Origin of the sequence: Streptomyces africanus (assembly GCF_030816955.1) — a bacterium.
In the GTDB taxonomy this organism is placed as follows: Bacteria; Actinomycetota; Actinomycetes; order Streptomycetales; family Streptomycetaceae; genus Streptomyces; species Streptomyces africanus.
Genome location: NZ_JAUSYP010000001.1, coordinates 6,935,004 through 7,049,875, shown reverse-complemented (window position 1 = coordinate 7,049,875; position 114,872 = coordinate 6,935,004). Strand labels below are relative to the sequence as shown.

The window sequence follows — 114,872 nt, the reverse complement described above, 5'->3', positions numbered from 1 at the left end:
ACTACCGGGGGCTCGTCTCCCCGCTGTCCGGCATGGTCTGGTACCAGGACAAGCTGCTGGTGACGGCCCGCGAGGGCGACCGGGACGCGCTGTACGTGTACGACATGGACCGCATCCAGCGCGCCACGGTCGACTCCGACGCGGTCGGCCGGGTGCGGGGCGGCTGGTCGGCGTACGGCTACCGGTACGTGCTGCCCGCGGTCGCCTCGTACACCCTGCCCGGCGGGGACGACGTGCCGCACCCAGCCGCGGTCTCCCTCGACCGCAGCACCTCCCCCGACAGTCTGGTGGCGAGCGAGTGGGTGCCCGCGGACGGCGACCGGCGCACCCGGCTGTGGCGCTACGCGCTGAGCCGGGACCCGGCCCGCTCGGGCCTGCTCGCCACGGACTCCTCGGGGCGCGCGGATCCGGTGGAGGCGTACGAGACGAAGGCGGCCGACGTGCGCGGCGTGCTGTCGTACCGCTCGGGCTGGTACCTCGACCGCGCGGCGGGCACGCCCGGCGGGCACGGGACGCTGTGGCGCCAGGACACGAAGGGCGCGCGGGCGGCTGAGTGCGCGATGGACGAGACGCGCCACTGCTGGAGCGGCCTGTCGGGTTCGCTGTCCTACTGGGAGGAGACCGGTGAGCTCTGGTCCCAGTCGGGGCGGGTGCTGTTCGCGCTGCCGCTGGCGTCGGTGGACCGGGCGCTGGAGCGGTCGGCGGACCGGTAGGCCGCGACCGGCTGACCGGCAGGACACGATCGACAGACCAGTGAGTCAGATGATTTTCTGGCCCGCATGACCACCATCGCCGTGACCACCTGGTCCCTGGAGCAGACCGCCCCGACCGACCTGCTGCCGGCCGCCGCGCCGGACGGGGACGTCCGGGTCGTCCGCTCCGAGGTGCCCTCGCCCGAGTTCAGCCGGTACCTGTACGCCTCGGTCGGCGGCGACATCCTCTGGACGGACCGGCTGAGCTGGTCGTACGCGCGGTGGCTGGAGCACCTGGAGCGGCCCGGTGTGGAGACGTGGGTGGCGTACGACCGGGGCACGCCCGCGGGGTACGTGGAGCTGGAGGCGCAGGACGACGCGGTCGTGGAGATCGTCTACTTCGGCCTGCTCCCCGCTTTCCGCGGCCGGCGCATCGGCGGGCACCTGCTGTCGTACGGCACGGCCCGGGCCTGGGACCTCGCGGACCGGTGGGCGGGACTGACGCCGACGAAGCGTGTCTGGCTGCACACGTGCAGCAAGGACGGCGAGCACGCGATGGACAATTACCGGCGCCGCGGCTTCAAGCTGTTCGACACCAAGGTCGAGGAGGAACCGGACGTCACCGCTCCGGGTCCGTGGCCTGGGGCGTTCCCCGTCTGACCTGGTCGGACACCCGGGGACGGCCCGATGTGACCAAGGACACGCACGTCTTACATGTCGAGACTTGAGTGTCCGAATCTTGGACGAAGCTGGACTGTGTCCAGATCGCCGTGACACGCTTCCGTCATGCCTGGAACTGGGATTGCCTTGGTGAGTCGACGCCACGTCGACCTCGGCCGCATGTCCAGCGCCATCTGTCCGGCGCGCTGAGAGCACTCACGCACCGCCCGACATCCCCCTTTATCGTCGCATTCCCGCGCAATGACGCGCCCTCTGCCCATGCGCCCGCACGCGCAGGTCAGAGCCGCTTTCCCGCCTGTCCCGAAGGACGTATCAACCATGGCCGCCACCCCGCAGAACCCTGCCGCCGCGACTCCCCGCCGCAAGGTGAGCCGTCACCGCGGTGAGGGTCAGTGGGCCGCGGGGCACCACACCCCGCTCAACGGCAACGAGCAGTTCAAGAAGGACGACGACGGTCTCAATGTGCGGACACGCATTGAGACGATCTACTCCAAGCGGGGCTTCGACTCGATCGACCCGAACGACCTGCGCGGCCGGATGCGCTGGTGGGGCCTGTACACCCAGCGCCGTCCCGGGATCGACGGCGGCAAGACGGCGGTGCTGGAGCCGGAGGAGCTGGACGACGAGTACTTCATGCTGCGTGTCCGCATCGACGGCGGGGCGCTGACCACCCGGCAGCTGCGGGTCATCGGCGAGATCTCGCAGGAGTTCGCGCGCGGCACGGCCGACATCACCGACCGGCAGAACGTGCAGTACCACTGGATCCGGATCGAGGACGTGCCCGAGATCTGGAACCGGCTGGAGGGCGTCGGCCTGTCCACGGTCACCGCCTGCGGCGACACCCCGCGCGTGATGATCGGCTCGCCCGTCGCCGGTATCGCGGCGGACGAGATCATCGACGCCACGCCGGCGCTGGAGGAGATGAAGCGCCGCGTCCTGAACAACAAGGCGTACTCGAACCTCCCGCGGAAGTTCAAGACCGCGATCTCGGGCTCCCCGCTGCTGGACGTGGTGCACGAGATCAACGACGTCGCGTTCGTCGGCGTCGTGCACCCCGAGCACGGCCCGGGCTTCGACGTGTGGGTCGGCGGCGGCCTGTCCACCAACCCGAAGCTGGGCGTGCGGCTGGGCGCCTGGGTGCCGATCGACGAGGTCCCGGACGTCTACGAAGGCGTCATCTCGATCTTCCGTGACTACGGCTACCGCCGGCTGCGCAACCGCGCCCGGCTGAAGTTCCTCGTCGCCGACTGGGGCGCGGAGAAGTTCCGGCAGGTCCTGGAGGACGAGTACCTGCGGCGCAAGCTGGTCGACGGCCCGGCCCCCGAGCAGCCGGTCCAGCAGTGGCGCGACCACATCGGCGTGCACCGCCAGAAGGACGGCCGCTTCTACGTCGGCTTCGCCCCGCGCGTGGGACGCGTCGACGGCGCGACGCTCACGAAGATCGCCGACCTCGCGGAGGCCCACGGCTCCGGCCGGGTGCGCACCACCGTCGAGCAGAAGATGATCGTCCTCGACGTCGAGGAGGACAAGGTCGAGTCGCTCGTCGAGGGCCTGGAGGCGCTCGATCTGACCGCCCGGCCGTCCACGTTCCGGCGCGGCACCATGGCCTGCACCGGCATCGAGTTCTGCAAGCTGGCCATCGTCGAGACCAAGCAGCGCGGCTCGCAGCTCATCGACGAGCTGGAGCGCCGTCTGCCGGAGTTCGACGAGCCGATCACCATCAACCTCAACGGCTGCCCGAACGCCTGCGCCCGTATCCAGGTGGCGGACATCGGTCTCAAGGGCCAGCTGGTCGTCAACGACCAGGGCGAGCAGGTTGAGGGCTACCAGGTGCACCTGGGCGGCGCCCTCGGCCTGGAGGCCGGGTTCGGTCGCAAGGTGCGCGGCCTGAAGGTCACCTCCGACGAGCTGCCCGAGTACATCGAGCGCGTCCTGAAGCGCTTCGAGGCGGAGCGCGAGGACGGCGAGCGGTTCGCCGCCTGGGCGGCCCGGGCCAGCGAGGAGGCCCTGTCGTGAGCGAACGAGCGGCCCCCTTCTACTGCCCCTACTGCGGCGACGAGGACCTGCGTCCGAGCGAGGCCGGACACGGCGCGTGGGAATGCGCGGCGTGCAGCCGAGCATTCCAGCTGAAGTTCCTCGGGCTGCTCGCCCAGGGGCTGAAGCGATCCGACACCGGAGGGGCACAGATATGACCACGGTTCAGGAAGAGCGCACGGCAGAGGAGCTCAAGGCGCTCGCCGAGCAGGCGGGCCGCGACCTCGAGGACGCCTCCGCGCTGGAGATCCTCCAGTGGGCGGCCGAGACGTTCGGCAAGCGCTTCTGCGTGACCTCCTCGATGGAGGACGCGGTCGTCGCCCACCTCGCCTCCCGGGCGATGCCCGGCGTCGACGTCGTCTTCCTCGACACCGGCTACCACTTCGAGGAGACCATCGGCACCCGTGACGCGGTCGACGCCGTGATGGACGTCAACGTCATCACGCTCACGCCCCGCCAGACGGTCGCCGAGCAGGACGCGGAGTACGGCCCCAGGCTGCACGACCGCAACCCCGACCTGTGCTGCGCCATGCGCAAGGTGGAGCCTTTGGAGCGAGGCCTGAAGAACTACCAGGCCTGGGCGACCGGTCTGCGCCGCGACGAGTCCCCGACCCGGGCGAACACCCCGGTCGTCGGCTGGGACGAGAAGCGCCAGAAGGTCAAGATCTCCCCGATCGCCCGCTGGACCCAGGACGACGTGGACGCGTACGTCACGGAGCACGGCGTCCTGACGAACCCGCTGCTGATGGACGGTTACGCCTCCGTCGGGTGCGCCCCCTGCACCCGCCGGGTCCTGGAAGGCGAGGACGCGCGCGCCGGCCGCTGGGCGGGCCGCAGCAAGACCGAGTGCGGGCTGCACGGATGACCGCGCCTCGGACTCAGACGACTCACACTCAGCCTCAGACGATTCAGGAGACCGACGTGACGACCGGAGCCACCGTCTGGCTCACGGGTCTGCCGAGTGCCGGCAAGACCACCATCGCCCACGAGCTGGCCGGCCGGCTCCGTGCCGAGGGCCACCGCGTCGAGGTGCTCGACGGCGACGAGATCCGCGAGTTCATCTCGGCGGGCCTCGGCTTCAGCCGCGAGGACCGGCACACCAACGTGCAGCGCATCGGCTTCGTCGCCGAACTGCTCGCCCGCAACGGCGTGCTCGCCCTCGTCCCGGTCATCGCGCCGTACCAGGACAGCCGCGAGGCGGTGCGCAAGCGGCACCAGACGAACGGCACCGCGTACGTGGAGATCCACGTGGCGACTCCGGTGGAGGTGTGCAGCGAGCGGGACGTGAAGGGCCTGTACGCCAAGCAGGCCGCGGGCGAGCTCAAGGGGCTCACCGGGGTCGACGACCCGTACGAGGCACCCGAGTCGCCCGATCTGCGCATCGAGTCGCAGAACCAGACCGTGCAGGAGTCCGCGGCGTCCGTGTACGCCCTGCTGAGCGAAAGGGGACTGGCATGACGACCGCCGCCACGGTTTCCGAGGAGACCGACAGCCCGTACGCGCTCTCCCACCTCGACGCTCTCGAGTCGGAGGCGGTGCACATCTTCCGTGAGGTGGCGGGTGAGTTCGAGCGGCCGGTGATTCTCTTCTCCGGCGGCAAGGACTCGATCGTCATGCTGCATCTGGCGCTGAAGGCGTTCCGCCCGGCGTCGGTGCCGTTCTCGCTGCTGCACGTGGACACCGGGCACAACTTCCCGGAGGTCCTCGACTACCGGGACCGCACGGTCGCCCGGCACGGGCTGCGGCTGCATGTCGCCTCGGTGCAGGACTACATCGACCGGGGTGTGCTCAAGGAGCGCCCGGACGGCACCCGCAACCCGCTGCAGACGCTGCCGCTGACGGAGAAGATCCAGCAGGAGAAGTTCGACGCGGTCTTCGGCGGCGGCCGCCGCGACGAGGAGAAGGCCCGGGCCAAGGAGCGGGTGTTCTCCCTGCGGGACGAGTTCTCCCAGTGGGACCCGCGCCGCCAGCGCCCCGAGCTGTGGAACCTCTACAACGGCCGGCACGCCCCCGGCGAGCACGTCCGCGTGTTCCCGCTGTCGAACTGGACCGAGCTGGACGTGTGGCAGTACATCGCCCGTGAGGGCATCGAACTGCCGGAGATCTACTACGCGCACGAGCGTGAGGTGTTCCGGCGCAGCGGCATGTGGCTGACGGCCGGTGAGTGGGGCGGGCCGAAGGACGGCGAGACGGTGGAGAAGCGCCTGGTGCGCTACCGCACGGTCGGTGACATGTCCTGCACCGGCGCCGTCGACTCCGACGCCGACACGATCGAGAAGGTGATCGTGGAGATCGCCGCGTCCCGGCTGACCGAGCGGGGCGCCACCCGCGCCGACGACAAGATGTCCGAAGCGGCGATGGAAGACCGCAAGCGCGAGGGGTACTTCTAGAGATGAGCACGATCACGACCGAGGAGCTCTCGGCGACCACGCTGCTGCGGTTCGCCACCGCCGGTTCCGTCGACGACGGCAAGTCCACCCTCGTCGGGCGGCTCCTGCACGACTCCAAGTCCGTCCTGACCGACCAGCTGGAGGCCGTCGAGCGCGCTTCCGCCAGCCGGGGCCAGGAGGCGCCGGACCTGGCGCTGCTGACCGACGGTCTGCGGGCCGAGCGGGAGCAGGGCATCACCATCGACGTGGCCTACCGCTACTTCGCCACGCCCCGGCGCCGGTTCATCCTGGCCGACACCCCCGGTCATGTGCAGTACACCCGCAACATGGTCACCGGCGCCTCCACCGCCGAGCTGACGGTGATCCTGGTCGACGCCCGCAACGGCGTGGTGGAGCAGACCCGCCGGCATGCCGCCATCGCCGCGCTGCTGCGGGTGCCGCACGCGGTCCTCGCCGTCAACAAGATGGACCTGGTCGGCTACGACGAGACGGTGTTCGCCGCGATCGCCGAGGAGTTCACGGCGTACGCGACCGAGCTGGGCGTGCCTGAGGTCACCGCGATCCCGATCTCCGCCCTCGTCGGCGACAACGTCGTGGACCCCTCGGCGAACATGGACTGGTACGGCGGGCCGACGGTGCTGGAGCACCTGGAGACGGTCCCGGTCGCGCACGACCTGAGCCACTGCCACGCCCGGCTGCCGGTGCAGTACGTGATCCGGCCGCAGAGCGCGGACCACCCCGACTACCGCGGCTACGCCGGGCAGATCGCGGCCGGTTCCTTCCACGTCGGGGAGGAGGTGACGGTGCTGCCGTCGGGCCGCACCTCGAAGATCACGGGTATCGATCTGCTGGGTGAGCCGGTCGAGGTGGCCTGGACGACGCAGTCGGTGACCCTCCTGCTGGAGGACGACATCGACATCTCGCGCGGCGACCTCATCGTGCCCACCAAGGACGCGCCCGCGACCACGCAGGACATCGAGGCCACCGTCTGCCACGTCGCCGACGCACCCCTGACGGTCGGCCACCGCGTGCTGCTCAAGCACGGCACCCGCACGGTCAAGGCGATCGTCAAGGACATCCCCTCCCGCCTCACGCTCGCCGACCTGTCCCTGCACCCGCACCCGGGACAGCTCGTCGCCAACGACATCGGCCGGGTCAAGATCCGCACCGCCGAGCCGCTGCCGGTCGACTCCTACGCCGACTCGCGGCGCACCGGCTCGTTCATCCTGATCGATCCCAACGACGGCACGACGCTGACCGCGGGCATGGTCGGCGAGTCCTTCGCCGCCCCGGAACCGGTCAAGGACGCGTCCGATGACGACGGGTGGGACTTCTGACATGAACTCCCCCGACTTCTACTCCATGTTCGCGAAGGAGGGCGGCCGCGTCGGCAGCGGTGCTCTCGGCAGCGGGCAGGGCGGAGTCGCGCGATGTGTGCGCTGACGTACGCGCACTGCCTGCGCGCCCTCGCCCCCCACCGCCGTAGACGAAAACCTGCCGACCTCCCGGCCACGACCTGAGAGACCGTGACCGCCGGGCCTCCGAGAGGAAACCCTCCCGTGCCTGCATCATCCGCTCTGCGCCGATCCTTCGCGGTACTGGCCGCACTGCCCCTGCTCACGCTGGCCGCCTGCGGCTACGGCTCCCAGTCGAAGGACGACGGCACCGCCAAGGTCGCCGCCGGGGCGAAGAAGATCGACGGTCTCGACACCGTCAAGATCGGCTACTTCGGCAACCTCACCCACGGCACCGCGCTGGTGGGCATGCAGAAGGGCTTCTTCCAGAAGGCGCTCGGCGCCACCAAGGCCGAGCCCGCGCTCTTCAACGCGGGGCCCTCCGAGATCGAGGCCCTCAACTCCGGCTCCATCGACATCGGCTGGATCGGCCCCTCCCCGGCCATCAACGGCTACGTCAAGTCCCAGGGCAAGAACCTGCGGATCATCGGCGGCTCGGCGTCCGGCGGTGTGAAGCTCGTAGTCAACCCGGACAAGATCAAGTCCCTGAAGGACGTCAAGGGCAAGCGGATCGCGACCCCGCAGCTCGGCAACACCCAGGACGTGGCGTTCCTCAACTGGGCCGCCGACCAGGGCTGGAAGATCGACCCGCAGAGCGGCAAGGGCGACGTCACGGTCGTGCGCAGTGACAACAAGGTCACCCCGGACGCCTACAAGTCCGGCTCGGTGGACGGTGCGTGGGTGCCGGAGCCGACCGCGTCGAAGCTGGTCGCCGAGGGCGGCAAGGTCCTCCTCGACGAGGCGTCGCTGTGGCCGGACAAGAAGTTCGTGATCACGAACATCATCGTGCGCCAGGAGTTCCTCAAGAAGCACCCGAAGGTCGTCGAGGCCGTGCTGAAGGGCTCGGTCGAGACCAACAAGTGGATCAACGCCAACCCGGACGCGGCGAAGGCGGCCGCCAACGAGCAGCTGGCCACGTACTCCGGCAAGGCGCTGCCGGCCGACGTGCTGGACCCGGCGTGGAAGTCGATCCGGTTCACCGACGACCCGCTGGCCTCCACCCTCAACACCGAGGCCGACCACGCCGTGAAGGCGGGGCTGCTGCAGAAGTTCGATCTGAAGGGCATCTACGACCTCGCGCCGCTGAACAAGGTCCTCAAGGCCGAGGGCGAGCCCACGGTCGACGACGCCGGTCTCGGCGCGAAGTAAGCCCGGTTCCCGAAGAGTCCCAGGAGGTGACGACCATGGCCACGACCCTCGCCAAGGCCGCCGACGGCACAGAGGCGGCCACCCACGCCGCCCGGATCGAGCACGTCTCGAAGTCGTTCGCGGGCCCCGCCGGGCAGCAGCTCGTCCTGGACGACATCACCCTCGATGTCGCGCCCGGCGAGTTCGTCACCCTCCTGGGGGCCTCGGGCTGCGGCAAATCCACCCTGCTCAACCTGGTGGCGGGCCTGGACCGGCCCTCCGCCGGCGAGATCACCACGGACGGGCGCCCGGCCCTGATGTTCCAGGAACACGCCCTGTTCCCCTGGCTCACCGCGGGCAAGAACATCGAACTGGCCCTGAAGCTCAGCGGGGTGCCGAAGGCGGAGCGCCGCGAGCGGGCGGAGCGGCTGCTCGAACTCGTCCGGCTCAACGGCGCGTACGGCAAGCGGGTGCACGAGTTGTCGGGCGGTATGCGCCAGCGGGTCGCCCTGGCCCGGGCGCTGGCCCAGGAGAGCAAGCTCCTGCTGATGGACGAGCCGTTCGCGGCGCTGGACGCGATCACGCGGGACGTGCTGCACCACGAGCTGACCCGTATCTGGCGTGAGACGCAGGTGTCCGTCCTGTTCGTCACGCACAACGTGCGCGAGGCGGTCCGCCTCGCCCAGCGTGTGGTGCTGCTGTCCTCCCGTCCGGGCCGGATCGCCCGCGAGTGGACGGTGGACATCCCGCAGCCGCGCCGCATCGAGGACACCGCCGTGGCGGAGCTGTCCGTCGAGATCACCGAAGAACTGCGTGGGGAGATCCGCCGTCATGGCCAGCACTGACTCGACGACGACCGTCGACAAGGACGGCAACGACCTCGCCGGGCTGGAGGCGGGCCTCGACGCGCTGGAGACGCGGCAGACCAGCCGCAAGCCGTTCCGGCAGACCTTCACCGAGAAGATCCTGCCGCCCGTCCTCGCCGTCGCCCTCGTCCTGGCGGTCTGGCAGGCCCTGATCTCCTTCAAGGTCGTCGACGACCCGACCAAGCTGCCCGCGCCGTCGGCGGTGTGGGACGTCGTCCACCAGGCGTGGCTCCAGGGCGAACTGCTCGGCTACATCTGGACCAGCATCTCCCGGGGCTTGCTCGGCTTCTGCTTCGCCCTGGTCATCGGCACCCCGCTGGGTCTGCTGGTGGCCCGCGTGAAGTTCATCCGCGCGGCCATCGGCCCGATCCTGTCCGGCCTGCAGTCCCTGCCCTCGGTCGCCTGGGTGCCGCCGGCCGTGATCTGGCTGGGCCTGAACAACTCCATGATGTACGCGGTGATCCTGCTCGGCGCGGTCCCGTCGATCGCCAACGGCCTCGTCTCGGGCGTCGACCAGGTGCCCCCGCTGTTCCTGCGCGCGGGCCGCACGCTCGGCGCGACCGGCCTCAAGGGCACCTGGCACATCGTGCTCCCGGCCGCGCTGCCCGGCTATGTGGCGGGCCTGAAGCAGGGCTGGGCCTTCTCCTGGCGCTCCCTGATGGCCGCCGAGATCATCGCGTCCTTCCCCGACCTCGGCGTCGGCCTCGGACAACTCCTGGAGAACGGCCGCAACGCCAGCGACATGGCCATGGTCTTCGAAGCCATCCTCCTCATCCTCATCGTCGGTATCGCGATCGACCTGCTGATCTTCAGCCCGCTGGAGCGGTGGGTGCTGCGCAGCCGCGGCCTGCTGGTGAAGTGACCCCGTGATCAACAAGCCCGTTCTCCTCGTCATCGCCCACGGCAGCCGCGACCCGCGGCACGCCGCGACGGTGCACGCCCTGGTGCGCCGGGTCCGCTCCCTGCGCCCCGACGTACGCGTGGAGACGGGCTTCCTGGACTTCAACGTGCCCTCGGTGCAGGGGGTGCTGGAGTCCCTGGCGGTGCAGGGCGTCCGTGAGGTCGTGGCCCTCCCCCTCCTGCTGACCCGGGCGTTCCACGCGAAGGCGGACATCCCGGCGGTCCTCGGGGACGCTCCCCCGCAGCTGCGGATCCGCCAGGCGGAGGTCCTGGGCCCGTCGCCGCTGTTGCTGTCCGCCCTCGAGCGGCGCCTGTACGAGGCGGGCCTGTCCCCCGCCGACAAGTCCTCGACCGGGGTCGTGCTGGCCTCGGCGGGGTCCACCGACCCGGAGGCGATCGCAGTGATCGCAGAAATCGCGCGGGAGTGGCGGCACACCGGTTGGTGCGCCGTGCGGCCTGCGTTCGCCTCCGCATCTCTCCCCCGCACCCAGGACGCCGTCCGGGAACTCCGGGCCCTCGGCTGCGCCCGGGTGGCGGTCGCCCCCTACGTCCTCGCCCCCGGCTTCCTCCCGGACCGCATCGCGCGGGGCGCGGCTGAGGCGGACGTCCTGGCCGATGTGCTGGGTCCGGCGCCGGAGGTGGCGCGGGTCGTGCTGGAGCGGTACGACGCGGCTGGGGTACCGGCGTTGACGGCTGTGAGCGCCTGAAGCGGAACCGGCCATCAGGGCAAGGGCCCCGACGGCCCGTCACGCGGCGGGTTCCGGCTCCGGCTGGAGTGCGAAGGAGTAAGGGGCCCAGGGGCCGGTGACCTCGACGCGGAGGCCGGGGATGCCCTCGGCGGCCGCCAGTACGCCGGTGCGGAAGGCGTCGACGCGGTCGGCGGGGACGAGGTAGGCGTCGTTGCCGACGTTGGTGCCAGGGGCCGGGCCCGCGAGGCTTCCGCGTTCCGGGGTGTGTGCGACGCGGTCGACGGCGAGGGCGCCGGCGGTCTGTGTGAGGTGGGCGGCGGCCTGGGCGACCGTACGCCAGGCTTCCTCGTTTCTGCGCTGTCTGCGGCGGCGGATCGACAGGTAGGCGCGGCCGACGCCGAGGCCGGTGGGCGTTTCCCGTCCGGCGTCGGTGTCCGGCCCGGGTGGTGTGATGTCGGGGGTGGCGTAGATCTTGACGCCGAGTTCGACGTGGCCCGTGAGGCGGTCCAGGAGGGACAGGAAGTACGCGCGGCGGGTGTCGAGGGCGTGCCGGGCTCGGTCCTCGTCGGGGTAGACGGTGGCCAGGCTCAGGGGCAGGACGGCGGCGCCGCTCGCGACGAGCGCGGCGACCACGGCGTGGTGGGAGCGGACCGTGGACTCCATCCAGTCCAGGTCGTCGAGGTGGGCCTTGAGGGGTCCGTCGGCGTAGTCGGCGGCCGGGACGTGGCCGACCGCGAAGGCCAGCCGGGACGTGGGGTCGGCGGGCTCCACCAGGTGGATCGGGTCGCCGGCGACACCGCGCACGTGCGCCACCGCCGCGGCGGCCCCGGGGGTGCGGCGCAGGACCGCGTAGACGTAGACGACGTCCGGGTCGGTCGGGTCGGTCATGGCTCCGGCCTCCTGTCGGCCGCCTTGAGGGCGGCGATCTCTGCGCGCAGCCGTTCGTTCTCGTCGGCCAGGGACCGCTCGGGGCGAGCGGCGCGGGAGGAGAGGGAGGGATCGTGTTCCCACCAGTCGATGCCCATCTCCTTCGCCTTGTCGACGGAAGCGACGAGCAGGCGCAGCTTGATGGTGAGCAGTTCGATGTCGAGCAGGTTGATCCGGATGTCGCCGGCGATGACCACGCCCTTGTCGAGGACGCGTTCGAGGATGTCGGCGAGGTTGGCGCTCTGGGCACCGGGGCCGTGGTCGTAGGGGGAGGGAAGGCGGGGCGGCCCGGTGAGTCCGCCTGTTGCCGGATGGGTCATGGTCGCAGGGCTCGTCTCCGGGCGTCGATCTCGTCGAGTCGGTCCAGCAGTTCGTCCTCGCGGCGGTCGTACTCGTCCTCGTCGAGGCGTCCCTCCAGCAGGGCCCGTTCCAGGTCGACGAGGGCCTGCCGGACGGGGGCCGGGTCGTAGTACTGCGCCTCGGCGGCGGCCTGCAGCTGCTCGGCGGCCCAGAGGGTGGTGCGCACGGGCGCGAGCGGGAGGGTGAGGATGCCGGTGAGCAGGCCCATGTCAGGCGGCGAAACTGTACGGGGGCAGCGGGCCGCGCAGCCGGAAGTCGTAGGCGGCGCCGTAGTCCTGGGCCAGGCGGCGGCCGGCCGTGGTGAACTCCTCGGCGCGGGCGTGTTCGACGAGGAACGACACGTTGAGGAAGTCGTCCTTGGCCGGGTCCGCCACGACGCTGGACCTGGCGAGTGAGGACAGCCGTCCGACGATCTCCTCGGCCTGCCGCCGCTGCCGGGCGTCGACCTGTCGGGCGACGAGTTCGCCGAGGGCGAGGCGGTCCTCGTAGCTGCCGGTGCCGTCGCGGGTGCACTGGTTGAGCCGGCGGGCCTCCTCCGACCCGTCGAGCACCTCGCGCAGCAGGTCTTCCTGGTCGTGGGCGGCCTTGAGGTTGAACTCGGCGGTGCCGTGCAGTTCGCCGAGCCTTCGGGCGTAGTCCTGGCCCTGCTGTTCCAGGGCCGTCCGGACGGCGGTGTCGTCGGGGGCGAGCAGGCCGAACCGCATGGGCAGGACCGAGCCGTCGGCCATGAGCCGTTCCTGGAGTGCCTGGTGGGCGGCGAGGTCGCGCCGTTTGGGCCGCAGGTCGGGGGGCGCGGCGCTGACCACGGCGGCGAGCGGGCCGTGGACGACCACGCGCGGGGGGCTTTCGGTGCCGCCGACGGTGCGCAGGCCGTCGAGCCGCAGGGGGTGGTCGGAGCGAGTGACGGCGTAGACGTAGACGCCGCTCACCGCTCGTCCTCCTGGCGGTCCTTGTCGTCGCGGTCGAAGATGTCGCCGATCGCGTCGATGGCGCCGCCGATCGCGCCGCCGGTCTTGCCCCGGGCGCCGCTCTCGACGAGGTTGCCGACGATGTCGGTGAGCTTGTCGGGGGCCTTGCGGCCGGACTCCAGGTCGAGGCGGTTGCAGGCCTCGGCGAACCGGAGATAGGTGTCGACGCTGGCGATGACGATCCGTACGTCGATCTTGAGGATCTCGATGCCGACCAGGGAGACACGGACGAACACGTCGATCACGAGCCCGCGGTCCAGGATCAGTTCGAGGATGTCGAAGAGGCCACCGGTCCCCGACCCGCTGGAGGTGGCGGCGGGTTGCGTCCCGCCGGTCTGCGTCATGACGGTCACGGTGCGATTCCTCTCGCGAGACTCGTTCTCGTGCCGCCCGTAGGTACGGGGGTGGCGGCGGGCGTGTTCACGCACACACCGAAACGGGTCTCAGCGGCGGGAGGCCGAAACACCCCCTAGCGGCCCCGGTCGAGCTGGCCGCGGGCGTACCGGCGGATCCGCTCGTAGCCCAGGAGCCGGCCCTCCGGATCGAGGGTGACCCGGTAGGTCGCCATGATGGTCATGGTGTCGGGGACCCGCTCCAGCTCCGCGACCTCCACGTCGGCCGTCCAGCCGTCGGGCGTCGGGCGGACGGCGGTGACGGAGTCGGGGGTCGTGCCGAGCAGTTCGGCGAGCTGGGCCGCCGCGCCGCGCATGGCCTGGACGGCCGTCGTACGGCCGGATGGGGTCGCTTGATCGTCGGTGCTCGTCATGGTCCTACCGTGCCAAGGCCCCGGCCCGTGCGGGGGCGATTCGGCCAAACGTGCGGTGCCGTCGGCCTTGTCACCGGGGCAGGGGGCCGGGCTCAGGTACCCGTCAGCTCCACGAGCTTGACGACGGTGTTCCAGTTGCGGGTCGTGGCGACGATCCCCTTGTTGACGCGCGGCTTCGAGAGGTGTTCGGCCAGCTTGGAGCGGCCCAGGCCGTTCGGGGCGTACAGGTACAGGGCGCGGTCGCCGAGGCGGAACTCCTCGGGGAGGTAGGCGGACTGGTCGATCTCCGCGAAGCGCTCGGGGGTCACGGGGGCGGAGAAGTACGTGACGTGGAGCTGCTTGGGCTCCAGGTCGGCGGCCGGGAACGGGCAGGCGTCGGCGATCGCCTTCAGATAGGCGTGGTCGCGCACGATCACGTCGACGCCGAAACCGAAGTGCTTCCGGATGGCGTGCGTGATCTCGGCGGCCAGCGACTCCTCGTCGCCGTGGCCGGAGGCGAACACGGCCTGGCCGCTCTGGAGGTAGGTCCGTACGTCCTCGTAGCCGAGGCCTGTCAAGAGGGTGCGCAGGTCCGCCATCGGGACCTTCTTGCTGCCGCCCACGTTGATTCCGCGCAACAGTGCCGCGTACGTCGTCGTCATCCGCTCACCCTAAGACGGCCGTCGTGCCCCGTGGGGGTGGGCACGACGGCCGGCGGGCGACTGCCCGAGCCCCGTAAATTACTCACCGGTCATCGCGGGGCACAACCTTCTGCTCAGGATCCACACACCCGAGGAGACCGATAGGTGTAAGGGACCGCGGTCCTTTCCGGTCCTCCCCAGTGGGGAGGGAGCTCGGGCCATGGGGATGACGTCCGGCCCGTCTACGTCACCGGGCAGCACGACGTGCGGGCTTTAACCGACTCATACCTTCAAAACGTAAGGGGGCGGCAGGGGGCCGCGCCCGCATCACGAGGGGGCGAGCCCGTCATGGGGAGCGGAGAAACACGGGTGCGGGGCCTGGCCGCCCGGGCCGGCGGCTGGAGCGCCCGGCACCGATGGGCTGCCGTCGGGATCTGGGTGCTGTTCGTCGTCCTGGCGACGGGGCTCGGTTCGGCGGCGGGCCGGGTCGACGTCAAGGACAGCGACCAGCTGAAGGGGGAGACACACACCGCCGCGAAGATCATCGAGGACGCCGGCATCGACGAACCGGCCGGCGAGACCGTGCTGATCCAGGCCAGGGGCTCCGGTCTGAAGGCCACGGACGCCGAGTTCCGGGACGCCGTCACGGCCGTGGTCCGGGCCGTCGAGGGAACCGGCCGCGTCACCCACGTGACCTCGCCGTACACCACGAAGACGATCTCGAAGGACGGGCGCAGCGCGCTCGTGCAGTTCGACATGCGCGGCGAGCCGGACACCGCCGGTGAGCGAGTCGAGCCGGTACTGAAGGCCGTGGCGGGCGTCCAGAAGGACCACGGGTCGCTGCGGATCGAGGAGATCGGCGGCGCCAGCATGATGAAGACGTTCGACGACGCGTTCGGGGACGACTTCAAGAAGGCCGAGTACTCCGCGGTGCCGGTGGCCTTCGGCATTCTGCTCATCGCCTTCGGCGCGCTGGTGGCGGCGCTGCTGCCGGTGGCGCTGGCGCTCACCGCGATCATGGCGACGATGGGCCTGATGGGGGTGATCAGCCACGCGGTGCCGATGACGGACGCCGCGAACTCCGTGATGCTGCTCGTCGGTCTGGCCGTCGGTGTGGACTACTGCCTGTTCTATCTGCGTCGTGAGCGGGAGGAGCGCGCCGCGGGCCGGGACGCGCAGACCGCGCTGCGGATCGCCGCCGCGACCAGTGGCCGCGCGATCGTGGTCTCCGGTGTCACGGTGTGCGTGGCCATGGCGGGCATGCTGTTCACCGGGCTCGCCGAGTTCGAGGCGATGGGTCTGGCCTCGCTGATCGTGGTGGCCGTGGCCATGGTGGGGTCCGTGACCGTACTTCCCGCGCTGCTGTCGCTGCTGGGCGAGCGCGTGGAGAAGGGCCGTATCCCGTTCCTGCGCCGCAAGCAGGGCGGCAACGGGGAGAGCCGGTTCTGGACGGCCGTCCTGCGGCGGGTGCTCGCCAAGCCGGTCGTGTCCGTCGCCGTGGCGACCGGTGCCCTGCTCGCCATCGCCGCTCCCGCGGTCGGCATGAAGACCCAGAACCTCACGCTGGACCAGGAGTTCGGCGACTCGCTGCCGATCGTGCAGACGTACAACCGGCTCAACGAGGCCTTCCCGGGCGGCTCGGACCCGGCCCAGGTGATCGTGAAGGCGGACGACATCAACGCGCCCGAGGTGCGGTCGGCGCTGGCCGACTTCCGTGAGCGGGCGGTCAGTTCGGGGGCCTCGCGCGGCCCGGTGGAGATCGAGCTGCACGACGCGCAGAACCTCGCCGTCGTGTCCGTCCCGCTGGTCGGCGGCTCCGACCTCGACCAGGCGGGCGCGAGCCTGGACAAGCTGCGCGACGACGTGCGGCCCGCCACGCTCGGCGAGGTCGACGGCGTCGAGGCCCCGATCACCGGACAGGTCGCGGGCTCGAAGGACTTCAACGACCAGTTGGCGGGAGCCGTCGTCCCGGTCTTCGCGTTCGTCGTGGTCTTCGCCTTCGCGCTGATGCTCCTGTCGTTCCGCTCGCTGACCGTCGCGATCACGTCGATCGTGCTGAACCTGCTGTCGGTGAGCGCGGCCTACGGCATCCTCGTCGCGGTCTTCCAGCACGGCTGGGGCGCCTCGCTGGTGGGGGCGGAGGGCGTCGGCGCGATCGTCACCTGGCTGCCGCTGTTCCTCTTCGTGATCCTGTTCGGCCTGTCGATGGACTACCACGTGTTCGTGGTCTCCCGCATCCGCGAGGCGCGGCTGCGGGGTCTGGCGACGAAGGACGCGATCCGGCACGGCGTGGTCACCACGGCCGGGGTCGTCACCAGTGCCGCGGTCATCATGGTCGCCGTGTTCGCGATCTTCGGGACGCTGTCCATGCAGTCCATGAAGCAGATGGGCGTCGGCCTCGCGGCCGCCGTGCTCATCGACGCGACGATCATCCGGGGCGTGCTGCTGCCGGCGGTGATGGCGCTGCTCGGGGAGCGCAACTGGTACCTGCCCACGTGGCTGCACCGGCTGCCCGACCTCACGCACGACGAGACGCCGCAGGCGGTCGCGGGACCGGCGGCGCGGGACGACGAGGGCGAGCCCGTCAGGGCCTGATCCCCCCGCTCCCCCGCCGCTGTGGGGCCCGTCGGCTCCGGGGGAACCGGCGGGCCCTGTCAGCCGGTGAGCCGCCGCACGTGCAGCACGTCCTCGTCGCAGCGCACGATCTCCAGCTCCCGGTCCGGGCGAGCACCCCCGAAAGTGAGCGCGAGGTGACGGTCCGACACGAGCCGCCAGCGGCCGGGCACGGCGCCGGGAGCGTCACCGCGACCCAGCGGATGGTCGGTGAAGGTGCCGTCGGGCGCGAACTCCATGCCACGCCGCCCGCGCGCCGGCGGGAAGGGGTGGTCGTCCGGCCGGTACACCCGCACGTCCTCGTGGTCCTCCTCGTAGGAATGGACCCACGAGCGGAACAGGCCCGATGGGGGCTCATGCATGACCCGGCCACCTCATTCGCCCAGATAGTCCAAATTGCCGGTCTTCCATCTGAGTGCCTAGGATTATCAGTGTATGGGTCCGGAGGGAACGGGCAACCGGCCGCTCCACTCGGCGTCGCCCGCCTCCGCAGCGCGTGTCACACGCGCACTTCCGCAGCCGCGTGCGCGGCGCACCCCCCAGCTCCCCCGAGGGACAGACATGTCCGATGCGCAGTCCTACCATCGCGTCACCTCCGCCGACTACAGCCGCTGGTGCGGCGCCATGGAGGTGCACCGCAGACTCCTCAGCCAGAATCCCGAGTACGCCGGGAACCGGTCCCAGATCGAGAACGCCGCGTTCGCCTACGAGCAGTTGGAGGCGGGCACCGCGCGGCAGAGCCTCGTCGACATCCCCGTCGTCGTGCACGTCGTGCACAGCACCCCCGAGCAGGACATCGGCGACGACCAGATCCACAGTCAGATCGCGGTGCTCAACCAGGACTTCCGCGCGAGCAACCCGGACGTCGACAAGGTCCCCGAGGTCTGGAAGGACCTCGTGGCCGACGCGCGCGTCCAGTTCCACCTCGCCCGGACCGACCCGCTGGGCCGCCCCACGGACGGCATCACGCGGACCCGGACGTCGACTCCCGACTGGGACACGGACGACCTGGTCAAGTTCAGCCTGAGCGGCGGCCACGACGCCTGGCCGGCGGACGTCTACCTGAACCTGTGGGTCTGCCAGTTGCGCCGCGGGCTGCTGGGCTACGCCCAGTTCCCGGGCGGTGCCGCCTCCACGGACGGAGTGGTCGTCACGCACACCGGCTTCGGGACCACCGGTACCGCCACCGCGCCCTTCGACGGCGGCCGCACAGCCGTGCACGAGATCGGGCACTGGCTGAACCTGCGGCACATCTGGGGCGACGACGACGAGGGCTGCAGCGGCAGCGACTTCGTGGCGGACACCCCCAACCAGGGCGGGCCCAACATGGGTACACCCGGCTTTCCCCAGGTGTCGTGCGGCAACGGACCGAACGGCGACATGTTCATGAACTACATGGACTACACGGACGACGCCGCGATGTTCATGTTCACCAAGGGGCAGGCGGCGCGCATGGACGCCGCTCTCGACCACGCCCGCATGACCCTCACCCGCCAGGCCGTCACCGTGTGACGGACCGGCGGGCGACGGCCGCCCCGACTACCGCCGGCGCGCGGGCAGTTCGGCCTCGATGAGGTCGGCCGCGCGCCGCGTGCCGCCCTCCCGGGCCGTCTCCGCCTGGATCTCCTTCAGGCGGCGGGCGACCTCCGGGTCGTCGACGAGGGCGAGAGCCGCCTCGCGCAGCGCCTCACCGGTCGCCTCCTGAGTCGGGAGGCAGCGCGCGACACCGAGGCCCTGGAGCACCTGCGCGTTACCGAACTGGTCCGCGGCCTGCGGTACGGCGATCATCGGCGTGGCCGTGGCCAGGCCCTCCTGGCTGCCGCCCGCCCCGGCGTGCGTGACGAACAGGTCGGCCTGCTTGAGGATCGCCAGCTGCGGCACCCAGGAGCGCACCTCGACGTTCGCCGGGATCTCCCCGAGCCCGGCCGGGTCGATGTGCTTGCCGACCGAGAGCACCAGGTGCCAGCCGGGCAGGTCGCCGAACGCCTTGACGCACTCCCGGTAGAAGCCGGGCTGCTTGGTGAAGGCGGACCCGAGCGACACGAGCGCGACCTTCTCGGCGCCGGCGGGCCGCTGCCAGCCGCCCTCGGCGGTGCGGTCGCCCTGGCAGGCTCCGACGAAGGAGTACACGGTCTCGTCGACGCGGTCCGCGTTCGGCTGGAGCGCCCTGGGGATCAGGACGATCGAGCGGTCGGGACGGCCCCCGAAGGCATCGGGGTGCCGGGTGATCCCGTTCTCCTCCAGCCAGGCGTGGAAACGGGCGTAGTAGGCACGGCCGCGCTCGGTCTTCTTCGGCTCCTCCCACATGGGTTCGGCGACCTCCTCCTCGTACCCCTCCCAGGCGACCATGGCCGGCGACAGGGAGATCGCGGGCACGCCCCAGCGGTGGGCCAGGACGCGGGCCGGGTAGGAGGCGATGTCGTGCAGGACGAGGTCCGGCTCGTCGCCCTCGTATGCCTCGATCAGCTGCGGGAGGGCCTGGATCGCGTCGTCGAGGAACGGCTCCACGTTGTCCAGCAGTGTGCTCCCCCAGGCCTCCGGGTCGTCGTCGGGCGAGGGCAGCGTCGAGTGCCACGGCTTCACCTCGGCACCGGTGTCCGCGACCTTCTCCGCGAAGACCGGCGGGATCGCGTACGTCACGCGGTGGCCGCGCGCCACGAGCTCGCGGATCACCTCCAGACTCGGGTTCACGTGGCCGTGGGCGGCGATGGAGAACATGGCGATATGAGCGCGACTGGTCATGCGCCCGACCGTATGCGAGACGAGACGTCTCGTGCAATCAATTTTGACGGGGCCGGGCCGGCGGGTTCAGCGCTGGTAGCGCGCCAGCACCGGGTTGCCGTCCTTCTCCAGGCGTTTGCGCAGCTCACGGAGGCCGATGGCGCCGCTGTAGTACTCCTGGAGGGCCGGGGTCGCCACCTTGTCCTTCCACTCGGGGTAGCCCCGTACGGTCTGTGCGGGCGCCGGGCGCAGATGGGCGGCGAGCGCGGTGCCCGTCGCCCAGCCGTGCTCGGGTGTGCGCAGGGCCGGGTCGTTCAGCGCCCGGCTGCCGGTCGGCAGCATCCAGTCGCCGAGGGCGAGGCGGACCATGTTCTCCGGTCTCAGCAGGAAGTCGATGAAGGCGGCGGCCTCCTTCTTGTGCGGGGAGTCCTGGGCGACGGACAGCGTCTGCGGGCTGACGCCCTGGGTGAGTCCCCCGGCGCCGGCCGGGGCGGGCAGCACCTGCCAGGCGAAGCCCTTCGGGGCCTGCTGCACGATCTGCTGGCGGTAGGAGAAGCCGAGCGGGACCATCGCGTATCTGCCGCCGAAGAAGCCGGGCAGGGTGTCGGAGCCGCCGCTGCCCAGGGTCGTGGGTGAGGCACTGCGGTCGGTGCCGGCCTGGGCGCGGATGGTGCGGGGCACCACCTGGTCGGCCGCCTCGAACCGGACCGTCACCTTGCCGTCGGCCCCGCGGTGGAAGAGCCGTCCGCCCGTCGACAGGGAGAGGTTGAGCGTGGCGGAGACCGGCTCCTTCAGGGGCCAGGCGACGCCGTACTTCCCCCGGCCGCTGAGCTGTTCGGTGATGCGGCGGAACTCGGCCCAGCTCCACGGCTTCTCAGGGGTCGGGATCCGCACCCCGGAGCGCTTGAGCCAGCTCGCGTTGGCGATCAGCACACGCGGCTCCTGGAGGAACGGCACGCCGTAGACGCCGTCGCCGAAGGTGGTGGTCTCCCAACTGCGCTGGGGAATGTCCGACTTCAGCCGGGCGGGCAGCAGATCGGTGAGGTCGGCGAGGTAGCCGCCGTAGGCGAAGTCGGCGAGGTCGTCGGAGGCGTCGTGGATGATGTCGGGTGCCTCGCCGCCCTCGAAGGCCGTGAGGAGCTGGTCGTGGACGCTGTCCCAGGTGCCCTGGACGTACTCGACCCGGACGCCCGGGTGAGCGGCGTTCCACTCCTTCACCAGTTCCTTGTTGGCCTCGACCGACTCCTCCTGCCAGGCCAGGGACTGGAAGCGCAGGGTGATCCGCCCGTCGTCGCGGGTGCCGCCGGAGGAGCAGCCGGCGAGGAGCAGCAGGAGGACCAGGGCCAGCAGGCGTGTGCGCATCAGCTCTTCACCGCCCCGGTGAGCATGCCGCCCGTGATGCGCCGCTGGATGATCGCGAAGACGACCAGCGAGGGCAGCGTCGCGAGGAACGCCGCCGCCGCGAGCGGGCCCAGGTCGGCGACGCCCTCGGCGCCGATGAAATGGGTGAGCACCACCGGGAGGGTCTGTTTCTCCGGCGTCTTGAGCAGCACGAGCGCGAAGAAGAACTCGTTCCACGCGGTGATGAACGCGAACAGCGCGGTCGCCACGATGCCCGGCGCGAGCAGCGGCGCCGTCACCGACACCAGCGTCCGCACCCGGCCCGCCCCGTCGACCGCCGCGGCCTCCTCCAGCTCGGGCGGTACGGCCCGTACGTACCCGGCGAGCATCCACAGCGCGAACGGCAGCGCCCACACCACGTACACCAGCACCAGCCCCGGCACGGAGTTGATCATTCTCAGGTTCTTCAGCACGAGGAACAGCGGGATGATCAGCAGCACGAACGGGAACGCCTGGCTGACCACCACCCAGCCCGTCACCGCCTTGGCGAGCCGGGTGCGGCGCCGGGCGACGACATAGGCCATCGGCGTCGCGATCAGCACGGCGACGACCGCCGCTGCCAGTGCGGCGAGCAGGGAGTTGAGGGCGGCGTGCAGCAGCGGCTGTTCGTCGAAGGCCTGCCGGAAGTTGGCGAGGGTGGGGTTCTCGGGGATCCACGTCGGGTGCAGGCTGCCCAGCTCGCGCGGCGGCTTGAACGCGGTGGAGACCAGCCAGAGGAACGGGAAGGCCAGGAAGACCAGATAGCCGAGCAGCGCGGTGTACTGGCCGACGCGGGCCGGGGTGCCGGCCCTCACGTGTCGTCACCTCCCCTGAGACGGCCGGCGAGGAAGACGGCCAGGGCGATCGAGATCACGGCCACCATCACGCAGCCCATCGCCGCCGCGTAGCCGAACTGCCCGTAGCGGAAGGCCTCTTCGTACGCGAAGAGCATGGGCAGGCGGGTCCGGCCGCCCGGGCCGCCGCTGGTGAGGACGTAGACCAGGGCGAAGGAGTTGAAGTTCCAGATCAGGTTGAGCGCGGTGATGGCGAGGGCGATGGGCCTGAGGGCGGGCCAGGTGACCGTGCAAAAGCGGCGCCAGGCGCCCGCGCCGTCGACGGCCGCGGCCTCATGGAGTTCGCGTGGGGTGTTCTGCAGCCCGGCGAGCAGCGCCACGGTCGTCTGCGGCATGCCCGCCCACACGCCGACGACGATCACGGCGGGCAGCGCGGTGGCGAGCCCGCTCAGCCAGTCGCGGCCGCCGCCCAGGCCGAGGTCGCGCAGGGTCTCGTTGAGGATGCCGGCGTCCGGGTTGTAGACGAGCCGCCACATGATGCCGACGACGACCTCGGGCATGGCCCAGGGGATGATCGCCAGGGCGCGGGCCAGCCAGCGCAGCCGCAGGTCCTGGTTGAGCAGCAGGGCGAGGCCCAGCGCGAGCAGGAACTGCGGCACGGTCACCCCGACCGCCCACACCAGCCCGATCCGGAACGACTCCCAGAACAGCGTGTCGTGCAGCAGGTCCCGGAAGTTGAGGGCGCCGATCCACTGGGTCGGCTCGGTGCGGCCCGACTGGGCGTCGGTGAACGCCAGCAGGATCCCGTACAGCAGCGGCCCGACGCTGAGGATCAGGATGGGCAGCAGGGCGGGCAGCACCAGGACCCAGGCGCCGTGGTCGACGGCCCGCCGGGGTTGGCCCCCGCCGGGTCTGCGGCCGGCCTGCCTCCTCGGTGGCGAAGGGGGCGAAGCCTCGGTCACCACTGTCACGGAATCAGCCCCTTTGACGGCTCGGGCGGCCAGGTCATGTTCGTGAAGGCGTTCTGCCTCGTCAAGGCACCGCGCACGCCGCCCGACCTGTGCCGATGCGACACTGACCGGCGGATGGCCGGAACCCGACGGCGCAAGACGTGGACGACGGCGGCGAACATGACGACGGAGGCGGACGATGGACGAGGCACGGGCTCGGGGCGTACTGGCGCGGGCGGGGGTGCTGCCCGGTGCGGCCCGCGAGGCACGGCTGCTCGCGCTGGGCGAGAACGCGGTGTTCGCCGCCGGTGACCTGGTCGTCAAGGTGGGCCGCGACGCCGAACTCCTCGACCGGGCGCGGCGCGAACTGGACATCGCGCTGTGGCTCGCCGAGACGGGTGTCCCCGCGGTACGGGCGGCCGAGCCCGAGCCCCTGCTGGTCGAAGGGCATCCGGTGACGGTGTGGCACCGGCTGCCGGACGCCGTACGGTCCGCCGAGCCACGGGATTTGGCCGAACTGCTACGGGTGGTGCACGCCACGCCCCCTCCTTCCTTCGATCTGCCGACCCGCGATCTGCTGGGCGGTGTGGAGCGCTGGCTGCGGCTCGCCGGGGACGCGATCGATCCGGCGGACGCGGCGTATCTGCGGGCGCGGCGGGACGGGTTCGCGGCGGAGGCGGCGGCGCTGACGCCGCATCTGCCGCCGGGGCCGATCCATGGGGACGCGCTGCCGCGCAATGTCCATGTGGGGCCGGAGGGTCCGGTTCTGGTCGATCTGGAGACGGTCTCGTCCGACCTGCGCGAGCACGACTTGGTGGTGATGGCCCTCTCCCACGACCGCTACGGGCTCCCGGACGAGGCGTACGGCTCCTTCACCGAAACGTACGGCTGGGACGTGCGGGAGTGGGAGGGGTGCTCGGTGCTGCGTGGCGCCCGGGAGACGGCCAGTTGTGCGTGGGTGGCGCAGCATGCGCCGAGCAATCCGAAGGCGCTGGCGGAGTTCCGGCGGCGGGTGGCTTCGCTGCGGGAGGGGGACGAGACGGTGCGGTGGTATCCGTTCTGAACCTACGGTTCTCTGCCCTGGACACTTCGGGCGGCCCGGCGTAGCTCCGTGAGGACCGTGCGGACCGCTGTGCGGGCCGTGCGCTCGGGGCGGTACAGGGCGTCGATGTGGCGTCGCGCCCGCACTCCGCTGAGCGGGCGGAGCACGAGCGCCGGATGCGGGCGCATGGTCCAGCGCGGCATCAGGGCGAGACCGCCCCCGGCGGCCACGGCCTCGGCGACCACCGAGAACTCGTTGATGCGATGGGCGAGATCGAGCCTGCGACCCGCCGCGGCGGCGATGGCCTCGATGGTCGCCAGGACCGGGAACCCTTCGTGCACGGTGATCCACGGCTCGTCGGCCACGTCGCGCGGGGTGACGCGGCGCTTGGCGGCCAAGGGGTGGCCGGCGGGCATGGCCACGTCCAGCGGCTCGCGCAGCAGCGTCGTCGTGGCCACCGTGTCCGGCCAGGGCGGGGCGTGGTCCAGTCGGTGAGCCAGGACGACGTCGTACTCCCGGGTGAGCCGGGGGAAGTCCTCCTGCGGCACGTCCTCGTCGGCCAGCCTCGGCACAGGCTTGCCCGGACCGGCCAGCGCGCGCAGCAGCGGCGGGAAGAACGCGGCGCCCGCGCTGTGGAACGCCGCCACCGACACCTCGCCGTCAGGCCGTCCGACGAACTCCTCGACGGTGTGCCGTGCGCGTGCCAGCGCCGTCTCCACCTCCACGGCCGCGCCCGCCAGCGCCTGCCCGGCGTCGGTGAGCACCAGCCGTCGCCCCTGGCGCTCGGTGAGCGGCACGGGGATCGCGCGCTGAAGCAGCCGCAGTTGCTGGGAGATCGCCGACGGCGTCACCAGCAGCGCCTCGGCGACCGCCGTGACGCTGCCCAGTTCGCCGAGTTCCCGCAGGATCCGCAGCTGACGTTCGTCCATCGCCTCAGTGTAGGGACGATGTAGGGCTGCTAAATGATCGTTTTAGAGACTGGTACTGGGCTTCACGATGGCTCCGGTGCACCGTAGGCGGGTGTCCGACGTCCGCCGTACCGATGCGGTACTCCTCCTTGTCGCGCTCGTCTGGGGTTCCAGTTACCTGTCCGCCCAGACAGCCACTGCCGCGCTCCCCGTCCTGCTGGTGCTGTTCGCCCGCTACGCCCTCTCCGCGCTCGCCTGCCTCGGCGTCGTCGCCACCCGTGGACGCGGGTCGCGCCGGTGGACGCGGGACGAGCTGCGGGCCGGGGTGCCTCTGGGGCTGACCCAGGCCGCGGTCCTTGTCGTGGAGACGTACGGCGTCGCGCACACCAGCGCCGCCAACGCCGGGCTCATCATCAGTCTGACCATCGTCCTCACCCCGTTCCTCGACCGCGGCGGCCACCGCGGCGCGCTGCCCGTCTCCTTCTTCGCCGCGACCGGCGTGTGTGTCCTGGCCGTCGGGCTGCTGATGTCCGGCAACGGCTTCCACGCGCCACGCCTCGGCGATCTGCTGATGCTCGGCGCCGCGCTGATCCGGGCCGTGCATGTCGCGCTGGTCGGCCGCTTCACGACCGGGCGGGCCGTACGGCCATTGCATCTGACGACGGTGCAGACCCTCGTCGGCACGGCCCTGTTCCTGCCGGTCGCCGCCCACGACCTGCCGACGCTGGTCCGCACGGACCCGGCGACCTGGGCCCAGCTGGTCTATCTCGCCCTGTTCTGCAGTGTGTTCGCCTTCCTGGCCCAGACCTGGGCCGTGCAGCGCACCTCCGCCAGCCGGGCCAGCCTGCTGCTGGGCACCGAGCCGGTCTGGGCCGTCGCGGTGGGCATCGCCCTCGGAGGCGAACACCTCACGCCCCTCACCGGCCTCGGGGCGACCCTGATGGTGGCCGGTACGTACTGGGGGCAGGCGGTGGAACGGGCACACCGAAGCACACCGGACCCCCTGTCTCCCCCGTCCCACTCCCCCGACAAGGACTCCGCATGCCCGACGGCACCCACCGCGACCCCGGCCCGCACGACACCGGCCGGCACGACACCTACGGCCACCTGATCTCCCTGCTCGACTCGGCCGGCGTCGAATACCGGCTCATCGACCACGATCCCGAAGGCGCCACCGAAGCCGTCTGCGCGTTGCGCGGGCATCCGGCCGGCGAGGCCGCAAAGTGCATCGTGCTGCGGGTCAAGGTGGACCGCCGCACCACACGCCACGTCCTCGCGGTCGTCCCCGGGGACCGCCGGGTGGACCTGGACGCCGTCAGGGCGCTGTTCGCGGCCCGCTACGTGGGCTTCAGCGACCCCGGGACCGCCGAACGGCTGGCCCGCGCCGTGCCCGGCACGGTCCTGCCGTTCAGCTTCGATCCCGATCTGGAACTGGTCGCCGATCCGGACGTCGTGGCCCTGCCGAAGCTGTACTTCAACGCGGCCCGGCTCGACCGCTCGCTCCTCATCTCGGGCTCCGACTACGAGCGTCTGGCCAAGCCCCGCGTCGAACGCATCGCGGCGCCCGCGCCGATGTGACGGCGAGAGCGTCGGGATTTCCCAACAGGTGGGCGAGGCTTATGCGTCCGCCAGCTCTCGCAACGGCCATGCCCCGTCCACCAGGGCCGTCGCATTGCCCTTGCCGCGCAGGAAGTTCTGGAAGTCCGCCGCCCACTCCGCGTACCACTCGATCTGGCGGCGGTGGAGGTCCGCCGGGCCGAGGGACGCGATCTTGGGGTGGCGGGCGGCTATCGCTCCGGCCAGGCGGGCCGCTGCGAGGGCGTCGGCCATGGCGTCATGGGCGGAGTCGAGGACGACGCCGTACTCGGCGCAGACCGCTTCGAGGTTGCGCTTGCCCCGGCGGTAGCGGTCGGCCCAGCGGTCGATGGTGTACGGGTCGATGACCGGGGCGGGGTCCACGCCGCCCAGGCGGTCGCGCAGGGACGGCAGTCCGTGGCGGCGCAGCTCTGCGGAGAGCAGGGTCAGGTCGAAGGCGGCGTTGTAGGCGACGACCGGCACGCCCGCCTTCCAGTAGGAGGTGAGCACGTCGGCGAGGGCGTCCGCCACCTGGTCGGCCGGTCTGCCCTCGGCCGCCGCGCGCTCGCTGCTGATGCCGTGCACCGCCACCGCGTCCTCGGGGATCGGCACCCCCGGGTCGGCCAGCCACTCCCGGCGCCCCATCGGCTCTCCGGCCCTGACCTCGATCACGGCTCCCGTGACGATGCGCGCCTCGCGCGGATCCGTGCCCGTCGTCTCCAGGTCGAAGCCGATCAGCAGCTCCCGGTGCCAGCCCATGGGCGGCCCCCCTTCTATGGTGCGTTCCCCCAGTGGTCTCCACCTTCGCATGCACCACTGACAATCAGAGGGCCGCGTTCCGCTCAGGCACCGAACCGCGCGACCAGCAGGGACGGTTCACGACACCGGCCGCGAATCCGCCCACATCACCTCGAACTCCTCGCGGTAGGTGGGAAAGAGGCCGCTTTCGTCGATCTCGCCCGACTTGACCACCTTGCCGCTGTTGCGCAGCACGAACACCGGTGCCTCCATCCCACGGGTCCGGCGCAGGTAGTTCTGCACGACCGCGATGCCGTCCGCCCCGTCGCCGTCGACCAGGTACGCCGTGAAGCGGGGCGTCTCGTCGAAGACCTGGATCTCGAAGGCTCCCGGGTCGCGCAGCCGCGCCCGCACGCGACGCATGTGCAGGATGTTCATCTCGACGGCCCGGCTGAGCTCGCCGCGCTTGATGCCCAGTTCGCGCTCGCGCCGCTTGACCGCGCTGGAGGCCGGGTTGAGGAACAGCAGCCGCACCCGGCAGCCGGACTCGGCCAGCCGGACCAGGCGGCGGCCGGAGAAGTTCTGCACGAGCAGGTTGAGGCCGATGCCGATGGCGTCGAGGCGGCGGGCGCCGCCGAAGATGTCCTCGGCCGGGAACTGGCGCATCAGCCGCACCCGGTCCGGGTGGACGGCGACCACGTCGGCGTACCGGTCGCCGACCAGGTCCTCGACCGCGTCGATGGGCAGCCGGCGCGCGGAGGGCACGTCACCGCCCGCGCCGAGCATCTCCAGCAGCCGGGCGGAGGCGCGCTCGGCCTGGTTCAGCACGGCCTCGGACAGGGCCCGGTTGCGGGAGACGACGTTCCGGGTGACCTCCAGCTCGTCCAGGGCGAGCTCGACGTCCCGGCGGTCGTCGAAGTAGGGCTCGAAGCAGGGCCAGTGCTGCACCATCAGCTCGCGCAGCTGCGGCAGGGTGAGGAAGGACAGGACGTTGTCGTCGGCCGGGTCGAGCAGATAGCCCTTGCGGCGGCTGACCTCGCGTACGGCGACCGCGCGCTGCACCCACTCCTGCCCGGCGGGTCCGGCGGCGGCCACCACCCAGTCCTCGCCGTGGACGGGTTCGTACACGGGGCGCAGGACGGCGGCGACGACGGCGCGCAGCCGCTGCTCGACGAGGTTCAGCCAGATGTAGGCCCGGCCGGCCCGCTGGGCGCGGGTGCGCACCTCGCACCAGGCGTCGGCGTCCCAGTCCAGCTCCGGGCCGATCGAGCCCGTCGCGTCCATCGGCCGTGCCAGGGACACGGCACCGGTCGGGACGTCTGCGGAGTTCCCCTCGTGACCCTCGTCACCAGGGGGCAGCTCCAGCCCTCCCGAGCCCACCCGCGCACCGCCTTCCGCTCCCCCGAGCACTCCCCTTGTCAACGATCAAGGAAGGGTACTCCGGGAGCGGTCGGCGGTGCAGCCGGATGCGAAGGGTAGTTCTCTTCCCCGGACGGGCTGCCCCGTCCGGGTCCCCGTGTCATATCTTCCCCCTACTCCCCCAACGGCCCCGGGAGTATCACCAGCCCCACTGGTTCGGCATAACGCGTATGCACTGGTCACCCGGTAAGAGGGACATACGTCATAGGAGGTTCCCTCACTTTCGGGGAGACTCGGGGCCAAGGCGTCCCCACCGGCGCCGCTCACCTGAAAGAGTCGTATCCATGCAGGTCTGGCCTGGAGAGGCATATCCACTCGGTGCCACGTACGACGGCGCCGGCACCAATTTCGCGGTCTTCTCGGAGGCCGCGGACCGAGTAGAGCTGTGTCTGCTGCACGACGACGGCTCGGAGACGGCGATCGAGCTCCGGGAGAGCGACGCGTTCGTACGGCACGCGTACGTGCCGGGCATCATGCCGGGGCAGCGGTACGGGTTCCGGGTGCACGGCCCGTACGCCCCGGAGCGCGGGCTGCGCTGCAACTCCGCAAAGCTCCTGCTCGACCCGTACGCGCGTGCGATCAGCGGTGCGATCAGCTGGGGCGAGGAGGTCTACAGCTACCACTTCGACGATCCCGACCGGCGCAACGACCTGGACTCCGCGCCGCACACGATGACGTCGGTCGTGGTCAACCCGTACTTCGACTGGGGCGACGACCGCCTGCCGCGCACCGAGTACCACCACACGGTGATCTACGAGGCCCACGTCAAGGGCCTCACCATGCGGCACCCGGGCCTGCCGGAGGAGCTGCGCGGCACCTACGCGGCCCTCGCGCACCCGGCGATCATCGAGCACCTCACCGAGCTCGGGGTCACGGCCCTGGAGCTGATGCCCGTCCACCAGTTCGTGAACGATCACCGGCTGGTCGACATGGGCCTGAACAACTACTGGGGCTACAACACGATCGGTTTCTTCGCCCCGCACAACGCCTACGCCTCCTGGGGCGACCGGGGCCAGCAGGTGCTGGAGTTCAAGTCGGCGGTGAAGGCACTGCACGAGGCCGGGATCGAGGTGATCCTCGACGTGGTCTACAACCACACCGCCGAGGGCAACCATCTGGGCCCGACCCTGTCCTTCAAGGGCCTGGACAACTCGCGCTACTACCGGCTGACGGACGACCCCCGCTACTACATGGACACGACAGGGACCGGGAACTCCCTGCTCATGCGGTCCCCGCACGTGCTCCAGCTGATCATGGACTCGCTGCGGTACTGGGTCACGGAGATGCACGTCGACGGCTTCCGCTTCGACCTGGCGGCGACGCTCGCCCGGCAGTTCCACGAGGTGGACCGGCTGTCGTCGTTCTTCGACCTGGTGCAGCAGGACCCGGTGGTCTCGCAGGTCAAGCTGATCGCCGAGCCGTGGGACGTGGGCGAGGGCGGCTACCAGGTGGGGAACTTCCCGCCGCTGTGGACCGAGTGGAACGGCAAGTACCGGGACACCGTGCGGGACCTGTGGCGGGGTGAGCAGCGCACCCTCGCGGAGTTCGCCTCGCGGCTGACCGGTTCGTCCGACCTGTACCAGGACGACGGGCGGCGCCCCCTGGCCTCCATCAACTTCGTGACCTGCCACGACGGCTTCACCCTGCACGATCTCGTGTCGTACAACGACAAGCACAACGAGGCCAACGGCGAGGACAACCGCGACGGCGAGAGCCACAACCGGTCCTGGAACTGCGGGACCGAGGGCGAGACCGGCGACCCGGACGTGCTGCGGCTGCGGGCCCGGCAGATGCGGAACTTCATCGCAACGCTGATGCTGTCCCAGGGCGTGCCCATGATCAGCCACGGTGACGAGTTCGCCCGCACCCAGCGCGGCAACAACAACGCCTACTGCCAGGACAACGAACTGGCCTGGGTCGAGTGGCCGGCGGACGGCGAGGACGGCGAGGACACCGAGGGGGGCCTGAGCCGGGAGCTGCTGGCCTTCACGCGCGCGATGGTGTGGCTGCGCCGGGACCACCCGGTCTTCCGCCGCCGGCGCTTCTTCCACGGCCGGCCCGTGGAGGGCACCCACGACGACCTGTCCGACATCGCCTGGTTCACCCCCGAGGGCCGGGAGATGACCCAGCGCGACTGGGACTCGGCACGGGCCTCGGCGCTGACGGTGTTCCTCAACGGCAACGCGATCTCGGAGCCCGGCCCGCGCGGGGAGCGCATCACCGACGACTCGTTCCTGCTGATGTTCAACGCCTCCCCCAAGCCCCTGGAGTTCCTGGTTCCGGTGAACCACGGGCGGCAGTGGCAGGTGGTCGTCGACACGGCCCGCGCGGACGGTGTGCCGCCGGGCACGGGCCCGAAGGTGCAGGCCGGGGACCGGCTGACGCTGGCCGACCGGAGCATGACGGTGCTCCAGCGGCCTGTGTAGCCGCGGTCGGCGCGTCGCGGTGGCGGCCCCGATCCGCCCCCGGTGCGTCGCCCGGACAGAGGCACTCGTCCGGGCGACGCGCGGCGCACCTGGCGCGGGCGATGACACGAACGGCGGCAGGGCGGGTACGTAGCTCTGCATGACACCTGAGCGACCTGACCCGGTGGTGCCCACGGCCACGTACCGGCTGCAACTGCAGCCCGAGTTCCCGTTCGGGGCCGCGGCGGCCGTCGTGCCGTATCTGGCCTCGCTCGGCGTCTCGCATCTGCATCTGTCCCCCGTCCTGGAGGCCGTGCCGGGCTCGGGGCACGGCTACGACGTCGTCGACCACGCGCGCGTGCGTGAGGAACTGGGCGGCGAGGAGGGGCTGCGGGCGCTGGCGCGCACGGCGCGCGAGCACGGGCTCGGCCTGGTGGTGGACATCGTCCCGAACCACATGGCCATGGCGCCGCGCCACAACCGCGCCCTGTGGGAGGTGCTCCGCGAGGGCCCGAAGTCGCCGTACGCGCGCTGGTTCGACATCGACTGGGAGGCCCAGAACGGCCAGGTGCTGCTGCCGGTGCTCGGCGGGCCGCTGGGCGAGGTGCTCGGGGAACTGCGTGTCGACGGTGACGTCCTGCGCTACTACGACCATGTCTTCCCGCTGCGCGAGGGCACCGAGGACCTGCCGCTGCCGCACCTGCTGGACGCGCAGTGGTACCGCCCGGTGTGGTGGCGGCTGGCCCGGACCGAGCTCAACTACCGGCGGTTCTTCAGCATCTCGGAGCTGATCGGGGTGCGGGGGGAGGACCCGGAGGTGTTCGAGGCCACCCACGACAAGATCCTCCAGCTGCTCCACGAGGGCGTGATCGACGGGCTGCGCGTCGACCACCCCGACGGTCTCGCCGACCCCGACGACTACCTCCGGCGGCTGCACGAGGCGACCGGGGGCCGCTGGACCGTCGTGGAGAAGATCCTGGCCGACGGTGAGCGGCTGCCGGCCTCCTGGCCCGTCGCGGGCACCACCGGCTACGACGCCCTGCGGCACGTGGACGGGCTCTTCACGGACCCTGCCGGGTTCGGGGAGCTGCTGGGGCAGTACCGGCGGTTCGCGGCCCCGCAGACGGACCGGGGCGGACAGTGGGAGGCGACGGTGCGGCGGGCGGCGTACAAGGTCCTCACGCACGAGCTGGCGACCGAGACCGACCGGCTGGTGCGGGTGGCGGCCCGGTTGTGCGCGACCTCGCCGGAGCCGGCACTGCGCGACCGCGCGCCCTGGGCGCTGCGCACCGCGCTGCAGGAGCTGCTCGTGCGGATGGAGGTCTACCGGCCGTACGAGTCCGTCGACGCGGCGGCCGTGGTCACCGAGGAGGCCGCCGCCGAGGCCCGGCTCGCCTTCGCCGTGCCCGAGGAGGCCGGTGCGGTGGACGTCGTACGGGACCTCGTACTGGGGCGGTACGGTGGCGGGCCCGCGCAGGTGGAGTTCCGGACGCGGTTCGCGCAGACCTCGTCGGCGCTGCGGGCGAAGTCCGTGGAGGACACGGCGTTCTACCGCTACGTGCCGCTGCTGTCGGCGACCGAGGTGGGCGGGAATCCGGGCGGTCCGGCGCTGTCGCCGGAGGAGTTCCACGCGTACTGCGCGCGCGTGCAGCGCGACTGGCCGGTGACCGGGACGGTCGCCTCGACGCACGACACGAAGCGCAGTGCCGACGTCCGGGCGGCGCTGCACGTGCTCACCGAGTGCCCGGACCGCTGGGCGGACGTCCTGGCCGAAGTGACCCGCACCGGCGAGGGCGTGCCGGACGCGCAACTGGCGTGGGCGGCCTGGCAGACGGTGTTCGGGCTCGGCCCGGCGTCCGGGGCGCGGGAGCGGGTGCAGGGGGCGCTGCTGAAGCACGTGCGCGAGGCGGGCCTGTTCACCAGCTGGACCGAGCAGGAGCCGCCGTACGAGGAGGCGGTGGCGGGGTTCGTGGCGGCCGGGCCGTGCGGAGCGCCGGGTGAGCGGGTAGCCGCGTTCCGGAACTCTCTCGGCCCGCACATCCGGGCGAACGTGCTGGGCACGGCCCTGGTCCAGCTGACGATGCCGGGGGTGCCGGACGTCTACCAGGGCACGGAGGCCGAGTCCCGGACGCTGGTCGACCCCGACAACCGGCGGGCGGTGAGCTTCCCGCCCGAGGAGTCCGGCGGGACGTCCGCAGAGAAGATCGCGGTGACGCGGGCGGCACTGGGGCTGCGGGCACGACGCCCCGACGCCTTCGGCGACACGGCGACGTACCAGCCGCTGCCGGCGCAGGGCCCGGCCGCGGCCCACTGCCTGGCCTTCGCCCGCTCCGGAGAGGTGGTGACGGCCGTGACCCGGCTGTCGCTCCGGCTCGCGGAGGCGGGCGGCTGGCAGGACACCCGCCTGCCGCTGCCGCCGGGGCGCTGGGCGGACGCCCTGGCACCGGGACGGGAGTTCACGGGCCACGCGCGCGTGGAGGAACTGTTCGAGCGGCTGCCGGTGGCGTTGCTGGAGCGGGTGGCCGACTGAGCCCGGACTGCTTGCGGCGCGGCAGGGCGGCAGGCGGGACGGGCTGGGCAGCGCGACAAGGCGCGCTGGACAGCGGGGCAGGGCTCGCGGGCGCGCTGGACACGCGAGCACAGCGGCGCGGCGCACGCGCCTGAGCCCGCGCCGGGGCGGCCGGCCGGCCCCTGGCCTCGCGGCGTCACGCACGCGCGGCCGCCTCCCATGCCCTGCTCAGGCGGCTCAGGCGACCGCGGGCCCCTCCTCAGGACAGTCCTCGTATGCGCGCAGCGGTGCCGCGGAGGCCACGCGTGGGTGGGGCCAGGCCGAGCGCAGCAGGGTCACGAAGGCCTCGGCCGCCCCGGTCGGGGGCAGGCGCGAGAAGACCGTCAGCGTGCGCTTCCAGGGCGGGTCGGGGGTGAGGACGACACAGTCCTCGCCGACCGCGTCGCGCACGAGGTGCGAGGGCACGGCGCAGACGCCAACCCCGGCGGCGGCCATCCGTACCGCAGTGGAGCTGTGCTCGGTGAACACGGCGGTGCGCGGGGTGAATCCGGCCCGGCCGCAGGCCCAGTCGAGGAACCGTTCGCCCTGGACGACGGGTTCCATGGCGCAACGCACCCAGGGGCGGTCGGCGAGTTCGGGCAACGTCACCGTCGTACGGCCGGCGAAACGGTCGTCGAAGGGCACCACGAGGACGATGTCCTCCTCGCCTACCGCCGCGACGGTCCCCGGCCAGTCGGCGGGTGCCGGACCGACGGCGAGGTCGGCCGCGCCCCGTTCGACCTGTTCCTCCAGTGCCTGCGAGGAGGCGTACTCGTGGAGATGCAGCAGCACGCGCGGATGGGCGGCGCGCCAGCGGGCGAAGACGTCCGGGAGGACACCGACCGCGACGGAGTGGACGGCGGCGACGTGCAGTTCGCCGCCCTCGGCACCGGCGGCGGCGCGGGCCGCGCGGCGGGCCTGCGCGGCGCTGCGCACGGCGAGTTCGGCGTGCGGCCGGAAGGCGCGTCCCATCGGCGTCAGGCGTACGCCGCGCGGCATGCGCTCCAGGAGCGCGCCGCCGACCGACCGTTCCAGGGCCTTGATCTGGTGGGAGAGCGCCGGCTGCGAGACGTGCAGCAGCTCGGCCGCGCGGGTGAAGGACGCCTCCTCGACGACGGTCAGGAAGTACTCCATCTGCCGCAGGCTCATGATCGGCCGCCCTCCCATAAAGGTCCTGCATCGATTCCACAAGAACATTGCCTTGGACTCATGGCAAGGGCCGGACGGACGCTGAGGGCATGAACTCACCGGACGTCATCGTCATCGGCGGCGGCACGGGCGGTTACAGCACCGCCCTGCGCGCCGCGGCCCTCGGTCTGGACGTCGTGCTCGTCGAACGGGACAAGGTCGGCGGGACGTGTCTGCACCGCGGCTGCATCCCGAGCAAGGCGATGCTGCACGCGGCCGAACTCGTCGACGGCATCGCCGAGGCACGCGAGCGCTGGGGCGTGAAGGCGACGCTGGACGCCGTGGACTGGCCGGCCCTGGTCGCCACGCGCGACGACATCGTGTCCCGCAACCACCGGGGCGTGGAGGCGCATCTCGCGCACGCGGGCGTGCGGGTGGTGAGGGGCAGCGCGCGGCTGACGGGGCCACGCTCCGTTCGGGTGGCGGGCGTGGACGGTGAACCCGGCGTGTACGACCTCTCCGCGCGCCGTGGGGTCGTGCTCGCGACCGGCTCACGGCCGCGCACGCTCCCGGGGCTCGCACCGGACGGCCGGCGCGTGGTGACGAGCGACGACGCGCTCTTCGCGCCCGGGCTCCCGGCGTCCGTGCTGGTGCTCGGAGGCGGTGCGATCGGCGTGGAGTACGCCTCGTTCCACCGCTCCCTGGGCGCCGACGTCACCCTCGTGGAGGCCGCCGACCGGATCGTGCCGCTGGAGGACGCCGACGTGAGCCGGCATCTCACCCGCGGTCTGAAGAAGCGCGGCATCGACGTGCGGGCCGGCGCCCGGCTCCTGGACGCCGAGGTCCTCGACGACGGCATACGCGCACGCGTGCGTACCGCCCGGGGCGAGACCCTCACGGTCGAGGCCGAGCGGCTGCTCGTGGCGGTCGGGCGGGCCCCGGTCACCGACGGCCTGGAGGTGGCCGCCGCGGGCCTCACCACGGACGAGCGCGGTTTCGTCGTACCGGCCGACTGGGACCGGCTGGAGACGGCCGTGCCCGGCGTCCACGTCGTGGGCGACCTGCTGCCGCCGCCGTCGCTCGGACTGGCCCACGCGTCCTTCGCGGAAGGGCTGTTGGTGGCCGAGACGCTGGCGGGCGTGCCGTCCGCGCCCGTGGACTACGCGGCCGTGCCCCGGGTCACGTACTCGTCGCCGCAGACCGCGGCCGTCGGTCTGAGCGAGGCCGAGGCACGCGCGCGCGGTCACGAGGTGGAGGCCGACAGCATGCCGCTGACCGCCGTCGCGAAGGGCATGGTGCACGGGCAGGGCGGCATGGTGAAGGTCGTCACCGAGGCCGGCGGCGGACGCGTGCTGGGCGTGCACCTGGTGGGGCCGCACGTGTCGGAGATGATCGCCGAGAGCCAGCTGATCGTCGGCTGGGACGCGGAGCCGTCCGACGTGGCCCGGCACGTCCACCCGCACCCGACCCTGTCGGAGGCGGTCGGCGAGGTGTTCCTGACCCTGGCCGGACGCGGGCTGCACCAGCAGTGACACCGCGCCGGCGACGCCACACGGGCGGCGGTGACGCACACCCTCCGGCGCGCCCGCCGCGCACCCGGCCGGCCATGCTTCCGGGCGCCCCCTGGAGCCTCCCCCGTCGGGCCCTTGACACCGCACCATGGCCGTGGGGTACTGCGATGGCGAACTCGGGCGGATATGACGGGGGTGAGTGTCCTGCCGGAGCTGCACTACCCGACGGTGGCCGAACAGGTCTCAGCCGCCCGGGCGTTGACCTCTCGTCGGCCCGGGCTGTGCACCCTGCGGCAGGTGGGTGCCTCGCGTGCGGGCAGACCTCTGCACCTGCTGTCGGTGGGCCGCGCCCGCCGCGCCGTGCTGGTGGTCGCCGGCGCGCACGCCAACGAACCGACCGGCTCCTGCACCCTGCTGGCACTCGCCCGACGGGTGCTGGAACAGCGGGAGTTGCGCGACGGCATCTCCTGGCACTTCCTGCTGTGCGCGGACCCCGACGGGGCGAGCCTGCACGTGACGCCGGCGCCGCGCAGCCTGTTCGACTACCACCTCGGCTTCTTCCGCCCCGCCGGCCCGGAGCAGCCGGAGTGGGCGCCGTCCGTGCTGCCGCCCGACCGGCTGCCGCCCGAGACCCGGGCCCTGACCGGCGTCATAGACGAGCTGCGCCCGTACCTCCAGGTGACCCTGCACGGCACGGACCTGGGCGGCAGCTGGGTGCAGTTGACGAGGGACGTGCCCGGGCTGGCCGAGCCGTTCGCCAAGTCCGCGGCCGAACTGCACATCCCGGTGGAGACCGGCGCCTCGGACGCCGCGGGCTGGCCCGCCTCCGGGCCGGGCGTGCACGTCATGCCCCCGCCGGAGGCCGGGCCCGCGTACCCGAGCCTGCCGGACGACGCGCGGCACAGCACCTGGTACCACGCCCACCGCTACGGCGGTCTGACCGCGGTGGTCGAGGTACCCATGTGGGCGAGCGACCTGGTGGACGACCCGGCTCCGCATCCGGCCCCGGCGGCGGCGATCGGGCGGCTCGCGGGCAGGCTGCGACGGGACGCGCTGGAGGTGACGCGGGTCCTCGACGGCGCGCTGCCCCGGCTCGCGGACCTGGACGGGCCGTTGCTGCGGGCCGCGCGGTGGGGGCTGGAGCTGGTGCCGGGGCTGGCCGACGACCTGGTGCGCACCCCGCCCGCCGACCGCACCCGGGCGTACGTCGGCAGCGTGGACGCGTTCGCCCGCCGGGTGCCTTTGCGGGCGGCGGCGATGCTGCGGCGGGTGCTGCGCGGGACCGACGACCGGGCGGCCGGGCAGCTGGAGGAACTCGTGGCGACCTGGAGCGACGCGTTCGCGGAACGCTTCCGGGCCCGCTGGGTGCCGTTGGAGCACCAGGTCGAGCACCAGTCACGCACGGTGGTCGCCGCGGCGCTGCACGCACGCGAGGGGACGGCGTAGGCACCGGCCCCCCGCGTCGTCATGGCGGCGTCACTCCCGCTGCATCGGCAACGCCGCCCCCGGCTCCCACCCCGGCTCGCCCGAGCGGGAGCACGCGCGTGTGTGCCGCGTAGCCAGTTCGAAGGCGGCCAGCACGACGCGCGCCTGGTACTCCGCCTGCCGCGCCACCGGGATCCAGCGCGCCCCGCAGTCGTCGCGGTAGTCGGCGCACCACTCGTCGATCAGCCGGTCCAGCTCCGGAAGCACCCCCGGCGGGTCGTGTCCGGCGGCCCGCACGAGCTGGTGCAGGAGCCCGGCGGTGCGCAGGGCCAGCCGGCGCCCGGAGATGCGCAGGGCGGCGAGGTGGGCGGTGCTCAGCGGCGGCAGGGGGTGGGCCGCGCCGTCGCCGGTGTCGGGGTCCCAGGCGTCGGCGAGACCGGGGCAGACCAGTAAATAGTCGTCGACCGGGGCGAGCAGACGCGCCGCGTCGGGCACGGCGGCGAGGTGCGGCCGGATGCGGGCCAGGAGGTGCCGCAGGAGCCCGGTGTCGTGGCGCAGGGTGCGGCTCACGGCCCGCAGCACCGCGTCCCGGTCGGCGGGCGGGGAGCCGTCCGTCACGGACGCCACGCCCCACATGGGCGCCTCGACGACCGCGGTGACGGTGCCGTGCCGGTGCGGGTGGAACCACGTCGACTCGACGGCGGCCTCCGTGATGGCCGCGGCCAGGCCGGCCGGGCGCGGCGGCGGGATCCGGTAGACGGCGGGTCCGAGGCCGGGCCAGTACAGGGCGTCGTAGGCGCCGAGTTCGCGGGGGATGCCGAGCCGGGCGGCGATGTGGGCGAGGCGCCGGCCGAGGCCGGGCAGGTCGTCGGTGAGCTCGACGAAGCCGCCGCCGACGTCGACGCCGTGCAGGGAGCACTGGAGGAACGGCCGCAGTTCGTCCTGGACGTCGAGCAGGGCGCGGGTCTCCGGCAGGGCGGCGCCGGCCGCACCGTCGGGCAGCCACTCGGGCTGCTCCAGGAAGCCGGGCCGGAAGAAGTTCCGGAAGTACTGGCCGAGTGTGTACGGGCCGGTCAGCCAGCCCTCGTTGCGGCGCAGCCCGTCCGGGTCGAGGGACAGCAGCAGGTTCCAGGTGGCGTCGGCGCCCTCGGTGAGCCGCGGGTCGGCCAGCGCCCGCTCGGCCAGGCGCAGCACGGTGGCGCCGCCCACGGGTTCGTTGGCGTGGGGTCCGGCGACGACGAGGGCCTGACGGCTGCCGTGGCCGACGGAGAGCAGCCACAGCGGCGTGCCCGCGCGGGATGTGCCGATCCTGCGCAGCCGGGCGTCTCGCGGGTGGCGGGCGACGAGCGCGGCGGCCCGGGCGCCCAGTTCGTCGACGGTCGGGTAGTGCAGGAGGGGCGGCAGGGCACACCTCCCCGATGCGGTGCCGTCGCTTCACCAGCTGTACATGGCGTAAACACAGTCAGTCACGACTTCAGGGGTACGTCAACACCGTGGAACGCAATGGGTTTTGAGCCACTCCCCAAGGAGCGACAGCCGGTAAATCAAAGGCCAGAGCTAAGGCATGGCTCGGTTTCCGGTCAGCCGACCGCGTCGGCGGTGATCGGTCAGCCGGCCGACAGCCGGAACGTCATCCGCCCGAACCCGACCTGGTCGCCCTCGCGGACGACGGCCGCGCCGACGACGCGCCGGCCGTTCACCGTCGTGCCGTTGGTGGAGCCGAGGTCGCGCAGGACCCACATGCCGCCCTGGTGGCGGAGTTCGGCGTGGACGCGGGAGACCGTCTCGTGGTTGAGGCGCAGTCCGCTGGCGGGGTCGCGGCCTATGCGCAGCGGGTGGCTGTGCGACGGGTGCGGCAGCAACAGCTTGGGCAGGCGCTCGGCCTGCCAGGCTCTGCGCAGCCGTACGGTGAATCCGGAGACCGCCTCGACGCTGCCGAACACCAGGCGGGAGAACCGGCTCTCCGTGGGCAGGTCGGCGGTGAGCACGGCGAGCTCGTCCGGGCGGCGGGCGGCGAGCGCCAGTTCCATGCGGCGGATGAACGTGTCATGGGACAGGCGGCCCATGGCGACGCCGTCACGGAGCACCTTCAGCGCCCTGTCGCGCTCCACGTCGGAGAGCCGCGCGGGGTAGGTGTTGAACTCGAAGGACGACGTCACGTTCGTGATTGTCGGGCAGTGCGGCCGGGCTGTCCAGGAAACGGGAAAACGCCCGCCACGCGCGCGTACCTGCCGAGACCCGCCGCAAATGGGTGGATGCACCAGCGGATTGATCGCGTTTGACGCACCATGGACGGGCTACATCACGGTGAGCAGACGAAGGGGAACCGTCCGTGCAGTTCGAGGTGTGGGCACCGCAGGCAGGCCGTGTGACGCTCCAGTGCGACGGCGTCACACGCGCGTTGGAACGCGATCCGGAACGGGCGGGATGGTGGCGGGGCGAGGCGGACGCGCGCGACGGGTCCCGGTACGGCTTCGCGCTGGACGACGGTCCCGTACGGCCCGATCCGTGCTCGCGCCGGCAGCCGGACGGGCCGGACGGGCTGAGCGCGGTCGTCGACCACGAGCGGTACGAGTGGCGCGCGCGGTGGCGTGGCCGGCCGCTGCCCGGCGCGGTGCTGTACGAGCTGCACGTGGGCACGTACACGCGCGAGGGCACCCTGGACGCGGCCGCCGAGCGGCTCGGCCATCTCGCCGAACTGGGCGTCACGCACGTGCAGCTCATGCCGCTGTGCCCCTTCCCGGGCACGCACGGCTGGGGATACGAGGGCGTCTCGCTGTGGGCCGTGCACGAGCCGTACGGCGGGCCCGAGGCGCTGAAACGCTTCGTCGACCGGGCCCATGAACGGGGCCTCGGCGTGGTGCTCGACGTGGTGCACAACCACTTCGGCCCGTCCGGCAACTACCTGCCCGTCTTCGGGCCGTACCTCACCGACCGGCATCACACGCCCTGGGGCGCCGCGGTCAACCTGGACGCGCCCGGCTCGGACGAGGTGCGCGCGTTCCTGATCGGCAGCGCGCTGGCGTGGCTGCGTGACTACCGGATCGACGGACTGCGCCTGGACGCGGTGCACGCGCTGGTGGACACGCGCGCGCTCCACTTCCTGGAGGAACTGTCGACGGCCGTGGACGCCCTGGCCGCCGAGGTGGACCGGCCGCTGTTCCTGGTCGCCGAGACGGACCTGAACGACCCGCGGCTCATCACCTCCCGGGACGAGGGCGGCCTCGGGCTGCACGCGCAATGGAACGACGACTTCCACCACGCCCTGCACACCACGCTGACCGGCGAGTCGCAGGGCTACTACGCCGACTTCGCGCGCGCTCCCCTCGCCGGGCTCGCCAAGACCCTCACCGGCGGCTACTTCCACGACGGGACGTACTCCAGCTTCCGGGAGCGGCACCACGGGCGCCCCCTGGACCGTACGCGGGTGGCCGGGCACCGCCTGCTCGGCTACAGCCAGACCCACGACCAGGTGGGCAACCGCGCCCAGGGGGACCGCCTTTCGGCCCTGGTCTCCCCCGGGCTGCTGGCCTGTGCGGCCACGCTGACCCTGACGGCTCCGTTCACGCCGATGCTCTTCATGGGCGAGGAGTGGGCGGCGGGCACGCCCTGGCAGTTCTTCACCGACCACACCGACCCGCAGCTGGCGGACGCGGTACGGCGGGGCAGGCGGCGGGAGTTCGCCGCGCACGGCTGGAAGGAGGAGGACGTGCCCGACCCGCAGGACCCGGCGACCCGGGACCGCTCCTGCCTCGACTGGTCCGAGCCGGAACGCGAGCCCCACGCGCGCGTGCTGTCCTGGTACCGGCAGCTCCTCGCCGTGCGCCACGAGCAGCCCGACCTGACCGATCCCGACCTCGCCGACACCAAGGTCGCCTACGACGAGGAGCGCCGCTGGATCGCCTTCCGGCGCGGGGACGTCCTCGTGGCGGTGAACCTGGCGCCGGAACCGGCCGCCCTGTCGCTCGGCGTCCCGAACGCGCGCGTGCTGGCCGCATGGGAGCCGGTGGAGACCCCCGGGGCGGACGGGGTGGTGCGGCTGCCCGCGGAGTCGGCCGTGGTGCTCGTCCAGGACTGAGCGTCAGGAGGGGTCAGCCGAGCTTCGCGTCCTGCGCCTCGATCACGGGCGCCAGGAGGCCCGGTCGCGCGATGAAGGCGCCGCCCACCGCCGTGTAGACGGCGATGACGTCCGCGTGGCGTACGACGGTGGTGCGGACGGGCCTCGACGCGCCGCCCTCGACCGTGATGACCCCGCGGTAGGCGAGGGCCTCGTCGCCGACCGCGGGGGTGTCCTCGGGCTCGAACGGGTCGTACAGCTCGCTGGTGCCGTTCGCCTTGGCGGTGAAGCCGAGGGAACAGCCCTGCACGGCGTCGGCGAGGAGGGTGTCCATCGCCGTCACCGCCCTGCCCTGGTCGTAGGCGGCGAGGGTGACGTAGATCCGGGTGCCGGGGGCCTCCTCGGTCGTGACGACGCGGCTCAGGAAGGCCTGCGGCCTGCCGAGGGGCAACTGGTGCGTCATGGCCGCCAGCGGCGTACAGGGCGCGTCGCCGGTGATCTCCTGCGCGGACCTGGCGAAGACGGACTTCCCCTCGGCCGGGTCGAACTCCCGTACCGAGTAGCCGGTGCCGAGGTCGGCCGGGGCGACCAGGAGCCTGGTGATGCGTTCCGCCGGGGTCGGCTGCCGCGCCGGGGAAGCCGTGGCACCGGGCGTGGCCCGGGCGGCGGTGCCGGAGCAGCCGGTCAGGCACGTGAGGGCGGCGGCCAGCAGGGACACGGCCGCGACGGTGCGCTTCATGGGCGGAGGATAGCCGTACGACGCACGGCAGCCCGCGCCGCTACAGGGCGTCGTCCGTGTGCCGCAGGTCCGTGACCCGTTCCAGCAGGATCGGCTCCCAGGCCCGGCGCAGCTGCGTGCGCAGCGGGGTCAGCCGACCCGTGCCCCGGCCCGTGAGGGCCTCGGCGAGGTGGACGACCGTGTCGCAGCGCGCCAGCCACAGGCCGCGCAGGCAGGGGCGGGCGCCGTAGCCGGCGAGGGTGGCGGCGCGTACGGCCGCGGGTGAGCCGACGGCGAGCGCGAGGCCCGCGATGTCCTCGGCCGGGTCGCCGACGACCGCGCCGGCCCAGCCGAGGACGCCGCGCACGCGTCCGTCGGCGCTGACCACGAGATGGCCGCCCGTGAGCGCGTGGTGGGTGAGGACCGCAGAGCCGGACTGCGCGGCGAGCTGGGCCGCGGCAGGCGCCGTGAGCTGGTTCAGGCGGGCGGCGTCGAACTCGTCGGCGCCGGCGAGGCGTTCGGCGGCGCGTACGGCGGCCCGGCGCAGTGCCTCCAGGGAGCGCGGCGCGGCCCGCGGCACGCCGAGGGTCTCGGCCTGCCGGACCGGCACCTCGCGCAGCCCCGAGAGCAGTCCGGCGAGGTCGGCCTCGCCGACGGCGGACACGTCGTGCTCCTCGCCCGAGCCGCCCGGCAGCTTGGTGTCCAGCGTGTAGGTCAGCCCGGCCGCCCACTCGCCGTGCGCCACACTGACCGGCACCGCCACCGGGACGTGCGGACGGACGAGGTCGCGCAGGCGCAGTTCGCGGCGCTGGCGCACGGTGGCGTCACGGTCGGGGGCGAGGCGCAGCACATGGCGGGTGCCGACCCACCAGGTGGCCGGGGCGGCACCCTCGGCGGCGGGCCGGACGTCGGGGCCCCTGCCCTGCTCGGGCTCCTTGCCGCCCCTGCCCCTCTTGCCTTCGTGGCCCTCCTTGCCGCCGTCCTTGAGCAGGGAACGGACCAGCCGGCGGACGGTGTCCGCGGTGGGTGTCGGTGCCTGGGTCATGGTCGCGCCGTTGCCGTTCGGGAGGCGTGTGGTGGACATCGGTGCCGTCACTCCACTATGACCAGCTCGCGGGAGGTGGTGTTCAGACGCCGCCCGCCGTCCTCGGTGACCGTCACGATGTCCTCGATGCGCACGCCGAACCGGCCGGGCAGATAGATGCCGGGTTCCACGGAGAAGCACATGCCGGGCACGAGGGGCCGCTCCTCGCCCTCGATCATGTACGGCGGCTCGTGGGTGGTGACGCCGATGCCGTGTCCGGTGCGGTGGATGAAGTACTCGCCGTAGCCGGCGCCGGCGATGACCGCGCGGGCGGCCCGGTCCACGTCCTGGCAGGCGGCGCCCGGCCGCACGGCCCGGAACCCCGCCTCCTGGGCCTCGCGCACGGTGTCGTGCACGCGGCGTTCCTCGTCGGTGGGTGCGCCGACGTGGACCGTGCGGGAGGTGTCGGAGCCGTAGCCGTCCTTCAGGCCGCCGAAGTCGAGGACGACCATGTCGCCGCGTTCGATGACGCGGTCGCCGGCCTCGTGGTGCGGGTTGGCGCCGTTCGGTCCGGAGGCGACGATGGTGAAGTCGACCTGCTCGTGGCCGTGCCGGCGCAGCAGCCGGTCGAGGTCCGCGGCCACCTCGGATTCCCGGCGGCCGGCGAAGGGGACGTTCCGGATCTCCTCGAACGTCGCGTCGGCTGCGGCTCCCGCGGCCGTCATGAGCTCCAGTTCCGCCGCGTCCTTGACGGCGCGCAGCATCGGCAGGGCCTCGGTGAGCGACGTGTAGGAGCTGCCGGGCAGGGCCTGCTGCAAGGCCAGCAGGTGCAGGGCCCAGGCGTTGTCGCTGATGCCGAACCGGCCGGTGGCGGCGAGCAGGGCGGCGGTGGCGGCGTAGGGGTCCTTGCCGTCCGTCCAGTCGCGCAGGGCCAGGGCGGGCGCGCCGGGCGCCTTCTGCGCGTCCGGGGCCTCCAGTGCGGGGACGACGAGGACGGGGTCCTGCCCGGCGGCGAGGACCAGCAGGGTGAGCCGTTCGGTGACCGCCGGGGGCGTGTAGCCGGTGAGCCACACCAGGTCCGGTCCCGGGGCCACCAGCAGGCCCGCGAGCCCGGCCTCGGCGGCCGTCCGCGCGGCGCGCTCCATACGGGCCCGGTAGTCGTCGGCGGTGAAGGACGCGGCCGTGCTTCCGGTCATCCGGGCCTCCCAGGGACGGACGAAGGGGCTACGGGCAGCATCCTGCCCGGCCGGAGGGGGCGGCGCGAGCGATCTGCGCACTTCGCCCGAGCATCGGTGCTCATGGCAGAGCATTGGTCAGACATCAGGAGTAATGCTTAGATGCTCGACCCCCATCAATCGTTTCACCTTGAGGCGCATCCTGGGACTGCGCGACGGCTCACGAGCCACTTCCGGGTGGTCACGTGACGACAGCCGGTACGACCGTCAGCTGCCGGTAGCCGCCGCTGCGGTGCCGCACGGTCAGTTTCACCTCGGTGCCGGGACGGGCGCGGGCGACGGCCCGGGCCAGGTCGGCGGCCGTGTCGATGCGGGTCGTGCCGAAGACGAGGAGCAGGTCACCGCGCACCAGGCCCGCCTCCTGAGCCGGCCCGGGGACATGGAGCCCGACGACCAGGGCCCCCGGCTTCCCGGCGTCCATGACCTCCACGCCCAGGGTCACGGCGGCGGGCGCGGACACGGCGGCGGACGGCGAGGGACCGGCCGGCGACGGCGTGTGCCGCCCTCGCGGATCGATGCCCGCGCCCTTGCCGATCACCGTGGCGCCCATCGCCCCGAGGCCGATCCCGGACAGGACCAGGACCACGCCGGCGAACCCGGCGAACAGCACGTTGAGCAGCCGACGCCAGCGACGGCGGGCGGTGCGCGGGCGGGGCCGTGACGGGCCGGACCCCGTCGCCGGCGCCGTCCCGTCGGGCTCCTGACCCGGCATCGGCTTGGGTCGCAGCGCGCTCTGATGCGGAACGATCATGGCTGGTGCTCTACCCGGCACTCCGGCGCGCGACGAGCCACGAACGAGTGAGAATGGTCCGGCCTCCCTGCCGCCGGGGATGCCGGAACGACGGCACGGCTCGCACCGCACCCCGGCGTTCCGGATGCGGTGCGAGCCGTGGTCGCGGGGCCGGCCAGGCCGGTCAGCCCGTGTGACCCTCTCCGTGGCCGCCGTGGGCACCGCCGTGGTCGAACTTCAGTACCTGCGCGGGCATCACGACGAAGGGCCGCATCATGCCCATGTCCTCGTGCTCCAGCAGATGGCAGTGGTACATGAACCGGCCGTGCGCGCCGTCGAACCTCCCCATGACGCGCAGCATCTGGTTCCCGGGCACCCGGAAGATGTCCTTCCAGCCGAGCTCGTCGGGCGCGAGCGGGAGGGATGTGCCGGCGTCGTACCGGATCGGCGCGCGGGTGCCGCCCACCGCCGGGTCGAAGCCCGACACGTCGTAGGCGTCACGGCCCAGGAGCTGGAAGTCGGCCAGGTGGATGTGCATGGGGTGGACGATGGGCGCGAGGTTGAGGAAGCTCCACTGCTCGTGGCTGCCCTCGGCGATGGTGTATCCGAGGCGTCGTTGAACGTCCGTAGTCAGGGTCGGCGGGAGCTGCGGGTGCAGGCGCACCCAGGCGGGGCGCAGGGCGATCTCGGTCTCGCGCAGGACGTCGCCGGAGGCGGGACGCAGCACGGGCGGGACGGGCAGCGGCGCGACGTACGGCGTCAGTTCGGCCGGTGCGGGTGCCGGTGCCTGGTCCCCCCGTGTCCAGGGCGTCGGCCGGCTTGTCGATGATGTCGGTCAAGGTGATCCCCCCCGTGTGGTGCGTTGTCTGTTCCTCTCACTCAGGAAGACCTCCGGCGCACCACCGGGGGTTCCGTCATGTCCCGTTCCGAGTAGATCTGGCCGGAAAGCGCCGCCTCAGCGGAAGGCGGGTACGGGCACGGCCGGCGGCCGGTCCGGGAGGAAGCCGTGGGCGCGTCGGGACAGCCACTCGTCCTTGTAGCGGTCCACCTCGCGGTGCCAGTTGAGGATGCCCGCCATCCAGTTCCGCAGGTCCGTCACGTACGTCCCCATGGCCGCGCGCGCCTCCTCCGTGAGCTGGAAGTCGTCGTACAGGATGGGCAGTTCGTGCTCGACGACGTGCTCGAACTGGCGCATGCGCCGGCTCATCAGGTCGTGCACGATGCCGAGCCCGGTCGGGTAGTCGCAGCCGAAGAAGGTCTGCACGACGAGGATCGCGTTGTGGATCTCGCCCTCGAACTCGATCTCCTTCTGGTACGAGAAGACATCGTTGAGGAGGCACGCGAAGTCCATCGCGGCGTTCTCCAGGGAGCGGACCGGGCCGCTGCGGTAGACCTCGGGCGGGACGGCCGGGCCGTGTCCCATCCGGCACAGGCTCAGAGTGAGGTCGGAGCCGAAGGTCGCCCTGCGCATCTCCAGGTAGTCGACCGGGTCGGGGACGCGGTTCTGGAGCTGGTTGGACAGCTCCCACACCCAGCTCTCGGTCATGACGTTGATCGCGTCCTTCAGGGTGCGCCGCGCCTCGGGCGTCATCTCCGCGGTGGTGCGCAGCCACAGGTCGAGCAGGCCGCGCTCCATGGCGTTGGCCGGGAGCAGCGGCTCAGCGCCGTCGACGGGCATGCAGTCGGACAGGCGGGCCGTGGTCAGCCGGGCGGCGGCCAGGTCGCGGCGGTGGCCGTAGACCAGTGGGTAGTAGTCGTCGCCGTAGGTGCCCCAGGCGAGCCACTGCGCGCTGAGGTCGAGGGCCTCGGGCGTGGCGTCCGGGTCGAGGCCCGCCGAGCAGAGCGCGAGGTCGTAGGCGCGGAGCTTGTCCTCGTCCCAGACGCCCTCGGCGAGGATGCCCATCCGCTCCACCCAGTCGCGCAGGTTCCGGCGGGAGTTGTCGAGGTGCGGGCTGAGCTCCAGCGGGAACGGCATGCGGATGTCGGGGATCTGCGACGGCCCGACCTTCTGGTACGGCACGTGCGTGTAAGAGCGCAGCCTCTCGGCTCCGGCCGTCGCGAGCAGGGCGCGGACGTCGGCGGCCGAGGTGCCGAAGCCCGAGCATCCCGGCCACGGGCTGCCGCCGCGCACCGCGTTCTCGTTCATGTAGCGGCTGGAACGCAGATGCCACTCGTGGCCGCCGGACTGCCAGTCCTGGAGTCCCTTGGTGTACGCCGCCACGGCCGCGACCTCGCCGGGGGTGAGGCCGTTCTCCAGGGCCACCGCGGGCACTTCGGTGAACGCCGTGTGCTCGAACTGGTGGAGGCGGGACGTGAGGACGTCGTTGACGGTGTCGGCGGCCTCCTGGGTGGTGCAGCCGAAGAAGGTCTCCAGGACGAGCACGCCGTTGCTGTTCTCGCCCTCGTCCTCTACCTCCCGCTGGTAGGAGAACAGGTCGTTGCGCAGGTGCACGGCGTCGGAGAACGTCTCCATGAGCACCCTGAGCGGCCTGGACTCGGCCACGGACGCGGGTACTTCGGCCGTCGCGTACTCCACGAGGCCCGCCGACCAGGGGGCGCCGCCCACCTTGCGGCGCATCTCGATGTACTCGACGGGGTTGGCGATCCGCCCCTCGTTGATGTTGGACAGCTCCCACAGGGACTCGTTCAGCAGGTGCTCGGTCGCCACGGCGAAGCGGCGGCGCCAGTCCTGCGACATCGTCGGCACCGTCCGCGCCCACAGATCGGCGAGGCCCGCCTCGACCGGGTTCTCCGGCTCCGGTACGGGAGTCGAGAGGTCCAGCGGCATGAAGAGGGGCAGCCGGTCCAGGTGGGCCTTGCCGGCGACGCGGTCCTGGCTGCGCTTGTACTTCTCCAGGAAGTGGTCGTCGAAGAAGAAGACCCACACGTACCAGTCGGTGATGAGGGAGAGGGCGGGGCCGTCGCAGTCGGGGTGGGTGTAGGCGCAGAGCAGGCCGTAGTCGTGCGCGTCGAGGTCGGCCTGGTCCCAGACGCCGGAACCCTCCAGCATGCCCATCTCGCGCGCCCACTCGGTCGAATGGGCCCGGGCCTCGTCGAGATGGGGGTTCAGCCGCGCGGGATGCGGCATGTAGAAGTGCGGGAGTTCGAACGGCTGCGTCATGGCCGGGCCCTACCCGGCGCCTCGCGGCGGCATCCGCGGGGCCGGCCATGATCACACCATCGCGTGAATCGGGGTCGAATGCGGGAGTTCTCGCCGGAGCAGGTGGGAGACCCACCTGTCAATGACGTCCGTCAGTTCTAGACCCAGGGTGTCCGGACCTGGATCAGCGCGTGCGTGCCGCTGGTGCGCCAGCGCTGTTCCTCCGCAGCGACGAGTTCCGCCTCGGTGCGGGGGTCGAGGCCGGTGATCACGTCGGACTTGAGGGTGCGCAGGGCGGCGACGGGGCCGGGGAAGTACGCGGTGACGTCGGGGAACGGCGTGGTCGGGGCCCAGAGCCGGTCGCCCACGAGGCGGCGGTAGTTGAGGTCGCCCTTGACGACGGTGAGCGTGGCCGAGGCGAAGTCGGCGCGCAGGTCGGCGGGCATCGCCTCGTACGGCAGCGGGGCGCAGGAGAAGGGGTGGGCGCGCAGGGTCAGGCGGCCGTCGGCCAGGGCGGCCCACAGGCGCTGTCCGTACTCGGCGGCCGCTCCCCCGGCACGGGTCAGCCGGCGCAGGGCGTCGACGACGTCGGCGGTGGTGGCGTCGGAGACGTAGTACGGGTAGGGCTTGACGTGCAGGACGGCCCGTCCGATGCGCCCGTGGGCCAGGAGGTGGGCGATGAGGAGGAGGTCGGGGACGAGTTCGCGGCCCGCGTTGTCGGCGACGAGGCACAGGGCGCCCGTGCCGGCGCTGCCGAGCAGGGCCCACAGACGGTCGCTGTCGTCGGCCACCAGTCCGGGGGCGGCGTCGGCGGCCCGCGCGCCTTCGGCGGAGAGACGGAAGCCGAGGTCGGCGCGGTTGCCCCAGAGGGAGCCGTGCAGCAGGGCCTGTGCCTGTTCGCCGGCGGGCCGGCCGGCGAGGTCGTCGAGCGCGGCCAGTTCCTCGTCGGTCTCGCGGGAGTCGAGTTCGGCCAGTTTGAAGGGGCGGAAGGGGTCGATGCCCTGCCAGGGGCCGGGGCCGAAGTAGCCGACGGCTTGGAGCAGTCGGCGGTAGAACCAGCTCTCGGACCAGAGCCACGGCACGTCGAACCAGGACCGGCCGGCGTACTCGCGCAGTCCCCAGGTCTCCCAGAGGTCGCGGTCGTGCGCGTCGGCGGGCAGCGGTTCGATCTCGCCCTTGGTGCAGTTGGCCAGCAGGGCGTCGAGCGCGCGGTGCTGCCAGGGCTCGTAGGGGAAGGCCTCGCGCACCTGCCGGATGATGGCTGGGTGCCGCTCGGCGAGCACGCTGTGGGGGAAGGGAGCCCGGCTGGTCGCCGAGGAGCACGGGTGCGGAGGGGATCTCGGGCATGCGGCTCACCGTAACCCGCGGGCACCCCACCCCGGCCAGCCTGACGGGCGCCTCGGCCGGGTCCGTTCGGAGCGTCTTGCCCGAGACCGTCAGACCGGTGCCAGTTCGCGTTCCAGGCGGGCCGCCAGGCTCAGGTAGCGGGCGCGGCGGGTGACCGGGACCAGGCCGCGGATGAGTATGTTCCACATCTCGGCCGTCCGGCGGGGCTGGCGCGCGACCGGCTCGCGGGAGCGGCCCACGACCCGGGTGCCGACGAAGAAGCAGACCAGGGAGTGGGCCACGACGTCGATATCGATGTCCGGGTGGACGTCGGCCTCCTTGACCGCGCCGACGAGCCGGGCCGTGACGATGTCCAGCCACTCCGTGAACGGATGGCTCAGCGGCGGCCGGGGCCGGATCTCACCGGTGGCGAGCCGCAGTCCGGCCCTGAGGACCGGGTCCTCGACGGACATGCGGGTGATGCCGAACGTGAGGCGCATCAGTGCCTCCAGGGACGTGTGGCCCCGATGGTCGGTCTCCGCCGCCAGCCGGCGGGCGGTGTGCGACTGGAGTTCGAGGATCGCGTGCGCGAGATCCTCCTTCGCCGCGAAGTGGAAGTACAGGGCGCCCTTGGTGACCTGAGCGTGCTCCACGATGTCGCTGAGACTGGTCGATTCGTAGCCGCGACGGTCGAACAGGTCAGCGGCGGCCGTGATGATCGTCGAGCGGGTCTGCTCGGCTCGCAACTGCCTCGCCATCGACTGAACTCTCCTGGGACGGAAATGAACGGGTCATGCCGTTTGTTTTTACCCCCCGTACACGATAACTCACCCTCAGACGGCGCACACCACACCAGTGTGCCGGAGTGCGGGTGCACATCCGGCAAAACAATCGCAACTGGTGAAAGAAAACAGCGCGTTCGGTATCTAACTGTGGGGGTTGTGCGGCCGCACGTAAAGACGGGCCGGCCGGTGCCCCATCCGCACCGGCCGGCCCGCCCGCTCGTGAGCTGCCCGTTCAGCGTCCTCGTCGACGGAGGACCGGGAGATTCAGAAGGATCAGAAGGTCAGCTTCCAGCCGTTGAGCGTGCCGGTGTCCTGCGCCGCGGTGTCCTGGACGCGCAGCTTCCAGGTGCCGTTGGCGCTCTCGCCGGAGGCGTTCACCGTGTAGGTGGTCTTCACGTCGTCGGCGGAGTCCGAGGCGGCGGACTTCAGACGGTACGCCGAACCGTCCGGCGCGACCAGGTCGATGACGAGGTCGCCGCGGTAGGTGTGGGTGATGTCGACGCCGACCTGGAGGGCGGAGGGGGCGTTGCCGCTGCGACCGGTGACGCTGATCGGCGACTCGATCGCCGCGCCGTTGTCCGGGATGGCGACGGCGGTGGTGCTGGAGAAGGTCGTGCCGGTGGACGAACCGCCCTTGACGGCCTGGACCGTCTTCACGGCGTCCGCGAGGCCGGCGCCGCAGCCGCCGGAGCAGGTGCCGGGCAGGGGACGGGCGTTGGCCTTGATGGCCGACTCGATCTGGGCCGGAGTGAGGGCGGAGTTGGCCGACTTCATCAGGGCGGCGAGGCCCGCGACGTGCGGGGTGGCCATGCTGGTGCCCTGGTAGTAGGCGTAGCTCTCGCTCGACGGCGTCTTCGTGCCGGAGTTCAGTGTGGAGAGGATGCCGTTGGCGGTGGAGGTGCGGGTCTCGCCGCCGGGGGCGGAGATGTCCACGAGCGAGCCGTAGTTGGAGTACGAGGCCCGGCTGCCGGCGCGGTTGGTCGCGGCGACCGCGATGACGTTGTTGCAGTTCGCCGGGGAGGCGCCCGAGACGTTCTGGTTCTCGTTGCCGGCCGCGACGACGACCGCCGTGCCGCGGTTCACGGCGCCGTTGATGGCGCTCTGGGTGGCGCTGGAGCAGGCACCGCCCCCGCCGAGGCTCATGTTGATGACCTTGGCGACGTTGGTGTTGGCGGGCACGCCGGAGACGGTGCCGCCGGACGCCCAGGTGATGGCGTCGATGATGTCGGAGTCGTAGCCGCCGCACTTGCCGAGGACGCGGACCGGGGAGATCTTCGCGCCGTGGGCGATGCCGGCGATGCCCTTGCCGTTGTTGGTGGCGGCGGCGATGGTGCCGGCCACGTGGGTGCCGTGCCAGGAGGAGCTGGAGGCCGGGATGCCCTGGCCGCACTCGTTGTCGTTGTACCAGTCGCCCGGGTCGGCCGGGTTGCTGTCACGGCCGTTGCCGTCGACGGAGACGGCGGTGTCGGAGATGAAGTCGTAGCCGCCGACGATGTTCGCGGCCAGGTCGGAGTGGGTGACGTAGCCGGTGTCGATGACGGCGACGGTGACCCCGGTGCCGGTGGTGGTGTCCCAGGCGGCCGGGACGTTCATGCCCGCGGTGGACTCGAACAGGTCCCACTGCTTGCCGTAGTCGGTGTCGTTCGGGGTGGCGGTCGGCTTGTTCAGGCGGTCCGGCACGACGTAGGCGACCTGCGGGTCGGCCTCGTACTGGGCGACGACGTCGGCGACGTCCGCCCGGGCGGGGTTGGTGCCGAGGTCGACGAGGGCGGCGCCGGTGCCGAGGCGGCGCTGGAAGTCGACGTCCTCGCCGGTCTTCTCGGCCTTGGCGGCGGCGTCGGCGGCGGCGGCCTTGTCGGACTTCGCCTCGGAGGCACCGGACTTGTAGCCGACGATGAGCCGCTCGGCCGGGGTGCCGGGGGCGGCCTCGGTCCGGGCGGCCGGGACGGCGGCGGGCCCGGGGGCGGTCTCCTGGGCGACGGCGACCGAGGCGGGGGCGGCGGTCAGCAGGGCGGCGGAGACAGCGGCGACGGATATCAGCTTCCGTCTGAACTCTGGGGAGATACGCACGGTCGTTGCCTTTCGTGGCCGGACTCCGGGCTGGGCGGAGCGGCGGTGGATGCGCTTCGTCGCTGAAGCGGAGGGGGGTGGTTCGAAAGAGCGACGCGATGGCCGGCCAGGCGTGTGGGGAGCGACCCGTTCGGGGTTACCTGTGGGTCAGCTGTGGTCGAACGATAGGCAAAGGGCAGGTCATCGGGATACGGGGGAAACCCTCGATCCGGCCGGAAACCCACCCTCTGTGGCGGGCAGTTGGGCGCGGTACGGCGGGCAGTTGGCGCGAATGGCCCGCTTTTCGAACAAGTCGTGGCGCGGTGAACGCGCCGGGCCGGTTGCCCGTATTGCACTACCGACCGCTCCATTGCACTACCGACCGCTCCGGCCCGGCCGAGGAGACGAAAGACGGATGCCCCGTACGACCGCACACCGCGCCTCACTCGCGGCCGCACTCGTGACCCCGTTGCTGCTGCCGCTGTGGGCGGCGGGACCGGCGCGGGCGCACGGTGCGCCGACGGATCCCGTGAGCCGGGTGGTGGCCTGCTCCCCCGAGGGCGGTGACCGCGCGGGCTCGGCGGCGTGCCGCGCGGCCGTCGCCGCGAACGGCGCGCCCTTCACGGCGTGGGACAACCTGCGGGTGGCGAACGTGGGCGGCCGGGACCGGCAGGTCGTCCCCGACGGGAAGCTGTGCAGCGGGGGGCTGTCCGGCTACAAGGGGCTCGACGTCGCCCGCGCCGACTGGCCGGCGACCAGGATGACGCCCGGCGGGACGCTGACCATGCGGTACGTCTCGACGATCCCGCACACCGGCACGTTCCGGATGTACCTGACGAAGCCCGGCTACGACCCGGCCGGGCCGCTGTCCTGGTCCGACCTGCCCGAGAAGCCGTTCGCCGAGGTGACGGACCCGGCGCTGACGGACGGCGCGTACCGCCTCGAGGCGACCCTGCCGTCCGACCGGAGCGGGCGGCACGTGCTGTACACGGTCTGGCAGAACAGCAGTACGCCGGACACCTACTACTCGTGCTCGGACGTGGTGTTCCCGGACAAGCCCGAGAAGAAAGACGCGGACCGGCCCAAGGCGAAGGAGAGGGAGAGGGAGAGGGAGAGGGAGAGCGCCCCGGTGGTCTCCCCCTCCGGATCCCCGGCAGCACGCTCCACCGCGGTGGCTTCCCCCGTCGAACCCCCCTCCGGCCCGTCCACGCCCATGCTGGCGGGCGGCGCCGCTGCGGTGCTGGTGCTCACCGGCGGCGCCGCCCTGGCGGCACGGCTGCGTCGGCGCTGAACCGACGCTCAGTGGCCGTCAGTTGACGTTGACGGCGACGCCTCCCTTGGTCACCGGGGCGTACTTGGCGGTGAAGAAGGCGTTGGCGAAGCACAGCGACGAGCCGGACGCCTTCGTGAACTGCTGGTTGGTGAAGGAGATGCTGTTGTCGGCGTTGCTCGCCTTGCCGGTCAGGCTGGGGGCCCGGTAGACGCAGTTGATGGTGCCGAGCAGGGTGCGCAGCTTGACGGTGGACTGGATGACGGAGCCCTCGGCCGGGGTCACGGAGACGGTGCCGTCCGAGGACACGCCGGCGGTGTAGGGCAGGTTGTCGACGGTGATGCCGCTGACGCCGAGCACTCCGACGACGTTGGCGGTGCAGCCGCCGGTGTCGAAGGTGTGGGAGGTCAGGGACTCGGTGGCGGTGCCGGGAGCGGCCGGGTTGTCGGTGACGGTGGCGGCGAACGCCGACGAGGTGCACGAGATGCCGCTGGTGCCGGTCGCGCTGGAGTAGAAGGTGGCGGCGGTGCCGCTCGCCAGGGAGGCGTTGAGGACGTCGCCGACCGCGACGGCAGCGCCGTCGGTGGTGGTCAGGACGGGGGTGTCGGCCGCCGAGGCGGGGGCGGCGAGCCCGAGGGCGGCGACGGCGGCGGTGAGGGTGAGGAGGGTGCGCGTACGCATGGGGGTGTACCTCTTCTCTGAAGCGGGGTGAGGGTGCCGGGGACGCGGTGGGGCGTCCGCCGTTGCCGGCCCGTTACGCCTTCTCCGTACGTGACGGACCGGCAACGGCAGACCGGTGACCGGCCGGAGGCACGCACGGGAACGGGCCGTCGGCCGGGCCGGGCGGGGGGTGGCTGGTGGCACGGCGCACCGGGGAAAGGGCCCGTGCCGGTGCCGTGGAGGGTCGGACTCGGGCAGTGGAAGCCCGTGCGGAGGACGCACCGGGCGGCGAGCTGCCCGTGCGGGACGAGCGGTTCCGGGACACGCGGACGGTGCCGCGCGGCGGATCCGGCGCCACGGATCCGGTGGGACGAGGAGAGTTGTAGACCTGCGTGTCAGTCAACGTCAAGGCTTTGCAAGGGAGTTGTGCGTTCGGTGAGACTTCCCGAAGGGCGGCGACTCACATGCGGCGCACATTCGACACTCTTTGTTCACACTTCCCTTGACCCTTCATGTAACCCCCGGTAACTTCCGAGTCGGCTACTGCGGCGTAACGAGAAAGCCCTTGCAACCGCCGGGAGTTGCGGGGAGACGTGCGTACGCAGTCGGTGTCCGCGCCAGGGCAACGTGCCACCGAAGTCCGATCCGCACCGACACGCACCTGGAGCAGACATGACCTCTTCCGCCGAGCACACCTCCGACAGACCGGAAGGCGCCGCCGCCACGGACGCCGGTGACGATCCCGCGCGCCGCGGCCGGGTCCGGGCCCGCCGGGCCGCCGTGATGGCGGTGCCGGCCGCCGCGGTCGCCGCCGGCCTCGCGATCCTCACGGCCGAGGGGGCGCTCGGCGTGCAGTTCGCCATCTCCGGCATGCCGTTCACGGTCACCGCGACCGAGCTGAACGGCACCGGTTTCGCACAGTTCGGCGGCCTGGACGAGATGGCCGAGGGCAGCCCCAACGCGGGTGACACCGGCGGTCAGGTCCTGGTCGTCACCTCCGTGATCAAGGACGCGACGCTCACCAAGCTGTGCCAGAGCGTGGACCTGGGCGGCACGAACCTGGTCATCAGGGCGGGCGAGGGTGCGGCGAAGGTCCGGGCCAGCGACCTGACCACCGACTCCACGGAGCTCACGGGCGACGCGGCCTTCAAGAACATCGAGATCGGCAACGACGCCAGCACGCTCAACAAGGCCGGGCCGCAGGGCCGTGGGCCGAAGGGCGTGTTCAGCCAGCAGTCCGACACCGTGCACATCGCCAAGCTGCGGCAGACCAACTACGCCACGACGGCCGGTGTGTTCAAGCTGCCCGGTCTGAAACTGGGCTTCAGCGGGTCGGGTTGCTGATGTCCGGCGGTCCGCGCGGGGCGTTCCGGCCCGCCTTCCGCCAGTGGCGGGCGGGCCGTCCCTTCTGGGGCGGGCTGCTGCTCACCCTGGGCGGGGCGGAGGTGCTGCTCACCCTGAAGGCGTCGCTGGACGTCATCCTGCACGTCGGCATGCAGGGCCTGGCCGGCTATCTGCTCCCGGCCGTGATGCTGCTGTGCGGCGTGCTGATCCTCTTCAACCCCTCCCAGCGCCTGTTCTACTCGGTCATCGGCGTGCTGGTCTCCCTGGGGACCTGGCTGACCTCGAACCTGGGCGGCTTCTTCGTGGGCCTGCTCCTGGGCGTGGTCGGCAGCTGCCTCACCTTCGGCTGGCTGCCTGACCAGGAGCCGCGTATCAGCCGGCGCCGGCGCAGGAAGGCGGCCCGGGCCGCGCAGGCGGTGGCCCGGCCCCTGGAGCGGGAGGCCGGCCGGACCGCCTGAAACAGGCCAGTGATTCTCCACTCTCTGGCGCTGCCCGGCCGTGGCCACTTGGCTGGACGTGGCACGTACCCGCCCACGAGGGCGTCCGCGTGCCCCGCGAACCGCCGCCAGCCCAGGGAGAGAGTCCGATGGAGTTCACACACCCGATAGTGATCGACCCGACCGGCCGCGACATCCACGGCGAGGCCGCCCGGATCCGCGAGCGCGGACCCGTCACGCCCGTCGAACTCCCCCACGGTGTCCCGGCCTGGGCGGTCAGCAGCGCCCCGCTGCTGAAGCGGCTGCTCACCGACCCGCGGGTGTCGAAGGACGCGCGCCGGCACTGGCACCGCTGGCTCGACGGCGAGGTCTCACCGGACTGGCCGCTGTACACCTGGGTCGCGGTGCGGAACATGTTCACGGCGTACGGCACCGACCACAAACGGCTGCGCACCCTGGTCTCCAAGGCGTTCACCGCCCGCCGCACCGCCGAGCTGCGGCCCCGGATCGAGGAGATCACCGCGGCGCTGCTCGACCGGGTCGCCAAGGCCGGGGCGGGAGGCGGGGCGGACGGCCACGCGGTCGATCTGCGGGAGGAGTTCTGCTATCCGCTGCCCATCCAGGTCATCGGCGAACTGCTGGGTTTACCCGAGGAGTTGGGACCCGAGCTGCGCGCTGTGGTGGACAGCGTCTTCCACACCTCGGCCGACGCGGCCGAAGTCGCCGACACCTACGCCCGGTTCTACGCCGTCCTCGGCGAGCTCGTCGCCGTGAAACGGGCGGCGCCCGGCGACGACCTGACCAGCGCGCTGATCGCGGCCCACGAGGAGGAGAGCGGCACGCGGCTCAGCGAGCAGGAGCTGCTCGACACGCTGATGCTGATGATCAGCGCCGGCCACGAGACGACGGTCAACCTGCTCGACAACGCCGTCCACGCGCTGCTCACCCACCCCGACCAGCTCGCGCACGTCCGCGGCGGTCGCGCCTCCTGGGACGACGTGATCGAGGAGACTCTGCGGGCCGAGGCACCGGTGGCCAGCCTGCCGCTGCGGTACGCGGTCGAGGACCTGCCCCTCGGTGAGCTGGGCGGCCCGGAGGGCAGTGTGATCCGCAAGGGTGAGGCGATCCTCGCCGCGTACGCCGCCGCCGGACGCGACCCGGAGGAGCACGGCCCGGACGCCGGTACCTTCGACGTCACCCGCGCCGTGAAGGATCACCTGGCCTTCGGATACGGCGTCCACCACTGCCTGGGCGCCCCGCTCGGCCGGCTGGAGGCGCGCGTGGCCCTGCCGGCCCTGTTCGAGCGGTTCCCCGGCCTCGCCCTCGCCGTACCTACGGACGAGCTGCGGCCGGTGGACTCGTTCATCTCCCACGGCCATCGGTCGCTGCCGGTTCTGACGGGCTGACGGGCGGCGCGGCGGGCCCGGCCGGATCTCCGACGGCCGGGTCCGCCGCGCCCTCCTCCTTCAGCGCCCTCGCCTCGCTCTTGAGGATCCGCATCGAGCGGCCGAGCGAACGCGCCGTGTCGGGCAGTTTCTTCGAACCGAACAGGACGATCACGACGATCGCCACGATCAGCAGATGCCAGGGCTCCAGTCCGTTGCGCAGCACGTCATGCCCTCCCTCTCACTAACAGTTGCTACATTGCGCAACTGTACAACCCCCGGGTGAGAGGCAAGCAGACGCCGATGACGGTCACCAGCAACCGGAGGACTCAGCCGCCGCGGCACCGGGCCGCCGCGCGCGAGCACAGGCGGCAGCGCGGTCGCCGGCGCGGCCGTGACCGTAGCCGTGGCCGTGGCATACGGGTCGGGCTCGTCGTCTGCCTGGCCCTGCTCGTGCTCGCCGCGGGCGGAGCCGGCTGGCTGTACCTGAAGCTGGACGGCGACATCAGCACCTTCGACTCGGGCGGCCTCTCCGACAACCGCCCCCGAGGCCGGCTCGTCGCGGGGCGAGAACGTCCTGGTCATCGGCTCCGACACCCGCACCGGCGGCAACGAGGCGCTGGGCGGCGGCGACAAGGACGACGTGGGCCGCTCCGACACCGCGTTCCTGCTGCACGTCTACGCCGACCACCGGCACGCCCTCGCCGTCTCCATCCCCCGCGACACGCTGGTGACCATCCCGCCGTGCAAGCTGCCCGACGGCGGCTGGACGAAGGCCCAGCCGGACACGATGTTCAACGCGGCGTACTCGGTCGGCCGGACGGCCAAGGGCAACCCCGCCTGCACGCAGAACACCGTCGAACAGCTCACCGGCCTGCGCGTGGACCACACGGTCGTCGTCGACTTCAAGGGCTTCGCCCGGCTGACGGACGTGGTGGGCGGCGTCAGGGTGTGCCTGCCGCAGGACGTCTACGAGAACGATCTCGACCCGCACCTCACCGCCCCGGGCAAGCTGCTCTTCCACAAGGGCGAGCAGACCGTCGCGGGCCAGAAGGCGCTGGACTACGTCCGCCTCCGGCACGGCATCGGCGACGGTTCCGACATCGGCCGGATCAAGCGCCAGCAGGCGTTCGTGGCGAGCCTGCTGAAGGAGGTGAAGAGCCAGGGCCTCACCCCGACACGGCTGCTGCCGCTGGCCGAGGCCGCCACGAAGTCGCTGACCGTCGACCCCGGCCTCGGCTCCGCGGACAAGCTGATGTCCTTCGCGTTGTCCCTGAAGGACATCGACCTGCACGACACGAAGTTCGTGACCCTGCCCTGGCGTTACGAGGGTTCACGGGTCGCGATCGTGCAGCCGGACGCCGACGCCCTGTGGGCCGCGCTCCGGGCCGACCGCACGATCGACGGCGAGAACGCCGGCGGGAAGCGGACCGGGACGCCGGGTTCTGAGGCTTCCGCCTCCCCCACGCCGGTCTCCGGTGAGGGCATCGACGTCGCCGTCTACAACGGCACCTCCGTCCCCGGCCTGGCCGCCCGCGCCGCCGCCGCTCTCACCTCGGGCGGCTTCACCGTCACGGGCACCGCGACCGCGTCCGCCCAGGACCACACCACGACACTGGTCGAGTACGGCTCCGGCCTGGAGGACCGCGCGCGGACGGTGGCGATGACCTTCCCCGGCGCGGAGCTCCGGCCCGTGACCGGCAACGGGATCAGTGTCGTACTGGGACAGTCGTACGCGGACAGCCCGGCGACCGCGTCCGCGTCCCCGGCTCCGACCGCTGTGCCGTCGGAGGTCGCCGACGGGGCCCGGTCCGCGGACGACAACCCCTGCTCGAACCTCACCTACGGCTGACGCCGCACCTGCCGGGCCCGGGCCGCCGCCAGGGCCAGGGCGTACAGGCCGAGGACGACGGCCGGCAGCAGGTAGTAGGCGGCGGGCAGGGCCGTCATGCCGAGGGCCGTGCCGAGAGGGCTCGGCGGCAGCAGCAGGCCGACGGCGGCGAGGCCGGCCGCCGCCAGAGCGACCGGGCCGGGGGCACGGCTGCCCTCGTCGCGCCGGCCGGTGCGCAGGAGCAGCATCACCAGCGCCTGGGTGAGCAGGTTCTCGGTGAACCACGCGGAGTGGAACACGGCTTCGTCGTCGACGGCGTCGGGGCCGTCGAGCGCGAACGCGAGCACGGCGAAGGTGGCGAGGTCGGCGATCGCGTTGAGCAGGCCGAAGCCGGTGACGAACCGCAGGAAGGAGCGCGGCCGCAGTACGGCGGGAGCGCGCAGGGCCGCCGCGCCGGGACGGTCGTGGGCGAAGGCGAGCTGGGCCGCGTCGAAGCACAGGTTCTGGGCGAGCACCTGGGCGGGGAGCATCGGCAGGAAGGGCAGGAGCAGGCCCGCGGCGAGCATCGCGACGACGTTGCCGAGGTTGGAGGAGAGCGTGACGCGCAGGTAGGAGGCGATGTTGCCGCTCGCGTGCCGGCCGGCGGTGATCGCGTGGCCGATCGCCGTGAGGTCCTTCTCGGCGAGGACGACGTCGGCGCTCTCCCGTGCCACGCCGACGGCGGAGCGGGGCGCGAGACCGACGTCGGCGGCACGCAGCGCGGCCACGTCGTTCACCCCGTCCCCGAGGAACCCGACGGTGTGCCCGGCGGCGCGCAGAGCGGCGACGATCCGGGCCTTGTCCTCGGGGGTGCAGCGGGCGACGACGGTCGCCTCGCCGACGGCCTCGGGGTCTTCCCGCTGTGCGGCGGTCCGCACCTGCCCCGGGTCCAGGCCGAGTTCCCGGCAGGCCCGGGCGGCGGTGGCCGGATGGTCGCCGGTGAGGACCTTCACGGTGACGCCCCGGTCGGCCAGGCCGCGCAGGGCCTCGGCGGCGGTCGGGGCGAGGGCGTCCCGGAAGGTCACCAGGCCCCGGAAGGCCAAGCCCCGCGGGTCGGGCGGCCCGGGCGCACCGGCGGGGCGGTCGGCCGTGGCGACGGCCAGCACCCGCAGCCCGGCGTCCGCCTCCCGGGCGGCGAGCGCCAGCAGCCGGTCGCGCTCGCCGGGCTGAGTGGTACAGCGCTCCACCACGGCCTCGGCGGCGCCCGTGACGACGACGGTGTGACGCCCGAGGGAGCCGCGCACCACCGCCGTCGACAAGCGCCGTACCGGGTCGAACGGCACGGCGTCCACCCCGTCGTACTCCTCGCCCACCGGCCCGGCCGCCTCCAGCAGGGCCTCGTCGAGGGCGTCGGGCGCGGGCAGTTCGGCGAGCTGGAGGGTCCACCAGGCACCGACGGCTGCCCAGCGCAGCACCTCCGGGTCGTCCCGGCCGGCCGGGTCGAGGGCCCGTGCGACGACCGGCCGGTCCTGGGTGAGAGTGCCGGTCTTGTCGACGCACAGCACGTCGACCGCGCCCAGGTCGTGCAGCGCGGGCAGCCGTTTGACGATGACGCCGTGGGTACGGGCGAGCAGGGCGGCGCCCCGGGCCAGGCAGGTGGTGACGATCACCGGCAGCATCTCCGGCGTCAGCCCGACGGCGACCGCGACGGCGAAGGGCAGGGTCTCCAGGCCGCGTCCGCGCAGGGCGGCGTTCGCCATCAGGACGAGGGGCGGCGTCAGCAGCATGAAGCGGATCAGCACCCAGGAGATGCCGTGCACGGACCGGTCGAAGGCCCCGTCCTCCCGGCGTGCGGCCGGCTGCCGGTGAGCGGCGGCGAACCGCGTGCCGTCGCCGGTCGCGACGACGACGGCGGTACCGCTGCCCGTGGCGACGGTGCTGCCCTGGAAACACAGCGGGGAGTCGTCGTCCGCGCCGGATCCGGCCGGTCCCTCCACCGCCCTCTTGGCCACCGGCGCCGACTCCCCGGTGAGCGCGGCCTGGTGCAGCGCCAGCCCGCGGGCGCGCAGCAGCCGTACGTCTGCCGGGACGAGGTCGCCGGGGCCGAGGCGGAGGACGTCGCCGGGGACGAGTTCCGTGACCGGCACCTCGCGGGGCCGGGGCGGCTCCCGGTCGGTGTCGCGCCGCAGCACCGTGGCCGTGCCGGCGACGAGTTCGCGCAGGGCGGCCAGGGAGCGGTCGGCCCGGTGCTCCCCGCTCGCGCGCAGCACGCAGCTGACCGCGACCAGGGCGAGGATGACCACGGCGGTGCCCCAGGAGGCGACGGCGGCGGACACCAGGCCGAGGCAGAGCAGGACGGCGGTGAAGGGGTCGCGCAGGGCGTGCGCGCACCGGCGGGGCCAGGACGTCGTGCGCCGCTCGGGCAGGGTGTTCTCGCCGTGGGTGAGCAGCCTGGCCGCGGCCTCGGTCTCGGTCAGTCCCCGGGGCCCCGACTCCAGCCGCCGCAGCACCTCAAGGGTGGTGCCGTCGGCGGTCTCAGAGGCCATGGAGGCGGCGGCGCGGCGGCGCGGCGCGGTCGGTGAGCCGGCCCACCAGGAGCCGTACGACGTCGACGACGTCGGGGTCGTCGACGTAGTACACCTGCCGGCGGCCCTCGCGGCGGGAGCCGACGAGTCCGGCCAGCTTCAGCTTGGTGAGGTGCTGGCTGACCGCGGGCAGCGCGCCGCCGACCCGCTCGGCGAGCCCGGTCACGTCGCTCTCGCCCTGGGCCAGCGCCCAGACGATGTGCAGCCGTGCGGGCGAGGCCAGCAGCCCGAAGGCCGCGGCCGCCCGGTCGAGCACGTCGGCGGGCGGGTCCTCGAAGCCACTGCCGGCTGCCGCCACCGTCGCCGTCCCTTCCGTCGCCTCCGTCGCCCTGTGAGCCGCACCAGTCTAGGCGGCCCCGGCAGCCGCTCCGGGAGGCCTTTTCCGTGCGGGACGCCGGGGCCCGAACCGCACGGACGGTATGAAAATCATGGGGATGACCTCCACTGTTCGACCTGTCGGACAGATCATCACGATGCGGCAGCACTAACTCACGGCATGTGGCTGCTCACTTGACGCCCAGTGGTCACACACGGTTGGCTCCGGGCCAGCGAGAGTCATCCGGCCCGTGCTCAAGTGCGGTCCGCCCGGCTCTCATCCTGCTCTTGCTCGGCCGCACAGCGAGGTCCGCCCCTCATGAACACTCCTCCCCCGCCGCACACCTCCGCGAGACTCACCCGTGTCGCGGCCCTGGTGTCCGCCGTGTGTCTGCTGGTGGCCGGCTGCTCCGTCCTCGGCGCGAGCGACGACGGCTCGGACGCGGACCCGGTGGGCGGGCCGGGCGGCGGGATGAAGGTCGCCCTGGTCACGCACGGCGGCAAGGGCGACGCCTTCTGGGACCTGGTGCGCCGGGGCGCCGAGACGGCGGCGGCCAAGGACGGCGTCGACCTGACGTACGCCAGCGACGCCGACGGGGCCACGCAGGCCGCGTTGGTGCGCAACGCGGTGCGCGACAAGGTCGACGGCATCGCGGTGACGCTCGCCAAGCCGGCGGCGATGCGCGGCCCGATCGCCCAGGCCAAGGCGGCCGGCATCCCCGTCGTCGGGCTCAACTCCGGTATCGACGCCTGGCGGCCGGCGGGCCTGCTGGAGTACTTCGGCCAGGACGAGTCCGTCGCCGGCCGGGCCGTCGGCGACAAGCTGGACGAGGTCAAGGCCAAGCACGCCCTGTGTGTCGTGCACGAGCGGGGCAACGTCGCACTGGAGGCCCGCTGCGCCGGAGTGCGGAAGACGTTCGACGGCGAGACCGACAACGTGTACGTGGACGGCACCGACATGAACGCGGTGACCGCCACGATCGCGTCCCGGCTGCGGCAGGACTCCAGCATCGACGAGGTCGTCACCCTGGGCGCCCAGTACGGGCTCAGCGCGGTCGACGCCGTCGAGCAGGCCGGCAGCAGAGCCAAGGTCGCCACCTTCGACCTCAACAAGGACCTGGTCAAGGCGGTCCGGGGCGGCGAGGTGCAGTTCGCCGTGGACCAGCAGCCCTACCTCCAGGGCTACCTCGCCGTGGACGCCCTGTGGCTGTACCGGACCAACGGCAACATCAGCGGCGGCGGGACGGCCCCGGTGCTCACCGGCCCCGCGTTCGTGACGAGGTCCAACGTGTCCGCGGTGGCACGGTTCGCCGCCGCCGGGACCCGGTGACCGGACCCTCCTGTGACGGTGTCGCCAAAGATTCGGTCAGGCCCGGGCCCCGCGGTCACTTGTACGGATAACATCCTGCACATCCCATGTGCCGTAACGGGCACGCGAACACCCCCGCGTCCGTCCCCCGCCCCCCGCCCCCCGCCCCGACCGTTCCGCCTCCCCGTTCCTCGCTCCCCGCTGATCGCCCTAGGACGACGATGTCTCGACGGACAGGTGCCCGGCGCCGTCTCGGTTCCATACGCCTCTCCCTGGTGCTTCTGGCCCTGGTGCCCAGCGTCACCCTCGCCGCCATGTGGGGCGTGACGACCATCCAGATGTTCTCCGAGGGACTCCGGCTGCGTGACCAGACGGAGCTGAGCCGGTCGACCGGCGCCATGGGCACCGACGCGACGCTCGCCCTGCAGCGGGAACGCAGCCTGTCGGCGGCCTGGCTGGCCTCGCCGCACGGCTCCCGGGCCGCCCTCGACAAGCAGCGCGAGGAGACCGACGCGGCGGTCTCGAAGCTGGTCGGGCGGGCGGACGCGATCGAGAAGGCGCCCTCCCGCGTATCGGACCGGCTGTACTCGGTGCTGGGCTCGGTGGGCAGCCTGGAGTACTACCGGGACCAGGTGGACCACCCGACCGACATCACCGCGCAGCAGGCGCTGGACCAGTACTCCTCGATCATCGACGACCAGATCCACGCCTTCCAGGAGCTCTCCCAGGTCGACGACGGCGACCTCACCTCGCAGGCCGGCCCGCTGGTCGCCCTGGAGCACGCGGCGGAGCTGGTCTCCCGGGAGGACGCGCAGCTGACCCTGGCGTGGCCGTCCGGGCACCTCGACGACAAGGCCTGGGTGCAGTTCACGGAGCTGGTGAACACCCGGCGCTGGCTCGTCCAGGACCAGGTCGTGCCCCAGCTGACCGGCAGCGCCAAGGCGCAGACCGAACAGATCCTGGCGAGCCCGGAGTGGCGGACGCTCCAGTCCATCGAGGACCAGGTGCTGGCGGCCCGCAACGCCGGCGCCGACGCGGACCGGATCGCCCTGCCGGACACCCAGAAGCGGTGGAGCGCCGCCATGGACGAACTGTCCGCGCACTACACCAGTCTGATCCAGCGCCAGACGACGGGCCTGCTCGAACGCAGCGCCGACAAGGCGGACGGGCTGCTGATCAAGGCGGGGATCCTGAGCGCCGGCGGGCTGCTCGCGCTGCTGGTGTGCGTCGGCATGTCCTGGCGGATCACCCGCTCGCTGTCCCGGCGGCTGCGCGGCCTGCGCCGGGCCGCCGTCAGCCTCGCGCAGGAACGGCTGCCCGACGTGGTGGCCCGCCTCGAGAGGGGCGAGACGGTCGACCCGGAGTCCGCGACGACCCCGCTGGACTACGGTCACGACGAACTCGGCCAGGTGGCACAGGCGTTCAACACCGCCCAGCGCACGGCGGTGCACACCGCGGTCGAACTCGCCGACACCCGGCGCGGCTTCCAGAAGGTCATCCTGGGCATCGCCCGGCAGAGCCAGAACCTGGTCAACCTCCAGCTCAGCAGGCTCGACACGCTGGAACGCGAGCACACCGACCCGGACATCCTCAAAGGACTGTACGAACTGGACTCCACGGCCAGCCAGTTGCGCCGCTACGAGGAGAACCTCGTCATCGTCAGCGGCGAACGGCCCGGCCGCAGCTGGACCGATCCGGTCGCGCTGGTCGACATCCTGCGCAGTGCGGTCGGCGAGGTCGCCGAGTACCAGCGGGTGGAGGTGCACACCGAGGAGGAGGTGGCCGTCGCGCCGCCCGCGGTGGCCGACGTCATCCATCTGCTGGCCGAGCTCATCGACAACGCGACCGCGTACTCGCCCGCCCCGAGCCCCGTCACGGTGCGGGCCGGGATGGTCGCCAAGGGCCTGGCCGTCGAGGTCGAGGACCGCGGCCTCGGCATGTCGGAGGAGGACTACACGTCCTTCAACGAGCAGCTCGCGGTGCCCCCGCAGTTCGACGTGGTGGCGCTCGCCGACGACCTGCGGCTCGGCATGTTCGTGATCGCCCAGCTGGCCCACCGGCACGGCATCGCCGTCACCCTGCGCGCGTCGCCGTACGGCGGGACGACGGCGATCGTGCTGATCCCGCACGACATCGTGGTGCGGGAGGCCCCGGGGGCCGGTGCGCCGGGGGCCCGGGACGGCGGGAACAAGGCCGGCGTGAACGGCCTGGCCGCCCTCGTCGGCCCGAGAGGGGCGGGCGGCGGCCCGAAGACCGGTGACGGCCCGAAGACCGGTGACGGCTCGGTGAGCGGGCAGAGCTCGGTGGACGCCGAGAAGACCGACAGCGCCACGGCCGGCGTCGAGGAGCCGGAAAGTGCCGTGGGCACCGCCGGGACCGCCCGCGAGCCCCGGCCCCTCGCGTCGGCCCGGGCCACCACCACCGCCGCAGCCGCCCCTGCCGCCGCGCCCGCCGCCCGCGAGGTCATCCCCCGCCGGGACGGTCTCGCCCCGCTCCCCCGCCGGGTGCCGCAGACCAGCCTGGTGGAGGAACTGCGCGAGGAGTCCGCGCCCGCCGAAGACGACGGCTTCCCCGACGACTTCACCGCGGAAGCCGCCGCCTCGTCCCTGGCCGGCTTCCAGCGCGGCACGCTCCGGGCCCGTGACGGCGACACCGAGCCGCCGTACGACGAGGAGGCGGCCGCACCACCCCGGCAGGCCGCCGCCGACCCCGTCCCCTCGACTCCGCCCGCCGACCGCTGACGAAGGACACCGCAATGACACGCCCCATCCCCGCCACGCACACCCAGCTCGACCAGCTGCTGACCGGACTCGTGGAGCGGGTCGCCGACGTGAACCAGGCCGTGGTGCTGTCGGAGGACGGCCTGGTGGTCAGCAAGTCCACCGGATTCCTGCGCGACGACGCCGAGCGGCTCGCGGCGACCGCCTCCGGCCTGATGAGCCTCAGCAAGGGCGTCAGCATGGACTTCCGGGGCGGTCCGGTGCGCCAGGCGCTCATCGAGATGGCCAACAGCTATCTGATCCTCACCTCCGCCGGTCCCGGCGCCCACCTGGTGGTGCTCACCGGGCCGGGCGCGGACGTCGGTGTGGTGGCGTACCAGATGAACATGCTGGTGAAGAAGATCGGCGAGCACCTCAGCGCGGCACCGCGGGGCATGGCCGGGCCCGTCGTCGACCCCGGCGTGTGAGGTGGGCGGAGGCGACTCGGCGGGGCGGCTCGTACGGCCGTTCGCGCTGACCGGTGGCCGGACCCGGCCCAGCCGCGCCGACTTCACGCTCATCGCGACGGTGACCGCGGTCGATCCGCAGCCCGCCGCGGCGGCCCCCGTTCAGCCCGAGTACACCCGGATCCTCCGGTTGTGCGCCGAGCCGCTGGCCGTGGCGGAGCTGGCCGCCCGGCTCGACCTGCCGGTGAGCGTGGTCGTCATCCTGCTCTGCGACCTGCTGGAGGCGGGCCGGATCACCGTCCGTCCGCCGCGCCTCGTTTCCCGTACCGCTCCGGACCTGGACCTGCTGAAGAAAGTGAGGGACGGCCTTGGCCGGCTCTGACGTCGCCACCGACGCGTCCTCGGCACCCGACACGGTAAAGATCCTCATCGCCGGCGGCTTCGGCGTGGGCAAGACCACCATGGTCGGGTCGGTCAGCGAGATCGCCCCGCTGCGCACCGAGGAACCCCTGACCATGGCCGGTCTGGGCATCGACGACCTGGACGGTATCGAGGAGAAGCGGGCCACCACCGTGGCCCTGGACTTCGGCCGCATCACCATCAGCCGGGACCTGGTGCTGTACCTGTTCGGCACGCCGGGGCAGCAGCGGTTCTGGTTCATGTGGAACGACCTGGCCCTCGGCGCGCTCGGTGCCGTGGTCCTGGTCGACGTCCGCAGACCCGAGTCCAGTTTCGCCGCGATCGACTTCTTCGAACGCCGGGGCATCCCGTTCGTCGTCGGGGTCAACGGCTTCCACGGGGAACACCCGTATCCGCCCGAGGACATCCGGGACGCCCTCGCGGTGCCGGAGCACGTGCAGGTGCTGCTGTGCGACGCGCGGGAGAGGGAGTCGTGCCGGGACGTGCTGATCGCTCTGCTCGACCAGCTGATCGCGACGGCGGTGCAGGCCTAGGGGGTGCGGACACCCCCTAGGCGGTGTGTCAGCTCAGGCCCGCCGACTTCAGCCACGCCTTGGCCACGTCCAGCGGGTCCTTCTTCTCCAGCTGCACCTGCGCGTCCAGTTCGAGGAGCGCCTTCGTGTCGAGCTTGGCGGAGACCGCGTCGAGCGCCGCGGCGCCCTCCTTGGACAGCTCGCCCTTGCGGACCAGCGGCTGCACGTTCTGGAAGCCGAAGAGGTTCTCCGGGTCCTTCAGGACGACGAACTTCTCCCGGGCGATGGTCGGGTCGGTGGTGAAGAGGTCCGCGGCCTGCACGGTGTTCTTCTTCAGCGCCGTCTGGGTCAGCGGCCCGCCCGCGTCGAGGGACTTGAAGGACTTGAACTCCAGGCCGTACACCGACTTCAGGCCCGCCAGACCCTGGTGTCGGGTCTGGAACTCCGGCGAGCCGCCGAAGACCAGGTCCTTGGCGATGCCCTTGAGATCGCCTATGGAGGAGTCCGAGGTGAGCTTGTACTTCTTCGCGGTCTGCGCGTTCAGGGTCACGGAGTCCTTGTTCTGCGCGGCCGACGGCTTCAGCAGCTCCAGCTTGGAGTCGAGCTTGCCGTTGATCGCGGTCGTGGTCTCCTCGACCGTCTTCGGCTTGGCCTTGGCGTCGAGGTACGCCAGCAGGGAGCCGTTGTACTCCGGCAGCAGGGTGATGGCGCCGTTCTTCATCAGGCCGTAGGTGGTCTCACGGCTGCCGATGTTGGGCTTGTAACTGACCTTGATGCCCTTGGCCTTGAGGGCCTCGCCGTAGATGTCGGCGAGCAGGATGCTCTCGGCGAAGTTGTTGGAGCCGACCACGACGGTGCCGCTCTCCGCTCCGCCGCCCTTGAGCGGGTCGTCGGAGGTGCCGCCGGAGGAACAGCCTCCGAGAAGAGCCGCCGCCGCGGCGAGCGCGACCGCGGCCGCGCCGGGATGCCTGGTGATGGACCGGGTGCTGCTCTTCGCCGTAGTAATCACCCACTGATCCAAGCCAGCCGGTATTCGGTCAGTCAAGAGCAGCCTGGTTACCAATCGGCGTTGATGTGCGACAAACCGCCGCAATCCGGCCTCTCAACTCCTGCGCACCCCCGGCGACACCGCCGCCCGCGCCACCGCCCAGAACAGCGCGAGCGTGACCAGCGCCAGGACGGCGACCAGCGTCGCGCCGCCCACCACCTTCTCGTAGTTGCGCTGGTAGAGGCCGTCGACGATGTACCGCCCGAGGCCGCCCAGGCTGACGTACGCGGCGATGGTCGCCGTCGACACGATCTGGATCGCCGCCGAGCGCAGGCCGCTCAGGATCAGCGGCAGCGCGACCGGCAGTTCCACCTGGAAGAGGATCCGGGACTCGTGCATGCCCATGCCGCGGGCGGCGTCCACCGGCGAGGGGTCGACGGAGCGCATCGCCTCGTAGGTGGTGACCAGGATCGGCGGGACGGCGAGGACGACCAGCGGGATCATCACGGGCAGCATCCCGAACCCCAGCAGGGTCGTCATCAGCACCAGCAGGCCGAAGCTGGGCAGGGCCCGCCCGGCGGTGGCGACCAGGGACAGGGCGTTCCCGCCGCGCCCGTAGTGGCCGGTGACCAGGCCGACCGGCAGTCCGATGGCGGCGGCGAGGGCGAGGGCCTCCAGGGTGTACTGCACGTGTTCCCCGAGGCGGGCCGGGATGCCGTCGTAGCCGTGCCAGTGGGCGCTGTCGCTGAAGAAGGCGTTGACGAAGTTCAGTACGTTCACCGGGCTGCGTCCTTGAGAGCGGGCGCCTGCTTGCGACCGGCCGTGCCGCTGGGCATCCAGGGCGTCAGCAGCACGCGCACGAGGACCAGCAGGGCGTCGACGAGGATCGCCAGGAGGGCCGTGGTGATCACGGAGTTCCAGGTCAGTTCGGGCCGGTTGTAGATCTGCGCGTCGTGGAGCAGGTTGCCGAGCGCGCCCTGGTTGCCGATCAGCATGCCGACGCTGACGAGGGAGATGCTCGACACGGTCGCCACCCGCAGGCCGGCGATGATCGCCGGGACCGCGATCGGCAACTGCACCTGGAAGTACCGCCGTACGGGCCCGAAGCCCATGGCGGTGGCCGCGGACAGGGTCTCCTGCGGCACCGAGCGCACCCCGTCGACGATCGCCGGGACGAGCACCACCAGGCTGTACACGGCCAGCGGGATCATCACGGTGAGTTCGGTCTGCCCGGTGTAGTTGATGAGGACGACGAAGAACGCCAGCGACGGGACGGCGTACAGCACGGTCGTGACGCCGAGCACGGGCGGGTAGAGCCAGCGGAAGCGGATGCAGAGCTGGGCGATCGGCAGCGCCAGGAGCAGCCCGGCCGCGACCGGCAGCAGGGCCTCTCTCAGGTGCAGTCCGACCAGCCCGATCCAGCTGTGCTGGAGGTCGCTCGGGATGTCGAAGAAGTCGTGGAGGAAGCCGTTCATCCGGCGACCTTCTCGTCGTCGCGCCCCGCCGCGTGGGCGCTGCGGATGGCCTCGCCGATGGTCGCCTGCGAGACGACGCCGGTCACCCGCCCGCCGGTGTCCACGGCGACGGCCCAGCCGGTCGGCGACAGCACCGCGCAGTCGAGGGCGACCCGCAGCGAGTCGGCGCCGGGCACGAACGGCCGCCCGTGGGACAGCAGCCGGTCCGGCCGGATGTCCCCCGCCACCAGGTCTCCGGGCGCGCTCCAGCCGAGCGGCCGGCCGTCCGCGTCGGTCACCAGGAGGTAGGGGGCGTCGGGGGCGGCGATCTGCTCGGCGGTGGCGTCGAGCGGGATCACCGGGTCGCTCGTCAACTCCAGCCGGGCGGACGGGAAGAACGACAGCCGCCGGATGCCGCGGTCGCCGCCGAGGAAGTCCTCGACGAAGGCGTCGGCGGGGCTGGACAGCAGCTCGGCCGGGGGCGCGTACTGGGCGAGGTGGCCGCCGGTGCGCATCACGGCGACCATCGTGCCGAGCTTGATCGCCTCGTCGATGTCATGGGTGACGAAGACGATGGTCTTGCCCAACTCGTCCTGGATGCGCAGCAGTTCGTCCTGGAGCCCCTTGCGCACGACCGGGTCGACCGCCGAGAACGGCTCGTCCATGAGCAGCACGGGCGGGTCTGCGGCCAGCGCCCGGGCCACGCCGACGCGCTGCTGCTGGCCGCCGGACAGCTGGTACGGGTACCGCTTGGCGAGCGCGGCGTCGAGCCCGACCCGCTCCATCAGCTCCGCGGCCCGCGCCCGGGCCTTGTGCTTGCCCCAGCCGAGCATGCGGGGCACGGTCGCGATGTTGTCGACGATCGTGCGGTGCTGGAAGAGGCCGGCGTTCTGGATGACGTACCCCATGGACCGGCGCAGGGTGGTGACGGGCTGCCGCTGGATGTCCTCGCCGTCGAGGAGGATCGTTCCCTCACTCGGTTCGACCATTCTGTTGATCATCCGCAGGGTGGTCGTCTTGCCGCAGCCCGACGGTCCGACGAGGACGGTGATCGAGCGGTCGGGTATCTCCAGTGAGAGCCGGTCGACCGCCACCGTGCCGTCCGGGTACCGCTTGGTGACTGAATCGATCCGTATCAAGACGCCGGGGCCCTTCGGTTGGCGGAAACGTTGGCCATGGTCGTACGGGCTGTTGCCGGTCGAGTCTAGACGGCGGTCGTTTCCGGCCCCCGTGCGGCCGGAACGCCCACCCCGTCCAGCGGCAGCCGCACGGTGAACACCGTCGCCCCCGGTGCGCTGTTCAGCTCGATGCGGCCGCCGTGGGCCCGGACCAGGGACTGGGCGACCGCCAGGCCGAGGCCGCTGCCGCCGCGGTCGCGGCTGCGGGCCTTGTCGACGCGGTAGAAGCGGTCGAAGACGCGCTCCTGGTCCTCGGGCGGGATGCCGGGGCCCGCGTCGGCGATCCGGACCAGGGCGGCGTGGGAGGCGACGGCGACGTCCATGGAAACCGGCGTTCCGGGCGGGGTGTGCACGGCGGCGTTGGCGAGCAGGTTGTCCAGGACCTGCCGGACGCGCTGCGGGTCCAGGCGCACCGTGAGCGCCCCCGGGCCGGTGGTCACCGTCAGCGGGTGGTCCGGCCGGCCGGCCCGGAAGGCGTCGGCGGCCTGCCGGACCAGCTCCGCGAGGTCGGCGTCCTCCAGCCGCAGCGGCGCCTCCACCTCCGCCGCGTCCAGCCGGGCGAGCAGCAGCAGGTCGTCCAGGAGGATGCCCATGCGGGCGGCCTCGGCCCGCAGCCGGGCCAGGTGCCGGTCGCGTTCCTCGGGGGCGTTGGCGGCGGCGTACTGGAAGAGGTCGGCATAGCCGCGTACCGACATCAGCGGGGTGCGCAGTTCGTGCGAGGCGTCCGCGACGAACCGGCGCAGCCGCTGCTCGGCCTCCGCGCGCACGGCGAGGGAGTCGTCGATGTGCTCCAGCATCGTGTTGAAGGCGGTGCGCAGTTCGTCCACCTCCGGCCCGCCGTCCCGGCCGTCGGCGCGCAGCGGCAGCCGGGCCGCCGACTCGGTCAGGTCGTGCGAGGCGATGCCGTGCGCGGTGGACGCCATGTCGCTGAGCGGCTTCAGCCCGCGGCGCAGCATCCGGCGGCCGAAGACGACCAGTGCGAGCAGGGCGAGCGCGAAGGTGACGACCTGGATGGTGATGAGCTGCCCGACCGTGTCCTCGATGTCCTCCATGGGCGCGGCGCTCACCAGGACGACCCCGGGCTCGACCTCGCAGGCGCGCAGCCGGTAGGTGCCCGCGCCCCTGAGGTGCTCGGTGCGCAGGAGCTCGGTGTGCGCGGCGGTCTGCGCCGCGGCCAGGGCGGTGAAGTCGTCGACGTCCTTCGGCAGGTCGGCGGGGTCCTCGGGCCTGCGCAGCCCGGGCGTGCCGTCCGAGACGTCGTACACGGCGTAGAACCAGCTGTAGTACTTCTTGCCCGTCAGCGTGCCGTAGTCCGCGATGCTCTTGGACTGGGCGATCTGAGCCTGCGCCAGCTGGGTGTCGAGCTGGGCGGACAGGTAGTCGCGCATGTACGTGGTGAGGGCCGTGCCGACGACGGCGAACACGACCAGCGCCAGGGCGCCGAGGCCGAGGGCCAGCCGGGTGCCCAGGCGCATCCCGCGGTAGGCCCGCCGCAGCCGGGCGATCACTCGGAGGCCTGTCGCAGGACGTACCCGAATCCCCGCACGGTGTGGATCAGCGGCGCACCGCCGTCGTCCGTCTCGTCGAGCTTGCGGCGCAGCCGGCTGATGACCAGCTCGACGACGTTGGAGCGGCCGCCGAAGCCGTACTCCCACACGTGGTCGAGGATCTGCGCCTTGGTGAGCACGGTGGGCGACTTGCGTATCAGGTAGCGCAGCACCTCGTACTCGGTCGGGGTCAGCGACAGCAGCTTCTCGCCGCGCCGCACCTCGCGGGTGTCCTCGTCCATGGTGAGGTCGCCGACCTGGAGCACGGACCGCTGGAAGGCGGGCCCGGCGCTGCGCCGCAGCACGGTCCGCAGCCGGGCCATCAGCTCCTCCACGGCGAACGGCTTGACCAGGTAGTCGTCGCCGCCCCGGGTCAGGCCCGCGACCCGGTCGGCGACGCCGTCGCGCGCGGTGAGGAACACCACGGGCACCATCGTGCCGGAGGCCCGCAGCCGGTCCAGGACGCCGAAGCCGTCGACGCCGGGCAGCATCAGGTCGAGCACCACGATGTCCGGGTGGAACTCGGCGGCCCGCTTGAGCGCGTCCTCGCCGGAGTACGCCGTGACCGCCTCCCAGCCCTCGTAGCGGGCGACGGTCGCGACGAGGTCGGCGATGGGCGGGTCGTCGTCGACGACGAGGAGTCGTACTTTGTCCACCCGCTCATAGTGCTGCACGTCTCCGGTGCCGCCCTAGCCGCCCGGGCCTTCGCCGCCGGATCGATAAGCACTTGAAAGTTGAGCGACAGTATTCCGACAGCTCCCCCGCGACAAGCTCGTACCCCAGGATCCGATCAAGGAGCTGCCGATCGTGACGACCCTCCAAGAACGCCCCGCCGCGCCCCGCCCGGGTGTACGCCCCGGAGTGGTGGGCCGCACCGGCCTGTACGCGGTGCTGCTGGCCAACGCGGTCGTGGTGACCGTCTTCTTCGTCCAGGCCGGTTTCGCCTCGAACACGCTGATCGTGCTGGGGCGGCTGGCGGGGCTGTACGGGGCGCTGCTCATGGCGTTCCAGCTGCTGCTGGTGGCGCGGCTGCCGTGGTTCGACCGGCGGATCGGCATGGACCGGCTGACGTCCTGGCACCGCTGGACGGGCTTCTCGGTGCTGTGGCTGCTGCTGGCGCACGCCGTGTTCATCGTCTTCGGCTACGCGCGGTCGTCCTCCCTGGACCCGGTGAACCAGCTGGTGGATCTCGCGAAGACCGTCGAGGGCGTGCTGCGCGCGATCACCGCCCTGGCGATCATCATCGTGGTCGGGGTGGTCTCGGCCCGCTCCGCGCGGCGCCGGCTGGCGTACGAGACCTGGCACTTCATCCACCTGTACACCTATGTCGCGGTGGTGCTGGCGTTCACGCACCAGGTCGCGGTGGGCACGACGTTCACCTCGTCGGCGGTGGCGAAGACATACTGGTACGCCGTGTGGGGCGTGGCCCTCGCCGCGGTGTTCACGGGCCGGCTGGTGCTGCCGCTGTGGCGCAACCTCCGCCACCGGTTGCGGGTCACGGCCGTCGTCCCCGAGAACGACGACGTGGTCTCGGTCTACGTCACGGGCCGCGACCTGGACCGCCTGCCCGCCCGGGCCGGACAGTTCTTCCTGTGGCGGTTCCTGACGAGGGACCGCTGGTGGCAGGCCAACCCGTTCTCGCTGTCCGCCGCGCCGGACGGCCGTACCCTGCGCCTGACCGTCAAGCGGGCGGGCGACGGCAGCGCGGCCCTGCGGCACCTCAAGGTCGGCACGCGGGTGTTCGCCGAGGGCCCCTACGGCGCCTTCACCACCCTGCACCGCACCCGCCCGGACGCCCTGCTCATCGCCGGTGGCGTCGGGGTCACCCCGATCCGGGCCCTGCTGGAGGAACTGCACGGCCACGCGGTCGTGATCTACCGGGTGGCCACGGACCAGGACGCCGTCCTCTACGACGAACTGCGCGAACTCGCACTCGCCAAGGGGGCCGAGCTGCACCTGGTCACCGGGCCGCCCGTGCCCGACCGGCTGGCGCCGGAGGAGCTGGCGCGTCTGGTGCCGGACATCGCCGGCCGGGACGTGTACCTGTGCGGCCCGCCGCCGATGATGAGCGCGGTGCTCGGCAGCCTGCGCGAGCTGGGCGTGCCCCGGACGCAGACCCACTTCGAGCGCTTCAGCCTGGCCGGATGACGAGGAGAGATTCGTGAAGCGAGCCATACCCGTCCTCGTCCTGAGCGTCGCGGGCCTGATCCCGGTCTGGCGGTACGCGCCGTCGCACGACACCGGGTCGTCGTCCGCCACGCAGGCCGCCGCGCCCGCGTCGACGCCCTCGGTCTCCTCGTCGGGCGGCACCACGACCACGGTCGTGTCGGGCTCGACGCTCGACACCGAGAAGGGTCCGGTGCAGGTCGAGGTCACCTTCTCCGGCGACAGGATCGCCTCGGTGCGGATGCTGCAGCAGCCGGACCATCCGCAGACCAGGGCCGCCGTGCCGAAGCTGATCGAGGAGACGCTCCGGGCGCAGAGCGCCGACATCGACACGGTGTCCGGTGCCACGATCACCAGCGACGGCTACAAGGAGTCGCTCCAGGCCGCGATCGACGCGAGGGGCTGACGGCATGCGGCGCGTCGAGCAGGTCATGGGGTTCCCGGTGTCGGTACGGATCGACGACGAGGGCTTCCCCGAGGCACCGGTGGACGGCTTCTTCGCCTGGCTGCGCGAGGTCGACGCGCGGTTCAGCCCGTTCCGCCCGGACAGCGAGGTGTCCCGGCTGGACCGGGGCGAGGTCCCGGACCCCGGCCCGGCGCTGCGCGAGGTCCTGGCCCTGTGCGAGGAGTACCGCATCGCGACCGGCGGCGCCTTCGACGTCCGGCTGCCCGGCCGCGGCCTCGACCCCTGCGCCGTGGTGAAGGGCTGGTCGGTGCAGAAGGGAGCGGAGCTGCTGTCGGCGGCCGGGGCGCGGCGCTTCTGCCTCAACGCGGGCGGCGACGTGATCGCCTCCGGCGGCCCCTGGCGCGTCGGCGTCCGCCACCCCGAACACGCCGACCGGCTCTGCACGGTCCTGGACCTCACGGACCGGGCCGTCGCGACCTCCGCCCGCTACGAACGCGGCGACCACATCTTCGACGCCCGCACGGGCCGCCCGGCGACCGGCCTGCTCAGCATGACCGTCGTGGCTCCCACCCTGACCGAGGCGGACACGGTCGCGACAGCGGCGTTCGCCCTGGGCGCCCAGGGCGTCGAGTGGGCGGCGGCCCGCGAGAACTGCGAGGTGTTCGCGGTGGACGCGGCGAGGCGCGTACGGCGGAGCCCGGGGTTTCCGGTGGCCGGGGCGCAGGGCGTCGCGGCGTAGGCGACACCCTCTACGGGCGCTGCTCCCCCCGTCCTCGGCTTCCTGCGCACCACGCTCACCGACGCCCGCGAGCTGCCCGCCCGGCCCAGCCGTGTGCTTGCCCTGTAGGGCGGAGCGGCCGCCACCCCGCTGCTCCAGGGCAGTGTGATCGCCACGGTCGGTTTCCCGCTCGGGCTGCCGCCGTCCTGGACGCAGGTGATCCACGCGCTGCTGGAGGCCGGCACCGCGGCCGGGGCCGTGCCCGCACCGGGCGGTATCGGACCCGCGGGGCAAAGCGCTCTGACGGCACGGTCCTTCGACGGCACCCGGGCGGTCAGCCGTCCGTCACGACCGGCTCCTCCACCAGCACCTTCACGTCCCACGGCCCGAGCGGTACCGCCTCGCCGTACACGGTCTCCGACAGCACGTCCCGCAGGGCTGTGGGCACCGGCACGGACACCTCCTGCCACGACCAGTTGTGCAGGAAGCGCACGCGGCGGCCGTCCCGGGTGGTCGCCGAGGTGGCCGTGACGCTCGGGTGGGCGGGGCGCCAGGTGCTCTCCGGGCCGTACCGGTCGAACAGGGCCCGGGCGAAGACGGGGTCGGGGACGGTGCCGACGTAGGTGACGCGCCCGGCGCCGTGGCGGTGCGTGGTGGCCGCCGGCCAGCGTCCGAAGTGCGGATGCACGTACGCCGCCAGCGTCTCGGCGCCCTGCGGCAGCAGCCCGTCCGCCCAGTGCAGGGCGTGCGCGTCGGCGGGGAGGGGGAGAAAGTCCGTGCCGGTGACGGGCAACGGGTCGCCCAGGTTGCTGAACTCGTCGTACGTCACCCCGGCCGCCTCGGCCAGCCCGCCCGGCTGGAGGTCGGTGCGGGCCCTGGCCTCGGTGTCGCCGTAGCCGGTGCGGGGCCCGAGCACGAGATGGCCACCGGCCTCGGCATAGGTGCGGAGCCGGTCCAGGACGCTGTCGTCGGCCGCGTAGTAGGCGGGGACGACCAGGAGCGGCGGCAGATCGGCGTCCGGGAGCTGCCCGGGGTGCAGGACGCGCGCCTGGAGGCCCGCGTCGAAGGCACCGCGGTAGAAGGCGTCGAAGATCCTCTCGTAGGACCGCCCGTCCGGGCCTTGGGCGGCGTCGGCGAGCGGCGGCTGGCCCTGGAGCGCCCATTTGCTGGGTCCGTCGTAGAGGAAGGCCACGTCGGCGTCCGGGGTGAGGGCCGCGACCAGATCACCGGCCCTCTCCAACTCGCCACCCAGAGCGGCCAGTTCGCGGTAGACCCGGCCGGGCCGCCCGTTGTGCGGGAGGATGCCGCCCCAGTAGGTCTCGGTACCGAAGTGCAGGGTGTGCCAGTGCCAGTACTCGATCATCGAGGCGCCGCGGGAGATCAGCGCCCAGGCCGCCTGCCGCCACTGGCCGTCGTAGGCGGGGCGGTTGTCCCACGGCCCGCTGATGGCCTGCGCGTTGGTCTCGGTGACCAGGAACGGCTCCTGGCGGGAGGAGTACATGCGGTCGGCGCTGCGGTACAGCGCCCAGGTGCCGTTGGTCGTCCAGTTCTGCCCGGCGGCGCCGGTGTCGGGCAGGGCGAGGGCGTCCTGCATCGTGTAGTACGGGTTGCCCGCGGTGACGTCGAGGCGCTCGGTGAGCCGGTCGTCCTCGACGCCCTGGCGGTCGTAGGAGATGCAGGTCGTGACGAACTGGCCGGGCCGGGCGTACTCGCGGACGATGTCGGCCTGCCAGGCGATGAACTCGGTGGTGAGGCGGGCCTGGAAGCGCCGCCACGCCAGGTCGTACTGCGGCTGGGCGTTGCCGTCCGGGGTCCACAGGTCGGCCCAGGTGGACAGCCGGTGCGACCAGTAGACCAGGCCCCATTCGCGGTTGAGGGTCTCAACGTCGCCGTATTTCCCGCGCAGTTCGTCGGTGAAGCGCTGGAAGACGCCGCGGTTGTGGAAGAGGTGCAGGCCCGGTTCGTTGTCGACCTGGAAGCCGATGACCGCCGGGTGGGCGGCGTACCGGCCGACGACCTTGCGGATGATCCGCTCGGCGTGGAAGCGGAACGCCGGGTGGGTGAAGTCGACCTCCTGCCGGGCGCCCCAGCCGATGCGCTCGCCGGTGCGGTGCTCCCCCGCGATCTCCGGGTACTGCCGGGCCAGCCAGGGCGGAACGGCGTACGTGGGCGTCCCGAGGATGACCGAGATGCCCCGCTCGTGGGCGCCGTCCAGCACCGGCTGGAGCCAGTCGAGGTCGAAGCGGCCGTTCTCGGGCTCCCAGGTGGACCAGACGGACTCGCCTACCCGGATCACCGAGAAGCGCGCCTCGGCCATCAGGTCGAGGTCGTCCTTGAGGCGCTCGTACGGCTGGTACTCGTGGTAGTAGGCGGCACCGAACAGGACACGCCGGGGCGGCTCGAACATGGTTCTCCTTCAAGTGATGTGACGGCGGTTCAGCCCTTGACCGCGCCCGTGGACAGGCCTTCGAGGAGCTGTTTGCGCAGCAGCACGAAGAGGGCGACGGCGGGCAGGACGGCGAGGACGGCTCCGGCGAGCACGAGGTCGTACTGCCGTTGCTCCGACACGAACAGGGTCTGCAGGCCGAGCGGCAGGGTGTACTGGGAGCTGTCGGATACCAGCACCAGCGGCCACAGGAAACTGTTGTAGCTCTGGAGGAACTGCCAGACGGCCAGGGCGCCCAGCGCGGGCCGCAGCAGCGGCAGCACGATGGTCCGGAAGATGCCGAACTCGCTCGCCCCGTCGATCCGGGCGGCCTCCAGCACCGAGTCCGGGATGGACTGCACGATGTACTGCTGCATCATGAAGATCCCGAACGCGGGCGCCACCCAGGGCACGATCAGCGCGAACCACGGGCTGCCGAGCCCGGTCTTGACGACGATCACGAACAGCGGCACGAGGATCACCGCGAACGGGATCGACAGCGAGCTGAACATCACGTTGAACAGCAGCCGCTTCCCGGCGAAGCGGAACTTGGCGAAGCCGTAGCCGGCCAGCGCGCACACGAAGACGGACACGGTGGTGGCGACGACGGCGACGACCGTACTCATCAGGAACCAGCGGCCGAAGGGCTGGTCGGTGAGCAGGGTGCGGTAGTTGTCGAGGGTGAACGGGTCGGGGACGAGCTTCGGCGGGTAGCCGAAGATGTCGCCGCGCGGTTTGAACGAGCCGCTCAGCGCCCACAGCAGCGGGGCGAGGAAGCCCAGGAGCAGCAGGACCAGTGCGCCGTAGAGAGGTATGCGGGTGCGGGTCATCAGGCGGCCCTCCCAATGCCGAGGAGACGGTTGAAGAGCCGGCTGAGGCCGAAGACGAGGACGAAGAGGACGACGGCCGCGGCGGCGGCGTAGCCGAACTGCTGGCGCTGGAAGGCCGCCCGGTAGATGAACATGGTCACGGAGAGGGTGGACTCGGCCGGTCCGCCGCCGGTCAGCAGGTACGGCTCCTCGAAGATCTGGGCGGCGCAGATGAAGGACGTGACGACGACGAACGCCGTCACCGGCTTCAGCGCCGGCAGGGTGACGGTGGCGAAGGTGCGCAGCCGCCCGGCGCCGTCGAGGGCGGCGGCCTCGTACAGCTCCCGGGGCACGTTCTGGAGTCCGGCGAGGAAGAAGACGGTGAGGTAGCCGGTCCAGCGCCACAGCATCACCAGGGCGATGCTCAACCTGGCCATGTCCGGATCGCCGAGCCAGTCGACGCCGCCGGTGCCGAACAGGGCGCGCAGCACCGCGTTCGCGAGCCCGAACTGCCGGTCGAAGATCAGGCCGAAGACGAGGGCGACGAGGATGGGCGAGACCACGATCGGCACGAAGTAGGCGGTACGCCACAGGTCCCGCACGCGCAGGCCCCGCGTGTTGAGGGCCTGCGCGATCAGCAGCGCCAGCGGCACGACGACGCACACGGCGACCAGCACGAACACGGCGGTGTTGCCGAGGGCCCGGTGGAAGCTGATGTCGGTGGCGAGCAGCCGGTAGTTGCGCAGCCCCACCCAGTGCGGGCTGCCGAGCCCCACCCACTCGGTGAGGCTCAGCCACAGCGAGGCGCCGACCGGGACCAGCATGAACAGGACGTAGAGGAGGTAGAAGGGCGAGATGAAGAGGTAGGGCGCCCAGGTCCGGCGGGGGCGCGGTGCGGCCCGGTCCGGGCCGGTGTGCTCGCGGGTCGTCCCGGGCGGGCCGGCGACGGTGGTGGTCATGTCGGTCGCGCTCCTATCGGCCGGCCTGGTCGCGGTAGTCCGCCGCGGTCTGCTTGAGGGCCTGACGCGGCGTCATGTCACCGCGGTAGGCGCGCAGCAGGTTGCCGGCGAGGACGTCGTAGAGGATCGACTGGTCGGGGCTCTGGTGGAACGGCGGTACGTCCGGCAGCAGGTCGCGGTAGAGGCGGAAGAGCCGCTGCCCGCCGCAGAAGTCGTCCGTGTAGCCGCCCAGGCGCGGATCGTCGTAGACGGACCGGCGAGTGGGGAGATAGCCGGTCTCGGTGAAGCGGCGGACCTGGCCGTCGTGGGTGAGCCAGGTCTTGAGGAGGAACTCCGTGGCCGCGCGGGTGTTGGCCTTGTCCCTGACGACGCCGAAGCCGGTGCCGCCGAGCGCGGCGGTCACCCCGCCGCCCTTGGTGAACCGGGGCAGGTCGCGGACCCGCCACTTGCCCTTCTGCTCGGGGACGTTGGGCACCAGGCCGTAGTTCTTGTACCAGATGGCCATGGGCAGGCCGATGACCCGGCCCTGCTTCAGGGCGGTCTGCATGGCGGCTCCGTAGTAGTCGGCGACGTCGATGACGAAGCCGGTGCGCAGGCCCTCGCACAGGAACCGCAGCACCTCCTCGGCCTCCGGCGAGTCCAGGAGCAGCTTCCCGTCGGCGTCGAAGAAGGCGCCGCCACGCTGGTAGAGCAGCATCTGGAAGGACTGCACGACCTGGCCGGGGTCGCTGCCCACCGTGGAGACGACACACAGCGAGGCGCGGTGGTCCTTGTACACCCGGGCGCCGGCCTCGGCGAACTCCTCCCACGTGCCGACGTCAGCAGGGATCTTGTACTGGTCGAAAAGGTCGTCGCGGTAGAAGTAGACGACCATCGGGGTGTCCGAGTCGAAGGCGTAGACGCGGCCGTCCTTGCTGAAGGGGGCGGTGCGGGCCGGCAGCAGGTCGTCCTTGAGGCCGGGGACGGCCTCGATGTCGGGGGTGAAGTCGTGCAGCAGCCGTTCGGAGATGTCGCCGCGCAGCAGGCGCGGGAAGCTGCCGATCTCGAAGCCCACCAGGTCGGGGGTGCCGCGTCCCGCGACGGCCTGGGCGAGCAGCTTGGTGACGATGTCCGCGGGGCCGGAGCGGGTCACCCTCAGGTGGTAGCGGAAGTCGGTGGCGCGGTCGGCCTCCGGTACCCCCTTGACGAAGAACTCCTCGTAGCCCGGGTCGTGGGTCCACAGGGAGAGGGTGACGTCGCCGGAGGTGCGGGGCGTGGTACCGGCGTCGCCGCAGGCGGAGAGTGCGGCGGCCGTACCGAGGCCGAGGGCACCGCGCAGCAGGGCGCGGCGGGTCGGAGGGCCGGGGGGCATGGGGGTGTACACACGTGACTCCTCACGTGGTGCGGTTACGGGCGGGGGTGCGCGGGGCCCTGGTCGCGTACCGGCCCGGTGGAGGCCCGTACGATCAACTCGACTGCCCGGCCGGGTTGTTCGGCCGGGGCGGGGCGGCCCTCGATCAGGGCGATCAGTACGTCGACGGCGCGGTCGGCGACGGCGGCGAAGTTCTGCCGCACGGTGGTCAGCGGCGGGAAGAGGTAGGCGGCGGCGGGGATGTCGTCGTAGCCGACGACGCTCACGTCGCCGGGGACGGCCCGGCCCGCGTCGGCGAACGCGCGCAGGGCGCCGATGGCCATGTCGTCGTTGGCGGCGAACACGGCTGTGACGTCGGAGAGTTCGGCGAGCTGCCGTCCGGCGGCGTAGCCGGAGGCCGGGCTCCAGTCGCCCGGTGCCGGCAGGGGCGGTTCGGGTGCGCCGGCGGCGGCGAGGGCCTCGCGCCAGCCGCGCAGTCGGTCGCGGGCGGCCCACCAGTCCTGCGGGCCGGCCAGGTGCCAGACCGTGCGGTGGCCCAGGGAGAGCAGGTGCTCGGTGGCGAGCCGGGCGGCCGCGACCCCGTCGGCGCCGACCACGGCACTCGTGCCCGGCGTCAGCTCCACGCCCTCGCCGAGACTCACCACGGGCAGTTCGGCGCTCAGTCTGAGCGGCGTGCCGTCGTCGATGGGCTCGGACAGCACGATCCCGTCCACGCCCTGTTCCAGCAGCGCGTCCACCGCGGCCGAGACTTTCTGCCCTTCCAGGGTGCTGGCCAGGGCGACGGAGTAGCCGGCGCGCTGCATCGCCCGCTCCAGGGCGATGAGCAGGGTCGAGGGGCCGTAGAGCGAACTGCCCAGCGAGACCACGCCGATCCGGCGGTAGCGGCCGAGGAGCAGCGCCCGGGCGGCGGTGTTGGGACGGTAGTCCAGATCGCGGACAGCCCTCAGGACGCGGTCGCGCACCTCGGGGCTGACGTGCGGTTCGCCGTTGACGACCCGCGACACGGTCTTCTGCGAGACCCCGGCGGCCCGTGCGACCTCGGTCATCCCGGGGCCACGCCGCCGGCGCGCACCGGCGGCCGGGGGGCGTTCGGCTCCGCTCGTGGTCATGTGGGCTCCCGGGGGTGACAAAACAGCGTGACTACGTAGTCAGGGATGGCACCAGGGATGAACGCGCCGGGTATGACTACGCAGTCACGCCAGTGTCAGGGCACCCCACCGCCGCGTCAATGGTCCGGACGGAAGCGGTTTCCCGGCGGTTTCCCGGCTCACGGGGTTCGGGGTGTGCGGCTTCCGCAACGGCTTTCGTACGCCGCTGGACAGAACCCGGGGCCTCGCGCAGGATGTGGGCGATGCGGCCCGACCCCAAGCACTTTCTCGCCCACGCGGTCCGTCGCGTCGCCCGCGCCGAACATCCGGCGCAGGTACTGGAGGAGCTCTGCGGGGCGACGGTGCCGTCCGTCGCGGACGCCCTCGTCGTGTATCTCGACGCCGCGCCGAGCACCGCGGACCCGACGGCCTCCGGCGCGCAACTGCGCCTGAGCGGCACCGGTTTCCGCCGTACGCCCATCCCCGCCCAGCCCTCCGGCCCGGCCTCGTCCCCGGCGGGCGGTCCGCCGTACGACACGGGCGCGCAGTGGCATCCCGGGTCCCAGGACGGGCTGGGCGGCGTGCTGGGCGGGGCGGCGCCGGTCACCGTCCCGATGGCGCCGTCCGGTGTCCTGGCGAAGGTCCTGGACACCGGTGAGGCCCTGGGCAGGGACTCCGGTGATCTGGATCCGGCCCTGCGCGAGCTGCTGGGGCCGGGCTCCCATGTGCCGCACGGGGACCGGGTTCTCCTCGTCCCCCTGGTCGGCCCCGACGGCACGGTGGGTGCCGCCCTGTTCCTGCGGCGCCACGACCGGGACGTCTTCCGTGCGCGGGACAGGCAGGTGCTCGGCGAGCTGTCGGCTCACGCCGCGCTCGGCGTGAGCGGGACACCGCCGGTCCCGCACTCGGCGCCGCCCCCGCCGCCCCCGGCCTCGCGAGCCGCCGCCGGACCGATGCGGCAGGACGCGGACCGGCTGCGCTTCGTGGGCGCCGCGACGCGGCGGATCAGCCGTGCCATGGACCTCGACGAGATCGTGGCGGGGCTGTGCCGGGCCGTCCTGCCCAGCTTCTCGGACGTCATCCTCGTCTTTCTGCGCGATCCGCTGCCGGTCGGAGACGAGCGGCCCACCGGCCCGTTGGTCCTGCGGTTGCACCGGTTCGACCGCGCCACGGCGGAGGAGGGCGCGGGCGCCTTCCCGTCCCCCGAACCGGGAGTGCCCGCCCCCGACCGGTGCGAGGTCCGCCCGGGCAGCGATCTCGCCGAGGTGCTGCGGGGCGTGCGCCCGGTGTTCACCGACTCCCCCGCCGGCCGTGGCGCGCTGGCCGAACTGACCGGCGACGGCGGCGCGTTCGCCCTCCCGGACGGACAGCGCGCGATCCTCGCCCCGCTGCGCGGCCGGCGCCGCGTCATCGGCACGGCCCTGTTCCTGCGCCGCCCCGAGAGCGGGCCCTTCGAGATCAACGACCTCCTCGTCGCCGCGCAGCTCGCCACCCACAGCGCCCTCGGCATCGACAAGGCCGTGCTCTACGGCCGCGAGGCCCACATAGCCGACGAACTCCAGCGCACGATGCTGCCCGAGACCCTGCCCAGCCCGCCCGGCATCCGTCTCGCCGCCCGTTACCTGCCCGCCGCCGAATCGGCCCGGGTCGGCGGCGACTGGTACGACGCCATCCCGCTGCCCGGCAGCCGGGTCGCCCTGGTCGTCGGCGACGTCATGGGCCACTCCATGACGTCGGCCGCCATCATGGGCCAGCTGCGCACCACCGCCCAGACCCTCGCCGGCCTCGGGCTGCCGCCGCAGGAGGTCCTGCACCACCTCGACGAACAGGCCCAGCGCCTCGGCGCCGAGCACATGGCGACCTGCCTGTACGCGGTCTACGACCCGGTATCGCACCGCATCACCATCGCCAACGCCGGTCACCCGCCGCCCGTCCTGCTCCACCCGGGCGGCCGGGCCGAGGTGTTGCGCATGCCGCCCGGCGCCCCGATCGGCGTCGGCGGCGTCGACTTCGAGGCGGTCGAGCTCGACGCCCCGGGGGGCGCGACGCTGCTGCTCTACACCGACGGCCTGGTCGAGTCCCGGCTGCGCGATGTCTGGACGGGTATCGAGCAGCTGCGCGAGAAGGCGGGGACCACCGGCCGGCTCGCCGGACCCGGCCGGCCCCCCGCGCTGGAAGCCCTGTGCGACGACGTCCTCGACATGGTCGGCCCCGGCGACCGGGACGACGACATCGCGCTGCTCGCCGCCCGCTTCGACGGCATCGTGCCCGGCGACGTGGCGTACTGGTCCCTGGAGCCGGAGGACGCCGCTCCCGGCCAGGCCCGCCGGCTGGCCCGCCGCACCCTGTCCCGCTGGAAGCTGGAGGAGCTCGGCGACTCCGTCGAACTGCTCGTCAGCGAGCTCGTCACCAACGCCGTGCGCCACAGCTCCCGGCCCGTCACCCTCCGCCTGATGCGCACCGATGTGCTGCGCTGCGAGATCGGCGACGACGCGCCCGAACTGCCACGCCTGAGGCGCGCCCGGCCCACGGACGAGAACGGGCGCGGGCTGTACCTGGTCAGCCGGCTGGCCATGCGCTGGGGCGCGGCCCGGCTCAGCACCGGCAAGATCGTGTGGTTCGAGTTCGCCCGGCCCTGAAGCGTCCCGCGCCCGGACGGCCTCCCGGAGACGCCGGTTCAGCTCGCCGTGCGGCGGATCCGGCCCGCGTACTTCTTCTCCAGCTCCAGGTTGCCCTCGAAGCCGCCGGGCACATTGGCCGAGACGTAGACCGGGGGGCGCTCGCCGGCGGCGAGGAGGCGGCCGGCGGCCTCGGCGACCGTCATCTGGACCAGCATCACGCCGGTGAGCGTGGACAGGGCGCAGACCGAGCCGCCGCCGGGGAGTTCGAGCAGACAGTCGCCGCGCGGGGCCGCGTTGTCGAGGACGACGTCGGCGATGTCGGCCAGCTTCCGGCCGCTGGGATGGGCGGCGGGGACGGCCCGGGTGTGGGCGAGGGACGTGAGGGCCAGGACGCGGTGGCCGTGTTCCTTGGCGTGCAGGGCCATCTCCACGATGACGCTGTTGACACCGGAGTTGGAGATGACGACGAACAGGTCCTGGGGATTCGGCGCGGCCAGCTCGTAGAGCCGGGCGGCCACCCCGTCCCGGCGTTCGAGGAGCGGGTCGTCGAGGACGGCCGGGTCCTCGCCGCCGTAGAGGACGAGGTCGGCGATGCTCAGCCGGTTGGTGGGGACCAGTCCGCCCGCGCGCCCGGCCAGTTCGAGGACGAGGGCCTGCGAGTGGCCGGTGCCGAAGGCCTGGACGACACCCTCCGCGCGGACGCACTCGGCGACCAGGTCCGCGGCGGCGGCCACGTCGCCCTGGGCGGATTCGATGACGTGCCGGAGGACGGCGAGGCTCTCCCGCGCGAACCCCTGGGCGCTCACAGACTCGACGGACACGCGTCACACTCCCCACTGATGGATTGATTCACCCTACACTTCGCCATCGGTGAATCAATAAATCACACGCCTCCCCGGTCATCAATCGGGCCGACGATCGGGTCCTGGTATTCAATCCGCGTCTCACAGGGTGGCTGGTACCTTCTCCCCATGCCTCCCACGGACGTCACCACACTGATCCGCACCGAGCTGCCCCGGCTGGCGGGGTCCCTGCGGAAGGTCGGCGAGCTGATCCTGGAGGATCCGGCCGCCGTCACCCACTGCTCGGCCGCCGAGCTGGGCCGCCGCACCGGCACCTCCCAGGCGACGGTGACCCGTTTCTGCCGGGCCATCGGGCTGGACTCCTACCAGCACCTGCTGATCGAACTGGCCCAGGAGCGCGGCCGGGGTGAGGCGTCCGACTGGGGGACCGCCGAGATCGGCCCGGACATCTCCCCGGACGACAGCCTCGAACGGGTCGTCCAGGTCGTCGGCACGGCCGACCTGCGGGCCATCCAGCAGACCATCGACCGCATCGACCTCGACGCGCTCGAGCGCGCGGCCCAGGCCCTGGCCCGCGCCCGGCGCATCGACGTCTACGGCGTCGGCGGCAGCGGCGCGGTGACCCAGGAGACGGAGACCCGGCTGTTCCGCATCGGCTGCGCGGTCCGCGGCTGGACCGAGGTGCACGCGGCCGCCACCTCCGCGGCCCTGCTCACCCCGGCGGACGTGGCCATCGGCATCTCCCACTCCGGGGCGACCCGCGAGACCCTCGAACCCTTCGAGATGGCCAAGGAGCGCGGCGCCACCACGATCGCCCTGACCACCGACCCGCGCTCGCCGCTGTCCAGGTCCGCCGACATCCGGCTCATCTCGTCCTCCTCGGAGACCAGCTTCCGGGCCGAGAGCATCAGCAGCCGGCACTCCGTCCTGATGCTCGTCGACTGCCTGTACGTCCGGGTCGCCCAGCTCACCTACCAGCGCGCGAGCGCGTCGCTGGCCCTGACCGACCACATCACCCCGCAGCACGCGGTGAAGTCCCGGCGAGCCAGGTGACCCGGCCGAGGCTGCATGGATGAACCACCAAGTTGACGTGAAGATGGTTGTTTGAATCACTCCTGCCGTGCAGGATGGGGCTCCCTCAGAGCACTCGTAGGAGCCCCATGCGCGTCACCTCTGTCGAGTCGACCGAGCTCTTCACCGGAACCACCGAGCAGCCGCGCCAGGTGGTGGCCGTCGAGCTGAGCCACACTCCGGGCCGGACCGTGCGGCTCACCGTCGAGGGCCCGGGCCTCACCGGCACCGCGGAGGCCACCGCCGGCGAGGACGGCACCGTACGCGCGGAGATCCCCGTCACCGGCGAGGACCTGGTGCCCGGCGACCGCCGCGAGATCACGGTCACCGCGGCCGACGGCGGTGAAGTCACCACCCGCACGGGCGACTTCACGGCGGCCGAGCCCGGCTGGACCATGTTCATGGTCAGCCACTTCCACTACGACCCCGTCTGGTGGAACACCCAGGGCGCCTACACCGAGACCTGGGACGTCGCCGACGACCCCGCCGCCACCGGCCTGCCCGCCCGCACCTTCGACTCGCGCGGCCAGTCCGGCATGAGCCTGGTCCGGGCCCACTGCGACCTGGCCCGCCGCGACCCGGCGTACACCTTCGTGCTCGCCGAGGTCGACTACCTCAAGCCCTACTGGGACGCCTTCCCGGAGGAGCGCGCCTTCCTGCGGCAGCTGATCCGCACCGGCCGCGTCGAGATCATGGGCGGCACCTACAACGAGCCCAACACCAACCTCACCGGCGCCGAGGCGACGATCCGCAACGCCCTGTACGGCGACGGCTTCCAGCGCGGCATCATCGGGGCGTCCCCCGAAACCGCCTGGCAGCTGGACGCCTTCGGACACGACCCGCAGTTCCCGGGGCTGATGGCGGACGCGGGCGTCGGCTCCAGTTCGTGGGCGCGCGGGCCGTTCCACCAGTGGGGGCCGACGCTGTCGGTGTTCGGCGAGGAGCCGAGGGACCCGGGCCGGATGCAGTTCCCGGCCGAGTTCGACTGGATCGCCCCGTCGGGACGCGGGCTGCTGACCGCGTACATGGTCAACCACTACGGCGCCGGCTGGGCCATCGACAACGCGCCCACCCTCCCCGAGGCGGAGGCCGCCGCCTACCGGCTCTTCCAGCGGCTCAAGCAGGTCGCCCTCACCCGCAACGTGCTGCTCCCGGTGGGCGGGGACTACGCGCCGCCGTGCCGCTGGGTCATGGACATCCACCGCGACTGGAACGCCCGTTACGTCTGGCCCCGCTTCATCAGCGCGATCCCCCGGGACTTCTTCGCCGCCGTCCGCGCGGAACTGGAGACGCAGGGCCGCAGGGCATCGCCCCAGACCCGCGACATGAACCCGGTCTACACCGGCAAGGACGTCTCCTACATCGACACCAAGCAGGCCCAGCGGTACGGCGAGACGCTCCTCGCCGACGCCGAGGCCTGGGCGACGCTCGCCTCCCTCGTCACCGGCCGGCCGTATCCGGACGCGGCCCTGGACAAGGCCTGGCGGCAACTCGTCTACGGCGCCCACCACGACGCCATCACCGGCTCGGAGTCGGACCAGGTCTACATCGACCTGATGACCGGCTGGCGGGAACTGCACGACCTCGCCCGGAGCGTGCACGCCGACGCCACCCAGGCCCTGGCCGACCGGGTCACCCCGGGCGACGGCCCCGACCTGGTCGTCTTCAACTCCGCGACCTGGGAGCGCCGTGACGTACTGACCGTCGACGACCCGGGGCTCGTACCGCAGGGGCTCCCCGCGGTCCAGGAGGACGGCCGGCTCCACGTCGTCGTCCCGGAGGTACCCGGCATGGGCCTCGCGGCGCTCCCGCTCACCGAGGGGTCCGCCCCCGGCTGGGCGCCCGGCGAAGGCGTCACCATCCGCAACGAGTTCTACGAGGTGACGGTCGACCCGGCGCGCGGCGGCGGCGTCAGCGCTCTGCGCGCCCTGGCCGAGGGCGGCCGGGAGCTGCTGCGCCCCGGTGACATCGGCAACGAGATCGTCGTCCAGGAGGAGTACCCGAGGCATCCGCGCTTCGGCGAGGGTCCCTGGCACCTCACCCCGACCGGCACGACCGCGGCTCGCAGCCGGGACGTGACCGCCGAGGTACGCGTCGAGCACTCCCCCGCCGGTTCCCGTCTCACCGTCTCCGCCGACCTCGGCCTCTTCCGCTACACCCAGCGCCTGACGCTGTGGCAGGGCGTCGACCGGCTCGACGTCACCACGACCGTCGACGGGTACGACGGCGCCGACCGGCTGATCCGGGTGCGCTGGCCCTCGGAGGTACGGGGCGGGCTGCCGGTGCACGAGGTGGCGGACGCGGTGATCGGGCGCGGGTTCGGCTTCGTGGAGGTGGACAGCGAACGGTTCCCGTGGACGCTGGACAACCCGGCCAACACCTGGTTCGGCCTCGGCTCCACCGCCCGCGTCGCCGTGCACGACGACTCCGGTGTCCTCCTCGGACACCGCTCGATCGGCGTCGCCGAACTCGTCTACCCCGACTGGGACATCGCGGGCGACCTCGGCGCCCCGCTCGCGGCGGCCCTGGTCCGCGCCGGAGTCACGGCGACCTCGACGATCGCGGGCGGCCCGCGCTACGGCGACCTGGAGGTCGACTCCAACCTCCCGGACGTCCGGATCGCCGTCGGCGGCCCCGACCACAACGCCGTGGTCGCCGAGGCGCTCGGCTGGGACCCGGCGGCCGGCCGGGAGCTGAGGCGCCAGCTGGCCGAACGGGGCGTGGCCGCCGTGTGGGTCGCGCCGCGCGCCTGTCTGCGCGAGGAGTGGGCCCCCGGGGCCGATCTGCGCGACCTGGAACGCCTGCCGCTGCTGGTGGTGGCGGGCGCCCGCCCCGAGGACGACGCCAAGGCGGTCGACGCGATCGTCGCCGACCTGGACGACTTCACGGTGACGGCCACGGCCGCCGGCGGCGGCGAGGCGCTGCCGCCCGGCGACGCCTGGGACGGCCGCAGCTTCGCGATCCTCAACCGCGGCACGCCCGGCTGCGTGATCACGACCTCCGGCGACCTGTACATGTCCCTGATGCGCTCCTGCACCGGCTGGCCGTCCGGGATCTGGGTGGACCCACCGCGCCGCACCGCCCCCGACGGCTCGGGGTTCCAGCTCCAGCGCTGGTCGCACACGTTCGAGTACGCCGTCGTGGCGGGCCCCGGCGACTGGCGCGAACTGCGGCTGCCGCAGGCGGGACACGCGTACAACCGCCCGCTGACGGCACGGCTGCGGCGGTCCGCCGATGCCCGGTCCTCCGATGCCCTGCCGAGGAAGGCGCCCCTGCTCGGCCTGGAACCCGCCGGCGAGGTGCTGCTCGACGCGCTCAAGCCGCTCGGCTCCCCGCTGGCCCGGGGCAGCGAGACACCCGTGGATCCGGGGCGTGGCCTCGTCGTCCGCGTGCACGAGGTCGACGGCCGGCCGGTACGGGCACGCGTCACCGGGCCGGTGGCATGGGCGGCGGGCGCCCGCGCCGACGTCCTGGAGAGGCCCGGGGCGCCCCTCGCCCCGGACGAGACCGGCGGCCTCGAAGCCGACCTGACCGGCTTCGAGGTCGCCACCCTCCTCGCCACGCCCGCCCGGCCGCCCCACCAGACAGCCGGGCCGGGCATCGCCGCCCACGAGCCCGCCCAGCCCGTCGCCACCCGCTACTGGCTGCACAACTCCGGCCCCGCCCCACGCGGCAACATGCCGGTCGCCGTGTATCTCTCCCCCACCGCCCTCACCGCCGACGGCCCCGTCACCGCGACCGTCCGGGTCTCCTCGGAGCTCACCGACGCGCCCGTGTCGGGCACGGTGACCTTCGACGTACCACCCGGCTGGAGCACCGAGCCCGCCACACTCCCGTACACACTCGGCCCCGGCGGCTTCACCCTCACGGACATCACGGTGACACCCCCGCCGGACCCCGTCCCCGGCCGGCACTGGCTCGCCGCACGGCTGTCCTACGGCGGCCAGACGTACGAGGACGTGGTGGCCCTGGACGTAGCGGGCGGGCACACGGGCCCGACTCTGGCGGCGGATCTGGGAGTTGAACGGGTGACCGTACGCCGGGGTGAACGGACCCGGGTCCCCGTGACCCTGCGAAACCCGACACGCGGCCCCGTCAACGGCACCCTGTGGGCCGTGTCCTCCTGGGGCACCTGGCCCGGCGTCACGCCAGGCTGCCAGGGCTTTTCCGTGCCCGGCGGGGAGCAGCCGGAGTACGCGATCGAGGTGGACGGCGACGCGATCCCACCGGGTTCGTACTGGCTGATGGCGAAAGTGGCCTGGCACGGCTGCGTGGCCTACACGAGGGCAGTGGAGCTGGAGGTGACGCCATGACGGAGGACTACGCGGCAAGCATCCGAGGCGAACCGATCCCGAAGCAGTACGTGGAAACATTCCTCAGCACTGATGCCCTCAGGGGCGCGGGCCGTGTCGATATGCGGCTCCGCCGCGTGGGTGCGACCAGCCACGACGCCGCCGCACACGCACGACGACACCGCCAACAGCGACGCTGGGCGACCCAGGTCGTCATCACCGATGAACTCGCCCGCCAAGCCTGCGCGGAACGGGGCCTGCCCCCACCGGACGACGTCCTGCCGATGCACCTGCTCACCATCCCGGAAACCGACGTCGCCGACCTCGGCAGCATCATCGCCGCAGCCCTCGCCCACTCCCCCGCCGCCCGAGCCCTGCTCGCTGACCTGGAACGCGAGCAACACATCCCGGAGACGGCCGTACGGGACTACTACGACCGCAACAAGGACCGCTTCCTCACGCCCGAGGCGCTGAGGCGCGGTGTCGACCCGTTCAACACCGTGGAACCGTCGGACATCCGCCCCTACGAGCACGTCCGAGACGGCATCACACAGCAGCTGCGCCACGCCGCAGCCCGCCGCGCGTTCTTCGACTGGCTCGACCAGGCCCGAGCCGACGTCGTCTACGCCGAAGGCCACGAACACCCCGGCGACCCCTCCCAGCCGGACCACGAACACCGGCACTGATCGCCGCACGCAACCGAACAGCAACACGGCAAACCATTGACCTCCGATGAATTCTGGTCCACCTTTTCATCAATCGAAGTCCAACTTGGTGATTTGATCCAGCGAAGACTGGTCCCAGGAGGGCAGCAATGCGCGCAAGAAGACTCACCGGATCCCTGACCTGTCTGGTCGTCCTGACGCTGACGGCCGCCGGCTGCGGTCTGTCCGGCGGGGGTTCCGACGGCGGCGACGCCACGGCCGGCGGCTGCAAGGTCGACAAGGGCAACGTCGGTTCCGGCAAGCTCTCCGGCGACGTCAAGGGAAAGATCACTTTCCAGACCACCAACCTGAAGAAGGACTTCGGGAAGTACTTCAACGGCGTCATCGACGCCTTCGAGCAGGCCCACCCCGGCACCAAGGTCAACTGGATCGACGATCCGGGCGACGCCACCTTCACCCAGCGCCTGGTTGCCGACGCGCAGGGCTGCACGCTGCCGGACGTGGTGAACATCAACGTCAACACGGCGGTCGCGCTGACGAAGAACGGCTATCTGCTGAACCTGGACACCAAGGCACCCGACGCGGGCAAGCCGTTCACGCCCGCGTTGTGGAAGTCGAGCATGTACGCCGACGCGGACGGCAAGAAGGTGCACAGCGTGCTGCCCTGGTACTCCGGCGGCATCGTGCAGACCTTCAACACCGACCTGATGGAGAAGGCGGGCCTGGACCCGGCGAAACCTCCGACGACCGTCCTCGGCCTGTTCGACGACGCGGAGAAGATAGCCAAGGCCTCCGACGGCAAGTACTACGCGCTCCTCGCCAACCCGCAGCTGCGCATCCCCGCCGACTGGCAGCAGATGGGCATCAAGGTCCTCTCCCCGGACGGCAAGAAGTTCACCTTCGCCGACGACCCGAAGACGGCCCGGTGGGTCGAGGCCATGAAGAAGCTCTACAAGGCCGGCGGCATGCCGAGGGACTCCCTGTCCGCCACGCAGGACCCGGCCAACGTCTACGGCCAGGGCAAGCTGGTCTACGGCCCCACCAACCCCAACTTCCTGCGGTTCATCCAGCAGAACAACCCGAGCGTCTACAAGAAGACCGGCGTGGCCCCCTTCATGCTGGACGCCCTCGGCCACACCGTCGGCGCCCCGCAGTACATCGGGGTCGCGTCCACCGGCAAGAACGCCTCGACGGCGCTGGCCTTCGCGCGGTTCCTGACGAACGCCGAGAACCAGCTCGCCTGGGCCAAGGACCCGAACGTCGTCATCTTCCCGTCCACCACGGCCTCCCTGAACGACCCGTTCTTCCAGTCGGTCAAGGGCGACGACCCCTTCGCCGAGGCCCGCAAGATCGTCGCCAGTGACCGCAAGACCGCCACGGCCGACGAGATCGCGCTGACGCCCGGCGAGCTGAACGCCATCTCGGCCCAGATCCAGCTGGTCATGCAGGGCAAGAAGAGCGCCGAGGACGCTCTGAAGGAGGCCCAGTCCAAGGCGAACCAGCTGATCGAACAGGGCAGTTGAGGATGACCCAACCGACCGTCCACCAGGCGCCCGTCCCCGCTCCCCCGGGTGCGGGCGCCCGACGCCCCGGCGCTTCCCCCTTGCCCGGCACGCCGGGGCCCCTGCGCCGCGCCTTCCGCTTCGTCCTGCCCGGCCCGAGCGCCGACGCGGGGGGCGCGGCGCTCTACCGCCGCTGGTGGCTGCCCTGGCTGTGGATGACCCCGGCGATCGTCGGCGCGACCGTGTTCGGGGTCTTCCCGTTCCTCAACACGGTCGTCGTCTCCTTCACCGACGCCAAACCGCTCGGCGGGGCGTACGACGTCGTCGGCCTGGAGAACTACCGCCGGATGCTGAGCGATCCGGACTTCTGGCTCGCCACCCGCAACAGCCTGCTGTACGCGCTGTTCGTCGTCCCGCTGATGGTGCTGCTGCCGCTGCTGCTCGCGATCCTCGTGGAGAAGAACCTGCCGGGCATCGGCTTCTTCCGCTCGGCGTTCTACACGCCGGTGCTCGCTTCCAGCGTGGTCGTCGGTCTGAGCTGGCAGTGGCTGCTGAGCGACCAGGGGCTGGTCAACACCTGGCTGCAGAAGGCCCACATCATCCGCGAGGCCATCCCGTTCCTGTCCGACTCGTGGCTGATCCTGCTCTCCGCGATGGGCCTGACCCTGTGGAAGGGCCTCGGCTGGTACATGATCTTCTATCTGGCCGCCCTCGGAAACGTCCCCAGGGAACTGCACGAGGCGGCGGCCGTGGACGGGGCGGGTGCCGCGCGCCGCTTCTGGCACATCACCGTGCCGGGCGTCCGCCAGTCGATGATGCTGGTCGGCACCCTGACCGGCATCGGCTCCCTGCGGGTCTTCACCGAGATCTACATGCTCGGCGGTGCCACCGGCGGCCCCGGCGGTGCCGACCGCACGCTGCCCTTCTACATCCGCGACGTCGGCCTCGACCCGCTCACCGGCAACGCCGGCTACGGCGCGGCGGTCAGTGTCGCCCTGTTCGCACTCACCCTTGGCCTCACGCTGCTCGCCCAGCGCCTGACGAAGGAGGAGGAGGCATGACGACCGCCGTCGACAAGCGCCGCCGCCAAATGCCCCGCTGGCGGGAGTACGGCCGCCCGCGCGAACTGGTCGTCCGCTACCTGCTGCTGGTGTTCGTCCTCTTCATCACCGTCGGCCCGCTGCTGTGGCAGCTGCTGTCGTCCCTCAAGGGCGCGGGCGAGGACGTCTTCGGCGCGGGTGCCTCCCTCATTCCCCACCACCCGTCGCTGCGGGCGTATCGCGAGGTCTTCGACCAGGTGCCGGTGTGGACGTACATCCGCAACAGCGTGCTCGTCGCCCTGCTGTCCATCACCAGCCAGCTCGTCTTCTCCACCATGGCCGGCTACATGCTGTCCAAGCCCGGCTGGAAGGGTCGCAAGCTGGTCTGGATCGTGCTGCTGGCGTCCATGATGTTCCCCTTCGAGTCGATCATGGTGTCGCTGTTCCTCAGCGTCCGGGACATGGGCCTGGTCGACAACCTGGCCGGCGTCTGGCTGCCCGGTTTCGTCGCCGCGATCAACGTCCTCATCATGCGGGCGGCGTTTCTCGCCGTCCCGCGCGAGATCGAGGACGCGGCGATGCTGGACGGGGCGGGCGAGTGGAAACGCTTCCGGTACCTGTATCTGCCCTCCGCCTACGGCGCGATCCTCGTCGTCACCATCAACACCTTCATCAGTGCCTGGGACGACTTCCTGTGGCCGCTGATCGTGCTGCGCACCGAGGGCCACTTCACGCTGACGCTGGGCCTGGCCCGGCTCCAGTCCTCGTCCTTCGGCTACGACCAGCGGATGGTGATGGCCGGCTCGGTGATCTCCGTGATCCCCGTGCTGGTGCTGTTCGTCATCACCCAGCGGTGGTTCTACAAGGGGGTTTCCTCGGGGGCCGTGAAGCTCTGAGTCGGTACGGCGGTGAGGGCGGCCCGGGCGGATTCGGCGACGCGGAACTCGACCACCGTGCCGGGCGGAACGGCGGCGGCGAAGTCGGCGCCGAGCGGGAACGTGACCGTGCGGGTCTCGCCCGGCGCCAGGTCGACGGCACGGAAACCGTGCAGTTCGAGCGTGCGCGGCCAGACGGTGGTCCGCAGCCGGCGCAGGTAGAGCTGGGCGACGGAACGGCCGTGGCGCCGGCCCGTGTTGGTGATGTCGGCCTCGACGCCGTGCCCGGACAGCCGCGGCGGGCCGTACGCGAAGCTCGTGTACGACAGTCCGTGCCCGAAGGAGTGCGGCGGCTCGGCGCTGTCGTCCACGTAGCCGCCGTACTCGGTGTCCTTGTGGTTGTAGTAGACGGGGAGCTGGGCCGCGGAGCGGGGCACGGACACCGGCAGCCGGCCGACGGGCTCGGCGAGCCCGAGCAGCACCTCGGCGATCGCCTCACCGCCCCACGGGCCGGGGTACCAGGCGGTGAGCAGCGCGGCCGCCGTGTCCGGCACGACGTGCGGGCGGCCCTGGACCAGCACGACCACGGTCGGTGTTCCCGTCGCGACGACGGCGTCCAGGAGCGCGTACTGGGCGTCGCCCAGCCGCAGTCCGGCCAGGTCGACGCCCTCGCCGCAGGTCATCTCGGACACGGCGGTGCGCGCGGCCCCGTTGGGGTCGAACTCGGTCCCGGCGGAACGCGCGCTGCTGCCGCCCAGCACCAGCACGGCGACATCGCACGCGGCGGCCTGGGCGATCGCCTCGGGGATGCCCGACAGGTCGCCGCCGGTGAGGGCGCACCCCCGGGCGTGGCGGATGTCGACGCCGGCCGGGGCGAGCCCCCGCAGCCCGTCGAGGACACTGGTGCCGGTGCCGGGCCGTTGCGGGGCGGTGTAGTCGCCCAGCTGGTGGGCGACGGTGTCGGCGTGCGGGCCCAGGACGGCGATACGGGAGACGGTCGTCGGCGACAGGGGCAGTACGCCGTGGTCGTTGCTCAGGAGGGTGACGGCGGCGCGGGCGACGGCGGTGCTCAGGTCGCGTCCGACGGCCGGTGACGGCAACGGACAGGTGCGGTAGGGCTGTTCGAACAGCCCCAGGCGGAATTTCAGCCGCAGGACGCGTGCCACGGCCTCGTCGAGAGCGGCCTCGCTCACCAGCCCGCGCTCGACGGCCGCCTCCAGATGTGTGAACCCCTCGTCCCACAGGCTCAGATCCACCCCCGAGTCGAGCGCGAGGGCTCCCGCGGAGACCTTGTCCCCGGTGATCCGGGCCAGCCGGTCGACAGCGAGCCCGTCCGCCATGACGAGCCCCTCAAAGCCCCAGGTCTCCCGGAGCAGGTCATGGAGCAGGGCGCGGTTCCCGGAGCAGGGCAGGCCGTCGACCTCGTTGTAGGCGGCCATGACGGCGGCTGCTTCGGCCCGGACCCCGGCACGGGCGGCGGGGAGGTGGATCTCGTGCAACTCCCGGAGTCCGAGCTCGGACTCGGCGGAGTTGCGGCCGCCGACGGTGGCGCCCTGCCCGGCGAAGTGCTTGAGGACGACGGGGGCCTTGTCGGCGGGGAAGTACGCGGCGGGCGCGCCCTGCATGCCGCGCACCAACGCCTCCGTCAGCCGGGCGGCCAGGTACGGATCCTCGCCGAAGCACTCCTCGGTGCGCCCCCAGCGCGGATCGCGGGCGATGTCGAGGGCCGAGACCAGGGCGACATGCCCGCCGCGGGCTCGCAGTTCGGCGGCGGCGTGCGCGGCGGCCCGCTCGTACAGCCTCGGGTCCCAGGTGGCGCCCACGGCCAGGTTGACGGGCAGGACCGTGCCGTCGAGGGCCATGTGTCCGTGCGGCACCTCCTCGACGAACAGGGCCGGGATGCCGAGCCGGCTGCGCTCGACGACATGGCGCTGGACGAGGTGGGCCAGTTCGGCGCCGTCCCCGGCGCCGGATCCGGTGGTGTGGTCGACCCCGGACCAGGCGTCGGCGCGCAGCAGCCCGTACAGCGCGCCGAGTCCGGCGAAGCGCTCGGTCTCGGCGTACAGGGCGTCGGTGAGCTCGAAGCCGCCGTCGGGGGTGCGGCGGTAGGCGTTCCAGCCGTACATCCGCTGGTTGAGCTGGCCGGCCTTCTCGCGCAGGGTCATACGGGAGAGCAGGTCGCGGACGCGGGCGTCGACCGGGGCGGCGGGGTCGCGGTACAGGGGCGTGCCCTGCCGGGTGGCGGTCACGTACGGCCGCCGTGCGCGAGACGGGCCAGGGCGACGGCGCCCCGGCAGCCGTCGGGAACCCAGTCGAGGGTCAGTCCGAGGGGACGGAGGCGGGCTTCGAGACGGTCGGTGAGGGGCCCGTCGGGCCCGAGCAGCCCACCGGTGGCGACCACCCGCTCCCCGGCTCTCGGCTCCAACGCCCGTACGGTCTCGGTGAGTTGATCCGCCGCCTCGTCAAGGATCGCCAGGGCGACCGGATCCCCGGCGTCCCGCGCCGCGGCGACGACCAGCGGCGCGAGCCGCGCCAGACGGATGGGTGCCTCGGCCATGACGACGGGCAGCAGATGCCTGCGGTAGGCCTCACGGTGGGGGCGGGACCAGGGGATGTGGTCGTGCGGCGGAAGGGGCCGCCGCACGACACCGAAAGCCCCAGCCACACCGGGCCCGACCCCGGCACCACCGACCCGCCCCGGGCCCCTGGCCACACCGGCCTGCCCCGGGCCCCCGGCCATTCCGGCCTGCCCCGGGCCCTCGGCCACACCGGCGGGCCTCGGGCCCTCGGCCACACCAGCCTGCGCGTTGCCCCCGGCCACACCAGCCTGCCCCGGACCCTCAGCCACACCAGCCTGCGCGTTGCCCCCGGCCACACCAGCCTGCCCCGGACCCTCAGCCACACCAGCCTGCGCGTTGCCCCCGGCCACACCAGCCTGCCCCGGACCCTCAGCCACACCAGCCTGCGCGTTGCCCCCGGCCACACCAGCCTGCCCCGAACCCTCAGCCACACCAGCCTGCCCCGGGCCCGTCGGTCCTCCGCCCGGACCGCCGGTCACTCCACTCTGCCCCGGGTCCGTCGGCCGCCCGCCGGCGTCCCCGGCCACACCAGGTTGCTCCGGGCCCGCCGACCCTCCACCCGCGCCGCCGACCACACCACCCCGCCCCCGGCCCACCGACCCCTCACCCACAACCCCAGCCCCTCCAGACCGCCCCGGCCGCGTCGGCCGCCCACCCGCAGCCGTCGGCCCGGTCCCCGGCGGAGCCGCCTCGTTCCGTCCGTCACGCGGCGTGCCCTCCGCAGTTCCGGCCGCGCCGATCGCGGTCCCAGCCGCACCGGCCTCCCCCGGACCCGCAGCCCCGGCCTCTTCGGACTGCCCCGGACCTGCCGACCGCCCACCCGTGTCCCCAGCCCCTCCGGACTGCCCGGAGCCCGCCGACCACCCACCCGCAGCGCTCGGCCCCGTCACCGGCGGCACCTCCTCCTGCCGCCCCTCACGCGGCGCGCCCTCCGCGGTGCCCGGCACCACCTCGGGCGACAGTCTCCGTACCGCGCCGCCGGCCACGCCGGACGCCCCGCCGGGCAGTGCGTCGGCCGGGACCCCGAGTTCCCGCCCCACCGCCTCCGCCAGTACCGTCGGCGCGCCCCTGCCGTCGGCCATGCGCAACGCGGCCCGTACCGCCGCGCGGCCGATCCAGAAGCCGCTGCCGTCGTCGCCGAGGAGCCAGCCGTCGCCGTCCACGGTGACGGTGCCACGGCGGCCGGTGATGCGCATGGCGACCGCGCCCGTGCCGGCCACCAGGGCGAGACCGTCGGCCGGGGCGCCGGGGGCGGAGGCGAAGGCCGCCTCGATGTCACTGCCGATGACCGGCGGACCGGCGTCGATGCCCAGCCGGTGCAGAGCGGCGGTGAGGGCGGCCAGGGCGTTGCGCCGCCCCGGTTCGTCGGCGGCTCCCGTCGCGCCCGCGAAACCGCCGGCCACGGCCACCACCCGGTCCCGGACCTGCTCCGGCACGGCCCGCCCGATGGCCTCGGCAAGGTGCTCGGTGAGCTGCGGCAGCGGCACGGTCAGGGCGTTGCCCGGTCCGGCGGCGCCCTCGCCCACCGGACGCCCGTCGTCCGCCGTCGCCAGAACCGCCCGGGTGCGCGTGCCGCCCGCGTCGAGACCGACCACCACATCTCGACGCCTCTGGTTCAATTCATTATCCATTGCCGACTATGGTGATTGATGCATTCACCCAGGGCAAGCACCCAGCACAAGCCCCGACCCGAGGAGGATCCCATCCCTACGCTCCGCTTCGGCGTCAACTACACACCCCGCCGCGGCTGGTTCCACTCCTGGCACGACTTCGACCCGAAGCACGCCCGCGAGGACCTGGACCAGATCGCCGCGCTCGGCCTCGACCACGTCCGGGTCTTCCACCTCTGGCCGCTCCTCCAGCCCAACCGCACGCTCATCCGCACCGCCGCCGTGGACCAGCTGGCACAGCTGGTCGACCTGGCCGCCGAGGCAGGTCTCGATGTCCTGGTGGACGGCGTGCAGGGCCATCTGTCCAGCTTCGACTTCTACCCGGAGTGGACCCGCAGCTGGCACCACCGCAACGTCTTCACCGACCCGGAGGCCGTCACCGCCCAGGTCGAACTCATGCGCACCCTCGCCCGCGCCCTCGCCGGCCGCCCCAACCTCCTCGGTCTCCAGCTCGGCAACGAGCTCAACAACCTCGTCGAGCACAATCCCGTGACCCCGGACGAGGTGGACCACTACCTCGACACACTGCTGGCCGCCACCCGCGAGCACCTCCCCCGGGGCCGGCTCGCGACCCACTCCGCCTACGACGCCGCCTGGTACGGCAACGACCACCCCTTCACCCCTTGGGCCTCGGCCCGCAAGGGCGACGTCACCACCGTCCACCCCTGGGTGTTCTCCGGCGACTGCGCCCGCCGCTACGGCCCCCGCTCCCCGCAGGTGCTGCACCTCGCCGAGTACGGCACGGAACTCGCCAAGGCCTACGCCGAGGACCCGGCCCGCCCGGTCTGGGTCCAGGAGACGGGCGCCCCGGAACCGCACATCCCGGCGGCCGACGCGCCCGAGTTCGCCCGCGCGACCGTACGGAACGCGGCCGGGTGTGAGGGGCTGTGGGGCGTGACGTGGTGGTGCTCCCACGACGTGGACCGCGCCCTGGCCGACTACCCGGAACTGGAGTACACCCTGGGCCTGTTCGACGCGCGGGGCAGGGCCAAGCCGATCGCGAACGCCCTGGCCGAGACGGTCGCCGAGGTCCGCGCGGGGCACCACCCGCCCCACCCCCGCGACACGGCCCTGGTCCTGGACTGCACGCCGTCCACACGTTCCGTGTCCGGCCCGGGCGGCGCGTACTTCGACGCGTGGATGGCCCTGCGCACCGAGGGCGTCCGCCCCGCGGTGGTCCTGGCGTCCCGGGCGGACGACGCCGCCCACCTGGCGGCACGCGGCATCAAGGAGGTCGTACAGGTGCCGTAGGCCGTAGGGGCTCAGCCGCCCGCCAGGACCTCCGCGACGGCCCGCAGATTCACCCGCCCCCGCCCGTAGGAGCACAGCGCGCCGCCCTCCGGCAGCCCGGTGTCGACCCGTACGGCGTCGGGCCGCCGGGCCAGCAGGGCGGCCCGCAGCTCTTCCTGCCAGGGGTGCAGCCCGGCATCGCAGGTGGCGACGACCAGCGGCGCGTCACCGGACTCCCCGAGGATCCCCGCCACCACGGCGGCCGGGTCCGCCGGCTCCCCGGTGACCGCGGTGCCCGTGGCCGTGGGGTCGACGGCGCGCACCTCCGTCGGCAGGTCCTCCCCGCCCCAGTTGAGCGCGGGGTGCGGCGGCGGGAACAGGTCGACGACGTGGGCGCCCCGCACGACCGCCGGCACCGGACCGCCGCGGACGGCCCGCCGCGCGGCCTCCAGCCCGGCCTCCGCGTCCCAGCCGCCGGCCCCCGCGTCCCGGCCGCCGACCGCCCCGCCCGTCACCGCGTACCGCCCGGCGAGCCGCCGCACCCGCCCGGCGGCCTCCCACAGCCGCTCCTCGGGCAGCACACCGGAGCGCAGCGCGCCGAGCACCGCGTCCCGGCAGGCCAGCGTGACCTCCAGCTCCGGCACGGCCACGATGACCTGGTCGGCACCGGCCGCGAGGGCGATCCGCGCCCCGGCGGCCTCGCCGTAGCGGTCGGCTATGGCCTTCATCTCCAGCGCGTCACTGACCAGGACCCCGTCGAAGTCCAGCTCGTGGCGGAGCAGATCGCTCAGGATGCGGCGGCTCAGGGTGGCCGGCCGCTCGGGGTCCAGCGCCGGGAAGACGACATGCGCGCTCATGAGCATCGGCACGCCCGCGTCGACGGCCGCGCGGAACGGTTCGAGGTCGGCGCGCAGTTCGTCGTACGGCCGCGGGTCGACGGCGACGCCGTGATGGCTGTCGGTCTCGGTGCCGCCGTGGCCGGGGAAGTGCTTGGCGCAGGAGGCGACGCCCCGCCGCTCGGTGGCGGCGATCCAGGCCCGCAGATGCCGGGCGGCGAGCGCGGGCTCGGCACCGAAGGAGCGGGTGCGGACGATCGGGTTGCGGGGATGGTGCTGGAGGTCGGCGACCGGGGCGTAGGAGACCGTGATGCCGAGCGAGGCCAGATGCCCGGCCAGGGCGTCGGCGCAGCGGGCGGTCAGCCCGGGATCGTCGGCGACACCGAGCGCGAACGATCCGGGCACCCCGGGTGCGCCGGCGGCCACCAGGTGCCCGATCCCGCCGCCCTCGTTGTCGATGCCCACGAGCAGGTCCGGCCGCAGGGCCCGCAGCTCCCCGGTGAGCCGCCGCACCTGCTCCGCGTCCCGCACGTTGCGGGTGAACAGGATGACCCCGCCGAGCCCCCGGTCGACGAGCCGCTTGAGGGTGTCGGGCACGCTCGTGGTGCCGGCGAAACCGGCCACGAGGCAGCGGTGGGCGGCCTCGTCGAGGGCCGGGAGGCAGGGGCGCGGAGTGGGTCACCCCGGGAATCCTGTGGCTCACTCAGCCAAAAGTCAACCGATCGACGGCTCGTCCATTCAAGACCTTCTGTCGAGCGGTCCAGCCGAAACGTTCGTGAAGTTCGTTCGTCACCCACTCGCACCCCACCCGCAGCGGCTAGCCTCGTAAGTCACCGAAGGTGAACGGGGGTTGCCCATGGTGAACGCTGATCGCACGCCGCCGGACTGCCCTGGGGGACATGACGGCATGCCGGAGAGCGGCGCCGGGGTCCACCTCCAGGATCAGCTCGAAATCCTCATCCAGGACTTCCGCACGAGTGCCGAGCCACCGATGCCGGTGTTCGTCGTGCACCCGCAGGACAGCGCGGACGACGACGCCGTGGCCGGGCTGGTCCGGCAGCTGTACGCGGGCCAGGAGGCGCACGGCACGCGCTGCGCGGTGGCGCAGGACGTCTACGAGGGCCCCACGGAGGTGCGCCGAGCCGCGGCCATGGTGCGGGCGCTGAGCGACCCGAAGAAGTGGGGCGGCCCGAAGGCGGTCTACCGGCGCTACGCGTTCCCGCGGCTGCGGCTGGTGCACGCCATCGACGACGCGGTCGCGGCACTCGGCGACACCTGGCCGGCGCCCGCCCCGGGCAGCCCCGAGGCCGGGCAGGACCAGCGGCAGCGGCTGCTCGACCAGCTGGCCCGGCAGCGCTGGCGCCCGGAGGGCACCGCGCGCTGGCGCTCGGGCCTGCCGCTGTTCGACATGGCGCACATCCTGCCCGCGAGCCTCGTGACCGTGCTCGCCGCGCTCCTCGCCCGCAGCGACTGGTTCGTGGCGGTGGCGGCCGGTCTCGCCTTCCTCCTGCTGCTGACCGTCCTCAACTACGTCCTGCCGGGGCGGGCGCCGATCTTCCTGTGGCTGCGCCGGGAGAGCCGCTGGTTCATGACGACGACCTTCCTCAGGGCGGCGGACCAGGACGATCCCACCGAGGTGTCACTGCTCCGGCCGGTGCGCTCCTGGAAGGCGATCGCGGCCCGGGCGTACGACGTGGCCGAGGCCCTCGCGGCGGGCGGCGACTTCCACCTCCAGCTGTGCGTGCTGGCACTGCGGGAGGACCTGCGGGACAACCACCGCCGCTGGAGCTGGGACCTGCGCGGCTTCAAACGGCCGCGCCCGCCCATGCTGTTCCTGCCGCACGCGGACGACCGCAACGGCGGCCTCGAACTGATCCGGGCCATCAGCGACGTCCGCAGCCGGCGCAGCGAGCTCGATCCGCTGCTGGTGGTCGCCGCGATCCGCTCCCCCGACGTGCCGCGCCTGGAGCGCGGCGTGGTCCGGACGGCGCCCGACCCGGACACCGCACCGCCGCGGTTCGGCGAGCGGCTGCGCACCTGGTACCGGGAGTGGGCCCGCAACCTGCGCGCCGAGCAGTCGCCCAGCCGGGAGCGGTCCGTCCTGCCCTGGGTGATGAAGATTCCGCTGCCGCACGACCAGCTCGGTCCCGTCGAGGAACGCCGCCGCCATCTGCGGGCCGCCACCCGGCCGACGCTCGCCCGGCTGGTGTGGGCCCTGCACACCCTGCTCCTGGTGATCGCCCTGCTGGCCGCCGGCATCGTCATGCGGTCCGACTCCCTCCAGGACCGGTACTGCTCGGCATCCGTCCTGACCGCCAACCGGGACACCCTGCTGGAACGGGCACCCGGCGGCGGCACGGAGTGCATAGGCATAGCGACGGGCGGCGTCCGCTTCGCCGACTGGCTGCCCGCGCCCGAGCCCTCCGACGAGGTCAGGACACTGACGGCCGACGACGAAACGCCCTGGACGGTGGACGAGCTGGAGGACCGCATCGCCGGGCAGAACGCGGACGTCCTCGCACACCACTCCGGCAAGTACGTCACCATCGTCTACGCCGGGCCGCTGAGCGCCGACCCCGCGGCCGGCTCCTCGTTCGTGAAGGGCTCCGAGGAGCTGGCGGGTGTCTATCTGGCGCAGGCCGTCATCAACAAGAACTCCAGTGTGAAGCTGCGCGTCCTGGTCGCCAACGGCGGCGTGGACCTGGGCCACCAGGAGGAGATGGCCCGGGCCATCGCCGCGTACGCCGCCGACGACCCGACCGTGGTGGGGGTCGTCGGCACCGGCCGCGACCTGGAGTCGAGCAGGGCGACGACGCGCACACTCATGGAGGCCGGTCTGCCGATCGTCTCCGGCACCAACTCCGCCACGTATCTGCCCCGCGAGTTCGCCAACTGGTTCAGCCTGGCCGCCACCGACGAGTGGCAGAGCGAGCAACTCGGCCTGATCGCGGCCCAGTTGCGCACCCCGGGCAAACGGCAGTACGCCCTCGTCCTCGCCCGCGACACGGCGAGGACCGACGACCTGTACACCGACGAACAGGCCCGCTACGGCCAGCGGATGCTGCGCCGGCAGGGCTTCACGCTGCTCAAGCCGCGCCGCTACGTCCTCAGCGGCGGCAAGCCCGAACTCCGCTCGCACGCCCAGGAGATCTGCCGGGGCGGCCAGGTCCCGTCCGTGATCTACTTCGCGGGCCGGGTGGAGGACGTCGATCCCCTGATGACCCAACTGGGCACCGAGCCGGGCTGCGCCGGAAAGCCCCTGTCCATCTTCACGGGCGACGACCTGTCCAAGGCCGACTTCACCGCCGGCGGGCAGTCCGTCGCGCCGAAGGTCACGCTGTACCACGCGGCCCTGGCCGAGCTGAAGGCGGCCGCCACCAGGACGACCTTCTACCTCGCGGCCGCCGCGTACCTGCCCGGTCTGAACGACCGGCGCCTGCGCTACGACAGCCCCGCCCTGGCCAGCGGCCAGACCGCGCTGGCCCACGACGCGACCCGCGCCCTGTACTGGGCGGCCACCCGCGACGACCGGCCGCAGAGCCGCGCCTCGACCTGGGTGAACCTGCGCAACGTCAAGATCGAGGGCATGGCCACCGGCACCATCGACTTCACCCGGGCCCCGATGTACGGCGACCGCACCGGCCACAGCATCGTCCTCAAACGGGTCCGCCGGGCCGGCGACGGCACCGCCGAGTCCCGGGTTCTGTGCAGCCGCACCGCGGGGGACACGAAGCCCCTCACGGAGAAGGAGTGCCGGATCCGGTGACCGCGGCCCGCCTCAGCCCTCGCCCGGCGCCAGCCGCAGCGCGATGCTGTTGATGCAGTACCGCTGGTCGGTGGGGGTCGGATACCCCTCGCCCTCGAACACGTGCCCGAGGTGGGAGCCGCAGCGGGCGCAGCGCACCTCGGTGCGGACCATGCCGTGGGAACGGTCCTCGATCAGCTCCACCGCGTCGGTGTCCTTCGGGTCGAAGAAGGACGGCCAGCCGCAGTGGGACTCGAACTTCGTGTCCGAGGTGAACAGCTCCGCCCCGCAGGCGCGGCAGGAGTAGACGCCCCGGGTCTTGGTGTCGGTGTACTCACCGGTGAAGGCGGGCTCCGTGGCCGCCTGGCGCAGCACCGCGTACTCGCCCGGGGTCAGCTCCGCGCGCCACTGCTCGTCCGGCTTCTCGACGTCGTACGGCATGAGCCTCCAGCCCCTCAGTTCGACAGACGGTCCAGGATGCGCGGGCCGAGGTCGGTGACGTCGCCCGCTCCCATGGTGAGAACGAGATCCCCGGCCTTCGCCATTCCCGCGACCACAGCGGGCACGTCCGCCTTGTCGTGCACCGGCGTCACGTCCGCGCCCGCCGCCCGGGCCGCCTCGATGATCAGCTCGCTGGTCACGCCGGGGATCGGGTCCTCGCGGGCCGGGTAGATGTCCAGCACGACCGAGGCGTCCGCCAGGGCCAGGGACTGGCCCATCTCCTTGCCCAGCTCCTGGGTCCGCGAGAACAGGTGCGGCTGGAAGACGACCAGGATCCGGGCGTCGCCCGCCGCCCCGCGCATGGCTTCCAGGTCGGCGGTCATCTCGGTGGGGTGGTGCGCGTAGGAGTCGATGACCTGCACTCCCGCGGCCTCGCCCTTGAGCTGGAGCCGCCGCTTCACGCCCGTGTACGCCGCCAGCGCCGGGGCCAGCTCCTCGGCGGGGACGCCGAGCGCCACGCCCGCCGCGAGCGCGGCCACCGCGTTGTGCGCGTAGTGGCGGCCGGGCACGGAGACCGTGAAGGTCAGCTCCTTGCCCTCCAGCACCACGGTGACCTCGCTCTTCAGGCCCTGCGGCACGACCGACAGGATGCGCACGCCGGCGTCCTGCGACTCGCCGTACGTCACCACCCGCACGCCGCGTCCCGCGACCCGGCGCGTCAGCTCGCGGGCGCCCTCGTGATCGGCCGCGATCACCAGCGTGCCGCCCTCGGTGACGCGGTCCACGAACGTCTCGAACGACTGGTAGATCTCGTCCATCGACGCGTAGTTGGCGTGGTGGTCGAGCTCGACGTTGAGGACGATCGCGACCTCGGGCGCGTACTTGTGGAAGCTGCGATCGGACTCGTCCGCCTCGGCGACGAAGATCTCGCCCTCGCCGTGCAGCGCGTTGGAGCCGGGCGCGTCCAGGTCCCCGCCGATCGCGTACGACGGCTTCAGGCCCAGCGCGCTCAGCGACACCGCCAGCATCGAGGTCGTGGTCGTCTTGCCGTGCGTACCGGCGACCGCGATCGGGCGCAGGCCCTCCATCAGGGCGGCGAGCGCGTCGGAGCGGTGCACGACGGGGATGCCGAGCTCGGCCGCCCGGGCCAGCTCGGGGTTGTCCCGCCGGATCGCCGACGACACGACCACACAGCTGGCGTCGTCGGCCAGGTGCTCGGCGGCGTGCCCGATGCGCACCGTCACGCCCAGCGCCCGCAGCGCCTCGGCCGTCGCGGACTCCCTGGCGTCACTGCCCGCGACGACGGCCCCGCGCTGCGCGAGGATCTTCGCGATCCCCGACATCCCGGCCCCGCCGATGCCGATGAAGTGCGGTCGGTCCATGGCGGTGGGAAGGCCGGGTGCCATGCGGATCTCCAAGAGCGTTCAAGGACGGTTAGCGCCCACAGCCTATTTCAGGAGCGCGCGGCACTGTGCCAGGCACTACGCCTTGCTGTGCGAGAACAGCTTCAGCACCGGCACCCCCACCTTGTGCCGCGCCCGGGAAGCCCAGTCCCGGTGGAAGAACTCCTCCACGTAATGGGGGTCGGTCAGCACGATGACCTCATCCGCGCCGACCTCCTCCACCAGAGACTTCAGCGCGTCCAGCGGATGGTCCTCGATCAGCCGCCCCTCGGCCCCGCTCCCGGACACCCGCAACGCCGCGAGCGAGACCTCCAGCGCCCGCTGCCCGACGCTCAGCGCGTCCTCGCCCTCCGGCGTCTCCCCCTCGCGTACGGCCTCGTCGAGCTCGCCGAGCGCGACGTCGTCGATGGCCCGCAGCAGCCGGTCCGCCTGCTCGCCGCGCGGCTGGAGCAGCACCTGGAAGGAGACCGGCTCCTCCCCGTGCAAGGTCGTGACGAACTCCACGTCGGCGGACGTCAGGGCCTTCTCGATCATCAATACGCTTGTGAACACCAGGCGCCCCTTCTGCTCCCGGGGGCCCGCGGCCCCACTCCTCCGTGGGCCGCCCCGGGCCCTGCGGAAACCATCCTGCCCCGTGGTCGCACGGGCACTGCCGGATCCAGTGTGCCCTCCGGAAACCAAACGGAACGGCATATTCCGCCGATTACCGGACCAGCGACGACCATCGCACCGATACCGGACCTACCGACCGGTCCGGTTTCCGGCCGCCGACACCTGTACCCCGTGCCGGGCGGTTCAGTACCTCAGGACCGCCCGTACCGCGTGTACAGGAAGCCGTCCTCCTCCAGCATCGACACCAGCCTGAAGCGCTGCGGCACCGTGACGGCGGGCCCTCCGGCGATGCGCTGCGCATCGCCCGCGGTGAGCATCGGGGAGACGGTCAGGCACAGCTCGTCGAGCACGCCGGCCGACACCAGCTGTCCGAGCAGCCGCGGGCCGCCCTCGGTCAGCAGCCGGGTGTGGCCGAGGCCGGCGAGGGCCTGGACGGCACGGGCCGGGTCCACGCCGATGCCGTCCCCGGCGGTGACCACCCGGGCGCCCGCCTTCTCGGCGGCGGCGACCCGGTCCGGGGCGGCCGAGGCTCCCGTGAGGATCAGGGTGGGCACCAGGGGCGAGGTGAACAGCGGCAGCGAGAAGTCCAGGTCCAGGCTGGCGGAGACCACCGCGATCGCGGGCGCGGGGCCCTGCCCGGCCGCCTCCCTCTGCTCCGCGAACTCGGCACGCGCGCGTGCCGGCCGGTAGCCCTCCTGGCGCACCGTCTGCGCGCCGACGACCACGACGTCCGCCAGCGCCCGCAGCGTGCCGAAGATCCGCATGTCGGTCGCGCTGGAGATGGGCTGCGAACGGCCGTCGTGCTGGGCGGCCCCGTCCAGCGTGGACACCATGTTGGCGCGCAGCCACGGCAGCGGCCCGCCGGGCCCCGCCGCGGGATAGGCGTACGCGGCGGCCAGCTCGGCCAGACTCCACTCCCGCCCGGCCCCGCCGCGCTCCTCTTCCCCGGGCCTCCCGCCCGAGTCCGGAACTGCTGTTTCATCGGTCACAGGGAACAGACGTCGCATGCCGTGCAGTGTTCCACGCGCCGTAGCATGGTGAACCGTGTCTCCTTCTCCCGCCCCTTCCGGAACCGGCCCGATAACCGACGCGGCCCCGCTCTCCCTGTGCGCCCGTGAGCCGCACGTGCCCGCGGATCGGCTGGTGGCCGAGATGGTGCCGCCGCCGCGGTTCGACTCCGTGCGGTTCAGCACGTACATCCCGGACCCGAACCAGCCCAGCCAGACGGAGGCCGTCCGGGTCCTGGAGGGCTTCGCGGCGGGTCTGGGCGGGACGGCCGACTCGGGCAGGCGGCGGCTGTTCGGATTCGGCAGGGCGCCGAAGAAGGCCCCGGCCGGCCCGCGCGGTGTCTACCTCGACGGCGGGTACGGCGTCGGCAAGACCCATCTGCTGGCGTCCCTGTGGCACGCCACCCCGGCCGAGCCCGCGCTCAAGGCGTTCGGCACCTTCGTGGAGCTGACCAACCTGGTCGGCGCCCTCGGGTTCCAGCAGACCGTCCAGACCCTGTCCGGCCACCGCCTGCTGTGCATCGACGAGTTCGAGCTCGACGACCCCGGCGACACCGTCCTGGTCTCCACCCTGCTCGGCAAGCTCGTCGACGCGGGCGTCGCGCTCGCCGCCACCTCCAACACGCTGCCCGGCAAGCTCGGTGAGGGCCGGTTCGCCGCGGCCGACTTCCTGCGCGAGATCCAGGGCCTGTCGGCCCACTTCCGCGCCCTGCGCATCGACGGCGAGGACTACCGCCACCGCGGCCTGCCCGAGGCACCGCCGCCGTACTCCGACGAACAGGTGACCAAGGCGGCGCACGCCACCGAGGGCGCGTCCCTCGACGCGTTCCCGCCCCTCCTGGAACACCTGGCCAGGGTCCACCCCAGCCGGTACGGCGCCCTGACCGACGGGATCAAGGCCGTCTGCCTCACCGGCGTGCGGCCGGTGCCCGACCAGTCGACGGCCCTGCGGCTCGTCGTCCTCGCGGACCGGCTCTACGACCGTGAAGTGCCCGTGCTGGCCTCCGGCGTGCCCTTCGACCAGCTCTTCAGCGAGGAGATGCTGAACGGCGGCTACCGCAAGAAGTACTTCCGGGCCATCTCCCGGCTCACCGCCCTGGCCCGCGACGCGGCCAAGCTGACAAACCCTCGGTAATCAGGCTTGGTTCAAGCCAGCCCACCTACGGTTTTCAGGCTCTCTTCAGCTTGAAACGTTAAGTTAACCCTGCAAACGGCTTTGCAGGGTTAACGTGTTTCTTGACTAGTCATTGACCAAGTGTTGGTCAACGCTAGATGTGCGGATCACTTGAAGGGGGGCGCATGTACCGAGGTACGACGGTACGGACCGTGGTTTCGATCCTCGCCGCCGTCCTGCTCGCCCTCCAGTTCTTCGCACCCACTGCGTCCTTCGCATCCGCGCACACGCCCAGTGAAGTCGAGGCCAAGGCTCAGCCCGGAACTGAACCTTCCGGCATGTCTACCCGCCCCGGAACCAAGTTCTCCGGGAAGGCTCTGCGCGACGAGATCGCGACCTGCCGCGCCGGACACCATGGGGGCCCGACCGGCCCCCTGCGGACCCGCGACCGGTTCCACGGCACCGACTCGGCGCCCTCGGCGCCCGATCGGCACCTGCTGAGGCACATCCCGCCGACAGCAGCGGACCGGGTCACACCCGGCGTCGCACACGAACGCACGTCGAGATCCTCGGCGTCACACACACCGGCAGCGCTTCAGGTCTTCCGCTGCTGAGGAACAGAGCAGTTCCATCCCCCACCTCTGTCCTGCCCGTCCGACGCGCCCCCACTGCGCGCCAGGAGGAGTCACCACTTATGCAACCCCTCATCGACAACGCCCGCACGTTCGGACAGCGCCCTGAGGAGTTCGCCCGCCTCGCCGAGGGCCAGTCCCCCGACGTCCTGTTCATCACCTGCTCCGACTCCAGGGTCGTACCGGCCCTGATCACAGGCGCCCGGCCCGGCGAGCTCTTCGAGCTGCGCACCGCGGGCAACATCGTCCCCCCGTACGCCTTGGAGCACCCCACGTCCGAGGCGGCCACCATCGAGTACGCCGTGGAAGTGCTCGGCGTCAAGGACATCGTGGTCTGCGGCCACTCGCACTGCGGTGCCGTGGGCGCGGTGGTCCGGGGCGACGACCTCGCCGCCGTACCGGCGGTGCGCGACTGGCTCGCGCACGCCGCCGAAGAGCCCAAGTGCGACGACCCGGCCGACCCGACGGTCGCCGAAGCCGTGCAGAACCACGTCCTCACCCAGGTGCTGCGCCTGCGGTCGTACCCGTGCGTCGAGCGCCGGCTGGCGGAGGGCCGCATCGGCCTGCACGCCTGGTTCTACGAAGTGCACACCGGAACCGTGCGGCAGCACCACGCGGAGACCGACACCTTCGAGACCCTGTGAGGGACACCATGACCAAGTTCCCTTACCTGAGGCAGGACTTCCTCGCCTCCATCGTCGTCTTCCTCGTCGCCGTGCCGCTCTGCATCGGCGTGGCCGTCGCCTCCGGAGTCCCGGCCGAACTCGGCCTGATCACCGGCATCGTGGGCGGCCTCGTCACCGGCCTCATGCCCGGCAGCAGCCTCCAGGTGTCCGGGCCCGCCGCGGGCATGACCGTGCTGGTCTTCGAGGCCGTCAGCGAGTTCGGCGTGGCCGCGCTCGGTGTGATCGTGCTGATGGCCGGTCTGCTCCAGCTCGCCATGGGCTTCCTGGGGATAGGCCGCTGGTTCAGGGCGATATCCGTCTCCGTCGTCGAGGGCATGCTCTGCGGCATCGGCCTGGTGATCATCGCCGGGCAGATCTACGCGGCGGCGGGCCTGAAGGCGCCGGAGTCCGGCATCGGCAAGATCGCGGGGCTGCCGGGGGCGTTCACCGACGCCCTGGGCAGCACCGAGGCCATGACGTCGCTCGCGATCGGCGCGGGCGCCATCGCCGTCATCGTGCTGTGGAAGAAGCTGCCGAAGGCCGTGCAGTCCGTGCCGGGCGCCCTCGCGGCGGTGGTCCTGGCCACGCTCGCCACGCTCGCCTTCGGCCTGCCGGTCGCCACGGTCGAGGTGGAGGGCCTCCTCGGCGTCATCCAGCCGCCCGGGACCGGAGCCCTCGGTGAGCTGGCCGGCCCGGCCATCTGGGGCACGATCATCGCGTTCGCGCTGATCGCCTCCGCGGAGAGCCTGTTCAGCGCGGCGGCCGTGGACCGGCTGCACGACGGTCCGCGTACCCAGTACAACAAGGAGATGATCGCCCAGGGCGCGGGCAACACCGTGTGCGGTCTGCTCGGCGCGCTGCCCATGACCGCGGTGATCGTCCGCAGCTCGGCGAATGTCAACGCGGGTGCGAAGACCAAGGCGTCCCGGGTGCTGCACGGCGTGTGGCTGCTGCTGTTCGCCGCCGCGATGCCGTGGGCCCTGGCCCTGATCCCGCTGCCCGCCCTCGCCGGCATCCTGGTGCACGCGGGCTGGAAGCTGATCCCGTTCCGCCAGGTCGTGGCGCTGTGGCGGGCTCACAAGGGCGAGGCGCTGATCCTCGTCGTCACCGCCGTGGCGATCGTCGCGGTGAACATGTTCGAGGGCGTCCTGATCGGTCTGGCCCTGTCGGTCGTCAAGACCGCCTGGGAGGCCTCGCACGTCAAGCTGGAGGTCATCGACAAGGGCGCCGGTCCGATCCAGGCGTACCTGTCGGGCAACGCGACGTTCCTGCGGCTGCCGAAGATCCTCGACAGCCTGGAGAGCCTGCCCCAGGACCGCCCGGTCGAGCTGGACCTCTCGGGTCTGCACCACGTCGACCACGCCTGCCGCACGGCCCTGGAGAGCTGGGCCGAACGCCACAGCGCGACCGGTACGGAGCCGGTGAAGGTCACGGAGCCGGAGCCGGCCCGGGAGACCGAGAAGGTCACGGCCGCGTAGTGACGTAGCCGGGTGACGCAGCCGGAACCAACTCCGCCACCCCCTGGTCCGGGGCGCGCCTCAGCGGCGCGCCCCGGACCTTCGCGTGTCCGGCCCGGCTCCCCGGACATGGCCCCGACCCCGATTGAAGGCATATCGTTACATCAGTAGATGAATCGGACCTCTGGACGGGGAGGTCGGCATGGTCGAAGAGCTGATCGGGGCGGTGGCGGCGGCAGCAGCCGGGGGGCTGGTGTATCTGGCCTCGGCGGCGCGGGTCGTCAAGCAGTACGAGCGCGGGGTCGTGTTCCGGCTCGGACGGCTGCACGGGGAGGTGCGGCGGCCCGGGTTCAACCTCATCGTCCCCGCGGTGGACCGGATGCGTAAGGTCAACCTGCAGATCGTGACCATGCCGGTGCCCGCCCAGGAGGGCATCACCCGCGACAACGTGACCGTGCGGGTCGACGCGGTCGTGTACTTCAAGGTCGTGGACCCGGCGGCCGCGGTCGTCAACGTCGAGGACTACCGTTTCGCGGTCTCCCAGATGGCACAGACCTCCCTGCGCTCGATCATCGGCAAGAGCGAGCTGGACGACCTCCTGTCCAACCGGGAGAAGCTCAACCAGGGCCTGGAACTGATGATCGACAGCCCGGCCGTGGAGTGGGGCGTGACCATCGACCGCGTGGAGATCAAGGACGTCTCCCTGCCGGACACGATGAAGCGCTCCATGGCCCGCCAGGCCGAGGCCGACCGCGAGCGGCGGGCCCGGGTGATCAACGCCGACGCCGAGTACCAGGCCTCGAAGAAGCTGTCCCAGGCCGCCCAGCAGATGGCCGACACGCCCTCGGCGCTCCAGCTCCGCCTGCTCCAGACGGTCATGGCCGTGGCGGCGGAGAAGAACTCCACGCTGGTGCTGCCCATCCCGGTGGAGCTCCTGCGGTTCCTGGAGAGGGGTCACCAAGAGGGGGCCGAAGGGGCTCACCCGGAGGAGGGGGACCGGCCGGCACCGGCACCGGCGGACCACCCCGTCGACACGGCCGAACAGGCCATCGACGAGCTGCGGCGCGCGGTCGAGCAGTGAGCCACGCTACGCGTGTGGTTCCCGCGACCCGCACCAGGTGATAGACACAGCGGGATCACAGTTCCTGTCCGCCAGCAGGAAGGTTTCCCCATGTCCACATCCGGTCGTATCGCCACACGACGTCAGATGCTCGCCGGGACGGGCGCCCTGGGCGCCGGGATCGCGTTCTCCGGTGCCCTGTCCGAACTCTTCGCCGGTACCGCCGCCGCCCAGGACCTCGGCCACGGCGGCGGCTACGGCCCGCTCGTCCCCGACCCGAAGGGCCTGCTCGACCTGCCGGAGGGCTTCCGCTACCGGGTCCTGTCCCGCGAGGGAGACCCGCTGCGCTCCGGCGAGGGCAAGGTCCCCTCGAACCACGACGGCATGTCGGCCTTCGCGGGCAGAGGCGGCCGGGTCCATCTGGTCCGCAACCACGAGAACCGCGCCGACGGCAGGATCCCGGTCCCGACGGTCGAGGGCCTCACCTACGACCCGGCGGGCAAGGGCGGCTGCACGGCCCTGACGCTGGACTCC

The 114,872-nt window shown here is 72.3% G+C and carries 96 protein-coding genes and 5 pseudogenes (2 of these 101 cut by a window edge); 51 read left to right on the top strand and 50 right to left on the bottom strand.

Features of this window, described 5'->3' with window-relative positions; genetic code table 11:
* The 13 genes from QF034_RS32475 to QF034_RS32420 form a co-directional block, all read left to right on the top strand.
* A protein-coding gene (locus QF034_RS32475; RefSeq protein WP_307178250.1) for a hypothetical protein crosses the window boundary here: on the top strand, positions 1-713 show its 3' portion. Its footprint begins 616 nt before the window's first position; only the last 713 of its 1,329 coding nucleotides appear in the window; its start codon lies beyond the left edge, outside the window; the stop codon is at positions 711-713.
* Positions 714-779: 66 nt separating this feature from the next.
* On the top strand, positions 780-1,352 hold the full coding sequence (locus QF034_RS32470) for a GNAT family N-acetyltransferase (RefSeq protein WP_307178249.1): 573 nt from the start codon (positions 780-782) through the stop codon (positions 1,350-1,352).
* Between the two features lie 126 nt (positions 1,353-1,478).
* The gene (locus QF034_RS41615; protein ID WP_310887545.1) at positions 1,479-1,562 is read left to right on the top strand and encodes a putative leader peptide; all 84 of its coding nucleotides are present in this window, start codon (positions 1,479-1,481) and stop codon (positions 1,560-1,562) included.
* Positions 1,563-1,691: 129 nt separating this feature from the next.
* Positions 1,692-3,389, top strand: coding sequence for a nitrite/sulfite reductase (locus QF034_RS32465; RefSeq protein ID WP_307178248.1), 1,698 nt, complete (start codon positions 1,692-1,694; stop codon positions 3,387-3,389).
* Positions 3,386-3,565, top strand: coding sequence for a hypothetical protein (locus QF034_RS32460; RefSeq protein WP_010042581.1), 180 nt, complete (start codon positions 3,386-3,388; stop codon positions 3,563-3,565). Before QF034_RS32465 ends, QF034_RS32460 begins: the two co-directional genes overlap by 4 nt.
* Complete coding sequence (locus QF034_RS32455) at positions 3,562-4,272, top strand: phosphoadenylyl-sulfate reductase (RefSeq protein WP_086564452.1); 711 nt, start codon at positions 3,562-3,564, stop codon at positions 4,270-4,272. Before QF034_RS32460 ends, QF034_RS32455 begins: the two co-directional genes overlap by 4 nt.
* 56 nt (positions 4,273-4,328) lie before the next feature.
* Positions 4,329-4,865, top strand: coding sequence for an adenylyl-sulfate kinase (cysC, locus tag QF034_RS32450; protein ID WP_244204493.1), 537 nt, complete (start codon positions 4,329-4,331; stop codon positions 4,863-4,865).
* On the top strand, positions 4,862-5,797 hold the full coding sequence (gene cysD / locus QF034_RS32445) for a sulfate adenylyltransferase subunit CysD (protein WP_306962220.1): 936 nt from the start codon (positions 4,862-4,864) through the stop codon (positions 5,795-5,797). Before cysC ends, cysD begins: the two co-directional genes overlap by 4 nt.
* 2 nt (positions 5,798-5,799) lie before the next feature.
* Entirely contained in the window at positions 5,800-7,134 is a 1,335-nt protein-coding gene (locus tag QF034_RS32440) for a sulfate adenylyltransferase subunit 1 (protein ID WP_307178246.1), read from the top strand.
* 222 nt (positions 7,135-7,356) lie between these two features.
* Positions 7,357-8,460: an ABC transporter substrate-binding protein gene (locus tag QF034_RS32435; protein ID WP_307178245.1), complete on the top strand. Its 1,104-nt coding sequence runs from the start codon at positions 7,357-7,359 to the stop codon at positions 8,458-8,460.
* Between the two features lie 35 nt (positions 8,461-8,495).
* Positions 8,496-9,284, top strand: coding sequence for an ABC transporter ATP-binding protein (locus QF034_RS32430; RefSeq protein WP_307178244.1), 789 nt, complete (start codon positions 8,496-8,498; stop codon positions 9,282-9,284).
* Positions 9,271-10,167 carry an ABC transporter permease gene (locus tag QF034_RS32425; RefSeq protein ID WP_307178243.1) on the top strand — a complete coding sequence of 299 codons (897 nt, stop codon included), beginning with the start codon at positions 9,271-9,273 and terminating at the stop codon, positions 10,165-10,167. Before QF034_RS32430 ends, QF034_RS32425 begins: the two co-directional genes overlap by 14 nt.
* A 4-nt stretch (positions 10,168-10,171) precedes the next feature.
* A complete protein-coding gene (locus QF034_RS32420) occupies positions 10,172-10,912 on the top strand; it encodes a sirohydrochlorin chelatase (RefSeq protein ID WP_307178242.1) in 741 nt (246 codons plus the stop codon).
* A gap of 39 nt (positions 10,913-10,951) precedes the next feature.
* On the opposite strand, the gene QF034_RS32415 is transcribed toward QF034_RS32420, so the two are convergent.
* The 7 genes from QF034_RS32415 to QF034_RS32385 form a co-directional block, all read right to left on the bottom strand.
* Positions 10,952-11,782 (bottom strand): GvpL/GvpF family gas vesicle protein, encoded by an 831-nt coding sequence (locus tag QF034_RS32415; RefSeq protein ID WP_307178241.1) that lies wholly within the window; start codon positions 11,780-11,782, stop codon positions 10,952-10,954.
* Positions 11,779-12,141 carry a gas vesicle protein gene (locus tag QF034_RS32410; protein WP_020277769.1) on the bottom strand — a complete coding sequence of 121 codons (363 nt, stop codon included), beginning with the start codon at positions 12,139-12,141 and terminating at the stop codon, positions 11,779-11,781. The genes QF034_RS32415 and QF034_RS32410 overlap by 4 nt, the downstream gene beginning before the upstream one ends.
* On the bottom strand, positions 12,138-12,389 hold the full coding sequence (locus QF034_RS32405; protein ID WP_307178240.1) for a gas vesicle protein GvpG: 252 nt from the start codon (positions 12,387-12,389) through the stop codon (positions 12,138-12,140). Before QF034_RS32405 ends, QF034_RS32410 begins: the two co-directional genes overlap by 4 nt.
* Position 12,390: 1 nt before the next feature.
* On the bottom strand, positions 12,391-13,110 hold the full coding sequence (locus QF034_RS32400; protein ID WP_307178239.1) for a GvpL/GvpF family gas vesicle protein: 720 nt from the start codon (positions 13,108-13,110) through the stop codon (positions 12,391-12,393).
* Entirely contained in the window at positions 13,107-13,493 is a 387-nt protein-coding gene (gene gvpJ, locus QF034_RS32395; protein WP_307180025.1) for a gas vesicle protein GvpJ, read from the bottom strand. The genes QF034_RS32400 and gvpJ overlap by 4 nt, the downstream gene beginning before the upstream one ends.
* Positions 13,494-13,618: 125 nt before the next feature.
* Positions 13,619-13,915 carry a gas vesicle protein GvpO gene (locus QF034_RS32390; protein ID WP_307178238.1) on the bottom strand — a complete coding sequence of 99 codons (297 nt, stop codon included), beginning with the start codon at positions 13,913-13,915 and terminating at the stop codon, positions 13,619-13,621.
* A gap of 92 nt (positions 13,916-14,007) precedes the next feature.
* Complete coding sequence (locus QF034_RS32385; protein ID WP_307178237.1) at positions 14,008-14,556, bottom strand: DUF1697 domain-containing protein; 549 nt, start codon at positions 14,554-14,556, stop codon at positions 14,008-14,010.
* 327 nt (positions 14,557-14,883) lie between these two features.
* On the opposite strand from QF034_RS32385, the gene QF034_RS32380 reads away from it, so the two are divergent.
* Positions 14,884-17,130 (top strand): MMPL family transporter, encoded by a 2,247-nt coding sequence (locus tag QF034_RS32380; RefSeq protein WP_307178236.1) that lies wholly within the window; start codon positions 14,884-14,886, stop codon positions 17,128-17,130.
* Between the two features lie 59 nt (positions 17,131-17,189).
* Here the strand turns inward: QF034_RS32380 and QF034_RS32375 are convergent, their stop codons facing one another.
* The gene (locus QF034_RS32375; protein ID WP_307178235.1) at positions 17,190-17,510 is read right to left on the bottom strand and encodes a hypothetical protein; all 321 of its coding nucleotides are present in this window, start codon (positions 17,508-17,510) and stop codon (positions 17,190-17,192) included.
* A 199-nt stretch (positions 17,511-17,709) separates the two neighbouring features.
* Here QF034_RS32375 and QF034_RS32370 point away from each other — a divergent pair, with 199 nt between their 5' ends.
* Entirely contained in the window at positions 17,710-18,660 is a 951-nt protein-coding gene (locus tag QF034_RS32370) for a zinc metalloprotease (RefSeq protein WP_307178233.1), read from the top strand.
* Positions 18,661-18,687: 27 nt separating this feature from the next.
* Here the strand turns inward: QF034_RS32370 and QF034_RS32365 are convergent.
* From QF034_RS32365 to QF034_RS32350, 4 genes and pseudogenes are all read right to left on the bottom strand, one after another.
* Positions 18,688-19,927 (bottom strand): annotated as a pseudogene (locus tag QF034_RS32365) (glycosyltransferase).
* A gap of 29 nt (positions 19,928-19,956) precedes the next feature.
* Positions 19,957-21,231 (bottom strand): ABC transporter substrate-binding protein, encoded by a 1,275-nt coding sequence (locus QF034_RS32360; RefSeq protein WP_307178232.1) that lies wholly within the window; start codon positions 21,229-21,231, stop codon positions 19,957-19,959.
* Positions 21,231-22,064: a carbohydrate ABC transporter permease gene (locus QF034_RS32355; protein ID WP_307178231.1), complete on the bottom strand. Its 834-nt coding sequence runs from the start codon at positions 22,062-22,064 to the stop codon at positions 21,231-21,233. Before QF034_RS32355 ends, QF034_RS32360 begins: the two co-directional genes overlap by 1 nt.
* The gene (locus tag QF034_RS32350) at positions 22,061-23,014 is read right to left on the bottom strand and encodes a carbohydrate ABC transporter permease (protein WP_307178230.1); all 954 of its coding nucleotides are present in this window, start codon (positions 23,012-23,014) and stop codon (positions 22,061-22,063) included. Before QF034_RS32350 ends, QF034_RS32355 begins: the two co-directional genes overlap by 4 nt.
* A 178-nt stretch (positions 23,015-23,192) precedes the next feature.
* Between QF034_RS32350 and QF034_RS32345 the strand changes: the two genes are divergently transcribed.
* Entirely contained in the window at positions 23,193-24,056 is an 864-nt protein-coding gene (locus tag QF034_RS32345) for a phosphotransferase enzyme family protein (protein ID WP_307178229.1), read from the top strand.
* Positions 24,057-24,058: 2 nt separating this feature from the next.
* Here the strand turns inward: QF034_RS32345 and QF034_RS32340 are convergent, their stop codons facing one another.
* Positions 24,059-24,964: a LysR family transcriptional regulator gene (locus QF034_RS32340; protein ID WP_307178228.1), complete on the bottom strand. Its 906-nt coding sequence runs from the start codon at positions 24,962-24,964 to the stop codon at positions 24,059-24,061.
* A gap of 91 nt (positions 24,965-25,055) precedes the next feature.
* Between QF034_RS32340 and QF034_RS32335 the strand changes: the two genes are divergently transcribed.
* Positions 25,056-26,054, top strand: coding sequence for a DMT family transporter (locus QF034_RS32335; protein ID WP_307178227.1), 999 nt, complete (start codon positions 25,056-25,058; stop codon positions 26,052-26,054).
* Positions 25,985-26,521, top strand: a complete 537-nt coding sequence (locus QF034_RS32330; protein WP_307178226.1) for a YbaK/EbsC family protein — start codon at positions 25,985-25,987, stop codon at positions 26,519-26,521. Before QF034_RS32335 ends, QF034_RS32330 begins: the two co-directional genes overlap by 70 nt.
* 39 nt (positions 26,522-26,560) lie before the next feature.
* Here QF034_RS32330 and QF034_RS32325 read toward each other — a convergent pair whose 3' ends face one another.
* Both QF034_RS32325 and QF034_RS32320 read right to left on the bottom strand, forming a co-directional pair.
* Entirely contained in the window at positions 26,561-27,277 is a 717-nt protein-coding gene (locus QF034_RS32325; protein ID WP_307178225.1) for a 3'-5' exonuclease, read from the bottom strand.
* Positions 27,278-27,394: 117 nt separating this feature from the next.
* Positions 27,395-28,636: a DUF5919 domain-containing protein gene (locus QF034_RS32320; RefSeq protein ID WP_307178224.1), complete on the bottom strand. Its 1,242-nt coding sequence runs from the start codon at positions 28,634-28,636 to the stop codon at positions 27,395-27,397.
* Between the two features lie 323 nt (positions 28,637-28,959).
* On the opposite strand from QF034_RS32320, the gene glgX reads away from it, so the two are divergent.
* Together glgX and treY are read left to right on the top strand one after the other, a co-directional pair.
* Complete coding sequence (glgX, locus tag QF034_RS32315; RefSeq protein WP_307178223.1) at positions 28,960-31,101, top strand: glycogen debranching protein GlgX; 2,142 nt, start codon at positions 28,960-28,962, stop codon at positions 31,099-31,101.
* 139 nt (positions 31,102-31,240) lie between these two features.
* Positions 31,241-33,610, top strand: coding sequence for a malto-oligosyltrehalose synthase (gene treY, locus QF034_RS32310; RefSeq protein ID WP_307178222.1), 2,370 nt, complete (start codon positions 31,241-31,243; stop codon positions 33,608-33,610).
* Between the two features lie 216 nt (positions 33,611-33,826).
* On the opposite strand, the gene QF034_RS32305 is transcribed toward treY, so the two are convergent.
* Complete coding sequence (locus QF034_RS32305) at positions 33,827-34,777, bottom strand: LysR family transcriptional regulator (RefSeq protein WP_307178221.1); 951 nt, start codon at positions 34,775-34,777, stop codon at positions 33,827-33,829.
* An 89-nt stretch (positions 34,778-34,866) separates the two neighbouring features.
* Between QF034_RS32305 and lpdA the strand changes: the two genes are divergently transcribed.
* Both lpdA and QF034_RS32295 read left to right on the top strand, forming a co-directional pair.
* Entirely contained in the window at positions 34,867-36,288 is a 1,422-nt protein-coding gene (gene lpdA, locus QF034_RS32300) for a dihydrolipoyl dehydrogenase (protein WP_307178220.1), read from the top strand.
* A 174-nt stretch (positions 36,289-36,462) separates the two neighbouring features.
* Positions 36,463-37,713, top strand: coding sequence for a M14 family zinc carboxypeptidase (locus tag QF034_RS32295; RefSeq protein ID WP_307178219.1), 1,251 nt, complete (start codon positions 36,463-36,465; stop codon positions 37,711-37,713).
* Between the two features lie 30 nt (positions 37,714-37,743).
* On the opposite strand, the gene QF034_RS32290 is transcribed toward QF034_RS32295, so the two are convergent.
* Both QF034_RS32290 and QF034_RS32285 read right to left on the bottom strand, forming a co-directional pair.
* Positions 37,744-39,096 (bottom strand): M14 family zinc carboxypeptidase, encoded by a 1,353-nt coding sequence (locus QF034_RS32290; protein ID WP_307180024.1) that lies wholly within the window; start codon positions 39,094-39,096, stop codon positions 37,744-37,746.
* A 203-nt stretch (positions 39,097-39,299) separates the two neighbouring features.
* Positions 39,300-39,851 carry an FHA domain-containing protein gene (locus tag QF034_RS32285; protein WP_307178218.1) on the bottom strand — a complete coding sequence of 184 codons (552 nt, stop codon included), beginning with the start codon at positions 39,849-39,851 and terminating at the stop codon, positions 39,300-39,302.
* A gap of 173 nt (positions 39,852-40,024) precedes the next feature.
* Between QF034_RS32285 and treZ the strand changes: the two genes are divergently transcribed.
* On the top strand, positions 40,025-41,770 hold the full coding sequence (gene treZ / locus QF034_RS32280) for a malto-oligosyltrehalose trehalohydrolase (RefSeq protein WP_307178217.1): 1,746 nt from the start codon (positions 40,025-40,027) through the stop codon (positions 41,768-41,770).
* A 13-nt stretch (positions 41,771-41,783) separates the two neighbouring features.
* Here treZ and QF034_RS32275 read toward each other — a convergent pair whose 3' ends face one another.
* The 9 genes and pseudogenes from QF034_RS32275 to QF034_RS32235 form a co-directional block, all read right to left on the bottom strand.
* On the bottom strand, positions 41,784-42,488 hold the full coding sequence (locus tag QF034_RS32275; protein WP_307178216.1) for a hypothetical protein: 705 nt from the start codon (positions 42,486-42,488) through the stop codon (positions 41,784-41,786).
* Between the two features lie 40 nt (positions 42,489-42,528).
* Entirely contained in the window at positions 42,529-43,512 is a 984-nt protein-coding gene (locus tag QF034_RS32270; RefSeq protein WP_307180023.1) for an aminoglycoside phosphotransferase family protein, read from the bottom strand.
* A gap of 47 nt (positions 43,513-43,559) precedes the next feature.
* Positions 43,560-44,687, bottom strand: coding sequence for an aminopeptidase P family protein (locus QF034_RS32265; protein ID WP_307178215.1), 1,128 nt, complete (start codon positions 44,685-44,687; stop codon positions 43,560-43,562).
* 220 nt (positions 44,688-44,907) lie between these two features.
* Positions 44,908-45,477, bottom strand: a complete 570-nt coding sequence (locus QF034_RS32260) for a PDZ domain-containing protein (protein ID WP_307178214.1) — start codon at positions 45,475-45,477, stop codon at positions 44,908-44,910.
* Between the two features lie 163 nt (positions 45,478-45,640).
* Positions 45,641-46,083: pseudogene (locus QF034_RS32255) on the bottom strand (multicopper oxidase domain-containing protein); the annotation flags it as partial.
* Positions 46,084-46,411: 328 nt separating this feature from the next.
* Positions 46,412-48,577: a germacradienol/geosmin synthase Cyc2 gene (gene cyc2 / locus QF034_RS32250; RefSeq protein WP_307178213.1), complete on the bottom strand. Its 2,166-nt coding sequence runs from the start codon at positions 48,575-48,577 to the stop codon at positions 46,412-46,414.
* Positions 48,578-48,714: 137 nt separating this feature from the next.
* Positions 48,715-49,903, bottom strand: a pseudogene (locus QF034_RS32245) (damage-control phosphatase ARMT1 family protein).
* Positions 49,904-49,992: 89 nt separating this feature from the next.
* Positions 49,993-50,640, bottom strand: coding sequence for a ScbR family autoregulator-binding transcription factor (locus QF034_RS32240; RefSeq protein ID WP_307178212.1), 648 nt, complete (start codon positions 50,638-50,640; stop codon positions 49,993-49,995).
* Positions 50,641-50,940: 300 nt separating this feature from the next.
* Positions 50,941-52,737 (bottom strand): S8 family peptidase, encoded by a 1,797-nt coding sequence (locus QF034_RS32235; RefSeq protein WP_307178211.1) that lies wholly within the window; start codon positions 52,735-52,737, stop codon positions 50,941-50,943.
* A 394-nt stretch (positions 52,738-53,131) separates the two neighbouring features.
* Between QF034_RS32235 and QF034_RS32230 the strand changes: the two genes are divergently transcribed.
* Positions 53,132-54,007 carry a lytic polysaccharide monooxygenase auxiliary activity family 9 protein gene (locus QF034_RS32230; protein WP_307178210.1) on the top strand — a complete coding sequence of 292 codons (876 nt, stop codon included), beginning with the start codon at positions 53,132-53,134 and terminating at the stop codon, positions 54,005-54,007.
* Positions 54,008-54,025: 18 nt separating this feature from the next.
* Here QF034_RS32230 and QF034_RS32225 read toward each other — a convergent pair whose 3' ends face one another.
* Entirely contained in the window at positions 54,026-54,667 is a 642-nt protein-coding gene (locus QF034_RS32225; protein WP_307178209.1) for a Tat pathway signal sequence domain protein, read from the bottom strand.
* Between the two features lie 651 nt (positions 54,668-55,318).
* Between QF034_RS32225 and QF034_RS32220 the strand changes: the two genes are divergently transcribed.
* The 3 genes from QF034_RS32220 to QF034_RS32210 all read left to right on the top strand — a co-directional run bounded on the left by QF034_RS32220 (position 55,319) and on the right by QF034_RS32210 (position 57,833).
* Complete coding sequence (locus QF034_RS32220; RefSeq protein WP_307178208.1) at positions 55,319-55,990, top strand: DUF6230 family protein; 672 nt, start codon at positions 55,319-55,321, stop codon at positions 55,988-55,990.
* Complete coding sequence (locus QF034_RS32215; RefSeq protein ID WP_307178207.1) at positions 55,990-56,448, top strand: DUF6114 domain-containing protein; 459 nt, start codon at positions 55,990-55,992, stop codon at positions 56,446-56,448. The genes QF034_RS32220 and QF034_RS32215 overlap by 1 nt, the downstream gene beginning before the upstream one ends.
* Before the next feature lie 128 nt (positions 56,449-56,576).
* Positions 56,577-57,833, top strand: a complete 1,257-nt coding sequence (locus tag QF034_RS32210) for a cytochrome P450 family protein (RefSeq protein ID WP_307178206.1) — start codon at positions 56,577-56,579, stop codon at positions 57,831-57,833.
* On the opposite strand, the gene tatA is transcribed toward QF034_RS32210, so the two are convergent.
* The gene (gene tatA / locus QF034_RS32205; RefSeq protein WP_307178205.1) at positions 57,790-58,038 is read right to left on the bottom strand and encodes a Sec-independent protein translocase subunit TatA; all 249 of its coding nucleotides are present in this window, start codon (positions 58,036-58,038) and stop codon (positions 57,790-57,792) included. The genes QF034_RS32210 and tatA overlap by 44 nt on opposite strands.
* Positions 58,039-58,115: 77 nt before the next feature.
* Between tatA and QF034_RS32200 the strand changes: the two are divergent.
* A pseudogene (locus QF034_RS32200) lies at positions 58,116-59,664 on the top strand (LCP family protein).
* Here QF034_RS32200 and mgtA read toward each other — a convergent pair.
* Complete coding sequence (gene mgtA, locus QF034_RS32195; protein ID WP_307178204.1) at positions 59,655-62,168, bottom strand: magnesium-translocating P-type ATPase; 2,514 nt, start codon at positions 62,166-62,168, stop codon at positions 59,655-59,657. The pseudogene QF034_RS32200 and the gene mgtA overlap by 10 nt on opposite strands.
* Positions 62,158-62,505 (bottom strand): ArsR/SmtB family transcription factor, encoded by a 348-nt coding sequence (locus QF034_RS32190; protein WP_306970540.1) that lies wholly within the window; start codon positions 62,503-62,505, stop codon positions 62,158-62,160. Before QF034_RS32190 ends, mgtA begins: the two co-directional genes overlap by 11 nt.
* A gap of 336 nt (positions 62,506-62,841) precedes the next feature.
* On the opposite strand from QF034_RS32190, the gene QF034_RS32185 reads away from it, so the two are divergent.
* The 5 genes from QF034_RS32185 (at position 62,842) to QF034_RS32165 (ending at position 67,950) form a co-directional block, all read left to right on the top strand.
* Entirely contained in the window at positions 62,842-63,852 is a 1,011-nt protein-coding gene (locus QF034_RS32185; protein ID WP_307178203.1) for a substrate-binding domain-containing protein, read from the top strand.
* 200 nt (positions 63,853-64,052) lie between these two features.
* Positions 64,053-66,572, top strand: a complete 2,520-nt coding sequence (locus QF034_RS32180) for a sensor histidine kinase (RefSeq protein ID WP_307178202.1) — start codon at positions 64,053-64,055, stop codon at positions 66,570-66,572.
* 14 nt (positions 66,573-66,586) lie between these two features.
* Positions 66,587-67,018: a roadblock/LC7 domain-containing protein gene (locus tag QF034_RS32175; RefSeq protein WP_020271575.1), complete on the top strand. Its 432-nt coding sequence runs from the start codon at positions 66,587-66,589 to the stop codon at positions 67,016-67,018.
* 1 nt (position 67,019) lies between these two features.
* Positions 67,020-67,379, top strand: coding sequence for a DUF742 domain-containing protein (locus tag QF034_RS32170; protein ID WP_307178201.1), 360 nt, complete (start codon positions 67,020-67,022; stop codon positions 67,377-67,379).
* Entirely contained in the window at positions 67,366-67,950 is a 585-nt protein-coding gene (locus QF034_RS32165) for a GTP-binding protein (protein ID WP_307178200.1), read from the top strand. Before QF034_RS32170 ends, QF034_RS32165 begins: the two co-directional genes overlap by 14 nt.
* Before the next feature lie 28 nt (positions 67,951-67,978).
* Here QF034_RS32165 and QF034_RS32160 read toward each other — a convergent pair whose 3' ends face one another.
* The 6 genes from QF034_RS32160 to QF034_RS32135 all read right to left on the bottom strand — a co-directional run bounded on the left by QF034_RS32160 (position 67,979) and on the right by QF034_RS32135 (position 73,752).
* On the bottom strand, positions 67,979-68,938 hold the full coding sequence (locus QF034_RS32160) for an ABC transporter substrate-binding protein (RefSeq protein ID WP_307178199.1): 960 nt from the start codon (positions 68,936-68,938) through the stop codon (positions 67,979-67,981).
* A 93-nt stretch (positions 68,939-69,031) separates the two neighbouring features.
* Positions 69,032-69,697 (bottom strand): ABC transporter permease, encoded by a 666-nt coding sequence (locus tag QF034_RS32155; protein WP_307178198.1) that lies wholly within the window; start codon positions 69,695-69,697, stop codon positions 69,032-69,034.
* Positions 69,694-70,392, bottom strand: a complete 699-nt coding sequence (locus QF034_RS32150; protein WP_307178197.1) for an ABC transporter permease — start codon at positions 70,390-70,392, stop codon at positions 69,694-69,696. Before QF034_RS32150 ends, QF034_RS32155 begins: the two co-directional genes overlap by 4 nt.
* Positions 70,389-71,510 (bottom strand): ABC transporter ATP-binding protein, encoded by a 1,122-nt coding sequence (locus tag QF034_RS32145; protein WP_307178196.1) that lies wholly within the window; start codon positions 71,508-71,510, stop codon positions 70,389-70,391. The genes QF034_RS32150 and QF034_RS32145 overlap by 4 nt, the downstream gene beginning before the upstream one ends.
* A 65-nt stretch (positions 71,511-71,575) precedes the next feature.
* Positions 71,576-73,057 carry a sensor histidine kinase gene (locus tag QF034_RS32140; protein ID WP_307178195.1) on the bottom strand — a complete coding sequence of 494 codons (1,482 nt, stop codon included), beginning with the start codon at positions 73,055-73,057 and terminating at the stop codon, positions 71,576-71,578.
* Positions 73,054-73,752 (bottom strand): response regulator transcription factor, encoded by a 699-nt coding sequence (locus tag QF034_RS32135; RefSeq protein WP_307178194.1) that lies wholly within the window; start codon positions 73,750-73,752, stop codon positions 73,054-73,056. Before QF034_RS32135 ends, QF034_RS32140 begins: the two co-directional genes overlap by 4 nt.
* 151 nt (positions 73,753-73,903) lie before the next feature.
* On the opposite strand from QF034_RS32135, the gene QF034_RS32130 reads away from it, so the two are divergent.
* The 4 genes and pseudogenes from QF034_RS32130 to QF034_RS32115 form a co-directional block, all read left to right on the top strand.
* On the top strand, positions 73,904-75,244 hold the full coding sequence (locus QF034_RS32130; RefSeq protein ID WP_307178193.1) for a ferredoxin reductase family protein: 1,341 nt from the start codon (positions 73,904-73,906) through the stop codon (positions 75,242-75,244).
* 13 nt (positions 75,245-75,257) lie between these two features.
* The gene (locus tag QF034_RS32125) at positions 75,258-75,668 is read left to right on the top strand and encodes an FMN-binding protein (protein ID WP_307178192.1); all 411 of its coding nucleotides are present in this window, start codon (positions 75,258-75,260) and stop codon (positions 75,666-75,668) included.
* A 4-nt stretch (positions 75,669-75,672) separates the two neighbouring features.
* Positions 75,673-76,407, top strand: coding sequence for an FAD:protein FMN transferase (locus tag QF034_RS32120; protein ID WP_307178191.1), 735 nt, complete (start codon positions 75,673-75,675; stop codon positions 76,405-76,407).
* A gap of 27 nt (positions 76,408-76,434) precedes the next feature.
* Positions 76,435-76,671 (top strand): annotated as a pseudogene (locus QF034_RS32115) (lysylphosphatidylglycerol synthase transmembrane domain-containing protein); the annotation flags it as partial.
* A 49-nt stretch (positions 76,672-76,720) separates the two neighbouring features.
* On the opposite strand, the gene QF034_RS32110 reads toward QF034_RS32115, so the two are convergent.
* From QF034_RS32110 to QF034_RS32090, 5 genes are read right to left on the bottom strand one after another with little or no spacing between them, the layout of a single operon-like run.
* A complete protein-coding gene (locus QF034_RS32110; RefSeq protein ID WP_307178190.1) occupies positions 76,721-78,793 on the bottom strand; it encodes a beta-galactosidase in 2,073 nt (690 codons plus the stop codon).
* A 29-nt stretch (positions 78,794-78,822) separates the two neighbouring features.
* Entirely contained in the window at positions 78,823-79,641 is an 819-nt protein-coding gene (locus tag QF034_RS32105; protein WP_307178189.1) for a carbohydrate ABC transporter permease, read from the bottom strand.
* Positions 79,641-80,579, bottom strand: a complete 939-nt coding sequence (locus tag QF034_RS32100; protein WP_307178188.1) for a carbohydrate ABC transporter permease — start codon at positions 80,577-80,579, stop codon at positions 79,641-79,643. Before QF034_RS32100 ends, QF034_RS32105 begins: the two co-directional genes overlap by 1 nt.
* 13 nt (positions 80,580-80,592) lie before the next feature.
* Positions 80,593-81,942: an ABC transporter substrate-binding protein gene (locus QF034_RS32095; protein ID WP_307178187.1), complete on the bottom strand. Its 1,350-nt coding sequence runs from the start codon at positions 81,940-81,942 to the stop codon at positions 80,593-80,595.
* 23 nt (positions 81,943-81,965) lie between these two features.
* The gene (locus QF034_RS32090; RefSeq protein ID WP_307180022.1) at positions 81,966-82,976 is read right to left on the bottom strand and encodes a LacI family DNA-binding transcriptional regulator; all 1,011 of its coding nucleotides are present in this window, start codon (positions 82,974-82,976) and stop codon (positions 81,966-81,968) included.
* 626 nt (positions 82,977-83,602) lie between these two features.
* Between QF034_RS32090 and QF034_RS32085 the strand changes: the two genes are divergently transcribed.
* Positions 83,603-85,657, top strand: a complete 2,055-nt coding sequence (locus tag QF034_RS32085) for an ATP-binding SpoIIE family protein phosphatase (protein ID WP_370880974.1) — start codon at positions 83,603-83,605, stop codon at positions 85,655-85,657.
* A 38-nt stretch (positions 85,658-85,695) separates the two neighbouring features.
* Here QF034_RS32085 and QF034_RS32080 read toward each other — a convergent pair whose 3' ends face one another.
* A complete protein-coding gene (locus QF034_RS32080) occupies positions 85,696-86,460 on the bottom strand; it encodes a sugar isomerase domain-containing protein (protein WP_307178185.1) in 765 nt (254 codons plus the stop codon).
* A gap of 150 nt (positions 86,461-86,610) precedes the next feature.
* Here QF034_RS32080 and QF034_RS32075 point away from each other — a divergent pair, with 150 nt between their 5' ends.
* The 6 genes from QF034_RS32075 to QF034_RS32050 all read left to right on the top strand — a co-directional run bounded on the left by QF034_RS32075 (position 86,611) and on the right by QF034_RS32050 (position 95,908).
* Complete coding sequence (locus tag QF034_RS32075; RefSeq protein WP_306962335.1) at positions 86,611-87,495, top strand: MurR/RpiR family transcriptional regulator; 885 nt, start codon at positions 86,611-86,613, stop codon at positions 87,493-87,495.
* A gap of 107 nt (positions 87,496-87,602) precedes the next feature.
* Positions 87,603-91,826 carry a glycoside hydrolase family 38 N-terminal domain-containing protein gene (locus tag QF034_RS32070; protein WP_307178184.1) on the top strand — a complete coding sequence of 1,408 codons (4,224 nt, stop codon included), beginning with the start codon at positions 87,603-87,605 and terminating at the stop codon, positions 91,824-91,826.
* On the top strand, positions 91,823-92,491 hold the full coding sequence (locus QF034_RS32065) for a peptidyl-prolyl cis-trans isomerase (protein WP_307178183.1): 669 nt from the start codon (positions 91,823-91,825) through the stop codon (positions 92,489-92,491). The genes QF034_RS32070 and QF034_RS32065 overlap by 4 nt, the downstream gene beginning before the upstream one ends.
* A gap of 128 nt (positions 92,492-92,619) precedes the next feature.
* Positions 92,620-93,993: an extracellular solute-binding protein gene (locus tag QF034_RS32060; protein ID WP_307178182.1), complete on the top strand. Its 1,374-nt coding sequence runs from the start codon at positions 92,620-92,622 to the stop codon at positions 93,991-93,993.
* Between the two features lie 2 nt (positions 93,994-93,995).
* Positions 93,996-95,033: an ABC transporter permease subunit gene (locus QF034_RS32055; RefSeq protein WP_307178181.1), complete on the top strand. Its 1,038-nt coding sequence runs from the start codon at positions 93,996-93,998 to the stop codon at positions 95,031-95,033.
* On the top strand, positions 95,030-95,908 hold the full coding sequence (locus QF034_RS32050; RefSeq protein ID WP_307178180.1) for a carbohydrate ABC transporter permease: 879 nt from the start codon (positions 95,030-95,032) through the stop codon (positions 95,906-95,908). The genes QF034_RS32055 and QF034_RS32050 overlap by 4 nt, the downstream gene beginning before the upstream one ends.
* Here QF034_RS32050 and QF034_RS32045 read toward each other — a convergent pair.
* The gene (locus QF034_RS32045; RefSeq protein ID WP_307180021.1) at positions 95,872-98,052 is read right to left on the bottom strand and encodes a glycoside hydrolase family 3 N-terminal domain-containing protein; all 2,181 of its coding nucleotides are present in this window, start codon (positions 98,050-98,052) and stop codon (positions 95,872-95,874) included. The two genes, QF034_RS32050 and QF034_RS32045, sit on opposite strands and share 37 nt — an antisense overlap.
* Before the next feature lie 80 nt (positions 98,053-98,132).
* Positions 98,133-100,085 (bottom strand): BadF/BadG/BcrA/BcrD ATPase family protein, encoded by a 1,953-nt coding sequence (locus QF034_RS32040; protein ID WP_307178179.1) that lies wholly within the window; start codon positions 100,083-100,085, stop codon positions 98,133-98,135.
* 30 nt (positions 100,086-100,115) lie between these two features.
* Here QF034_RS32040 and QF034_RS32035 point away from each other — a divergent pair, with 30 nt between their 5' ends.
* On the top strand, positions 100,116-101,387 hold the full coding sequence (locus QF034_RS32035) for a glycoside hydrolase 5 family protein (protein WP_307178178.1): 1,272 nt from the start codon (positions 100,116-100,118) through the stop codon (positions 101,385-101,387).
* A gap of 11 nt (positions 101,388-101,398) precedes the next feature.
* Here the strand turns inward: QF034_RS32035 and QF034_RS32030 are convergent, their stop codons facing one another.
* The gene (locus QF034_RS32030; protein ID WP_307178177.1) at positions 101,399-102,826 is read right to left on the bottom strand and encodes a glycoside hydrolase family 3 N-terminal domain-containing protein; all 1,428 of its coding nucleotides are present in this window, start codon (positions 102,824-102,826) and stop codon (positions 101,399-101,401) included.
* A 283-nt stretch (positions 102,827-103,109) separates the two neighbouring features.
* On the opposite strand from QF034_RS32030, the gene QF034_RS32025 reads away from it, so the two are divergent.
* Positions 103,110-105,968 carry an ABC transporter substrate-binding protein gene (locus QF034_RS32025; RefSeq protein ID WP_307178176.1) on the top strand — a complete coding sequence of 953 codons (2,859 nt, stop codon included), beginning with the start codon at positions 103,110-103,112 and terminating at the stop codon, positions 105,966-105,968.
* 12 nt (positions 105,969-105,980) lie between these two features.
* Here the strand turns inward: QF034_RS32025 and msrB are convergent, their stop codons facing one another.
* The 4 genes from msrB to QF034_RS32005 form a co-directional block, all read right to left on the bottom strand.
* Positions 105,981-106,388: a peptide-methionine (R)-S-oxide reductase MsrB gene (msrB, locus tag QF034_RS32020; RefSeq protein ID WP_086559161.1), complete on the bottom strand. Its 408-nt coding sequence runs from the start codon at positions 106,386-106,388 to the stop codon at positions 105,981-105,983.
* Positions 106,389-106,402: 14 nt separating this feature from the next.
* Positions 106,403-107,794 (bottom strand): UDP-N-acetylmuramate--L-alanine ligase, encoded by a 1,392-nt coding sequence (gene murC, locus QF034_RS32015; RefSeq protein WP_307178175.1) that lies wholly within the window; start codon positions 107,792-107,794, stop codon positions 106,403-106,405.
* Between the two features lie 75 nt (positions 107,795-107,869).
* Positions 107,870-108,343: an indole-3-glycerol phosphate synthase gene (locus tag QF034_RS32010; RefSeq protein WP_307178174.1), complete on the bottom strand. Its 474-nt coding sequence runs from the start codon at positions 108,341-108,343 to the stop codon at positions 107,870-107,872.
* A 251-nt stretch (positions 108,344-108,594) separates the two neighbouring features.
* Positions 108,595-109,410 carry a pyrimidine reductase family protein gene (locus QF034_RS32005; protein ID WP_307178173.1) on the bottom strand — a complete coding sequence of 272 codons (816 nt, stop codon included), beginning with the start codon at positions 109,408-109,410 and terminating at the stop codon, positions 108,595-108,597.
* 37 nt (positions 109,411-109,447) lie between these two features.
* On the opposite strand from QF034_RS32005, the gene zapE reads away from it, so the two are divergent.
* The 5 genes from zapE to QF034_RS31980 all read left to right on the top strand — a co-directional run.
* Positions 109,448-110,545, top strand: coding sequence for a cell division protein ZapE (gene zapE / locus QF034_RS32000; RefSeq protein ID WP_307178172.1), 1,098 nt, complete (start codon positions 109,448-109,450; stop codon positions 110,543-110,545).
* 673 nt (positions 110,546-111,218) lie between these two features.
* Entirely contained in the window at positions 111,219-111,800 is a 582-nt protein-coding gene (locus tag QF034_RS31995) for a carbonic anhydrase (protein WP_307178171.1), read from the top strand.
* Positions 111,801-111,808: 8 nt separating this feature from the next.
* Positions 111,809-113,299: a SulP family inorganic anion transporter gene (locus tag QF034_RS31990; protein WP_307178170.1), complete on the top strand. Its 1,491-nt coding sequence runs from the start codon at positions 111,809-111,811 to the stop codon at positions 113,297-113,299.
* Positions 113,300-113,480: 181 nt separating this feature from the next.
* Positions 113,481-114,359 carry a slipin family protein gene (locus QF034_RS31985; protein ID WP_307178169.1) on the top strand — a complete coding sequence of 293 codons (879 nt, stop codon included), beginning with the start codon at positions 113,481-113,483 and terminating at the stop codon, positions 114,357-114,359.
* A 90-nt stretch (positions 114,360-114,449) separates the two neighbouring features.
* Positions 114,450-114,872, top strand: partial view of a PhoX family protein gene (locus tag QF034_RS31980; protein ID WP_307178168.1) — the start only. 963 nt of this gene lie beyond the right edge of the window; only the first 423 of its 1,386 coding nucleotides appear in the window; the start codon lies at positions 114,450-114,452; the stop codon falls past the right edge of the window.

Bases quoted from the DNA above. Each gene is read 5' to 3' on its own strand.
- QF034_RS32470 (WP_307178249.1), top strand. From the start codon at position 780: ATGACCACCATCGCCGTGACCACCTGGTCCCTGGAGCAGACCGCCCCG.
- QF034_RS41615 (WP_310887545.1), top strand. From the start codon at position 1,479: ATGCCTGGAACTGGGATTGCCTTGGTGAGTCGACGCCACGTCGACCTC.
- QF034_RS32465 (WP_307178248.1), top strand. From the start codon at position 1,692: ATGGCCGCCACCCCGCAGAACCCTGCCGCCGCGACTCCCCGCCGCAAG.
- QF034_RS32455 (WP_086564452.1), top strand. From the start codon at position 3,562: ATGACCACGGTTCAGGAAGAGCGCACGGCAGAGGAGCTCAAGGCGCTC.
- cysD (WP_306962220.1), top strand. From the start codon at position 4,862: ATGACGACCGCCGCCACGGTTTCCGAGGAGACCGACAGCCCGTACGCG.
- QF034_RS32440 (WP_307178246.1), top strand. From the start codon at position 5,800: ATGAGCACGATCACGACCGAGGAGCTCTCGGCGACCACGCTGCTGCGG.
- QF034_RS32430 (WP_307178244.1), top strand. From the start codon at position 8,496: ATGGCCACGACCCTCGCCAAGGCCGCCGACGGCACAGAGGCGGCCACC.
- QF034_RS32425 (WP_307178243.1), top strand. From the start codon at position 9,271: ATGGCCAGCACTGACTCGACGACGACCGTCGACAAGGACGGCAACGAC.
- QF034_RS32415 (WP_307178241.1), bottom strand. From the start codon at position 11,782: ATGACCGACCCGACCGACCCGGACGTCGTCTACGTCTACGCGGTCCTG.
- QF034_RS32410 (WP_020277769.1), bottom strand. From the start codon at position 12,141: ATGACCCATCCGGCAACAGGCGGACTCACCGGGCCGCCCCGCCTTCCC.
- QF034_RS32405 (WP_307178240.1), bottom strand. From the start codon at position 12,389: ATGGGCCTGCTCACCGGCATCCTCACCCTCCCGCTCGCGCCCGTGCGC.
- gvpJ (WP_307180025.1), bottom strand. From the start codon at position 13,493: ATGACGCAGACCGGCGGGACGCAACCCGCCGCCACCTCCAGCGGGTCG.
- QF034_RS32390 (WP_307178238.1), bottom strand. From the start codon at position 13,915: ATGACGAGCACCGACGATCAAGCGACCCCATCCGGCCGTACGACGGCC.
- QF034_RS32385 (WP_307178237.1), bottom strand. From the start codon at position 14,556: ATGACGACGACGTACGCGGCACTGTTGCGCGGAATCAACGTGGGCGGC.
- QF034_RS32380 (WP_307178236.1), top strand. From the start codon at position 14,884: ATGGGGAGCGGAGAAACACGGGTGCGGGGCCTGGCCGCCCGGGCCGGC.
- QF034_RS32375 (WP_307178235.1), bottom strand. From the start codon at position 17,510: ATGCATGAGCCCCCATCGGGCCTGTTCCGCTCGTGGGTCCATTCCTAC.
- QF034_RS32370 (WP_307178233.1), top strand. From the start codon at position 17,710: ATGTCCGATGCGCAGTCCTACCATCGCGTCACCTCCGCCGACTACAGC.
- QF034_RS32360 (WP_307178232.1), bottom strand. From the start codon at position 21,231: ATGCGCACACGCCTGCTGGCCCTGGTCCTCCTGCTGCTCCTCGCCGGC.
- QF034_RS32345 (WP_307178229.1), top strand. From the start codon at position 23,193: ATGGACGAGGCACGGGCTCGGGGCGTACTGGCGCGGGCGGGGGTGCTG.
- QF034_RS32340 (WP_307178228.1), bottom strand. From the start codon at position 24,964: ATGGACGAACGTCAGCTGCGGATCCTGCGGGAACTCGGCGAACTGGGC.
- QF034_RS32330 (WP_307178226.1), top strand. From the start codon at position 25,985: ATGCCCGACGGCACCCACCGCGACCCCGGCCCGCACGACACCGGCCGG.
- QF034_RS32325 (WP_307178225.1), bottom strand. From the start codon at position 27,277: ATGGGCTGGCACCGGGAGCTGCTGATCGGCTTCGACCTGGAGACGACG.
- glgX (WP_307178223.1), top strand. From the start codon at position 28,960: ATGCAGGTCTGGCCTGGAGAGGCATATCCACTCGGTGCCACGTACGAC.
- treY (WP_307178222.1), top strand. From the start codon at position 31,241: ATGACACCTGAGCGACCTGACCCGGTGGTGCCCACGGCCACGTACCGG.
- QF034_RS32305 (WP_307178221.1), bottom strand. From the start codon at position 34,777: ATGAGCCTGCGGCAGATGGAGTACTTCCTGACCGTCGTCGAGGAGGCG.
- lpdA (WP_307178220.1), top strand. From the start codon at position 34,867: ATGAACTCACCGGACGTCATCGTCATCGGCGGCGGCACGGGCGGTTAC.
- QF034_RS32275 (WP_307178216.1), bottom strand. From the start codon at position 42,488: ATGAAGCGCACCGTCGCGGCCGTGTCCCTGCTGGCCGCCGCCCTCACG.
- QF034_RS32270 (WP_307180023.1), bottom strand. From the start codon at position 43,512: ATGACCCAGGCACCGACACCCACCGCGGACACCGTCCGCCGGCTGGTC.
- QF034_RS32265 (WP_307178215.1), bottom strand. From the start codon at position 44,687: ATGACCGGAAGCACGGCCGCGTCCTTCACCGCCGACGACTACCGGGCC.
- QF034_RS32260 (WP_307178214.1), bottom strand. From the start codon at position 45,477: ATGATCGTTCCGCATCAGAGCGCGCTGCGACCCAAGCCGATGCCGGGT.
- cyc2 (WP_307178213.1), bottom strand. From the start codon at position 48,577: ATGACGCAGCCGTTCGAACTCCCGCACTTCTACATGCCGCATCCCGCG.
- QF034_RS32240 (WP_307178212.1), bottom strand. From the start codon at position 50,640: ATGGCGAGGCAGTTGCGAGCCGAGCAGACCCGCTCGACGATCATCACG.
- QF034_RS32230 (WP_307178210.1), top strand. From the start codon at position 53,132: ATGCCCCGTACGACCGCACACCGCGCCTCACTCGCGGCCGCACTCGTG.
- QF034_RS32225 (WP_307178209.1), bottom strand. From the start codon at position 54,667: ATGCGTACGCGCACCCTCCTCACCCTCACCGCCGCCGTCGCCGCCCTC.
- QF034_RS32220 (WP_307178208.1), top strand. From the start codon at position 55,319: ATGACCTCTTCCGCCGAGCACACCTCCGACAGACCGGAAGGCGCCGCC.
- QF034_RS32215 (WP_307178207.1), top strand. From the start codon at position 55,990: ATGTCCGGCGGTCCGCGCGGGGCGTTCCGGCCCGCCTTCCGCCAGTGG.
- QF034_RS32210 (WP_307178206.1), top strand. From the start codon at position 56,577: ATGGAGTTCACACACCCGATAGTGATCGACCCGACCGGCCGCGACATC.
- mgtA (WP_307178204.1), bottom strand. From the start codon at position 62,168: ATGGCCTCTGAGACCGCCGACGGCACCACCCTTGAGGTGCTGCGGCGG.
- QF034_RS32185 (WP_307178203.1), top strand. From the start codon at position 62,842: ATGAACACTCCTCCCCCGCCGCACACCTCCGCGAGACTCACCCGTGTC.
- QF034_RS32180 (WP_307178202.1), top strand. From the start codon at position 64,053: ATGTCTCGACGGACAGGTGCCCGGCGCCGTCTCGGTTCCATACGCCTC.
- QF034_RS32175 (WP_020271575.1), top strand. From the start codon at position 66,587: ATGACACGCCCCATCCCCGCCACGCACACCCAGCTCGACCAGCTGCTG.
- QF034_RS32150 (WP_307178197.1), bottom strand. From the start codon at position 70,392: ATGAACGGCTTCCTCCACGACTTCTTCGACATCCCGAGCGACCTCCAG.
- QF034_RS32120 (WP_307178191.1), top strand. From the start codon at position 75,673: ATGCGGCGCGTCGAGCAGGTCATGGGGTTCCCGGTGTCGGTACGGATC.
- QF034_RS32110 (WP_307178190.1), bottom strand. From the start codon at position 78,793: ATGTTCGAGCCGCCCCGGCGTGTCCTGTTCGGTGCCGCCTACTACCAC.
- QF034_RS32105 (WP_307178189.1), bottom strand. From the start codon at position 79,641: ATGACCCGCACCCGCATACCTCTCTACGGCGCACTGGTCCTGCTGCTC.
- QF034_RS32100 (WP_307178188.1), bottom strand. From the start codon at position 80,579: ATGACCACCACCGTCGCCGGCCCGCCCGGGACGACCCGCGAGCACACC.
- QF034_RS32090 (WP_307180022.1), bottom strand. From the start codon at position 82,976: ATGACCGAGGTCGCACGGGCCGCCGGGGTCTCGCAGAAGACCGTGTCG.
- QF034_RS32075 (WP_306962335.1), top strand. From the start codon at position 86,611: ATGCCTCCCACGGACGTCACCACACTGATCCGCACCGAGCTGCCCCGG.
- QF034_RS32070 (WP_307178184.1), top strand. From the start codon at position 87,603: ATGCGCGTCACCTCTGTCGAGTCGACCGAGCTCTTCACCGGAACCACC.
- QF034_RS32065 (WP_307178183.1), top strand. From the start codon at position 91,823: ATGACGGAGGACTACGCGGCAAGCATCCGAGGCGAACCGATCCCGAAG.
- QF034_RS32060 (WP_307178182.1), top strand. From the start codon at position 92,620: ATGCGCGCAAGAAGACTCACCGGATCCCTGACCTGTCTGGTCGTCCTG.
- QF034_RS32055 (WP_307178181.1), top strand. From the start codon at position 93,996: ATGACCCAACCGACCGTCCACCAGGCGCCCGTCCCCGCTCCCCCGGGT.
- QF034_RS32050 (WP_307178180.1), top strand. From the start codon at position 95,030: ATGACGACCGCCGTCGACAAGCGCCGCCGCCAAATGCCCCGCTGGCGG.
- QF034_RS32045 (WP_307180021.1), bottom strand. From the start codon at position 98,052: ATGACCCTGCGCGAGAAGGCCGGCCAGCTCAACCAGCGGATGTACGGC.
- QF034_RS32035 (WP_307178178.1), top strand. From the start codon at position 100,116: ATGCATTCACCCAGGGCAAGCACCCAGCACAAGCCCCGACCCGAGGAG.
- QF034_RS32025 (WP_307178176.1), top strand. From the start codon at position 103,110: ATGCCGGAGAGCGGCGCCGGGGTCCACCTCCAGGATCAGCTCGAAATC.
- msrB (WP_086559161.1), bottom strand. From the start codon at position 106,388: ATGCCGTACGACGTCGAGAAGCCGGACGAGCAGTGGCGCGCGGAGCTG.
- murC (WP_307178175.1), bottom strand. From the start codon at position 107,794: ATGGCACCCGGCCTTCCCACCGCCATGGACCGACCGCACTTCATCGGC.
- QF034_RS32005 (WP_307178173.1), bottom strand. From the start codon at position 109,410: ATGCGACGTCTGTTCCCTGTGACCGATGAAACAGCAGTTCCGGACTCG.
- QF034_RS31995 (WP_307178171.1), top strand. From the start codon at position 111,219: ATGCAACCCCTCATCGACAACGCCCGCACGTTCGGACAGCGCCCTGAG.
- QF034_RS31990 (WP_307178170.1), top strand. From the start codon at position 111,809: ATGACCAAGTTCCCTTACCTGAGGCAGGACTTCCTCGCCTCCATCGTC.
- QF034_RS31985 (WP_307178169.1), top strand. From the start codon at position 113,481: ATGGTCGAAGAGCTGATCGGGGCGGTGGCGGCGGCAGCAGCCGGGGGG.